Annotated in this window: 98 protein-coding genes, 3 tRNA genes, 1 pseudogene and 1 riboswitch (2 of these 103 cut by a window edge); of the genes and pseudogenes, 55 read left to right on the top strand and 47 right to left on the bottom strand. The window is 62.3% G+C overall.

The features are described 5' to 3' along the window. The 7 genes in view from GRI65_RS06560 to GRI65_RS06530 are tightly spaced (at most 36 nt apart) and all read right to left on the bottom strand, a layout consistent with a single transcriptional unit that may run on beyond the window. Window positions 1-139 carry the 5' portion of an RDD family protein gene (locus GRI65_RS06560; RefSeq protein WP_160755754.1) on the bottom strand. 782 nt of this gene lie to the left of the window's left edge, so 139 of the gene's 921 nt are visible here — the first part of the coding sequence; it begins with the start codon at window positions 137-139; the stop codon falls past the left edge of the window. Further along, window positions 136-1,200, bottom strand: coding sequence for a stage II sporulation protein M (locus GRI65_RS06555; RefSeq protein WP_160755753.1), 1,065 nt, complete (start codon window positions 1,198-1,200; stop codon window positions 136-138). Before GRI65_RS06555 ends, GRI65_RS06560 begins: the two co-directional genes overlap by 4 nt. Further along, window positions 1,197-2,525 (bottom strand): DUF58 domain-containing protein, encoded by a 1,329-nt coding sequence (locus tag GRI65_RS06550; RefSeq protein ID WP_160755752.1) that lies wholly within the window; start codon window positions 2,523-2,525, stop codon window positions 1,197-1,199. The genes GRI65_RS06555 and GRI65_RS06550 overlap by 4 nt, the downstream gene beginning before the upstream one ends. Window positions 2,526-2,535: 10 nt before the next feature. After that, window positions 2,536-3,492 (bottom strand): AAA family ATPase, encoded by a 957-nt coding sequence (locus GRI65_RS06545; protein ID WP_160756507.1) that lies wholly within the window; start codon window positions 3,490-3,492, stop codon window positions 2,536-2,538. A gap of 2 nt (window positions 3,493-3,494) precedes the next feature. Next, on the bottom strand, window positions 3,495-4,784 hold the full coding sequence (locus GRI65_RS06540; protein WP_160755751.1) for a DUF4350 domain-containing protein: 1,290 nt from the start codon (window positions 4,782-4,784) through the stop codon (window positions 3,495-3,497). Continuing rightward, window positions 4,781-5,491: a hypothetical protein gene (locus tag GRI65_RS06535; protein WP_202391211.1), complete on the bottom strand. Its 711-nt coding sequence runs from the start codon at window positions 5,489-5,491 to the stop codon at window positions 4,781-4,783. Before GRI65_RS06535 ends, GRI65_RS06540 begins: the two co-directional genes overlap by 4 nt. 36 nt (window positions 5,492-5,527) lie before the next feature. Further along, window positions 5,528-6,436, bottom strand: a complete 909-nt coding sequence (locus GRI65_RS06530) for a prephenate dehydratase (RefSeq protein ID WP_160755750.1) — start codon at window positions 6,434-6,436, stop codon at window positions 5,528-5,530. A 186-nt stretch (window positions 6,437-6,622) separates the two neighbouring features. Between GRI65_RS06530 and GRI65_RS06525 the strand changes: the two genes are divergently transcribed. Further along, complete coding sequence (locus GRI65_RS06525; protein ID WP_160755749.1) at window positions 6,623-7,270, top strand: c-type cytochrome; 648 nt, start codon at window positions 6,623-6,625, stop codon at window positions 7,268-7,270. Between the two features lie 68 nt (window positions 7,271-7,338). On the opposite strand, the gene GRI65_RS06520 is transcribed toward GRI65_RS06525, so the two are convergent. Together GRI65_RS06520 and GRI65_RS06515 are read right to left on the bottom strand one after the other, a co-directional pair. Then, window positions 7,339-8,004: an RlmE family RNA methyltransferase gene (locus tag GRI65_RS06520; RefSeq protein ID WP_160755748.1), complete on the bottom strand. Its 666-nt coding sequence runs from the start codon at window positions 8,002-8,004 to the stop codon at window positions 7,339-7,341. Next, on the bottom strand, window positions 8,001-9,188 hold the full coding sequence (locus GRI65_RS06515; RefSeq protein ID WP_160755747.1) for a Ppx/GppA phosphatase family protein: 1,188 nt from the start codon (window positions 9,186-9,188) through the stop codon (window positions 8,001-8,003). The genes GRI65_RS06520 and GRI65_RS06515 overlap by 4 nt, the downstream gene beginning before the upstream one ends. Before the next feature lie 175 nt (window positions 9,189-9,363). Here GRI65_RS06515 and GRI65_RS06510 point away from each other — a divergent pair. Beyond that, window positions 9,364-9,437, top strand: a tRNA-Gln gene (locus GRI65_RS06510). Between the two features lie 565 nt (window positions 9,438-10,002). Here the strand turns inward: GRI65_RS06510 and GRI65_RS15235 are convergent. From GRI65_RS15235 to uxaC, 4 genes and pseudogenes are all read right to left on the bottom strand, one after another. Beyond that, the gene (locus tag GRI65_RS15235; RefSeq protein WP_232843986.1) at window positions 10,003-10,143 is read right to left on the bottom strand and encodes a hypothetical protein; all 141 of its coding nucleotides are present in this window, start codon (window positions 10,141-10,143) and stop codon (window positions 10,003-10,005) included. A 23-nt stretch (window positions 10,144-10,166) separates the two neighbouring features. Next, window positions 10,167-10,292 (bottom strand): annotated as a pseudogene (locus GRI65_RS15490) (hypothetical protein); the annotation flags it as partial. Window positions 10,293-10,375: 83 nt separating this feature from the next. Then, on the bottom strand, window positions 10,376-11,785 hold the full coding sequence (locus GRI65_RS06500) for a mannitol dehydrogenase family protein (RefSeq protein ID WP_332872612.1): 1,410 nt from the start codon (window positions 11,783-11,785) through the stop codon (window positions 10,376-10,378). Next, window positions 11,782-13,209, bottom strand: coding sequence for a glucuronate isomerase (gene uxaC, locus GRI65_RS06495; protein WP_160755744.1), 1,428 nt, complete (start codon window positions 13,207-13,209; stop codon window positions 11,782-11,784). Before uxaC ends, GRI65_RS06500 begins: the two co-directional genes overlap by 4 nt. A 128-nt stretch (window positions 13,210-13,337) precedes the next feature. Here uxaC and manD point away from each other — a divergent pair, with 128 nt between their 5' ends. Beyond that, entirely contained in the window at window positions 13,338-14,546 is a 1,209-nt protein-coding gene (gene manD, locus GRI65_RS06490; RefSeq protein ID WP_160756505.1) for a D-mannonate dehydratase ManD, read from the top strand. Next, complete coding sequence (locus GRI65_RS06485; RefSeq protein WP_160755743.1) at window positions 14,546-15,295, top strand: FadR/GntR family transcriptional regulator; 750 nt, start codon at window positions 14,546-14,548, stop codon at window positions 15,293-15,295. Before manD ends, GRI65_RS06485 begins: the two co-directional genes overlap by 1 nt. Before the next feature lie 120 nt (window positions 15,296-15,415). Here the strand turns inward: GRI65_RS06485 and GRI65_RS06480 are convergent, their stop codons facing one another. Beyond that, window positions 15,416-16,408: an LLM class flavin-dependent oxidoreductase gene (locus GRI65_RS06480; RefSeq protein ID WP_160755742.1), complete on the bottom strand. Its 993-nt coding sequence runs from the start codon at window positions 16,406-16,408 to the stop codon at window positions 15,416-15,418. 462 nt (window positions 16,409-16,870) lie between these two features. On the opposite strand from GRI65_RS06480, the gene GRI65_RS06475 reads away from it, so the two are divergent. Next, window positions 16,871-18,019: an aldose epimerase family protein gene (locus GRI65_RS06475; RefSeq protein WP_160756504.1), complete on the top strand. Its 1,149-nt coding sequence runs from the start codon at window positions 16,871-16,873 to the stop codon at window positions 18,017-18,019. Beyond that, a complete protein-coding gene (locus tag GRI65_RS06470; RefSeq protein WP_160755741.1) occupies window positions 18,016-19,590 on the top strand; it encodes an alpha-N-arabinofuranosidase in 1,575 nt (524 codons plus the stop codon). The genes GRI65_RS06475 and GRI65_RS06470 overlap by 4 nt, the downstream gene beginning before the upstream one ends. Window positions 19,591-19,621: 31 nt before the next feature. Here the strand turns inward: GRI65_RS06470 and GRI65_RS06465 are convergent, their stop codons facing one another. The 3 genes from GRI65_RS06465 to GRI65_RS06455 are packed head-to-tail and all read right to left on the bottom strand — an operon-like array spanning window position 19,622 to window position 22,561. Then, window positions 19,622-20,554 (bottom strand): Gfo/Idh/MocA family protein, encoded by a 933-nt coding sequence (locus GRI65_RS06465; RefSeq protein ID WP_160755740.1) that lies wholly within the window; start codon window positions 20,552-20,554, stop codon window positions 19,622-19,624. Continuing rightward, window positions 20,551-21,534 (bottom strand): AraD1 family protein, encoded by a 984-nt coding sequence (araD1, locus tag GRI65_RS06460; protein ID WP_269816313.1) that lies wholly within the window; start codon window positions 21,532-21,534, stop codon window positions 20,551-20,553. The genes GRI65_RS06465 and araD1 overlap by 4 nt, the downstream gene beginning before the upstream one ends. A gap of 16 nt (window positions 21,535-21,550) precedes the next feature. Then, window positions 21,551-22,561 carry a family 43 glycosylhydrolase gene (locus GRI65_RS06455; RefSeq protein ID WP_160755739.1) on the bottom strand — a complete coding sequence of 337 codons (1,011 nt, stop codon included), beginning with the start codon at window positions 22,559-22,561 and terminating at the stop codon, window positions 21,551-21,553. Between the two features lie 205 nt (window positions 22,562-22,766). Between GRI65_RS06455 and GRI65_RS06450 the strand changes: the two genes are divergently transcribed. Next, window positions 22,767-23,501 (top strand): FadR/GntR family transcriptional regulator, encoded by a 735-nt coding sequence (locus GRI65_RS06450; protein ID WP_232844054.1) that lies wholly within the window; start codon window positions 22,767-22,769, stop codon window positions 23,499-23,501. A gap of 14 nt (window positions 23,502-23,515) precedes the next feature. On the opposite strand, the gene GRI65_RS06445 is transcribed toward GRI65_RS06450, so the two are convergent. Beyond that, a complete protein-coding gene (locus tag GRI65_RS06445) occupies window positions 23,516-25,309 on the bottom strand; it encodes an IlvD/Edd family dehydratase (RefSeq protein WP_160755737.1) in 1,794 nt (597 codons plus the stop codon). A 115-nt stretch (window positions 25,310-25,424) separates the two neighbouring features. Between GRI65_RS06445 and GRI65_RS06440 the strand changes: the two genes are divergently transcribed. From GRI65_RS06440 to GRI65_RS06415, 6 genes are all read left to right on the top strand, one after another. Further along, on the top strand, window positions 25,425-26,732 hold the full coding sequence (locus tag GRI65_RS06440) for a sugar MFS transporter (RefSeq protein WP_160755736.1): 1,308 nt from the start codon (window positions 25,425-25,427) through the stop codon (window positions 26,730-26,732). A 233-nt stretch (window positions 26,733-26,965) separates the two neighbouring features. Beyond that, window positions 26,966-30,103 carry a TonB-dependent receptor gene (locus tag GRI65_RS06435; RefSeq protein WP_232843985.1) on the top strand — a complete coding sequence of 1,046 codons (3,138 nt, stop codon included), beginning with the start codon at window positions 26,966-26,968 and terminating at the stop codon, window positions 30,101-30,103. A 157-nt stretch (window positions 30,104-30,260) separates the two neighbouring features. After that, window positions 30,261-31,004, top strand: coding sequence for a SapC family protein (locus GRI65_RS06430; RefSeq protein ID WP_160755735.1), 744 nt, complete (start codon window positions 30,261-30,263; stop codon window positions 31,002-31,004). Between the two features lie 38 nt (window positions 31,005-31,042). Further along, the gene (locus tag GRI65_RS06425; RefSeq protein ID WP_160756501.1) at window positions 31,043-32,032 is read left to right on the top strand and encodes a cupin-like domain-containing protein; all 990 of its coding nucleotides are present in this window, start codon (window positions 31,043-31,045) and stop codon (window positions 32,030-32,032) included. A gap of 22 nt (window positions 32,033-32,054) precedes the next feature. Beyond that, complete coding sequence (locus tag GRI65_RS06420; RefSeq protein ID WP_160755734.1) at window positions 32,055-33,557, top strand: tryptophan halogenase family protein; 1,503 nt, start codon at window positions 32,055-32,057, stop codon at window positions 33,555-33,557. Window positions 33,558-33,644: 87 nt separating this feature from the next. Further along, a complete protein-coding gene (locus GRI65_RS06415; RefSeq protein ID WP_160755733.1) occupies window positions 33,645-34,520 on the top strand; it encodes an LOG family protein in 876 nt (291 codons plus the stop codon). Here GRI65_RS06415 and thiD read toward each other — a convergent pair. The 3 genes from thiD to glmM are packed head-to-tail and all read right to left on the bottom strand — an operon-like array spanning window position 34,517 to window position 36,950. Continuing rightward, window positions 34,517-35,383: a bifunctional hydroxymethylpyrimidine kinase/phosphomethylpyrimidine kinase gene (gene thiD / locus GRI65_RS06410; RefSeq protein WP_160755732.1), complete on the bottom strand. Its 867-nt coding sequence runs from the start codon at window positions 35,381-35,383 to the stop codon at window positions 34,517-34,519. The two genes, GRI65_RS06415 and thiD, sit on opposite strands and share 4 nt — an antisense overlap. Next, window positions 35,380-35,613 carry a DUF1272 domain-containing protein gene (locus GRI65_RS06405; protein WP_160755731.1) on the bottom strand — a complete coding sequence of 78 codons (234 nt, stop codon included), beginning with the start codon at window positions 35,611-35,613 and terminating at the stop codon, window positions 35,380-35,382. Before GRI65_RS06405 ends, thiD begins: the two co-directional genes overlap by 4 nt. Continuing rightward, window positions 35,613-36,950 (bottom strand): phosphoglucosamine mutase, encoded by a 1,338-nt coding sequence (glmM, locus tag GRI65_RS06400; RefSeq protein ID WP_160755730.1) that lies wholly within the window; start codon window positions 36,948-36,950, stop codon window positions 35,613-35,615. Before glmM ends, GRI65_RS06405 begins: the two co-directional genes overlap by 1 nt. A 93-nt stretch (window positions 36,951-37,043) precedes the next feature. On the opposite strand from glmM, the gene GRI65_RS06395 reads away from it, so the two are divergent. Together GRI65_RS06395 and GRI65_RS06390 are read left to right on the top strand one after the other, a co-directional pair. Then, complete coding sequence (locus GRI65_RS06395; RefSeq protein WP_202391209.1) at window positions 37,044-38,309, top strand: dicarboxylate/amino acid:cation symporter; 1,266 nt, start codon at window positions 37,044-37,046, stop codon at window positions 38,307-38,309. A gap of 84 nt (window positions 38,310-38,393) precedes the next feature. Next, window positions 38,394-39,005 (top strand): superoxide dismutase, encoded by a 612-nt coding sequence (locus tag GRI65_RS06390; RefSeq protein WP_160755729.1) that lies wholly within the window; start codon window positions 38,394-38,396, stop codon window positions 39,003-39,005. A gap of 72 nt (window positions 39,006-39,077) precedes the next feature. On the opposite strand, the gene GRI65_RS06385 is transcribed toward GRI65_RS06390, so the two are convergent. From GRI65_RS06385 to GRI65_RS06375, 3 genes are all read right to left on the bottom strand, one after another. Further along, window positions 39,078-40,328 carry an AI-2E family transporter gene (locus GRI65_RS06385; protein WP_160755728.1) on the bottom strand — a complete coding sequence of 417 codons (1,251 nt, stop codon included), beginning with the start codon at window positions 40,326-40,328 and terminating at the stop codon, window positions 39,078-39,080. A 98-nt stretch (window positions 40,329-40,426) separates the two neighbouring features. Continuing rightward, window positions 40,427-41,038 carry a sigma-70 family RNA polymerase sigma factor gene (locus GRI65_RS06380; protein ID WP_160755727.1) on the bottom strand — a complete coding sequence of 204 codons (612 nt, stop codon included), beginning with the start codon at window positions 41,036-41,038 and terminating at the stop codon, window positions 40,427-40,429. After that, a complete protein-coding gene (locus GRI65_RS06375; protein ID WP_160755726.1) occupies window positions 41,038-41,244 on the bottom strand; it encodes a NepR family anti-sigma factor in 207 nt (68 codons plus the stop codon). The genes GRI65_RS06380 and GRI65_RS06375 overlap by 1 nt, the downstream gene beginning before the upstream one ends. A 249-nt stretch (window positions 41,245-41,493) precedes the next feature. Between GRI65_RS06375 and GRI65_RS06370 the strand changes: the two genes are divergently transcribed. After that, window positions 41,494-43,113, top strand: coding sequence for a CHASE domain-containing protein (locus GRI65_RS06370; protein WP_160755725.1), 1,620 nt, complete (start codon window positions 41,494-41,496; stop codon window positions 43,111-43,113). Window positions 43,114-43,171: 58 nt separating this feature from the next. On the opposite strand, the gene GRI65_RS06365 is transcribed toward GRI65_RS06370, so the two are convergent. From GRI65_RS06365 to GRI65_RS06355, 3 genes are all read right to left on the bottom strand, one after another. Further along, window positions 43,172-43,966 (bottom strand): response regulator, encoded by a 795-nt coding sequence (locus GRI65_RS06365; protein WP_160755724.1) that lies wholly within the window; start codon window positions 43,964-43,966, stop codon window positions 43,172-43,174. Window positions 43,967-44,284: 318 nt separating this feature from the next. Next, window positions 44,285-44,737, bottom strand: a complete 453-nt coding sequence (locus tag GRI65_RS06360) for a response regulator (protein ID WP_332872611.1) — start codon at window positions 44,735-44,737, stop codon at window positions 44,285-44,287. A 161-nt stretch (window positions 44,738-44,898) separates the two neighbouring features. After that, window positions 44,899-46,056, bottom strand: coding sequence for an N-acetyltransferase (locus GRI65_RS06355; RefSeq protein ID WP_160755722.1), 1,158 nt, complete (start codon window positions 46,054-46,056; stop codon window positions 44,899-44,901). Window positions 46,057-46,275: 219 nt separating this feature from the next. Between GRI65_RS06355 and GRI65_RS06350 the strand changes: the two genes are divergently transcribed. Further along, window positions 46,276-47,340 carry a fatty acid desaturase family protein gene (locus GRI65_RS06350; protein WP_232844050.1) on the top strand — a complete coding sequence of 355 codons (1,065 nt, stop codon included), beginning with the start codon at window positions 46,276-46,278 and terminating at the stop codon, window positions 47,338-47,340. Between the two features lie 7 nt (window positions 47,341-47,347). On the opposite strand, the gene lptG is transcribed toward GRI65_RS06350, so the two are convergent. The 5 genes from lptG to GRI65_RS06325 all read right to left on the bottom strand — a co-directional run bounded on the left by lptG (window position 47,348) and on the right by GRI65_RS06325 (window position 53,343). Further along, on the bottom strand, window positions 47,348-48,445 hold the full coding sequence (gene lptG, locus GRI65_RS06345; protein ID WP_160755720.1) for an LPS export ABC transporter permease LptG: 1,098 nt from the start codon (window positions 48,443-48,445) through the stop codon (window positions 47,348-47,350). Window positions 48,446-48,448: 3 nt separating this feature from the next. Further along, entirely contained in the window at window positions 48,449-49,708 is a 1,260-nt protein-coding gene (locus GRI65_RS06340) for an LptF/LptG family permease (RefSeq protein ID WP_160755719.1), read from the bottom strand. Between the two features lie 124 nt (window positions 49,709-49,832). Next, the gene (clpS, locus tag GRI65_RS06335) at window positions 49,833-50,219 is read right to left on the bottom strand and encodes an ATP-dependent Clp protease adapter ClpS (RefSeq protein ID WP_160756499.1); all 387 of its coding nucleotides are present in this window, start codon (window positions 50,217-50,219) and stop codon (window positions 49,833-49,835) included. 296 nt (window positions 50,220-50,515) lie between these two features. After that, window positions 50,516-51,331, bottom strand: a complete 816-nt coding sequence (locus GRI65_RS06330) for a phasin family protein (RefSeq protein ID WP_160755718.1) — start codon at window positions 51,329-51,331, stop codon at window positions 50,516-50,518. 140 nt (window positions 51,332-51,471) lie between these two features. After that, window positions 51,472-53,343: a class I poly(R)-hydroxyalkanoic acid synthase gene (locus tag GRI65_RS06325; RefSeq protein WP_160755717.1), complete on the bottom strand. Its 1,872-nt coding sequence runs from the start codon at window positions 53,341-53,343 to the stop codon at window positions 51,472-51,474. A gap of 165 nt (window positions 53,344-53,508) precedes the next feature. Between GRI65_RS06325 and GRI65_RS06320 the strand changes: the two genes are divergently transcribed. The 7 genes from GRI65_RS06320 (at window position 53,509) to GRI65_RS06295 (ending at window position 58,082) form a co-directional block, all read left to right on the top strand. Next, complete coding sequence (locus GRI65_RS06320; RefSeq protein ID WP_202391258.1) at window positions 53,509-54,717, top strand: LL-diaminopimelate aminotransferase; 1,209 nt, start codon at window positions 53,509-53,511, stop codon at window positions 54,715-54,717. Window positions 54,718-54,812: 95 nt separating this feature from the next. Then, window positions 54,813-55,439 (top strand): hypothetical protein, encoded by a 627-nt coding sequence (locus GRI65_RS06315; protein ID WP_160755715.1) that lies wholly within the window; start codon window positions 54,813-54,815, stop codon window positions 55,437-55,439. Window positions 55,440-55,478: 39 nt separating this feature from the next. After that, window positions 55,479-55,832 carry a hypothetical protein gene (locus GRI65_RS06310; RefSeq protein ID WP_160755714.1) on the top strand — a complete coding sequence of 118 codons (354 nt, stop codon included), beginning with the start codon at window positions 55,479-55,481 and terminating at the stop codon, window positions 55,830-55,832. Window positions 55,833-55,850: 18 nt separating this feature from the next. Continuing rightward, the gene (locus tag GRI65_RS15110) at window positions 55,851-56,363 is read left to right on the top strand and encodes a hypothetical protein (protein WP_202391208.1); all 513 of its coding nucleotides are present in this window, start codon (window positions 55,851-55,853) and stop codon (window positions 56,361-56,363) included. 41 nt (window positions 56,364-56,404) lie between these two features. Then, on the top strand, window positions 56,405-56,791 hold the full coding sequence (locus GRI65_RS15105; RefSeq protein ID WP_202391207.1) for a JAB domain-containing protein: 387 nt from the start codon (window positions 56,405-56,407) through the stop codon (window positions 56,789-56,791). A 24-nt stretch (window positions 56,792-56,815) separates the two neighbouring features. Beyond that, window positions 56,816-57,295 (top strand): helix-turn-helix domain-containing protein, encoded by a 480-nt coding sequence (locus tag GRI65_RS06300; protein ID WP_332872610.1) that lies wholly within the window; start codon window positions 56,816-56,818, stop codon window positions 57,293-57,295. Then, window positions 57,276-58,082, top strand: coding sequence for a crotonase/enoyl-CoA hydratase family protein (locus tag GRI65_RS06295; RefSeq protein WP_160755712.1), 807 nt, complete (start codon window positions 57,276-57,278; stop codon window positions 58,080-58,082). Before GRI65_RS06300 ends, GRI65_RS06295 begins: the two co-directional genes overlap by 20 nt. A gap of 21 nt (window positions 58,083-58,103) precedes the next feature. Here GRI65_RS06295 and GRI65_RS06290 read toward each other — a convergent pair whose 3' ends face one another. Next, entirely contained in the window at window positions 58,104-58,883 is a 780-nt protein-coding gene (locus tag GRI65_RS06290) for an acyl-CoA thioesterase (protein WP_160755711.1), read from the bottom strand. A gap of 147 nt (window positions 58,884-59,030) precedes the next feature. On the opposite strand from GRI65_RS06290, the gene GRI65_RS06285 reads away from it, so the two are divergent. The 8 genes from GRI65_RS06285 to GRI65_RS06250 all read left to right on the top strand — a co-directional run bounded on the left by GRI65_RS06285 (window position 59,031) and on the right by GRI65_RS06250 (window position 65,814). Then, a tRNA-Cys gene (locus GRI65_RS06285) sits at window positions 59,031-59,104 on the top strand. Between the two features lie 32 nt (window positions 59,105-59,136). Continuing rightward, window positions 59,137-59,212, top strand: a tRNA-Thr gene (locus tag GRI65_RS06280). 147 nt (window positions 59,213-59,359) lie between these two features. Continuing rightward, complete coding sequence (locus tag GRI65_RS06275; protein WP_160755710.1) at window positions 59,360-59,482, top strand: entericidin A/B family lipoprotein; 123 nt, start codon at window positions 59,360-59,362, stop codon at window positions 59,480-59,482. Window positions 59,483-59,645: 163 nt separating this feature from the next. Further along, on the top strand, window positions 59,646-60,806 hold the full coding sequence (locus tag GRI65_RS06270) for an isovaleryl-CoA dehydrogenase (protein ID WP_160755709.1): 1,161 nt from the start codon (window positions 59,646-59,648) through the stop codon (window positions 60,804-60,806). Continuing rightward, window positions 60,803-61,081, top strand: a complete 279-nt coding sequence (locus GRI65_RS06265) for a hypothetical protein (protein WP_160755708.1) — start codon at window positions 60,803-60,805, stop codon at window positions 61,079-61,081. Before GRI65_RS06270 ends, GRI65_RS06265 begins: the two co-directional genes overlap by 4 nt. Beyond that, a complete protein-coding gene (locus tag GRI65_RS06260) occupies window positions 61,078-62,679 on the top strand; it encodes a carboxyl transferase domain-containing protein (RefSeq protein ID WP_160755707.1) in 1,602 nt (533 codons plus the stop codon). The genes GRI65_RS06265 and GRI65_RS06260 overlap by 4 nt, the downstream gene beginning before the upstream one ends. A gap of 5 nt (window positions 62,680-62,684) precedes the next feature. Continuing rightward, window positions 62,685-64,622 (top strand): acetyl/propionyl/methylcrotonyl-CoA carboxylase subunit alpha, encoded by a 1,938-nt coding sequence (locus GRI65_RS06255; RefSeq protein WP_160755706.1) that lies wholly within the window; start codon window positions 62,685-62,687, stop codon window positions 64,620-64,622. Window positions 64,623-64,665: 43 nt separating this feature from the next. Then, on the top strand, window positions 64,666-65,814 hold the full coding sequence (locus tag GRI65_RS06250) for a cupin domain-containing protein (RefSeq protein ID WP_160755705.1): 1,149 nt from the start codon (window positions 64,666-64,668) through the stop codon (window positions 65,812-65,814). Between the two features lie 4 nt (window positions 65,815-65,818). Here the strand turns inward: GRI65_RS06250 and GRI65_RS06245 are convergent, their stop codons facing one another. Together GRI65_RS06245 and putP are read right to left on the bottom strand one after the other, a co-directional pair. Further along, the gene (locus tag GRI65_RS06245) at window positions 65,819-66,370 is read right to left on the bottom strand and encodes a pseudouridine synthase (RefSeq protein WP_160755704.1); all 552 of its coding nucleotides are present in this window, start codon (window positions 66,368-66,370) and stop codon (window positions 65,819-65,821) included. A gap of 25 nt (window positions 66,371-66,395) precedes the next feature. Further along, the gene (gene putP / locus GRI65_RS06240) at window positions 66,396-67,880 is read right to left on the bottom strand and encodes a sodium/proline symporter PutP (RefSeq protein ID WP_160755703.1); all 1,485 of its coding nucleotides are present in this window, start codon (window positions 67,878-67,880) and stop codon (window positions 66,396-66,398) included. A gap of 381 nt (window positions 67,881-68,261) precedes the next feature. Between putP and proB the strand changes: the two genes are divergently transcribed. Continuing rightward, window positions 68,262-69,407, top strand: a complete 1,146-nt coding sequence (gene proB / locus GRI65_RS06235) for a glutamate 5-kinase (protein WP_160755702.1) — start codon at window positions 68,262-68,264, stop codon at window positions 69,405-69,407. Window positions 69,408-69,468: 61 nt separating this feature from the next. On the opposite strand, the gene GRI65_RS06230 is transcribed toward proB, so the two are convergent. From GRI65_RS06230 to GRI65_RS06220, 3 genes are all read right to left on the bottom strand, one after another. Then, on the bottom strand, window positions 69,469-71,322 hold the full coding sequence (locus GRI65_RS06230) for a DEAD/DEAH box helicase (RefSeq protein WP_160755701.1): 1,854 nt from the start codon (window positions 71,320-71,322) through the stop codon (window positions 69,469-69,471). A 189-nt stretch (window positions 71,323-71,511) separates the two neighbouring features. After that, window positions 71,512-72,534 (bottom strand): LacI family DNA-binding transcriptional regulator, encoded by a 1,023-nt coding sequence (locus tag GRI65_RS06225; protein WP_160755700.1) that lies wholly within the window; start codon window positions 72,532-72,534, stop codon window positions 71,512-71,514. 10 nt (window positions 72,535-72,544) lie between these two features. Next, window positions 72,545-73,339 carry a 2-keto-4-pentenoate hydratase gene (locus GRI65_RS06220; protein WP_160756497.1) on the bottom strand — a complete coding sequence of 265 codons (795 nt, stop codon included), beginning with the start codon at window positions 73,337-73,339 and terminating at the stop codon, window positions 72,545-72,547. A gap of 273 nt (window positions 73,340-73,612) precedes the next feature. Between GRI65_RS06220 and kduI the strand changes: the two genes are divergently transcribed. The 11 genes from kduI (at window position 73,613) to metH (ending at window position 86,583) form a co-directional block, all read left to right on the top strand. Continuing rightward, the gene (gene kduI, locus GRI65_RS06215) at window positions 73,613-74,449 is read left to right on the top strand and encodes a 5-dehydro-4-deoxy-D-glucuronate isomerase (RefSeq protein WP_160755699.1); all 837 of its coding nucleotides are present in this window, start codon (window positions 73,613-73,615) and stop codon (window positions 74,447-74,449) included. Next, window positions 74,446-75,213, top strand: a complete 768-nt coding sequence (kduD, locus tag GRI65_RS06210; protein WP_160755698.1) for a 2-dehydro-3-deoxy-D-gluconate 5-dehydrogenase KduD — start codon at window positions 74,446-74,448, stop codon at window positions 75,211-75,213. Before kduI ends, kduD begins: the two co-directional genes overlap by 4 nt. Before the next feature lie 66 nt (window positions 75,214-75,279). After that, window positions 75,280-76,293 carry a TRAP transporter substrate-binding protein gene (locus GRI65_RS06205; protein ID WP_160755697.1) on the top strand — a complete coding sequence of 338 codons (1,014 nt, stop codon included), beginning with the start codon at window positions 75,280-75,282 and terminating at the stop codon, window positions 76,291-76,293. A 2-nt stretch (window positions 76,294-76,295) separates the two neighbouring features. Further along, window positions 76,296-76,766: a TRAP transporter small permease gene (locus tag GRI65_RS06200; protein ID WP_232843983.1), complete on the top strand. Its 471-nt coding sequence runs from the start codon at window positions 76,296-76,298 to the stop codon at window positions 76,764-76,766. Continuing rightward, window positions 76,766-78,043, top strand: coding sequence for a TRAP transporter large permease (locus GRI65_RS06195; protein WP_160755695.1), 1,278 nt, complete (start codon window positions 76,766-76,768; stop codon window positions 78,041-78,043). The genes GRI65_RS06200 and GRI65_RS06195 overlap by 1 nt, the downstream gene beginning before the upstream one ends. Before the next feature lie 75 nt (window positions 78,044-78,118). Next, the gene (locus tag GRI65_RS06190; RefSeq protein WP_160755694.1) at window positions 78,119-79,744 is read left to right on the top strand and encodes a glycosyl hydrolase family 28-related protein; all 1,626 of its coding nucleotides are present in this window, start codon (window positions 78,119-78,121) and stop codon (window positions 79,742-79,744) included. 73 nt (window positions 79,745-79,817) lie between these two features. Continuing rightward, entirely contained in the window at window positions 79,818-80,852 is a 1,035-nt protein-coding gene (locus tag GRI65_RS06185; protein WP_202391206.1) for a LacI family DNA-binding transcriptional regulator, read from the top strand. Between the two features lie 69 nt (window positions 80,853-80,921). After that, window positions 80,922-81,905: an ArsR/SmtB family transcription factor gene (locus tag GRI65_RS06180; protein ID WP_160755693.1), complete on the top strand. Its 984-nt coding sequence runs from the start codon at window positions 80,922-80,924 to the stop codon at window positions 81,903-81,905. Further along, the gene (gene metF, locus GRI65_RS06175; RefSeq protein WP_160755692.1) at window positions 81,902-82,831 is read left to right on the top strand and encodes a methylenetetrahydrofolate reductase [NAD(P)H]; all 930 of its coding nucleotides are present in this window, start codon (window positions 81,902-81,904) and stop codon (window positions 82,829-82,831) included. The genes GRI65_RS06180 and metF overlap by 4 nt, the downstream gene beginning before the upstream one ends. Further along, entirely contained in the window at window positions 82,828-83,883 is a 1,056-nt protein-coding gene (locus GRI65_RS06170; protein WP_160755691.1) for a homocysteine S-methyltransferase family protein, read from the top strand. Before metF ends, GRI65_RS06170 begins: the two co-directional genes overlap by 4 nt. Before the next feature lie 72 nt (window positions 83,884-83,955). Further along, a complete protein-coding gene (gene metH / locus GRI65_RS06165) occupies window positions 83,956-86,583 on the top strand; it encodes a methionine synthase (protein WP_160755690.1) in 2,628 nt (875 codons plus the stop codon). A gap of 20 nt (window positions 86,584-86,603) precedes the next feature. Here the strand turns inward: metH and GRI65_RS06160 are convergent, their stop codons facing one another. Further along, window positions 86,604-87,806 carry a cation:proton antiporter gene (locus GRI65_RS06160; RefSeq protein WP_160755689.1) on the bottom strand — a complete coding sequence of 401 codons (1,203 nt, stop codon included), beginning with the start codon at window positions 87,804-87,806 and terminating at the stop codon, window positions 86,604-86,606. 152 nt (window positions 87,807-87,958) lie between these two features. Further along, window positions 87,959-88,056, top strand: a riboswitch (glycine riboswitch). Between the two features lie 217 nt (window positions 88,057-88,273). On the opposite strand from GRI65_RS06160, the gene gcvT reads away from it, so the two are divergent. The 10 genes from gcvT to GRI65_RS06110 all read left to right on the top strand — a co-directional run bounded on the left by gcvT (window position 88,274) and on the right by GRI65_RS06110 (window position 105,106). Next, entirely contained in the window at window positions 88,274-89,398 is a 1,125-nt protein-coding gene (gene gcvT / locus GRI65_RS06155; protein ID WP_232844047.1) for a glycine cleavage system aminomethyltransferase GcvT, read from the top strand. Further along, a complete protein-coding gene (gcvH, locus tag GRI65_RS06150) occupies window positions 89,395-89,766 on the top strand; it encodes a glycine cleavage system protein GcvH (RefSeq protein ID WP_160755687.1) in 372 nt (123 codons plus the stop codon). Before gcvT ends, gcvH begins: the two co-directional genes overlap by 4 nt. Window positions 89,767-89,812: 46 nt before the next feature. Further along, window positions 89,813-91,174 carry an aminomethyl-transferring glycine dehydrogenase subunit GcvPA gene (gcvPA, locus tag GRI65_RS06145; protein WP_160755686.1) on the top strand — a complete coding sequence of 454 codons (1,362 nt, stop codon included), beginning with the start codon at window positions 89,813-89,815 and terminating at the stop codon, window positions 91,172-91,174. 32 nt (window positions 91,175-91,206) lie between these two features. Then, window positions 91,207-92,736 (top strand): aminomethyl-transferring glycine dehydrogenase subunit GcvPB, encoded by a 1,530-nt coding sequence (gene gcvPB / locus GRI65_RS06140; protein WP_232844046.1) that lies wholly within the window; start codon window positions 91,207-91,209, stop codon window positions 92,734-92,736. A gap of 68 nt (window positions 92,737-92,804) precedes the next feature. Beyond that, a complete protein-coding gene (locus tag GRI65_RS06135; RefSeq protein WP_160755684.1) occupies window positions 92,805-94,835 on the top strand; it encodes an adenylate/guanylate cyclase domain-containing protein in 2,031 nt (676 codons plus the stop codon). Further along, entirely contained in the window at window positions 94,822-95,544 is a 723-nt protein-coding gene (locus tag GRI65_RS06130; protein WP_160755683.1) for a hypothetical protein, read from the top strand. Before GRI65_RS06135 ends, GRI65_RS06130 begins: the two co-directional genes overlap by 14 nt. 232 nt (window positions 95,545-95,776) lie before the next feature. Beyond that, window positions 95,777-97,207 carry a multiheme c-type cytochrome gene (locus tag GRI65_RS06125; protein ID WP_160755682.1) on the top strand — a complete coding sequence of 477 codons (1,431 nt, stop codon included), beginning with the start codon at window positions 95,777-95,779 and terminating at the stop codon, window positions 97,205-97,207. Then, window positions 97,207-99,183: a heme-binding protein gene (locus GRI65_RS06120; protein ID WP_160755681.1), complete on the top strand. Its 1,977-nt coding sequence runs from the start codon at window positions 97,207-97,209 to the stop codon at window positions 99,181-99,183. The genes GRI65_RS06125 and GRI65_RS06120 overlap by 1 nt, the downstream gene beginning before the upstream one ends. Further along, the gene (locus GRI65_RS06115) at window positions 99,183-101,042 is read left to right on the top strand and encodes a hypothetical protein (protein WP_160755680.1); all 1,860 of its coding nucleotides are present in this window, start codon (window positions 99,183-99,185) and stop codon (window positions 101,040-101,042) included. Before GRI65_RS06120 ends, GRI65_RS06115 begins: the two co-directional genes overlap by 1 nt. Window positions 101,043-101,134: 92 nt before the next feature. Next, entirely contained in the window at window positions 101,135-105,106 is a 3,972-nt protein-coding gene (locus GRI65_RS06110; RefSeq protein WP_160756495.1) for an LVIVD repeat-containing protein, read from the top strand. Window positions 105,107-105,119: 13 nt separating this feature from the next. On the opposite strand, the gene GRI65_RS06105 is transcribed toward GRI65_RS06110, so the two are convergent. The 5 genes from GRI65_RS06105 to GRI65_RS06085 form a co-directional block, all read right to left on the bottom strand. Continuing rightward, entirely contained in the window at window positions 105,120-106,097 is a 978-nt protein-coding gene (locus tag GRI65_RS06105; protein ID WP_160755679.1) for a Coq4 family protein, read from the bottom strand. A 120-nt stretch (window positions 106,098-106,217) separates the two neighbouring features. After that, on the bottom strand, window positions 106,218-107,051 hold the full coding sequence (locus GRI65_RS06100; RefSeq protein WP_202391205.1) for a metallophosphoesterase: 834 nt from the start codon (window positions 107,049-107,051) through the stop codon (window positions 106,218-106,220). 71 nt (window positions 107,052-107,122) lie between these two features. Next, on the bottom strand, window positions 107,123-108,958 hold the full coding sequence (locus GRI65_RS06095) for a cytochrome c3 family protein (RefSeq protein WP_160755677.1): 1,836 nt from the start codon (window positions 108,956-108,958) through the stop codon (window positions 107,123-107,125). 10 nt (window positions 108,959-108,968) lie between these two features. Beyond that, window positions 108,969-109,850 carry a hypothetical protein gene (locus GRI65_RS06090; RefSeq protein WP_160755676.1) on the bottom strand — a complete coding sequence of 294 codons (882 nt, stop codon included), beginning with the start codon at window positions 109,848-109,850 and terminating at the stop codon, window positions 108,969-108,971. Continuing rightward, on the bottom strand, window positions 109,850-112,318 hold the full coding sequence (locus GRI65_RS06085; protein ID WP_160755675.1) for a cyclic nucleotide-binding domain-containing protein: 2,469 nt from the start codon (window positions 112,316-112,318) through the stop codon (window positions 109,850-109,852). Before GRI65_RS06085 ends, GRI65_RS06090 begins: the two co-directional genes overlap by 1 nt. A 142-nt stretch (window positions 112,319-112,460) precedes the next feature. Between GRI65_RS06085 and GRI65_RS06080 the strand changes: the two genes are divergently transcribed. After that, complete coding sequence (locus GRI65_RS06080; RefSeq protein ID WP_160755674.1) at window positions 112,461-113,429, top strand: tetratricopeptide repeat protein; 969 nt, start codon at window positions 112,461-112,463, stop codon at window positions 113,427-113,429. Between the two features lie 14 nt (window positions 113,430-113,443). On the opposite strand, the gene mmsB is transcribed toward GRI65_RS06080, so the two are convergent. The 3 genes in view from mmsB to GRI65_RS06065 are tightly spaced (at most 12 nt apart) and all read right to left on the bottom strand, a layout consistent with a single transcriptional unit that may run on beyond the window. Continuing rightward, window positions 113,444-114,310, bottom strand: coding sequence for a 3-hydroxyisobutyrate dehydrogenase (gene mmsB, locus GRI65_RS06075; RefSeq protein WP_160755673.1), 867 nt, complete (start codon window positions 114,308-114,310; stop codon window positions 113,444-113,446). A 12-nt stretch (window positions 114,311-114,322) separates the two neighbouring features. After that, window positions 114,323-114,580, bottom strand: coding sequence for a hypothetical protein (locus tag GRI65_RS06070; RefSeq protein ID WP_160755672.1), 258 nt, complete (start codon window positions 114,578-114,580; stop codon window positions 114,323-114,325). Next, window positions 114,565-115,343, bottom strand: the 3' portion of a protein-coding gene (locus GRI65_RS06065; RefSeq protein ID WP_160755671.1) for an enoyl-CoA hydratase-related protein. 4 nt of this gene lie beyond the right edge of the window; only the last 779 of its 783 coding nucleotides appear in the window; its start codon lies beyond the right edge, outside the window — the gene reads right to left on this strand; the stop codon is at window positions 114,565-114,567. Before GRI65_RS06065 ends, GRI65_RS06070 begins: the two co-directional genes overlap by 16 nt.

Here is a 115,343-nt window from a genome sequence, read left to right as displayed (position 1 = left end):
GATAGTCGATGATCAGCGCACCCGCGCGGGCCGACCGTGCGCCGACGATGAAGGGCAGCGCGATCCCTTCCGGTGTGACTACGGTACGGCGGCGCTTGGCGCTCGCGGCTTCATACGGGGTGGACGCGGACCGGTTCATACCGCGTCATCCGTGACCCGCTTGCGGCGAAAGGCGAAGAAATAGCCCAGCCACAGCGCAAGCATCGTCATCCCGATCACGAAGCGTTCGTTGGTGCCGAGCAATTGACGCGGGAAGGCTTCCAGCACCGCCGCGAGGATCAGCATCAGCACCACGCCGGCCATCACCTGCGCTGCCCGGCGTCCGCTTTGTGCCGCCGCGGTCATGATCGAGCGCGCGCCCGGAAACGCCATCGAGCGGCCGATATGGATCCCCGCTGCGCCCGCCAGCAGGATCGCGAACATCTCCGTCGTGCCGTGCACACTGAGCCAGGCGGCGAATTCGTAAGTCAAACCGGCTTCGGAATAGAGCCACCACATTGCGCCGAGCACGGCCATGTTGTGCACCAGCAGCATCAGCGACGGCACCCCGAAAGCGAACCCGAGCGCAAAGGCGAGGATGCAGACCCCCGCGTTGTTGCTGAACAGCGATGCCGCAAAAGTGCTGAGGCCCGCGGCGCTTTCCTCGATCGCCAAAGTTTGCCTGAGCGCTTCGCGACTGGCACCGGGAACGCGGCTGTCCATGAACTGGCCGGGGACCAGCCGGTAATACCATTCCTGGTCGCGCGACACGAGCAGGTACCCGGTGACGGTGCCCGCGATCATCGCGGCGAGCGCGATGCACATGTCCAGCCAGATTTCCCGAACCGACCGGCTTAGGCCGCCACCGAGAAAGCCCCGAAACCAGCCGAAGAACCCCTGGCGAGGCCCATAAACCTGGAACCATGCGCGCTGGACCAGCGATTCCAGATAGGCCAGCGTCGCCTTGTCGAGCGATGTTTCACGCGCCACCGCGAGGCTGGAAGCGGCAGTCCGGTAAAGCACCGGAAGCGCCAGCACATCCTCGTCCGGCAACCCGCGCAGCCGCCCGCTTTCCATCCGCTTCAGGATGCTTTCGAGCCGCATCCAGTCGCCTTCGCGTTCCAGCCGGAAGCGGTCGGACCGCAGCGCCGCGGCCTCGATGGCAGGCGGTGCATCGACCGTTTTCTTGCTGAACCAGCCTCGGATCGCGGGTGCTTTCATCCGATGGTCCCCGAACGCTTGATGTCCAGATAGCTGTCGATCAGGCGGTAGCCGATCCGGTCCCACGGCGCTTCGATGATGTCCACGCCCATCTGCCGCAGCCGCTGCAGCACCAGCGCGCGCTGCCGCGCCAGGGTATCGGCGCTGACGGCCATGGCGATGTTGGTCAAGGTGGTCGGCTCTGCAGCGGTCAGCGCGGCAATTTCGGAATCCTCGATCGTCACGAACAGGACGAGATGCTTTTTCACCAGCCGTCCGACGCTCTCGATCATCATCTCCGCCGCCGTGGGGTCGGTGAAATCGGAAAACAGGATCACCAGCGAACGCCGCTTCAGCCGCTCGGTCAAAGTGGCGAGCGCGAGGGTGAAATTGGGTTCCTCGGCATGATAGTCGAGGCTGGCCGCCGCGCTCTGCAATCGGGAGAATGCACGGCTCTCCGCCACGAACGGGGTGAACACTTCGGGGCGCTGCGCAAAGCCGAACAGCGCGACCCGGTCGCCGCCTTTCAGCGCCACATAGGACGCGGTCAGCGCAGCGGTCACCGCTCGGTCAATGCGGGGCAGGCCGTCGACCGGTTCGCACATCGCCTGCCCGCAATCGAAAGCGAACACGATCTGGTTGTTGCGTTCGCTCTCGTTCTCGCGCGCGAACAGCCTCGTGTGGCGGGCGCTGGCTTTCCAGTCGATCCGGCGGCGGTCCATGCCGGGTTCGTATTCGCTGAGCGCTTCGAACTGTGTCCCTTCGCCGCGTATGCGCCGCGCAATCAGCCCAAACTGGGCATCGCGCAGGTAATTCTGCAATTCGGGCGAGCGGACCGGGGCAAGATCGGGCCAGATGCGGATTGTCTCATCCACTTCGCGCCGGACCTGCCGTGCGCCCAGCCCGAGCGGTCCGGTCCAGCGGAGCCACAGCGTGCTGACCCCAGCGGAGCCGCGGCGGCTGGGTGTCAGGATCGCGCTGCCTTGCCAGATGCCTGTTTCCGCTTCAAATTCGAGCGGGACGGTCGCGGTGCCTGCCGGGCCCAGCCGCGGGTCGAATTCCAGCGCAACCTCCGGCAATGACCGGCTGGCCCGTCCGGCAAATTCCGCGAGCACCCGGATGGTGAGCGGTTCGCCCACTTCTGCGTCCGCCGGTGCCTGCAGTTTCCAGTCGGCCAGCCGCCCGGCAACCAGCCCGTCGAGCAGCACCAGCACCAGCAGGGCGGCACCCGCCGCAGGGGCGATCACCCACGCCCCCGGCGCAGCGGCCGCGATCAGGATCGCGAGCGGTGCTGCCAGCGCCGTCAGCCATGCCGCGCGGGCCGTGGGGAGGATCGACAGGGCCATGCTGCGCGCCTTAGCGCGGCGCCTCCGTAGCTTCGATTAGTTCGGCAACCAGCGCTTCCATGTCGCGCCCCTCGATCTCTGCGGCGGGGCTAAGCGTCAGGCGGTGCCGTAGCACGGCGGTGGACAGCGCCTTCACATCGTCGGGAATCGTATAGTCGCGCCCCTCCAGCGCGGCGCGGGCGCGGGCAGCGTTTGCCAGCACCACGGCGGCCCGCGGGCTTGCGCCGATGGACAGGTCGGGATTGTCCCGCGTGGCGCGCACCAGCCGGACGACGTAATCGGTCACTTCCCGCGCCATCGTGACCGCGCCGACCGCCGCACTGGCCGCGTTGAGCATCGCCCCGTCGGTAACTGCAGTCACGCCCAGCGCCGCGGCGCTTCGGGGGCCCTGCCGGTCACCGTAGCGGGTCACGATCTCGGCTTCTTCGGCTTCGCTGGGATAGGACACCAGCAGCTTGAACAGGAACCGGTCGAGCTGCGCTTCGGGCAGGGGGTAAACCCCCTGGTTCTCGATCGGGTTCTGCGTCGCGACTACCAGAAACTGCTCGGACAGGCTGTGGCTTTCTCCGTCAAGGGTGACCCGGCGTTCCTGCATCGCTTCCAGCAGGGCGGCCTGCGTCTTGGGCGGGGTGCGGTTGACCTCGTCGGCCAGCAGCAGCTCACAAAAGATCGGTCCGCGCGTCAGGGTGAACTGGCTGGTCTGGAAGTTGAACAGATTGGACCCCAGGATGTCGCCCGGCAACAAATCCGGAGTGAACTGGATGCGTCCGAAATCGAGGCCCAGCGCGGCGGCGAAGCTTTGCGCCAGGAAGGTCTTTGCCGTTCCCGGAGGCCCTTCGAGCAGTACGTGGCCCTTGGCGAACAGCGCCACCAGCAGATGATCGACTGTCTCGTCCTGACCCACGATGGCCTTGGCCACTTCCGCTCGGATCGCCGCGGCGAGGTTACGGACGTCATCCAGTGTCATTGTCATCGGGAAAGCTTCCTTTCGAGGGATCGGAGCGCGTTTGCCGCGCGCAGGACTTCATGCGGTGTGCGGGCCTTGCGCAGATGGTCGAGCGTCTGGCCGAAGGATGGTTCATCGGGCAGGCGGCGGTGAAGTGCGGCGTCGATCTGGCTGTCATCGGCGCGGTGCAGGCCGAGCGCGGCGGCAATACGGCTGCGCATCATGTCGGCATAGGGAGCGGATAGCAGGTGCATCCGCCGTGTCCGCTGGATCAATCCGGCGCTGTTGGCGACAAGTTGCCGCTTGCCGAAAGCAATCGCGCGGCCTTCGCTCGCTGGCGGGCCGAATCGGCGAAACGCTCGCCAGCCGACCACCAGCATTGCGATCAGCAAGCACAGCGTGGCAGCCAGGAACGGCGGCTTCATCGCCAGTGTGAGCAAGTTTTCGGTCCCGCCGAGCCCGCTTTGCGTCAGGTCGAAAGTGACCGGGAGATCGTAGCTTTCCATACTCAGGGCTACGATTTCCCGGGCAAGCTCCGCCCGCTGCGCATCGGCCATGCCGTAATTGTTCAGCAGATCGGTTTCCGCCACGAACACGACGCCCCATTTCTCGTAAGCGTCTTCGTCGTCGCGTTCGGTGGCGGCAATGCTCGCGGCGTCCGCCAGATCGGGGTAGTAGCCCCCGTCATCGAGATAACCGATTAACGTCTCACCATCGGAATCGCGTACCACCGGCGTGATGCGGTCACCGGAAATTGACAGGCTGCGCACCGGGTCCGGCAAATTTCCGCTCATTCCGAGACCGCGCCAGTGTGGGCCGGTTGGCTCCAATTCGGTAACGGCGCCCTCCATCGCGAGATCGCCTTCGAGTTCTTGTAGCCAGAAGGGTTCGCTCGCCCCGCTGAGCAGCACCCAGCCTTTCTCCTTTTCCACATCCCATTGATCGGGAATTTCCGAGACGTTCCATTTCGGCAGGATGACCAGCGTTGGCCCGGCAAGGCGGCGATTCTCGATCACCTCGGCAAGATCCTCGGCCTCCATGAAAGCAGGCGGCGTCAGGATCAGCAGCGATTCCCCGGTCAGGGCCCCGGGGCTGCGCGACAGGCTGACATCGTAGCCGTCATCTTCCAGCAATTCGGCGAGCGCGGCATAGCCGTTGAGCCCCCGGCCCGCCGCATGGCCGCCCCCGTCATTGCCGCCGCCCGTCTGGCCCGTCCCGATGAAATACAACGTGGCGAAGAAAGCGAGTGCGCCGAACAGCACCAGTGCCAGCATGACCTTCGGGTTGAATGGCCCCGCCGCGCGGGTGGTCATGCCGGCTCACTCGCTGCCGCGGCGGACAGGTTGGCGAGGGCGAATGCACTGTAGGCATCGCGGGCGGCCTGCCAGTCCCCCGCATCAAGGCTGCGCAGCGCGAACAAGCTGCGTTCCACCCGGGTCGATATGGCCGAAAATGCAGCGCGCGCGGTGTCAGGCAAGGCAGGCAGCGCGGCGATTTCGCGCGCAGTGGAGGAGGGTTCGACCCAGTTTGGCCGGGCTGCGGTAATATGCCCGACGCTGCGCTGGAGCAGCAGATGCGTTGCCTCGTCGAACCGGCCTTCCGCTGCGAGCCGGTCCGCGTCCTCCAGCAATGCGAGCGCTTCTTCGCGCCGGGGCACCCAAGCCTCGTCTTCTTGAGCAACGCTTTGTCTGCGGCCTTCGATCAGCGGCGCGACCAGTTGGTAAAGCAGGTACAGCAGGGCAGCGATGGCCATTGCCAGCAGGACCCACTTCAATACCGGCCAGGAATCGCCGAGCATCCGGCCGAGCGGCGCGAACAATTCCGCCAGCCAGCGCCCAAGGTCCTCCAGCCAGTCGGGCGGTTCCGGTGTCTCGGGCGGTTCTACCGGAGTGTATTGAATCGACGCGTCGGACCGGACAGCTTCCCAGCCTTGCCCGGCATCCGCGTTGCCGCCCGCATCGATTTGCCCCGTTCCGCCAGTCACGGCGATGGTGGTGGCAGAGCGCGGGGCGGGGAGCAAGCCATTGGAGTGGTTAACCCCGCCGCAAGCCCAATGCTATCCGCGCGGCCGCGCCTGGCGGTAGCTTCCGAGCACGCGCATTTCCTTGCAATGGAACGCCAGTTCTTCCAGCGCCCGGTCCACTGCAGGGTCGCCCGGCGCGCCGATGATGTCGGCGTAAAACGTCGTCGCGGCGAAGCTCGCGCCCTTCTGGTAGCTTTCCAGCTTGGTCATGTTGACGCCGTTGGTCGCGAACCCGCCCATCGCCTTGTACAGGGCGGCGGGGATGTTCTTCACCTCGAACACGAAGGTCGTCATCGCGGTTTCGCCGGACAGCGATGCCGGGTCCAGCTGATCACGCGCCAGGATGACGAAGCGGGTCATGTTGTCATGCGCGTCTTCGACCTGGTTTTCCGCAATGGTCAGGCCGTAAAGGTCGGCCGCCAGGACCGGGGCAATCGCCGCAATTCTGGGATCGCCGCGTTCCGCCACATAGGCTGCAGCCCCGGCGGTATCGGCATGGCTCAGCGGCACGATCCCGCGCGCCCGCAGGAAGTGGCGCGACTGGCCCAGCGCCTGCGGATGGCTGTAAGCGGCCTCGAACGGGCCCAGGGTTCCGTCGGAACGGGGCAGCGCCATCAGCGCGTGGGAGATCGGCATGAAATGTTCGCCGACTATTGCCAGCCCGCTTTCCGGCAGCAGGAAATGGATATCCGCAACCCGCCCGTTCTGGCTGTTCTCGATCGGAATGATCGCGCTGGCGGCGCGGCCATCCTTCACCGCCTCGAGCGCGTCCTCGAAACTGAAGCACGGCAGCGGCAGGCATTCGGGCATGGCCTCGCCCGCGGCGCGGTGCGAATTGGCGCCGGGCGATCCCTGGAAAGCCACCGCTTGCGAGGGTGCGCCGGCGGCAGCTGCCTGCATCTTTTCGACCATGGCGAGGGCGGGAGCGGGAAAACTTTGCATCGTCCGGTGCGCCTAACGGCGCAAATCGCGCACCGCAACGTCGAAAAGTAGGTGCAGGGCAGCTGGCGAGTGTAATACGCCGAAGAATGCACTCCGGATTGCAATTGGCGCACTTGCAGTATCGCCAGCCTGCCCTTAAAGCGACCGCCAAACTCTTCACCAGCAAAGATGTCGGATTTTTGACGCATGGACGATCGCTTTAACACTACCGCCGGATGGGTGCTTTTCGCCGGGGTCATTGCCCTTGGACTGAGCGCGGTGGGTTCGCGCCTGTATAACGCCGACCGGGCCGAGGCGCCGGAAGAAGGTGGATATTTCATCGAGGGTGCCGCCGAAGAAGGCGCCGAGGAAGCCGGTCCCTCGCTGGCAACCCTGCTGGCGGCAGGCGACGCGGCCGCTGGTGCCAAGGTTTTCGCCAAGTGCACCGCTTGCCATACGATCGAACAAGGCGGGGCTGCGGGCATTGGCCCTAACCTGTACGGCGTCGTGGGCACCGCCATCGGCCAGCACGCACCCGGCTTTGCCTATAGCGCCGCGCTGTCGAGCCATGGCGGCAATTGGGATTACGCAGCGCTCGACGCATGGCTGAAAAGCCCCCGTGCCTTTGCCGAAGGAACGAAGATGAGCTTCGCCGGCCTGAGCAGCGCGGAAGACCGTGCCAACGTCATACTCTATATGCGCGAAAATGGCGGCGGTCCGGAATTGCCGACCCCCGAAGCACCGGCTGCCGAAGCCGCTCCTGAAGATGCTCCGCTGGACGGTGCCGTTCCCGCAACCGAAACGCTCGGCGCGGAAGAAGCTGGTGCCGTGGCAGCGCCCGTTCCGGTTGACTGAACTCGGCAAGATCTCATTGGTATAGTTCGAAGGGGCCCTGCGATTGCGGGGCCCTTTTCGTTGGTGGCTTACTGCGGGCCCTTGAACCCCTGCGCGACGACATACCATTCGGACGAGCCCTTGCGGCTGGCCGGCGGCTTGGCGTGCTTCACCGTGGTGAAATGCCGCTTGAGCAGCGACAGCAGTTCCGTGTCGGTTCCCCCAGCCAGCACCTTGGCCACGAAGGCGCCGCCCGGTGACAGGTTCTCCACCGCAAACCATGCGCCCGCTTCGACCAGTCCCATGGTCCGGAGGTGATCGGTCTGTTTATGGCCCACGGTGTTGGCGGCCATGTCGGACAGCACCAGGTCGGGCGGGCCGTCCAGGGCCTGTTCCAGCGCGGCCGGGGCATCCTCCGCCATGAAATCCATCTCGAAGATCGTCACGCCTTCGAGCGGTTCGGTGGGCAGCAGGTCGATACCGACGATCGACGCCTTGGGGCTTACCTTGCGCACGACCTGGCTCCACCCGCCCGGCGCAATTCCCAGGTCGACCACGCGCTTCGCTCCGCGCAGCAGGCGGAATTTCTCGTCCAGTTCGATCAGCTTGTACGCCGCCCGGCTGCGGTATCCGTCCGCCTTGGCCTGCTTGACATAAGGATCGTTGAGCTGCCGTTCCAGCCAGCGGACACTGGACGCGGTGCGGCCTTTGGCGGTTTTGACCCGTTTGCCAAGGTCGGGGCCAGACCGACTCACGCGGCACCGCCAGTGCGCGAATTAAGCACCGCGGCACGGCTTTTCTCGCCTTCGACGTCGGCTGCCATAAGGCTGCGCAGGATGCCCTCGCGGATGCCGCGGTCGGCCACGCCCAGTTGCTTCGCCGGCCAGATGTCCAGAATCGATTCGAGGATCGCACAGCCTGCAACCACCAGGTCTGCCCGGTCGCTGCCGATGCATGGCAGGTTGCGCAGTTCTTCGGGCGCCATCCCTGACAGACGGGTACTGATATCGCGCATGGATGCCGACGGGACGATCAGCCCGTCCACCGCGCGCCGGTCGTATTGCGGCAGTTCCAGATGCAGGCTCGCCAGCGTCGTTACCGTGCCGCTAGTGCCGAGCAGGCGGATGCTGCCCTCCGGTCCGGCGAGCGGAGCGATCCGCTGGGCGAATTCCGCGAAACTTGCGGCTACCAGCCGCCGCATTTCATCGTATCGGGCAATCCGGTCGTCCAGGCCCGGACCCTTGGCTTCACCTACCGTATCGGTCAGGGAGACCACGCCCCAAGGCACGCTTTGCCAGTCGATAATGCGCGGAACCGGTCCGCCCGGTTCGATCAGGATCAATTCGGTCGAACCGCCGCCGATGTCGAAAATGACCGCAGGACCCTCGCCGCCTTCCAGCAGGATGTGGCATCCCAGCACGGCCAGGCGAGCTTCTTCCTCGGCAGTAATTATATCCAGCACGATGCCCGTCTCCTCGCGCACGCGCTCGATGAATTTCATGCCGTTGGAGGCCCGACGGCAGGCCTCGGTCGCGACGGAGCGCGCGAGATGTACATTGCGACGGCGCAATTTGTCGGCGCAAACCTGCAATGCCCCGAGCGCGCGGTCCATCGCGACGTCGCTCAACTTGCCCGACTTGGCCAAGCCTTCGCCCAACCGGACAACCCGGCTGAACGCGTCAATGACCGTGAAGTTTTCGCCGGAAGGCCGCGCGATCAGCAAGCGGCAATTGTTGGTGCCGAGATCCAGCGCGGCATAGGCCTGACGCCGTTCGGAAGGCGCGCAAAGCTCGTTGGCTGCCTTGCCATTGCTGCCAGGCCTGATTTTGTGTTTCGGCTGCGAGGGGCGCTTGTAGCGAAAATCTGCTACCTTACCGGACTTGCCGCCCCCGGTTTTGCCAGCCGTATCCTGACTGTCCGGCGGAGAATGATCCGCCATTGCACGTAAACTTTCTATTCCTCCCGCAGAAATGCCGCGGGGACCTGTTTACGATGCTAGCGAGCGAATGGCGCGGGGGCAAGCGGATCGACAAGCGCCTTGACGCCGCGCGCTGGCAAAACTAGATGCACGCCGCTCGAAGCGCGTCGCGGCAACCACCCCGCCCGATGCATGATGCCCCGTCGTCTAATGGTAAGACTACGGACTCTGACTCCGTCAATTGAGGTTCGAATCCTCACGGGGCATCCAGTTTTTTGTGACTTCATCCTATGATTAAAAGGCTTTACGTCGGCGAAGGGTCTAACCGGGGATCGGTCCGCCATTGCTTTAACCCACACCGAATTCAGCGCGTCCGCCATTTTCTGCTATCGCAGCATGGCGTCGGCACTTGCGGGCAGTCATACGATGAAAGCCAGTTGCGCAAGGTTTATACCGCCAAGATCAAGGCGTTCCGGCATGATGATGATGACCTATGGCACGGAGACACGACTCGGGGCGCGGAGATCATGGTCCGAAAAATGGAGCGTACGCGGGGCAGGAGCCTTAGCGGTCGCGGAGGACCACCTTAGAACTCAAATCGCAGCTGCGCTCCGTATGAGCGGGGTTCGCCATACGCAGCGCTGATGAAACCGCTCGCCCCGGTTTAGAGCTGCAAGCCCCCGACCTTGTATTCCGTTTCGGTCAGGTTTTTGACATAAAGGGACAGGTCCAAATTCGAATTCATGATGTTTTGCCAGCCCACATTCGCATCGAGTAACCAGTACAATTCCTGCCTGAGAAGTGGACGGACCGCGTCCGACATAAAGGGCCGCGATCAGGCCCTGGCGCTGCGCATGTGGGCGATCGAGCGGAACAGGAAGGGGAGGGCGGGGATCGTGGTTTCGGGCACCAGCACGTTGAGCGGCGCCATGTTGATACGCTCGAAATCCACACCGCCGAACTGCGCCAGCTCCATCGTATCGTTCTGCTGCCCAATTGCTCGGACGGATAGATTTCCACCTTGAGCCTGCCGTTGGTGCGCGAGGCCAGATCCGCGGCAAAGAACTTCAGCGCCTCGACAATGGGATAGCCGTCGGGCTGACTGTCTGCCGCGCGCAGCGGCATCGGCCCCACGCCGCAGCTCGTAACAAGAGCGGCGAGGCTGGCCGTACCAGCGGTTTTGAGCAGGCCGCGCCGGTCCATCACGATCAATCGGATCTTGCAGCGACAAGACGCTGGAGATGTGAAATTGTGGGCTCATCGGCGATATAGCTGGAAGCGAACATTCCTCCGCGACCGACCAGCGCGGGGACGATTCCGGCCATCCCCTCCTCAGACCACAATTGAGCCAGTCTGCCGGCCATCGGATCATTGACGTTGGCAGAACCCCCGCGCACGTGGACAATCCAGGACGCAAGCGCCTCGAGCAAGGCCGGACAATCGCCTCCGTCCTGTTGGTGGAAGGCCAGCGTTTCCAACCAGCGCTGCGGAATCTTCTGCGATCCATCCATTGCGATCTGCACCAGTCGGTGCTCGAGCGCAGGATTGTCGAACCGTTCCTTGAGCCGGTCGGCGTAACCGGCGAGATCCTGGCCCGGCGCAGGTGACAGGCTGGAAGCGGCCTCGACGCGCATCAGCCGGCCGACCAACTGCCGGATGGCATCATGCTGCATGGCTTCGTGCACGAATACCAGCCCTCGCTCCAGCCCAAGATAGGCCATCGCGGAGTGCGCCCCGTTCAGCATCCGCAGCTTCGCCGTCTCGTACGGGTGGACGTCTTGCACCAGCTGGGCGCCGGCATTCTCCCACTTCGGGCGCGCCCCCGCGAAGACGTCCTCGATCACCCACTGGCTGAAGGCTTCGGTGAAAACCGCGCCTTCGTCCCGGACGCCGAGACGTTCGGCGAGCAGGTCCAGGTCCTTGCCGGTCGTGGCCGGCACGATCCGGTCGACCATGGAGGACGGGAACGTGCAGTTTGCCGCACACCAGGCAGCCAACTCGGGATTGCTGCGTTCGAGAAACGCCAACAGCAGCCGTTCCAGTTGCTTGCCGTTCTGCGCCAGATTGTCGCAGCTGAGCAGCGTCAATGCGCCGAGGCCTGCAGCCTTGCGGCGCTCCATCGCCTGCGCAAGATAGCCATAGATGCTGGCGGGATCACCGCCCGCCAGTTCGGTTGCCACGGCTTCGTTCGTTTCGTCCAGCGCTCCGCCGGCGCCTTGGCAATAACCCTTTTCGGTGACCGTCAGGGTCACGATATGCGTGTCTGCCGAAGCAAGCGCGGCGACCACCGCCTCGGGGTTTTCCGGCGCTACGAGCACCTGTGCAATCGATCCGACAAGACTGGTCTTCGCTGCTCCGGCGCTTTTCTGCGTCACCGTGTACAATCCGTCCTGCGGCTCCAACTGGTTCCGAACGCCTGCGCTGCGCAGCGATACCCCGCAAATACGCCAGTCACGGTCCCCCTGGCTCATGGCCAGGTCGGTATATTCCGCCTGATGCGCGCGGTGGAACGCGCCGATTCCGAGGTGGACGATGCCGCATTTCTGCTCAGCGACCGCATAGGACGGGCGGATGACATCGGCAGGCAGGGAGTGAACGGTTCCTGCGTTCAGCCTCACAATTTGTAGGCCTTCTTGGCCAGCCCATAGGCCAGGTCGTGCGCCAGTTGTGCCGCCTCCCATTCCTCCATCCGGTGCTCGGCCACCAATTGCGCCAGAAACCCGCAATCCATCCGCCGGGCGAGGTCATGGCGGGCGGGGATCGAGAGAAACGCGCGGGTATCGTCGTTGAAGCCCACGGTGTTGTAGAACCCTGCGGTCTCGGTAACTTGCTGGCGGAAGCGTCGCATTCCTTCCGGGCTGTCGTGGAACCACCAGGACGGGCCGAGTTTGAGCGCCGGATAATGCCCCGCAAGCGGCGCGAGTTCGCGCGAATAGCTGGTCTCGTCGAGGGTGAAGAGAATGATCGTGAGAGCGGTCTCGTTGCCGTAGCGGGTTAGCAGCGGCTGCAACGCGCGGACATAATCGGTTGCAAGCGGAATGTCCGCGCCTTTGTCCCGCCCGTATGTTTCGAACAGCCAGGGGTTGTGGTTGCGAAATGCACCGGGATGGATCTGCATGACCAGCCCGTCCTCCAGGCTCATGCCTGCCATTACTGTCAGCATGTGGGCGCGGAACAGTTCGGCATCTTCCGGTGTGACCTGTTCGCTGGTTATCCGTGCAAACAGTGCCCGTGCCTCTGTTTCGGTCAGGTCGGCGGTCGCGGCCGTGGGATGGCCGTGATCGGTCGAAGTCGCGCCCATCCGGGCAAAGAAGGCCCGCCGCTTTCGATGCGCGGCAAGATAGCCGTCATAATCCAGTGCATCTTCACCGGTAAGTTCTGAGAATCGCGCCAAATTGCTTCGGAACCCCTCGAATCCAGGATCCACCACCGTGTCGGGGCGATACGCGGTAATTACGCGTCCACCCCAGCCGCTGGCACGGATCGCGGCATGATGTTCCAGCGTGTCGATCGGGGATTCGGTAGTGGCGATCAATTCGATATTGAACTGTTCGAACAGCGAGCGGGGACGAAATGCGTCCTGCTGCAACTGCTCGGTGATGGTGTCGTAATAGAAGTCCGACGTTTCGGCAGACAGCAGGACGTCCAGCTTGAACACTTCCGCGAACACCCAGTCGAGCCACATGCGCGACGGGGTTCCGCGGAACAGATGGAAATTGTTCGCGAGCAGGCGCCACGCTTCGCGCGGGTCGGCTGCCGTATCCTGGCCTAGCCGCGGCACGCCCAGCGCATCCATGCTGATGCCTTGGCTATAGAGCATCCGGAGCAGGTAGTGGTCAGGCACCAGCAACAGGTCCGCGGCGTTGCCGAAGCTGTCATTCTCCGCAAACCAGCGCGGATCTGTATGCCCGTGAGGGCTGATGATCGGCAGGTTGGCGACTTCCGAATACAGATCGCGCGCGATACCGCGAACGGTCGGCTCGGCCGGAAACAGGCGATCCGGGTTGAGGTTCAGGGGCTTCACGCGTCTCGATACCTTCATGACTCGACCAGTTCGGAATCCGCACCGGCTATTGGTAAAACAACTTGTCAGATGTGGCCTGACCAGTCTACCTAAATTTCCGTGCTGAACTGCCAGGTCAGGCGATCGCGAATGAGGAGATGAGTTCGGTGAAAATCCAGGCTGCACGGGTGATTGTCACCTGCCCGGGGCGCAATTTCGTGACCCTGAAAATCGAAACCGACCAGGGTGTCTACGGAATTGGCGATGCCACACTGAACGGACGCGAATTGTCCGTGGTCTCCTATCTCGAGGATCACGTTATCCCAGCCCTGATCGGCAAGGATCCGCAGCGGATCGAGGATATCTGGCAGTACCTCTATCGCGGGGCGTATTGGCGCCGCGGCCCCGTTACCATGCGTGCCATCGCCGCGGTGGACGTTGCCTTGTGGGACATCAAGGCCAAGATGGCGGGAATGCCGCTCTACCAGTTGCTCGGCGGCAGGAGCCGGGACCATGTCATGGTCTATGGCCATGCCAGCGGGGGTGACATTGCCGAAACGGTCGATGCAGTCGGCCAGTATATCGACATGGGCTACAAAGCGATCCGCGCGCAGACCGGCATCCCCGGCGTCAAGGACGCCTACGGGGTCGGCCGCGGCAAGCTGCATTACGAACCGGCCGATGCCGCGCTGCCGTCGGAAACCGGCTGGAATACGCGCAAGGCTCTCAACTACGTGCCCAAGCTGTTCGAGAAACTTCGCGATACCTACGGCTTCGACCATCACCTGCTGCACGATGGGCACCATCGCTATACGCCTCAGGAAGCCGCCAATCTGGGCAGGATGCTTGAGCCGTATCAACTGTTCTGGCTGGAAGACGTGACGCCGGCGGAAAACCAGGAAGCGTTCAAGCTGGTTCGCCATCATACGGTTACGCCGCTGGCGGTAGGTGAGATCTTCAACTCGATCTGGGACGCAAAGGATCTGATCCAGAACCAGCTGATCGATTACATCCGCACGACCGTGGTCGGCGCGGGGGGCCTGACGCATCTGCGCCGGATCGCCGATTTCGCGGCGCTCTACCAGATCCGTACCGGCTGCCACGGCGCGACCGACCTCTCGCCCGTGACAATGGGCGCGGCGCTTCATTTCGATACCTGGGTGCCTAATTTCGGTATCCAGGAATACATGCGCCACAGTGACGAAACCGATGATGTCTTTCCGCACGATTACAGCTTTGCGGATGGATATCTGAGTGTCGGCGATACACCCGGCCACGGGGTCGACATCGACGAGGAACTGGCTGCGAAACATCCCTACAAACCGGCCTATCTGCCTGTTGCGCGGCTGGCAGACGGGACAATGTGGAACTGGTGATGGGAACCTCGCTGGACGGACGAAAACTTTACGAGCAAGTCGCCGCGGCGATGATCGCCGAAATCCGGGACCGCACCTTCCCGGTCGGCGCGAAGCTGCCGTCGGAGCGCGACTTGGCCGAACGTTTCCAGGTCAGCCGCCCAACGGTGCGGGAAGCCATGCTGGCGCTCGAACTGCGCGGGCTGGTCGAGCCGCGCCGAGGCTCCGGAATCTTCGTAGTGGAACCACAGCAGTCACCGGCGGAAAGCACTGATTTTGACATCGGTGCCTTCGAACTCACCGAAGCAAGGGCACTGTTCGAGGGCGAGGCCGCCGCGCTCGCCGCGAGCCTGATCACCGGGGACGAACTGGCGCGGCTTGACTCCATTCTGGAGGAGATGATCGGACAGAACGTCGACAATGCAGGCGACGAATCCGCCGACCGCGAATTCCATGTGACGATAGCACGGGCCACGCGCAACGCCGCGATCCTGCATGTTGTCGAGAGCCTGTGGGACGTCCGCTACAATTCGCCGCTGTGCCGCCACATGCTCGACCGGGCCCGCAAACACGGCATCAAGCCGCAAATCGAGGAGCACACGAGAATCCTCGACGCACTTCGGCGTGGCAACCCGGCGGATGCGCGCATTGCCATGCGCGACCACCTCGGCCGGGTGATCAACGGCCTGCTCGAAGTGACGGAAACCGAGACACTCGAGCGCGCGCATAGCGAGATAAAGACGCAGCGGGAGCGTTACGGGCTACGCTGATCCGGCAATCATCGGGCCAAGGCGTCTATGAGGCCGCATCCCATGGGTGCACTTGGCGATCGTCCATCACCTCCGTGGATAGCGGACGTTCAGAGCGAAACCAGTAGCGGGGATGGCCATTTACGTAGCGGGCGCAGCATTTGCCTCCGCGATGATCTTGAAGGATTCCAGCCGCTTTTCCGGATCGAAAATGTCCGAGACGATCATGAGTTCATCGGCGCCGGTTCGATCGATCATGCTGCGGAGACCCTCTCGAACCGTTTCCGGGCTGCCAACCACGCTGCACGCCAGCATCTGCGACGCCTGCGCCTTTTCCTGCGGTGACCAGTAGCGTTCGATGTCATCGATCGGCGGCTGCATCAGGCCGCGCACGCCCCGAAGCATATTGGCGAACGACATTTGCTGGGACGTTGCCAGCCGGCGAGCCTCTTCGTCGGTTTCCGCTGCAATCACGTTCATCCCGACCAGCGCGTAGGGCGCACACAGTTGCTCGGACGGCTTGAAACGCTCCCGGTATATATTCAGCGCGGCGTCGAGGGCCTGGGGAGCGAAATGCGAAGCAAACCCGTAAGGAAGGCCCAGTTCCGCAGCCAGCTGCGCTCCGAACAGGCTTGAGCCGAGAATCCACAGAGGGACGTTTGTATCGGAGCCCGGGACGGCTTCGATCCGCTGCCCGGGTTGAACCGGACCAAGGAACGCCTGCAGCTCCAGAACATCCTGGGGGAAATGATCCGACGCGCCGGGATCGCGCCTGAGCGCCCGCAGCGTCATCTGGTCGGTACCGGGTGCACGGCCGAGCCCAAGGTCGATCCGTCCCGGGAACAGGGTTGCCAATGTGCCGAATTGCTCGGCGATCACATACGGGGAATGGTTCGGCAGCATGATGCCGCCTGCCCCTACCCGTATCGTGTTCGTTCCCGATGCAATGTGCTGGATCACAAGCGAAGTCGCCGCGGTCGTGACTGCCGGCATATTGTGATGTTCCGCGACCCAGAACCTTTGGTAACCCCAGGCTTCGGCATTACCGGCGAGAGTTCTTGCCTCGTCGAGAGCCGTGCGCCGGTCACTGGCTTGCCTAACCCTTCCAAGTTCAAGAATTGACAATGCGGTCATGAATTGCGCGCCCTTCTGGGGGCATGGCCCCTTGATATTACGTGAGACAAACGGCCCGCAATACATCCATGCCACCACCTACGGAAGACATGCCACCACCTACGGAAGAATTTCGGCGTATCATGCTGTTTGACACCGAGGAAAATCGATGTCCGCAAATAGCAGGATTTCGTCGAAGAGACGGTAGCGCGGCCTGGACTGGATCAGTCTGTCTGTCGCTGGAAATGGTTCGTGCACCGGACAAATTCAAGGCAATTGGCGGCCTTTGTCCTCTTCGGACTTTGAGTCTGAATCGGGCCGTAACGCCGGTTGGTCCCTCGCTCGACCAGTAGGGCACCCGCGCAAAAGACACTTTGCAATTAGCCAATTGTCTGACAAATAAAACTCCAGCGCTGCGGCACGTCAGCGGTACATTGGGGTGGAGGCGATATGCGGCAGATTTGGACTAAGGCGGCGGGCGGGATGCGCGCCGGAGTTACGGCGGTGGCCGCGGTTGCCAGCATGCAAGTGATGGCCGCGGATGCCCAGCGTGAAGATGCGGGAGTGCTGGCCGACGGCACCGCAGTGGAAGCCGTTACCCTCTCCAACGCCAATGGGGTTTCCGCGCGGATACTTTCCTACGGCGCGACACTGCAATCGCTCCATGCACCCGACCGTGAAGGCGTGCCATCGGACATTACGCTGGGGTATGACGACGCCCAGAGTTACCAGACGCGCCCCAATTATTTCGGCGTGACCGTGGGGCGCTATGCCAACCGCATCGCGGGCGGCCGGTTCACCCTGGACGTCAAGCCGGTGCAACTGACGCTTAACGACGGCGCGAATTCGCTGCACGGCGGCACGGACGGTTTTGACAAGCGCAACTGGCGGATCGTGTCGGTGACGAGCGGACCGGTGGCACGGGCAGTTCTCGAAATTGACAGCCCTGACGGGGACCAGGGCTACCCTGGCGCACTGTCGGTCAGGGTAACCTACACGCTGGACGAGGGCGGCGACCTTGGCATCCTGTTCGAAGCCGAGACCGATGCGCCGACTGTGGTCAACATGACCAATCATGCGCTGTTCAACCTTTCCGGGCAGGGCTCCGGCGAAGACGCCACCGGCCACTGGCTGGTCATGCCCGCCAGCCGTTATACCCCGGTCGACGATGCGTTGATCCCGACCGGCGAACTCCGTCAGGTGGTCGGATCGCCATTTGATTTTCGTAGCCCACGGATGGTTGCGGAAGGACTGCGGGACGGCAGCGATCCGCAGATCGTGATCGGGCGCGGATATGATCACAATTGGGCGCTCGACAAGGGCCGCACCGCCGAGCCGGAATTGGCGGCGCGGCTGGTCCATCCCGGATCGGGCAGGGTGCTGGATGTGTTGACGACCGAACCCGGTCTGCAATTCTACAGCGGCAATTTCCTTGTCGGCACCGTCACCGGCAAAGGTGGAACCGTCTACCGAATGGGTGACGGGTTGGCGCTGGAACCGCAGTTGTTCCCCGACACGCCGAACCAGCCCGCGTTCGGTTCCGCCCGCATCGTGCCGGGCGCCCCCTATCGCCACCAGATGATTTACCGGGTCTACACGATGCCCGCGGACCAAGGGGAAGCAGGCCAATGAATTTCGCAAAACTTGCTTCCGCCGCCGCGCTGCTGCTGGCCGTGCCGCTCGCTCCGCTAACGGCACAGGATGTTACGGTCACCGTCGACGCCGACGCCCCGGGACCGCAGATCAACCGGCACATCTTCGGCCAGTTTGCCGAACATCTCGGCACCGGCATCTACGGCGGCGTCTGGGTTGGTGCGGATTCGGAGATACCGAACGTGCGCGGCATTCGCAGCGATGTCGTCGCGGCCCTACGCGCCATCCGCGTGCCCAACGTGCGCTATCCTGGCGGCTGCTTTGCCGACGAATACCACTGGCGGGATGGGATTGGCGAGACCAGGCGCTCGACCGTCAACGCGAACTGGGGCGGCGCGATCGAACCCAACACCTTCGGCACCGACGAGTTTTTCGATTTTGTCGAGCAGATCGATTCGGAGGCCTTCATTTCCGTCAACGTCGGATCGGGCACAATCGCGGAAGCTGCCGACTGGATGGGCTATATGACCGCCGACACCCGCAGCACCGCAGGGCAGGAACGCGCGGCAAATGGCCATGAGGAAGCGTATGAAGTGCCTTTCCTCGGCCTCGGCAACGAAAGCTGGGGCTGCGGCGGCAACATGCGGCCTGAACATTATGTCGACCTGATGAAGCGCCACGCGCGCTTCGACCGCAATTACAATCCGGAGCAGGCCGAAGGTGGTGAACGCCCGATGATACGCGTCGCCGTGGGACCCAGCGACGACGACCCGCGCTACACCGAAGCGGTAATGAAGGCGTGGTCGGACCGGGATTGGAGCTGGTCCATCGAGGGGCTGTCGCTGCACAGCTATACCGTACCGCAATGGCCGCCATCCCTGCCCAGTGTCGGGTTTGACGAGGGCGACTATGCACTGATCCTGCAGACCACGCTAAAGATGGACGAGCGGATCAAGCTCCATTCGGAAATCATGGACCGGCATGACCCTGAAAAGAAGGTCGCGCTGATCGTGGACGAGTGGGGGGTATGGCTGGCAGAAGATCCCGGCACACCGAAAGGCTTCCTGCAGCAACAGAACTCGCTGCGTGACGGTATCCTCGCGGCGCTCAATTTCAACATCTTCGCCCGTCATGCCGATCGGGTGCGCGGAGCCAATATCGCCCAGATGGTGAACGTGCTGCAGGCGATGATCCTGACCGACGGGCCGAAGATGGTGCTGACCCCGACCTATCATGTGCACCGCCTGTATCTGCCAATGCAGGACGCGACGCTGGTGCCGGTCCGGTTCGAAGCTGGTAGCTACACCCACGAAGGTATCACCTTGCCCGGCGTGGATGCGGCGGCATTCCGCGACAAGGCGGGCGGGCTGTGGCTGGCCCTTGTCAATCTCGATCCGAATCAATCGCGCGAGATTGCAATCGATGTGACGGGCCTGGCGGTTACGGCCGCGAAGGGTGAAGTGCTTACCGGCGACAACGTCAATTCGCTCAACACTTTCGACGCGCCTGACAACGTCGCGCCGGCGCCGATCGCCGGGACGGTTACGGACGGCACGCTGCGGGTGGAGTTGCCAGGCAAATCGGTCGCGGTGCTGGCACTAACGCCCTAAGGCGCCGCGAACGGGGCGCCGGGGGCCGACGCTACTCGTGAAATTCGGCAACCTGCTGGAGGGTGCAGCGCTCCAGCGCCTCGTCAACCAGCCGCAGCGGGGCGAGGTCGATGTCGCTGCTTCCCGATACGAGAAGCCGCGCGAAGCGGGTATATAGCGCGGGATATTCGCGGTTGGCGGCGCGGGTTTCGCCCTCGAGCAACGTAAGCACACTGCCGCCCGCGGAAAGCTTCAGGATGCCCCCATCGGTTTCAACCAGTATGTCCCAGGTTTGTGGACCGGTCTGGAGAAAGTCGAGATCGAGCGAGAGCGGCATTCCGGTATTGTCCCGCAGTACCACTTGCCCTGAAACTGGCGCGGCGCAATTGGCCGGCACCTGCAATTTGCCGCCGACGACTTCCAGCGGATGCGGCAGGATTTCGGTTGCGATCGAGAGCGCATTTATGCCGGGGTCGAACACGCCGAAACCGCCTTGGCGCCAGATCCAGGCCTGCCCGGGATGCCACACCCGGACATCTTCCCGCCAGACGATTGCAACGCTGCGAACGACCTTGTCCGCCAACCATTCGCGCGCCGGGGCGACTCCTGCGGCATAGCGGGAGTGCCATGCGGCGAAGAGGGTGGTCCCAGCCTTTTCGGCCGCGCTTCGCAGGCCTTCCGCCTCGGCCAAAGTGGTTCCGGGGGGCTTTTCCAGCAAGACATGCTTGCCCGCCGCGATTGCTGAAAGCGCCAGTTGCCGGCGCCACTGCGGCGGGGTGCACAGGCTTACTGCATCGATCGCAACCTCGCTGGCGAGCAGTGCATCGAGCGATGTGAAATGCGCCGATTCGCCGAGGCCGCCGGACGATGGATCGACTGTTGCTACCAAGTCGAAATCATCGCTCTGGGCGATCGCCGGGACATGCTGGTCCCGCGCAATCTTGCCCAGACCAACCAACGCAATGCGGCGCGGCTTCGCCGTCACAAGGCGCGGACCTGCGCGGGAACTTCAGCCGTGTCGGCGGAGGCCAGGCTGTTTCGCAGCGGCAGGTCGAAGGGCGGCGCAGCGATTTCGAACAGGTCGCCGTCCTGTGTCTCCACTCCGTCCGCGAAGCTGGCGGTAGAGGTGCCGAAGAAATGCACATGCACATCGCCGGGGCGGCGGAACAGGCCGTATTTGAAATGGTGATGCTCCAGATTGGCGAGGCTGTGCGACATGTTCGCCTCGCCGGTCAGGAACGGTTTCTCCCACAGCACCGCGCCGCCGCGGCGGATTCGGCAAGTGCCGCGAATATCCTGCGGCAATTCGCCCAGCAGCAACTCGGGTCCGAGCGATGCCTGCCGCAATTTGGAATGCGCCAGCCACAGATAATTGTGTTTCTCGGTCACATGATCGGAAAACTCGTTGCCGAGGCAGAAACCGAGCCGCCAAGGGGTCCCGTCGGGGCCGATCAGGTAGATGCCCGCGATTTCGGGCTCCTCTCCGCCATCCTGCGCATAGGGCGGGCGGCTGAGTGCGGCGCCCGGCGGTACCAGATGGTCGCCATTGCCCTTGTAGAACCATTCCGGTTGCTGGCCGATGTTGTCCGTGGCCGGCTTGCCGCCTTCCAGCCCCTCGAGGAACATCCGCATGGAGTCGGTAAGCTGCTCGCCCGCGGCCGCAGCCTTGTGCATCCGGTCGCGTCCTTCGGCGCTGCCGAGATGGGTCAGGCCGGTGCCCGCCAGCCATAAATGGGCTGGATCGGGGTGATCGATCGGGGCCAGCAGCTGTACGGCTTCCAGCGCCGCGATGATGTCGACCGGTTCGCCGACGCCCGCCGCCGCGACTTCTTCCGCCAAGGAACGCCCGGAGGAAATGGCGGCGATCGCCAGGCTGCGCGTGTCGGTATGGCCGATCACAACCCGATATTCGCCTGCATTCCCGGCGAGCACGGAACGTTCGCCGGAAACAGTGCGGTGCTGCATCAGTTTCATGGGCGCGTCACTCACCGGGCAGGATACCCTGGCTGGTCTGTTCGACTGGCATAATCAGCCCGTCCTTGCCAAACCGCATCCGCTCAACTGCGACAGCGCGGCGGCCGATGGCGCCGGTCTGGTCGCCCACTGTCAACGTGCCCACGTGGTAGAACAGATACCACTCGCCGCGGAATTCGACTATTCCAGGGTGGATGGTGAAGCTGTTGGCAGCAGCGCCGGTAATCTCGCCGCGCCATGTCCAGGGACCCTTGATCGAGGGCGCGGTGGCATAGGAAATTCGCTCGTCCGGGCTGATCGCCTTGTCCATCGAGGCGTAGGCGAGATAATAGATATTACCGCGCTTGAACACCCACGGGCCTTCCTCGAAATCGGGCAGTTCGATGCGCTCGATCGGTCCGGCGAAGCTGATCATGTCGTCCGCGAGCGGCGCGACCTTGAGTTCGGCGTTGCCCCAGAACAGGTAGCTCGTGCCATCCGGCTCGGTCCACACGGTGGGATCGATATCGTCCCAATGGTGCGGCCCCGCAGTGTCCTCGTTACGCACCAGGGCGGAACCGCGCGCATCGCGGAACGGCCCCAGCGGATTATCCGCCACCGCAACCCCGATTGACTTGCCGTGGCTGGTGGCCGGGTCGTGCTCGACCGCAGTGTAAAACCAGAAGCGCCCGTCCTTCTCGTGCACCTGGCTTGCCCATGCGTCCTTCTGCACCCACGCAAAGTCGGTCGGACGCATGACCGGTCCGTGCTCGGTCCAGTTGACCATGTCCTTCGTCGAATAGGCGAGCCATTCGGTGATGTTGAACATTTCCTCGCCCCGGGCCTCGTCATGGCCGACATAGAGGTAGAGCGTATCCCCGACCACCAGCGGCGCGGGGTCGGCGGTGAAACGGTCGCGCACCAGGGGATTGCCTTGGTTGACGAAGGTTCGCCCCAGATGTTCCGGCATTTGCGCGGTCGTGCAGCCCGACAGCAGCGCCGCTGAAACTGCAGCGGCCAACACCCTAAATCTCGCCATGATGCGCTCCCATCTTCACTGCATGGAGAATTACTCCGACAAATCGCGAAGTCAAACGGTCTTCACCCGAGGCTCCTCCAACCGGTGCATGGGTTGATTTTTGATGTGCAAATCCGAATAGACTGCGGGCAAGGCAGCATAGGCCTGCCACGAAGGGGAACCCATGGACGCCAAAAAGCCCGGAGCATCCGCCCGATCGGACGCGATGGTGCAGCGGCTGGCCGATACGCCGCGCGGTTCAGGGCGGCGCTTGCGCGGTGCGGTGGCGCATTATCTGGGCTGCGCAATTGTTTCGGGCGAGATTGAACCCGGCGCGCGGCTGACCGGCGAGATCGCCAATTCCGAAGCGCTCAACGTCTCGCGCAGCGCCTACCGCGAAGCCGTGCAGGTACTGACGGCGAAAGGCCTGGTTGCGAGCAAGCCAAAGGACGGCACCCGGGTCATGCCGCGCAGTAACTGGAACCTCCTCGATCCGCTGGTGCTCGCGTGGGCTTTCAGCGGAGAACCCGACCGGCGGTTCGTGAAGGACCTGTTCGAACTGCGCGCATTGGTGGAACCGGGCATCGCACGGCTGGCCGCCGAACGGCGCAGCAAGGGCGATCTGGCGGCCATGAAGACGGCATTGGCCGCGATGCGCCAGCATACTTTGGCGTCCGAGGCCGGGCGCACGGCGGATCGCGAATTTCATGAAGCGCTATTGCGCGCGGCCAGCAATGAAGTGCTGATGTCGCTGGCGGCCAGCATCGGTTCGGCGGTCAACCTCACCACCCAGTACAAGCAGCGCGCCCGGGCCTTGCCGCGGGATCCGATCCCCGACCATGTCCGGGTGTTCGATGCCGTGGCGGCTGGTGACGGAGCGGCAGCCGGCGCGGCCATGCAGGTCCTGATCGAACTCGCGCACCACGATACCAGCGCGGCCATGGACGGCGCGCACGACTGACCTTGAACTTGCGGCTAGTGGTTGTCGCGCGGCAGTCCGCGAGTCTGCGCGATACGCTGGTATTTCTCGGCCCCTTCGAGGATTGCGCCGCTGTCGAGCTGGCCAACCAGCGCGCGCTGGATTTCCTGCCACGGCGTCTGCGAAGGCGGGCAGGGAAACCCTCCTGCCGCCTCCAGTGCGGCTCGGCGCTGGGCTAGTTCATTCTCGCCGATCAGCAGGTTCACCTCGCCGCGTTTCAGGTCGATCCGGATGCGGTCTCCCGTCCGGACCAGCGCCAGCCCGCCCTGAACTGCGGCCTCGGGCGACGCGTTGAGGATCGACGGGCTGGCGGACGTGCCTGATTGCCGCCCGTCACCAAGGCACGGCAATGAGGCGACGCCTTCGGTGAGCAGATAAGCGGGCGGCCGCATGTTGACCACCTCGGCGGCCCCTGGATAACCCACCGGTCCCGCCCCGCGCATGATCAGCAGCGTACGCGAAGTGATCCCGAGCGCGGGATCGTCGATCCTCGCATGGTAATCCTCTGGCCCGTCGAACACTGCGACGAGCCCCTCGAACGCGTCCGGATCGTCCGGATCGGACAAGAACCTCTGGCGGAATTCTTCGCCGATCACGCTGGTTTTCATGATCGCGGCGTCGAAGATATTGCCGCGGAGCACGATGAAACCGGCGTTATCGAGCAGCGGCTGGCCGAGAGGGCGGATGACTCGCTCGTCCTCGATCTCGGTGTCGCGGCAATTTTCGCCGATGGTGCACCCGTTCACAGTGAGCGCCTGTTCGCGGATGACCCCTGCCTGCATCAGCTGCGCCACCACCGCCGGCACCCCGCCGGCACGGTAGAAATCCTCGCCAAGATATTCGCCCGCCGGCTGGAGGTTGACCAGCAGCGGCAGCTTGTGGCCATGCTCCTGCCAATCATCGAGGTTGAGATCGACACCAAGGTGGCGCGCGAGCGCGGCCAGATGAATCGGCGCATTGGTGGACCCGCCGATCGCCGAATTGACCGCGATGGCATTCAGGAAGCTGTCCCGCGTCATGATGTCCGATGGTTTGACATCATCGCGGACCAGTTCGACCACCCGCTTGCCGGTGAGATAGGCGGCTTCCTGCCGGTCGCGGTAGGGGGCGGGGATCGCGGCGCTGCCGGGCAGCATCATGCCTAGCGCTTCGGCCAGCGAGTTCATCGTGGTCGCGGTGCCCATGGTGTTGCAGTAGCCGGTCGAGGGGGCTGAGCTGGCGACCAGCTTGATAAAGCCGGCATCGTCGATTTCGCCCCGCGCCAGCAAATCGCGCGCTTTCCACACGATCGTGCCCGAACCTGTCCGCTCGCCCTTGTGCCATCCATTAAGCATCGGGCCGACCGACAGGGCGATAGCGGGAATATTGACGGTGGCAGCCGCCATCAGACAGGCAGGCGTCGTCTTGTCACAGCCGGTGGTCAGCACCACTCCGTCTAGCGGATAGCCATAGAGCAGTTCCACCAGCGCCAGGTAGGCGAGGTTGCGGTCCAGCCCCGCAGTCGGGCGTTTGCCGGTTTCCTGGATCGGGTGGACGGGGAATTCCAGCACGATCCCGCCCGCCTCGCGCACGCCTTCACGAATGCGCTCAGCCAATACCAAGTGATGTCGGTTGCAGGGGCTGAGGTCGCTGCCGGTCTGCGCGATACCGATGATCGGCTTGCCGCCCTGCAACTCATCGAGGCTGAGGCCGAAGTTGAGATAACGTTCGAGGTAGAGCGCAGTCATGTCGACGTTGTCCGGATTGTCGAACCAGGCGCGGCTGCGCAGTTTGGCGGCGGGCAGATTCATAAACCTATTCCCCTGTTGTCGAGCCCGGTTGACGCGTGCCTCGCGCTTCAATACTCCGACAATACAAATAACTGCAAGCGGCTGTGATGGCACGCGCGCAATGAGGGGGTCGATGATGGCAGTAGCACCCGTTAACAATCCGGCAGTCGCGGTCGTCAGTGGTTCGCCTGGTTTCAATTACCGCCCGGCCCTGGCGATGCTGGCCACACTGTTTTTCATGTGGGGCTTCATTACGGTGATCAACAACACGCTGCTGCCGCATCTGCGCAGTGTGTTCGAACTCTCGTATACCGAGACCACCCTGATCGAGAGCGTGTGGTTCATCGCCTACGGGGTCATGGGCATGCCCTCCGCGTTCCTGATCGAGCGGACCGGCTACAAGAAGGCGATCATCATCGGGTTGGGGGTCATGGCCGTCGGCGCGCTGATGATGGTGCCCGCCGCGCGGATGCCTTCGTACGGGGTCACCCTGGCGGCGCTGTTCGTGATTGCCAGCGGGATTACCCTGCTGCAGGTTGCGGCCAATCCCTATGTGGCAGTGATCGGACCGGCGGAAAGCAGCGAGTCGCGGCTCACGCTGGTGCAAGCGTTCAATTCGATGGGAACATTCTTCGCCCCGTATTTCGGCGGTTACCTGATCCTCAGCCGCACAACTGGCGGGACCTCTCTCGAGGGAACCGAGCTGACCGCTGCGCAGAGAATTGCCGACGCCGAGGCGACCCAGTTGCCCTACGTGATGGTCGCAGTCGTGCTGGCCGTGATCGCCGTGGCAATCTGGAAATCAAATCTGCCGGCGATGGGCGCCGCCACCAGCCGCGTCACGCGTGAGGAGCGGCGCAAGCATTCACTATGGAGCCACCGCAACCTGGTCCTCGGGGTGCCCGCGATCTTCATCTACCTTATCGCGGAGATCGGGGTGGCAAACCTGTTCATCAACTTCGTGATCCTGCCCGATATCGCCGGTATCACCCCGGCGGAAGCGGCCAATTACCTGGTCCTGATGTGGGGCGGGATGATGGTCGGACGCTTTGCCGGAAGTTTCATCCTGCGGCGCTTCCCCGCGGACAAGACGCTGGCTTGCTTCGCCTTGTTCGCAATGGTCGTGATGATCGGCGCCGCCACGCTCGACGGTCTTTTTGCCATGTGGTGCCTGATCCTCGTCGGCCTGGGACATTCGATCATGTTCCCGACGATTTTCGCGATGGGGATCAAGGGTCTCGGCCCGCTGACCGAAGAAGGTTCGGGCTTGCTGATCACCGCCATCGCGGGCGGGGCGCTGGTGGTCGCGCAGGGGTGGCTGGCCGATGCTTACGGCTTGCAGAACAGCTTTTGGCTGACTGTCCTGTGTGAAGTCTACATCATCTATTACGCGCTTTGGGGGTCAAAGCCGAATGCGGTGGCGGTAGACGAAGGCACTGCCTGACCTCAATATTAACAGCGAGCCTATGGCGACTTTCCTGATATCGCTACCATTGAACGTTTCGTCCGCAACCAACGGTTTTACGACATCTTTCGAGTTGACAGAATTGCGCATCCTGATATTTCGTTGCTTATGGTAGCGCTATCATCGCTATCTGAGGATTACGACTCGCGGGAAAACCAGCGGGCATCAAAATCAGAACGGCATTCGAATGCCGTCGCAGAGGGAGTAGGATCATGAATATTACGGCCATTGGTTACGTCCAGAATCCGCGTTCGGTTCGTCCGATCGGACGGGCGATTTTGTCGGCAGGCGTTTCTGCCCTGGCGCTTGGGGTTTTCGCCCCGGCCGCCATGGCACAAGACCCGGCAACCGTAGATGAACCCGACGCCATCGTGGTGACCGGCGTCCGCGCCAGCCTCGAGCAGGCGATGGATCTGAAACGCGAAGCCTTCGGTGTCGTCGATGCCATTTCGGCCGAAGATATCGGCAAGTTCCCGGACACCAACCTCGCGGAATCGCTCCAGCGCATTCCGGGTGTGTCGATCAGCCGCATTAACGGCGAAGGTTCGCAGGTTACCGTCCGCGGCTTCGGCCCCTCGTTCAACCTTGTGACCGTCAATGGCCGCCAGATCGCCACGACCTTCGTCAATTCGGTCGGCGGTGACCAGGATGTCGACTTCAGCCGCGCAACCGGCCGCTCGTTCGACTTCAACAACCTCGCATCGGAAGGCGTTTCGCGCCTCGAAGTCTACAAGACCGGCCGCGCTGCGATCCCTTCCGGCGGTATCGGCGCGGCGATCAACATCGTCACCGCACGTCCGCTCGACGTGCCTGGTACCGGCCTGCGCGGCAGCGTCGGTGCGAAGGCGCTGTATGATCTCAGCAACGAGGATTTCCGGGTCGATCCCGAATTCTCGGGCGTCATTACCTACTCCGACCCGGACGACATCTTCGGCGTTTCGCTGTTTGGTGCCTATCAGGAACGCAAGAGCGAGTCGGTCAGCGCTACTTCGAACGCTTGGAACGTGACGCCGTTTTCCAGCTTCCCCGGCCGCGGACCGTCCACGGTGGTCACCGGCGCACCATCCGATCCCGAAACGCTTGTAGCGGTGCCGAACGATAGCCGTTACCACTTCTCCGAATACGAGCGTGAGCGCATCAATCTGGCCGGTACTGCACAGTTCCGCCCGGTCGAAACCCTGACCTTCACAGCCGACGCCATGTTCGTCCGTAACAGCCAGAGCGAGCAGCGGACCGACCAGACGAACTGGTTCAACCGTCCGTTCGACAGCATCACTTTTGACACCAGCGATGCAGTGCCGACCGCCATCTTCATCGAAGAAGGCACCGGATACGGGACCAAGGATCTCGGCTTCGAGCAGCAATTCCGTGCAACCGAAACCGAGCTGCAATCATACGGCCTCAATGCCGAATGGGAAATCGGCCCCGGCTTCACCCTGCGGCTTGACGGCAACCACTCGGTTTCCAACTCTAATCCGGATTCGGCAAACGGCGCCAGCTCCACGCTGTTCAGCATGGGCGCGCCGGTGGTTGACGGCCACTCGGTCGATTTCTCCGGCGCGGTTCCCGTACAGTTGTGGGACCTCGACGACAGCGGAGCCGGCACCGACGGCATCCTTGGCACCGGCGATGATCGCGGGAACAACAACGGCGTACTCGACATTGGCGATCTCGGTTCGCAGATCCAGCGCACCAACGCCTCGCGCCAGCGTCACCGCGTCAACCAACTGAGTGCTGACCTGAGCTGGGAATTCGCCGAAGGCAGCCGGTTCGATCTTGGCGCCCGCTACATCGACTCGAGCATGACCAGTGCCCGCACGCAGACCCAGCAGACGTTGGGCGACTGGGGCATCAACAATGTCGGCGATATCCAAGCGCTTGCCGGAGACCTGGTCGAAGAGTTCTGCCTCTCGTGCAAGTTCGACAAATACAACGTCGGCAATGCGGATACCGTGTTCCGCGGAAATGCTGTCGACCTGTTCCAGATTTTCGAGCCATATTACGCCAACCTCGGTAACCCCAACGACATCACCGGCAACGAATTCGACCGCGTCGGCGAGAAGATCTGGTCGGCCTACGCCCAGTACAATTGGGATGGCCAGCTGGCCGAACGTCCAGTCCAGATCGTAGCGGGTCTCCGCTGGGAAAACACCAAGACCACCTCGTTCTCACGGGTCGACCAGCCCCTGCGGATCGAATGGGATTCGGATAACGACTTCACCCGAGTAGTCAGCGGCAACATCGCGGAAATCACCCGCGGCGGCGAATACAACAAACTGCTGCCATCGATCGATTTCCGGATCGAACCGATGGATGATCTTGTGGCCCGTGTATCCTACTCGAAGACGCTCGCTCGCCCCGATTACGGCAACCTGTTCGCGTCGCAGTCGGCCAACGCGCCTGATCGTCCCACGGTTCTTGGCGGTGTGTCCGGCGGCAACCAGGGCAACCCGAACCTCCAGCCGCTGATCTCGGAAAACTTCGACATCTCGCTGGAATGGTATTTCGCACCCACCAGCTTCGTGTCCGGCGCATTCTTCGTGAAGAACGTGTCCAACTTCGTAGGCGTGGGCCAAGTCGAACAGAACCTGTTCGGCCTGCGGGATCCAACCACCGGGGCGCCGGGAACCCGTTCGGGCGCGGCGCTAGCTGCAATCGACGGTCTCGGGGCGGTGCTGAGCGACGTGAGCCTGTTCACCATGACGGCGCTGATCGATGCCAACGGCGGCAACGTGGCGGCAGCTACGGCGCAGTTCCAGGCGAACCTCAATCCCAACGGCCAGCTCAACCAAGCGTTCGTGGACACCACGCTAGCGGCTTATGACGTGATCGCCAACGATACCGACCCGCTGTTCAACTTCCAGGTCTCCACCCCGATCAACAACCGTAGTGGCAACGTCCACGGGTTCGAGCTTCAGGGCCAGTACTTCCTGGGAACAACCGGCTTCGGTGTCTCGGGTTCGTTCACCAAGGTGTACGGCGATGTCGATGCCGACGTACTGTCCGATCCGGGTACCGACGTGTTTGCGCTGACCGGCCTGTCCGACAGCTTCAACATCACCGGCATCTATGAACAGGGCGGCCTGTCGGCCCGCGTAGCTTACAACTGGCGCGACAAATTCCTGTCGGCGGTCAACCGCGGGGGCAGCCGTAACCCGGTCTTCTTCGACTCTTTCGGCACCCTGGACGCTAGCATCAGCTATGATCTCAACGAACAGATGAGCTTCTCGCTCGAAGCAGTGAACATCCTGAGTGAACCGATCCGGTCCTATGGCCGCGACGAGAACCAGCTGTTCTTCGCGCAGGAACTCAAGCCCCGCGTATATGTCGGAGCCCGCTACCGGTTCTGACCCGACGGGTCGCAAGCCTGGAACACCAGGCTGATCGGGGAGGGTTCCTGGCAGCAGGAACCCTCCCTTGTTCGTTCCCGTGATTGTGCCCTGTGATTGTGCTTGCCGCGCATGATACCGGTGGTAGGCATAGACCAGCAGAAAACGCGAAAAAATCATGACCAGCGCCCTATTGAACAATGTCGATCACCACGATGTGCGGATCATCACGCGCGGCGGTGCGGAGTTCGGCGATGCGGTGAACCAGGTAATGCTGCTGCCTACCGAATTCGAACTGGCACAGCGCGAATTCCCGATCGTCCTGCGCCCGGACGCCGACGGAAAGTTGCGACCGGTGGCGCTGCTCGGGCTTGGCAAGGACGAGAACCTGTTCCTAGATCCCGCAGCCGGGTGGACTTCGAACTATGTGCCGGCACTGCTGCAGCGCGGACCGTTCAGCATCGCGGCGTCGGAGCAGGCCGATGTCGAACCGATGATCCGGATCGATCTGGCCCACCCGCGCGTGTCGCGCAGCGAAGGCATCCCGGTGTTCCTTCCGCATGGCGGCCACAGCGACTATCTCCATCATATCACCGGGGTTTTGCGGGCGATCTATGTTGGTCATCACCTGTTGGACCCGATGGTCGAAGCTTTCTCCAACGCCGGCCTGCTGGACCCGGTGAACCTGCAATTGCAGGTCGGCGAAGACGAAGTTTATGCCGTATCCGACGCGGTCACTATCGACCGTGAACGTCTGGCCGCGCTGACCGCCGCCGAACTCGAGGCGCTTCATCAGGGCGGGTTCCTTCAATCGGCGTTTTTCATTGCCGCCTCGCTCGCCAACGTTCAGCGCCTGGTGGACCGGAAGGGCGCGCGGGGGGCGGCGGTCGCAGCTAACGCAGCTAACGCAGCCGAAACGTGAGCGAGTGGGGAACCCCGGTCCGGCGTATCACCGGCGTCATGCCGGATGCCATTCCCTTCGCGGAACTCATTGCGGACCAGCAACCGGTAGTCCTCGAGGGCCTGGCGAGCGAATGGCCAATGGTCGGACGCGGCCTTCAGGGGGCAGCGCAGGCGGCCGCCTACCTCAAGGAATTCGGCAGCGAAAGCTTCGTCACGCTGTTTACCGGACCACCCGAAATCGGCGGCCGGTTCCACTACACCGACGATCTGTCGGGACTCAATTTCTCCTCGGGCAGGGCAAAACTTGGTGAGGTACTCGACCTGGTCCTCGACGGAATCGGCGATGCGGCAGGCCCGGCCTATTATGTCGGATCGACCGATCTCGACCAGTTCCTCCCCGGTTTCCGGACGGATAACGACCTTACGCTCGATCATCCCGATTTCGGCGTGCGTCCACCGCTCGCCAGTGTCTGGATCGGCAACCGCACGACCGCGGCGGCGCATTACGATATCTCCAACAACCTCGCCTGCTGCCTCGTTGGCAAGCGGCGTTTCACGTTGTTCCCGCCGGAGCAGGTGGGCAATCTCTACCCCGGACCGCTCGATCCGACCCCGGGCGGCCAGGTCGTGACGATGGTCGATTTCCGAAAGCCGGACCTCGAACGCTATCCGCGCTTTGCCGAGGCCATGGCGGCGGCGCAAATTGCCGATCTGGAGCCGGGCGACGTCCTTTATTACCCGGCGCTGTGGTGGCACCAGGTCAACGCGCTGGCGCCGTTCAATGTGATGGCCAATTACTGGTGGAACCCGGTCCCGGCGCATATCGACACGCCGCAGAACACCCTGCTCCACGCCATGCTCAGCCTTCGGGACCGGCCCGGGACCGAGAAGCAGGCGTGGCGCGCGATGTTCGAACATTACGTGTTCGGGCCGGCCGAGGCAGCCGGCGATCACTTGCCTCCTGCGGCACGCGGACCGCTCGGCCCGGTGGACGAGATGACTGCACGGCGGCTGCGTGCGCAACTGCTCAATCGGCTCAACCGGTAGGCATGGACAAGGGGATTTAGCAGTGAGCGGCAGGCCGGTCAGGAAAGTGGTCATCGCGGGCGGGGGAACCGCGGGTTGGACGGTAGCCGCCGCGCTGGTCAAGAACATCGGTTCGCTAGTGGAGATCGTGCTCGTCGAATCCGACGCGATCGGCACGGTCGGCGTCGGCGAGTCCACCATCCCCACCGCGCGCCGCTTCCACGAATTGCTCGGTATCGACGAACGCGAGTTCGTTCGCGCCACGCAGGCGAGCTTCAAGCTCGGCATCAGCTTCGAAAACTGGACGCGGGACAGAGAACGCTACTTCCATTCCTTCGGCACCGTTGGACGATCGACCTGGATGGCCGATTTTCAGCACATGTGGCTGGAGGCGCGCGCGATGGGGGTCGCGGGGCCGCTGGAGGATTACAGTCTCGAAACGCAGGCCGCGCTGACGGGAAAATTCCGGGCCGGCTCCGGCGAAGGCTCGTCGCTCAATTACGCCTATCATCTCGATGCGACGGCTTATGGCCAATATTTGCGGGGCTTTGCGGAGCCGCTAGGGGTCACCCGTATCGAGGGCAAGATCGGCGACGTGCGGCTTAACCCCGAAAGCGGCTTCATCGCCTCGCTAGTGCTGGATAATGGAGAAATTATCGAAGGCGATTTGTTCATCGACTGCACCGGCTTTCGCGCGCTGCTGATCGAGGGTGCGCTCGAAACCGGCTACGAAGACTGGACCCACTGGCTGTCTACCGACCGTGCGCTTGCGGTGCAGACCAAGGCGGTCGGTCCGGCGCGCCCCTACACCCGCGCCATCGCGCACCGGGCAGGCTGGCAGTGGCAAATCCCCCTCCAGCACCGGGTCGGCAATGGGCTGGTTTATTCCAGCGCACATTTGTCGGACGACGATGCGATCAGATTGCTCGAAAGCCGGGTTGAAGGCGAGATGCTGACCGATCCGCGCCTGATCCGCTATGTTTCGGGCACGCGGCGCGCATCGTGGAACCGCAATTGCGTAGCCATCGGCCTTTCCAGCGGGTTCGTCGAACCGCTCGAATCCACCAGCATCCATCTCATCATGATCGCGGTCACGCGGCTGTTGCAATTGTTCCCCTTCAGCGGCGTGAACGAGGCACTGGCCGCGCGCTACAACGATTTGTCGCGCACCGAACTGGAGGGGATCCGCGATTTCATCATCCTCCATTACCACTTGAACGAGCGTGCCGGCGAACCGTTCTGGGACCGCTGCCGCATCATGGAAATTCCCGATAGCCTCGCCAGCCGGATTGCCTTGTTCCGCGAAAGCGCCACCGCGTTCCAGGCCAATGACGAGTTGTTCCGCATCGACAGCTGGGTGCAGGTGATGCTGGGGCAGGGGCTCCAGCCGGACAGCCATCATGCGCTGGGCCGAATGATCGGAGCCGAGCGACTGGGCGGATCGCTTGCCAGCCTGGCTGCGAATATCCGCCAACAGGCCGGAAGCCTGCCGCAGCACCAAGCGTTTCTTGATGCCTTCAGTCCGCAGGCGCAGCCGTCAGGATAATTTCCGGCTTCGCAGACGCCCACTACAATTCCTGCCAGGCGAATTCCCGGCTTGCCCGCGCTTCGCACCGCCCTTAGTGCGGCAGTCATGACAGAAGAAGAAAACGAGCACGACCTTAGCAATCGCCGGTTTTATCCCGCGAGTGTCGAGGCCAAAACCGCTGTGTCCATGCCGAAGCAGACACCGCAGACGCGGCATCCGGCCTATCGGTTGGCGTTTCAGGACGACGATTTCCTGCTTCGCGAAGAATTGCGGCCCGTCCGGTTCCAGCTGGAGTTGCTGAAGCCCGAAATGCTGCTGGAAGAAGCCGGCGTCGGCTCAACACTGGTGATGTATGGTTCGGCGCGGATACCTTCGCCGGCGCAGGCGGAACTGTTGGTCGCCAACGCGCCTGCAGACCGGAAAGCCGTGGCTGAAAAACTGGCAGAAAAATCTAAATATTATCAGGAAGCCTATAATCTTGGCCGGCTGGTCAGTGAAAAGGCAATCGTCGAGGACGGCAAGCGCCAGTTCGTGATCTGTTCGGGCGGCGGACCCTCGATCATGGAAGCAGCCAATCACGGGGCATCCGATGCCGGCGCAGAATCCATCGGGCTGAACATCGCCCTGCCACACGAACAGGCGCCCAATTCCTACGTCACGCCGTACCTGTCTTTCCAGTTCCATTATTTCGCGCTGCGCAAGATGCACTTCCTGCTGCGGGCTCGGGCGGTCGCGGTGTTTCCGGGCGGGTTCGGGACGCTCGACGAATTTCTCGAACTGCTCACGCTGATCCAGACCGGCAAGATGAAACCGATCCCGGTGCTGCTGTTCGGCAAGGAATTCTGGACCCGGGTGGTCAATTTCGAGGCGCTGGCCGAAGAAGGCACGATTAACCCCGCCGATCTGGACTTGTTCCGCTGGTGCGAAACGGCCGAAGACGCCTGGTGCCATATTGCGGAGTTCTACGACCTCGAGTGCTAAGCGCTGTTGCGGACTGCCTGATGTCCCATCGGTCCGTTGCCGCGCCCGAAACCGGGGGCGTGCTCCATCGCGCTGTAAACGAACTTGCGGGCGATCCGGACAGCGTCTTCGAGCGGTAGGCCGTGGCCGATCAGTGTTGCGATTGCGGAGGACAGGGTGCAGCCGCTGCCGTGGGTGTGCGGGGTCGACAGCCGCGGGTGCTGGAATACCGACGCATCGCCGGAGGGGCTGACCAACACGTCGATCACGCGCTCGTCATCGGTATGGCCGCCCTTCGCCAGCACGTCGCAGCCCGCCTGCTTCGCCAGTTCGCCGGCAGCATCCTGCATCAGTTCGAGTGTGCGGAGTTCGCGGTCGGCGAGCAATTCCAGTTCGGGTAGGTTCGGCGTCAACAGCGTGGCGAGCGGGAACAACCGTGCGCGCATCGCCGAAATCGCAGCCTCGTCGATCAATCGCGCACCTGAGGTCGCCACCATCACCGGGTCGAGCACGATCGGAAAGCGACCGGTTCCCGGAGGAGCGTTCTTCGCGATGTGCCCGGCGGCGGAACGGGCGTTGATCTCGGGCGCCGCAACCAGCGCCGCGGCAACATGGTGGACTATGTCCTCGTTCCCGAGCATGCCGATCTTGATCGCGTCAGCGCCGATATCGTCGATGCACGAAGCGATCTGTTCCTGCACGAACTCGCCCGCGATCGGGGTGATCCCTTGCACGCCGACGGTGTTCTGGGCCGTCACTGCGGTAATCGCAGTCATCGCAAAGCCGCTAAGCATCGTGATCGTCTTGATATCGGCCTGGATGCCCGCACCGCCGGAACTGTCCGATCCGGCAATGCTGAGGATGCGGGGCGGGGCCTTGTTCATCGGGACGGACCGTTGAATTTGCGTTCCGAACTTGCGGGAAACTTTTCCTGCAGGGCCGCGCTTCGCGATGGCCGGTCCATCAACTCGCCGCCGCAATTGGGACAGCGGTCATCCAGTTCTTCCGCACATCCGGCGCAAAAGGTACATTCGAAACTGCAGATGAATGCACCGGGAGCCGCAGCAGGAAGGTCCGCCCCGCAGCGCTCGCAATCGGGGCGCATTTCCAGCATCAGGCGGCGTCCTGCACGGCGGCGCAGATCCGCTCCACGATGGCACGGACTTGCGCCTCGTCATCACCTTCCGCCATCACCCGGATGACCGGTTCGGTGCCGGACGGACGAATTACCAGCCGGCCCTTGCCAGCAAGTTCCGCTTCCGCTTCGGCGATGACCGATTGCACGTTTTCATTCTCGAGTGGAGCGCCGCCGGCATAGCGCACGTTCTTGAGCAATTGTGGGACCGGATCGAACAAGTGAAGCAGCTCGCTCGCCTTCTTGCCCGACTGGACCAGTGCAGAGACTACCTGCAACGCAGCAATCGTGCCGTCCCCGGTCGTGGCATTGTCGAGCATGATCATATGGCCTGATTGCTCGCCGCCAACATTGAAACCTCCAGCGCGCATTTTCTCGAGCACATGGCGGTCACCTACCTTGGCGCGCTCCAGCGTCAGCCCCAAGCCCGCCAGATAGCGCTCCAGCCCGAGATTGGACATGACTGTGGCCACGATCCCGCCGCCTTGCAGAGCGCCGCGTGCGGCAAGGCCGGTGGCGATCAATGCCATGATCTGGTCGCCGTCGACCGTGCGCCCGGTCTCGTCAACCACGATCAGCCGGTCGGCATCGCCGTCCAGCGCGATGCCAATATCCGCGCCCTCGCCGATGACCGCGGCCTTCAAGGCATCTAGCGAAGTCGAGCCGACCCCGTCGTTGATGTTCTTCCCGTTGGGATTGACGCCGAGGGTGATGATTTTTGCGCCCAACTCCCATATCGCCGACGGCGCGACTTCGTAGGCCGCCCCGTGCGCGCAATCGACTACGATTTTCAGCCCGTCGAACCGGACCTGCTGGGGAACCGACTGTTTGACTGCGTGGATATAGCGGCCCCGGGCGTCATCTATCCGGCGAGCGCGGCCAATATCGGCGGAGGCCGCTAGAGGCTGGTCTGACTGGATCAGGGTCTCGATGGCCAGCTCGTCCTCGTCCGACAGCTTGAAGCCATCAGGCCCGAACAGCTTGATCCCGTTATCCTCGAACAGGTTGTGGCTGGCGGAGATCATTACCCCAAGATCGGCTCGCATCTCGCGGGTCAGCAGCGCAATCGCCGGGGTGGGCAGGGGGCCGGTCATGATCACGTCCATGCCGACGCTGGTAAAACCGGCGACCAGCGCGCTTTCCATCATATAGCCGGACAGGCGGGTGTCCTTGCCGATCACTACGCGGTGGCGGTGATCGCCGCGCAGGAAGTGACGGCCGGCCGCCTGGCCGACGCGCATCGCGGTCGCCGCGGTCATCACGCCCTGATTGGTGCGGCCCCTGATGCCGTCGGTGCCGAAAAACTTGCGTACCATAGAAATCTCGCCTCAAAGTCATACACGGGCACTGTCGGCCCTTGCCACGGGTTACTGGCGCGTTCAGGGCGCAAAGGGAAGGGGGCCTAGTAGTTGCCAGATATAAACACTCCTGAAACGGCCCCGCAGGGTGCACTCATCGCCATCCGCCTGCCGGTGTGGTGGACCTTCGGTGGATTGATCGCGGGTTTGCTTGCGGGACTTGCGATTGCCGACAGTTCTCAGGCGGATACGGTACTGGCGATTGCGCAACCGACCGGATCGCTATGGCTGCGTGCGCTGCAGATGACGATTATCCCACTCGTAGCTGCGCTCCTGATTCTGGGCATCACGCAAATGGCGCAGGCAGCGCGCGCAGGCAAGGCGGCGAGGCTAATGCTGGGGCTGGTGTTCGCTGTTCTGGTGCTGAGCGGGACAGTTACCGTACTGGCAATGCCCGCGTTGCTCACCATTTTCCCGATCCCGGAAGCGGCGTCGGGGATGCTGGCGGCGAATACAGGCGAGGCGCAGCAGGTGCCGGCCATTGGCGATTTCATCACCTCGCTGATCGCGCCCAACGTCGTGGCCGCGGCGGCGGAAACCGCGATGCTGCCGCTGACGATCTTTTTTGCGATGTTTGCGCTCGCCATGGGGCAATTGCCGGAAGAGCAGCGGCAGACCCTGCTTCGGTTCTTCCGCGCGCTCGCCAATACGATGCTGACGATCATCGGCTGGGTCCTGTGGGCCGCACCAGTCGGAGTGTTCGCTCTCGCGATCGGCGTTGCCGCGCGCAGCGGCGGCGGCGCTTTCGCTACGCTGGCACACTACATCCTCTCGGTAAGCGCGATGGGCGCCTGTGTCCTGGTTGGCGCCTATCTGCTGGCTTTCGCGGTCGGGCGGATCGGACCGCTACGGTTTGCGCGAGCGATGATCCCGGCGCAAGCGGTGGCTATTTCAACGCAAAGCTCGCTGGCCAGCCTGCCGGCGATGTTGGCGAGTGCGGGGACGCTCGGCATTCGCGAACGGACCGCCGATTTCGTGCTGCCGCTGGCAGTCGCGATCTTCCGCGCAACCAGCCCGGCCATGAACCTTGCCGTGGTGATCTATGTCGCAGCGCTGGCGGGTGTGGAACTTACCCCCATGCTGATGATCGCAGGGGTGGCGGTAGCCTTCATTATCAGTATCGGCTCGGTAAGCCTGCCCGGATCGATCAGCTTCGTGGTTTCGATCGGTCCGATTGCGATCGCTATGGGGGTTCCGGTAGAACCGCTCGCCTTGCTGGTCGCGGTCGAGATGTTGCCCGACATCATGCGCACCCTCGCCAATGTTACCATGAATGTCGCCGTGACAGCGGCGGTTGACCGTTCTACCCAGGATTAAACGGCAAACCGGCAACTCTTTGACGGGCCGTGCGTTGAAGGGCTAAGCCCCGAAACAGATTCACACTGACTGATTGGAGAAACCATGTCTTTCAAGCTCACCCCCTTGCCTTATCCCGATACCGCATTGGATCCGGCCATTTCTGCCGAGACGCTGTCGTACCACCACGGCAAGCACCACCAGGCCTATATCGACAAGACTAACACCGCTATCGAAGGCACCGAGCACGCGGACGCCTCGTTGGAAGACGTGATCGCCGCTGCACGGGGTTCCAACCAGGGCCTCTTCAACAACGCCGCGCAGAGCTACAACCACGGCTTCTACTGGCACTCGCTGGCCCCCGAAACGACCAGCGCATCGGAGGAGCTGTCCTCCATGATCGACACCGCATTCGGTTCGGTCGATGACCTCAAGTCCAAGCTCGCAGACCGCGGCGCAGGCCACTTCGCCAGCGGCTGGGTCTGGCTGGCCGAGAAGGACGGCAAGCTATCGGTCGAGGACACGCACGACGGCGATACGCTTGCCGACAGCGGCTTCAACCCGCTGCTGGTAATCGATCTGTGGGAACACGCCTACTATCTCGACCACCAGAACAAGCGCCCGGCGTATCTCGACGCGGTTATCAACCAGAAGCTGAACTGGGCCTTCGCGTCGGAAAATCTGGCACGCGGCACGACCTGGAAATATCCCGACTGAACTGCCTGATACGGTCGATGAAAGCAGCCCGCTCCGGATCACCCGGGGCGGGCTGTTTCGTTTCTGTCAAAGTCAGGATCTAACCGGGGGACTTTCCTCCGCCAGGTCCAGCAGGTTGGTCGCGAACAGGGGTTCACCAAAGATGAAGCCGATCAGGTTCGGCCTGCCGACATTGTCGAAGAACGCGGTTAGCATCAGCAGGATGGGGACTGATAACAACGCCCCGAACACCCCCCATACCCACGAGAAATAGCTCAGCGCGATCAGGATCATCACCGGGTTCATGGTGAACCGGGCACCCAGAATTGAGGGCGTGACGATATTTGCTTCGACTGCATGCAGGCCGAGATAAGCCAAGGCCGGAACCACCCCGAGCAGCGCCGTTTCCGCCGTGCCGATTCCGAATAGCGCCAGCAACGCGGTCATCACCAGTGGTCCGATATAGGGAATGAAATTGAGCAGCGCTGCAAGCCCGCCCCACATTACCGGCGCTTCAACTCCCATCGCCCATGCGCCCCCTGCCACGATCACGCCGACGATGCCGTTGATCCAAGCAACGGTGAAGATATAGGCGGCAACGCGGTCCTGCATTTCGCGGATTGCCCGCGCGGCCTTGATACTGGTGCCGAAGGAAGTCCGATCGAACAGCAAGTGCTTCCGCATCCGCACCCGCGCTTCGATCATGAAGAAAGTCATCAGCAGGGTCAGCAGCGTTTCCAGCACGACGCTTGGCGTTGCAAAGGCCAACTGTTCGATCACGGACGGGCTGGCGAGGACGACTTCACGTCCGCTTGACTGCCCTGTCAGTTGGGCCAGTTCTTCGTTGGCGATGGCGATCCATGCAAACTGGTCGCGCAATTCCCCGAACCGCTCCGCCGCTTGGTTGGCCATTGCGGGAACGCGGTCGTACAGATCCACCGCCGGCTGCAGGATCAGCGCCAGCGCTAGCAGCATGATGGCGAAGAAGCTGAGCAGGGCGACCAGCGAAGCAAACACGTTGGGCAGGCCCCATCTGGCGAGCTTGTCCGCCAGCGGTGAGAGGATGATCATCAGCACGATCGCCGTGACCACCGGCAGGAATACGACCGATCCGATCGAGAGGACGAACGGGAGCGCCAGGAACAGCCCCGCGCCCAGGATCACCACCAACGCGGAAATCAGGCGAAGCTCCTGCTCCGCAAAGGCCTTGCGCCGGCTCGCCGGGTCGCGGGGTTCGGCAGCACCGGCCGCAAAACCGGGGCGGGCATCACCGGCAGAAGCGTCGACGAAATTTGGAGCGGCTGGACCGGCAGGCGGATCAGACGAAGAAACTGTTGCGCCCATTGCGTATCCTTAAGGGTCCCCACCGGGCCATTGCGCGAACGACCCGGCCCTAGGATAACCGGGTCAGATTAGCTCTGCCCGGCTTTGTATAGTCCGTCTTAGCGCGTCTTGGAAGCGAGCCCGTTGCCGGCAGCTACCATGTCAAGTTCCTGGAGAATGGCGCGGTGCGCCGAGGCATCGTCGGTGGAGCGGCGGGGAATATCACCGTCTTCCATCATCGAATTCAAAGTAGCCCGGGCGCGGCCGACCCGGCTCTTGATGGTGCCGACTGCGCAACCACAGATGCTGGCGGCTTCTTCGTAAGAGAAACCACCGGCGCCGACCAACAGCAGGGCCTCGCGGCGTTCTGGCGGCAACGTCAGCAAAGCACGGTGCATATCGGACAGGTGAAGCGGCTCTTCCTGATCGGCTGGTGCCGTCAGAATACGCTCGGCGACGTTTTCGTCATATTCGCCGCGAAAGCGGTTGCGCCGCATATCGGTCAGATACGCGTTGCGCAGGATCACAAAAGTCCAAGCCCGCATGGAGGTGCCGGGTTCGAACCGCTCCTGGGCCGCCCACGCCTTCATCATGGCTTCCTGGACAAGGTCGTCGGCCATGTCCGGGCGGCCGCACAAGCCGCGCGCGAAAGCGCGGAGATGCGGAATGACTTCCGTCAATTCTCGCTTGAAATCGGCCTTCTCAGACGGCGTGCGTTTGCTGTCGCTCATCAGGACTTGTCGTCCAGCCGCGAGAGAAGCTCTTTGAAGCTGTCGGGTAGGGGCTCTTCAACGACTGAATCGTATAAACGACGTAGTCCGTTGGCCCACTCCGGGTTATGCTCGGCGCCGTGCCCCGAGGGCGCGCCGGCCTGCTGTAGATTCACTTTTGCGTTCTCCGAACTGTCTGTCGCGCGCTTCTGTTTGTCAGATTTCATAGGAAGTATGAATCATCCCCGTTGTGAGCCCCGACGAGGGCATAACCGAATTTTACAGTCCGCGCTGAATTAATGTGTGTGTGATACGGGGAACGAAGACGCGACTGTTTGGTTCCCTGCTTGACGCGTGCTTAAACGGAGTGACGATTCCGTCTATGCACGGGTGAGCGTACCGAGGGGTTTTTCCGTGAACGATCTTCATCTGTGACCAAGGCGGAGCATCACCGGAAATCGGCGCGAAGGTGGCTCGTGGAATATCCGCGGGCCGTACCGCTTTTCATTTTCCTGTTGATCGCGGCAATCACTGCACTCAGCGTTTTCGCGATCGAACGCGGCGAAAAGCAGCGCGAACGGGCGCGGCTCCAGGCCATCTCCCAGACGGTAGGTTCGGCTCTTGAACGACGCGGCAGTTCCAACGCTGCGTATCTGCGCGCAGGCGCGGCCCTGTTCAGTACCGTGGACCGTGTCGATGAACGCATTTTCCGGCGCTTCGTCAGTGAATTGCGGCTGGATACCGAATACCGCGGGGCAAGCGGTGTCGGCTGGGCAAAAGCTGTTCGGCCCGGCGGGGAAGATCAGTATCTTGCGCAACTGGACGACGCATTTCCCAGCGGCAGACGCATATATCCGGCGTATGAAGGTAACCGGAAATGGATAACCCCGGTCACATTCCTGGAACCACGGACGGTGCGCAATCGCTCAGCGCTTGGTTTCGACATGTATTCCGAACCCGCGCGGCGCGCGGCGATGCAGGAAGCCGAACGCACGGTGCGGCCGACTGCCAGCGCGGCGATCGACCTCTTACGCCCGGCGGAGGATGGACGGGTCAAAGGGTTCCTGATCTATATGCCGGTGTTCGAAAGTAATGAGTTCGAAAGCACGGCCATCCAGCGGCCGCTCAGGGGTTTTGTATACAGTCCCTTCGATGCGCAGCAGTTTCTGGACTCGGTCATTCAGGACGAAAGTCTCGGGCAAAGCGGGGTCCGCCTGTATGATGGTGCAGTCGCGCCTGAAAATCTTCTCGCCGAGGTCCCGCCAGACGTTGCAACCGGGAACGTGATTTCCAGGCCGCTCTCCATTGCGAACCGGACGATGTACCTGGAGCTGGAATCGGCGCTCAGTGGGACCCTTTCCCAGCTTTCGATGGCGACGCTTATCTTCGGCCTGATGGTGGCGAGCCTGCTCATGGTGGTTGCCCGCCTGCTCAGCCAGCAGGCGCTGGAAGACCGGGCATCGCTTGAATGGCTGCGGGAACAGAACTCCATCCGCAACTCGCTCACCCGCGAACTGAATCACCGGGTCAAGAACACGCTGGCCAATGTGCTGTCGATCATCGCGTTGACCCGGCGCCGCGCGAGCAATCTCGATGAATTCGTCGACGGGATAGATGGCCGAATCCGGGCACTTTCGGCAACCCACGATCTGCTGACGCAGTCGGAGTGGGGGACGACTCCGATCGCGGATGTGGTGGCTACCGAACTGGCACCGTATAAGAGCAGCGGTGACGTGCTTTCGGTAAGCGGGCCGCCGGTGGAGCTCGCCCCGGGTGATGCCCTGTCGCTGGGGTTGGCTATCCACGAACTCGCGACCAATGCCGCAAAATACGGCGCATTGGGGCACCCGGGAGGGAAGGTTTCGGTCAACTGGACCAGAGAGAACGGAGTGGTCCGGATTGTCTGGCAGGAAACCGGCGGTCCGCCCGTGCCGGCTGATCGCAAGCGCGGGTTCGGTACCGACCTGATCGAGAAGATTGTAGCGCATGAGCTCGGTAATCCGGTCGAACTAGATTTCGCCCCGGAGGGTGTTCGCTGCGTGATTACCGTTCCGATCCGCGTACCCAGCGATTTCGCTATTCGGGCTGGCCGTTAGCGCCGGCGAATTTCCTGAGCGGGCCGACATATCGCCCCGCCCAGGATCGTCACATCAATTAGTCCAGCGGCCTACTCGATCCGAAGAACAGAGCCTGCGAGATAGCAGCGCGGACCGTCGATTCCTGGAACGGCTTGGTCACCAGGTAAGTCGGTTCGGGCCGGTCACCCGTCAATAGGCGCTCGGGATAGGCCGTAATGAAAATCACTGGAACGCTGTCGATCGCGAGGATGTCGTCAACCGCATCGAGGCCCGAAGAACCGTCGGCCAGCTGGATATCGGCCAGCACCAGTCCGGGCGTCCGTTCGGCGACGACTGCCTGGGCCTGCGTCCGCGTTGCCGCAGTCCCGCAGATTTCATGGCCGAGCGACGTAACCAGATCCTCGAGCTGCATGGAGATCAAAGGTTCGTCTTCGATAATCAGCACGCTGGTGGTGGATTCGCGGTCGATCTCCTCGACGGCTTCCTTGACCAGGGTGGAAACGTCCGCCGCGTCCATATCCATCACTTCGGCTGTCTCATCGATCGAAAAATCTTCGAGCGTAGTAAGCAGCAAAGCCTGGCGGTTAAGCGGCGTTATCGCCTTGAGGCGCACATTTGCCGCAAGCTCGTGATCGCTGCCCGTGGGCGGACCGCCCGCGACTTCGAGGTAGGCGCTGGACCAGACCTTGTTGAAGGCCCGGTACAGCGGCACACGGCCGCCGCTCAGCGTTGCCTTGAGGCCTTCGTCAGCCAACGCGGCTTCCAAAGTGGCCTGTACGAATGTGTCGCCGGTCTTTTGCGACCCGGTAAGAGCGCGTGCATAGCGCCGTAGATAGGGGAGATTCTTTGCGATCTGTTCGCCCAATGACATATAAACCCTTCCGCCTTAAATTCCGTCCTGAAACGCATTGGTTGCGGTTCGGTTCCAACTGTCCGAACCGAGCATTCCGGCGGCCTTGGCCTTCGATCCCATAGAGCCACAAGCGCCCCATGTCAGATATTTTTTTCGATTTTTAAGATTTGCGGGAACCCCGTTCAGGCCCGGGCATTTAGCCTATGTCACCGGCCGCGACCCCCCCTCCCGTCCATACGGCCTGTGACACGATCCCCCCAAGGGCCTCCACTCCAAGCGAGTTCGGAGGCCCTTTTTTTCGGGCTATTCTCGTTCACGTAACTGGGGTTCGAGTGGTTATTTGCCGGTGCGCCGCAACAGTGAAAACAGGCCGCGACGCTGGGGGCCGCGGATGGCCTCGATCAGTTCAGCGGGTTCGTATGGCTTGACCAGTACCGGCCCAAGGTCTGCGATCTTTTCCGGAATGTCCTGCGGGGCGCCGGTCGAAAACACGATCCGCGGCCGGTTCGGACCGACGTCATCGAGCAATTCCGCAATCGCCCAGCCGTCATCCCGATCCGCCAGATGGACGTCGAGGATTATCGCATCGGGCTTCCGTTCGCGCAGGAATGCGAGCGCCGCTTCGGTAGAATTGCACAAGACGACCTCACCCGCACCGCCATCCAGCAAGGCCTGCTCGATCGACATCGCGAGGATTCCGTCGTCTTCGACCACCAGGATCAAACCAAATCCAGCGGGGATGCGCCGCTTGCCGGGTTTTTTTGCAGCAGTCTGAACGAATTTTACCACAGTCCCCAGCCTCCATCGGCAGATTTGCATTCGATCGGCAGATTGGCCGGCACCTGGCCACTACCCGGCAGGACTTCGCTAACCAACGTTGCACCGGCGATCGTGGTTCCCGTCCCGACCGGTTTGATATTATGCGCCGGGAAGCGGAAATTTGCAACGATTCACAGTGATTTGCGGTAGATCAGATACTCGCGGTTGATTGTTCCGCCGATCATGTCGGCGATAGCGACCATGCCCTGATTATCGTCCAGTATCCATCCGATTTCCGCCCGCGAAGCGCCGAACTTATCCACTGCCTGCTGGCGGATCAGTTCGATCATCATGAAGGCCAACTGGCTCGCGAGGCGGGAATTGTGATGCTCTTTCAGCACACCCATCAGAGGCACCCGCATGTGCTTGCCGCGGGGCTTGCGAATCCAGCGTAGCAGAGTGAACCAGCCAAACGGGAACAGTTTGCCTCCGGTCTTGACCAAAGCCTCATTCACATCGGGGAAGGTAATCATGAACGCCACGGGCTTGCCGTCCAGTTCCGCGATGCGCACCAGTTCCGGGTGGATCAGCGGCAGCATTTTTTTCGCCGCGTAGGAAATTTCGGTATTAGTGAAGGGTACGAAGCCCCAATTTCCGGACCAGGCATCGTTGAGGATGTGAAGGATGATCCGCACTTCGTCTTCGAATTTCGACTTGTCGACTTCGCGGATACGGATGCGTTCGTTGCGTTCACCCGACTTCACGATCCGTTCGACCAACGGGGGGAAACTGCCGGTAATCGGCAGATCGTAAGTGAACAGGGACTTCGCCGGAATGTATCCGGCGTTTTCGATCCAGCCTTGGTAATGGGCGGGGTGGTGGCCCATCATCAGCATCGGCGCGTGGTCATGGCCGCGCACCAGCAGACCCGGTTCTTCCCAGATCGACAGTGAAATGGGGCCGAGAACATGGGTCATGCCTTGCTGCCGCAGCCAGTTTTCCGCCGCCGCCAGCAAGGCATCGCCGACTGCCTCGTCCTCGGCGTCGTAATAGCCGAACATGCCGGTGCCGGGGCCCATGCCTTGGTCCGGCGGTATTTCCAGTGCAAGCTCGTCGATATGGGCCGATATCCGGCCCACCGGAATGCCGCCGCGATCCGCGATGAAGAATTGCACCCGCGCATGCTTGAAGAACGGATTTTTGTCCGGATCGACCAGTTCAAGCTGCTCGCCGCGCAATTGCGGGACGAAATGCGGAACCCGGGCAGAGAATTTCCGGCCCAGATCGACAAACGCGGCCCGCCCCTTCTTTCCGGATACAGGGGTAATGATAATCGGTTTTTCGGTCACGCAGGCATTCCTGTTCAGGTGTGGTTTTCGTCTCTTGTGCGAACGGGGCCTTGTCAAGCCAGCCAGCAATCACGATCTCCGGAAGCTACCGCAACGGTTGATCAAAAGTTTGCACTGCAGGCGATTTGGGGTCACGGTCCGAGCAGCCGATGAGGCGATTTCGGTGCAGGCGATTTTGGAAATCTGGATTTCTTCATGAACGCGCAGAATTTGACAGGAATGGCTGGATCGCAGCCTTTGGTGGCTCCGGAACCGGTCCGCGTCCCGATTGCCGACGATATGGCGATGTTGCGCGGCGCACGTGACCTGACCAAGGACATCGCGGAGGCCAATCCGCGCATTTATTGGGCCGATATGCTGGCATCCACCGCCATCGGCTACGCGGCGCTGGCCGGGGCGATTTTGACCGGCAGCACGCTGGTGGCGATCATGCTGGGCGTCGTGGCCGCGCTGGCGCTGTACCGCGCACTCCTGTTCATTCACGAATTGTCCCATATCCACCGTAACGCGCTGCCGGGGTTCCGCACCGCCTGGAACGTGCTGATCGGCATTCCGATGCTGACTCCTTCTCTGATGTATGAAGGGGTCCACACCATCCACCATGCGCGTACGCGTTACGGCACGGTTGATGATCCCGAATATCTGCCGCTGGCGCTGATGAAACCGTGGTCGCTGCCCGTGTTCATCCTGATTTCACTACTGGCACCGCCGGCATTGCTGGTCCGTTACGCCATCCTGACACCGCTGGGACTGATTGTCCCGCCGCTGCGCAAGCTGGTGTGGGAACGGTTTTCCGCGCTTTCGATCAATCCCGACTTTCGCCGCCGACCCGCAGCAGAGGAATTTCGTCGCCGGTTTTTCTGGCAAGAAACGGGCGCGACGCTGTGGGCTATAGCGCTACTGGCAAGCACCCTGTTCCTAGGATGGCGACCGCTGCTCATCGCGCTCGCAGTGTTCTCGCTCACCGCCGTCCTGAACCAGACACGCACTTTGGTGGCGCATCTATGGGAAAATGACGGCGAGCCGATGACCGTGACGGCGCAGTATCTGGATTCGGTCAACGTGCCCCCGCCGGGGCTGCTGGCGGAAATCTGGGCACCGGTGGGCCTGCGCTATCACGCTCTGCACCATTTGCTGCCGAGCATGCCGTATCACGCCTTGCCCGAGGCGCATCGCCGCCTGTCGGAGCATCTTGGTACCGGGTCAACTTACGACGGATCGAACCACCGCGGGCTTGCGCCGCTGGTCGGGCGCTTGGCGCGTAGCACCATGAAAGTGCGCTAAGGGACCGCTATTCCTCCGTCCGGATGAGCACCGTCTCGCCGATAAGCAGGAACAGGAAGAACGGGGCCCACGCCGCCAGGAATGGCGGATACCCGCCGAAACTGCCCATCGCCAGGGCCGCGTTGTCGACCACGAAATAGGTAAAGCCGAGCCCCATCCCGATCAGGGCGCGGACGAACAGCTGGCCTGATCGGGCGAGGCCGAACGCAGCGACCGCGCCCAGCAAGGGCATCAGGAATGCCGATAGCGGCCCCGATATCTTGTGCCACCACTTGGCCCGCAGTTCTGTCGTGCGCCGACCCGCTGCCTCGAAATCATCGATGGAATCGGACAAATGCCAGAAGCTTTGGGCATCGGGATTGACCGCACTCAGTTCGATTTGTTCCGGGCTAACTTCCGGCGCAACCGTGGCGGATGCCGCCATGGTTGTCTCGGCGGTCTGGACATTGAAGCGGATCGCGTCGGTCATGGACCAACCGGGGGCGGCGTAGGTCGCCCGCTCGGCGCGGACCTGTTCCTGCAACATACCCCGTTCGTCACGCTGATAGAAGGTCACGCCGCGCATGGTCATGTTCGCGCCGCTACCGCTGACGGTGTTCGCAGCGAGGATATCGTCCCCCGCCGCCAGGTAAACGTTCGTCCTGAGCCCCGTATCCTGCGGGATCGGGCCGTAATCGCTCGCTTCCCATGCGCTGAGCGTGGCGGTCGCGTGGGTCACCACCCGCTCGTTGAAAACGAAGCTGGCGATGGAAACAAGCCCGGCGGTGAGCAGTAGCGGCGCCAGAACCTGGTGCGCGGAAAGCCCGGCAGCCTTCATGGCGATGACTTCACTGTTCTGGTTGAGGGTGATCAGTGAGATGATGGTCGCCAGCAGCACCGAATAGGGCAGGAACCGCGCAACCAACTGCGGCACACGCAGAGTGACATAGGTCCATAGCTGCGCCTGTCCGTTACCCTCCGCCGCGAGAATGTCGCCGCTGGTGCTCAGCAGGTCGAGCATCATCAGAACGAGGACCAGCACCGCCAGCATCGCCACGATCCGTACGAAAAACAATTTCGCCAGATAGACCGTCAGGGTGCGCGAGGGGAAGAATTCGAGCTGCATCGTCTATTCCGCCGCCTGAGGATGGGCGCCGGCATCATGTTCGGGTTCGAACCGGCGGCGCTTGCGCCGGAACAGCTTGCGGACTTGCTTCGCCAGTTTGGCTGATCCGCTTTCAAGCGCGCCAATTGCCTGTCCGCCGGGCACAAACGCAACCCGGTAGAACATCCACAGGATCAGCGCGGCAAACACCGCGAACGGCCCCCATAGCGCCAGCGCCGGATCGGCGCGGCCAAGCGCCGCGAAGTCCTCCCCGTATTGGTTGACCTTGTGATAGGCGACCACCATCACGATCGACACGAACACCCCGAGCGCGGATGTTGACCGCTTGGGCGGGATCGCCAGCGCTACCGCCAGTAGCGGCATCAGCAGCATCATCACCACTTCGACCATGCGGAAGTTGAAACTGGCCTGGCTGGCATCGCGCACTTCCTCAGTGCTTTCCGGGCTCCACCCGATGCTGAGCAGTTCGGGCAGGATATACTCACGCTCCGCATCGCCGCGGCGCCGGAATTCCTCGATCGCCGGCAAGTCTATCGGAAGGTCGTGCCGGGTGAAGCTGAGCACGCGCGGGGTCGCCCCTTCGCCATCCGCGCCGCCGTTGTCCTGTACGATAGTCCCGTCGTTCAGGCGCAGGATAATCGTATTGGGATTGTCGCTGGTGGCGAGGAAATTTCCTTCCCGTGCGGTGATCGACAGCACTTGGCCCTTGTCGGTGGAAACCCGGGCGAAAATGCCGACCAATTGCCGGCCCTCGTTGCGGCTTTCCTCGATGCGGAGCGCCACCCGGTCCTTCAGGGTGGTAAATTCGCCGACCTTAATCGAGGCTCCCAGCGCGCCGGACCGTAGGTCATAATCAAGCTGTTCGTAGTAATACCGGCTTACCGGCTGGATGTAGAACACCAGCGCGGCGTTCAGGCCCACCATTAACAGGGTGATTGCATAGGGAACCCGCAGCAGCCGCCAGTAGCTGAGACCGACCGCACGCAGCACGTCGAGTTCGCTGCTGGTCGCGAGCTTGCGAAATGCCAGCAGGATGCCCAGCAGCAGGCCGAGCGGGATCGCGAGGCTGGCGTATTCGGGGACGAGGCTGGCGAGCATCTTGAACACCACGCCGATCGGACCGCCCTCGGTCGCGACAAAGTCGAACAGCCGAAGCATCTTGTCGAGGGTCAGCAGCGACGCGGCCAGCACGAACACGCCCAGCATCGGTACGATCACGAGCCGGAAGATGTACCGGTCAATGGCGGGGATGAAATTGAACAATAGCTCGGCGCCTGCCAGTCTTTCCAAAACCCAGCCCGGAAGGCTGGTTCCATGCCCCTAGCGCGAAATTCGCCGGCGGTCATGCCCCGCAGTGACGCGGCGCCTTATTACCGGACGGTCCGGCTTACGCTTTCTCCAGCGTGCATTGCAGCGGGTGCTGGTTCTGCCGGGCGAAGTCCATCACCTGGTTGACCTTGGTTTCCGCCACTTCGTAGGAAAACACCCCACAGATACCGACGCCCTTCTGGTGAACATGGAGCATCACCCGGGTCGCTTGTTCGAGGTCCATCTTGAAGAACCGCTTGAGGACCATCACCACGAATTCCATCGGGGTGTAATCGTCATTCAGCAGCAGCACCTTGTACATGCTCGGCTGTTTGGTCTTGGGCTGGGTCTTGGTGACGACACCGACCTGGCCCTCACCGTCCTTGCCGCCATCCTTCGCTCCGTCTCCCTCGCCTGCACAAACGGCGCCAACCCGCCGCGTGAGGGCGATAGCATCCGGATTCATGAGGGAGAGATCGGCTTGGTCAAAGGTCATATCTGCAGTAATATCGTATCCGGTCCGCACTTCGCAAGGTGGGGCGCGCACTAATCCGCCCCGCGGCGCACATTTCATCGCAAAATCGCCTCTGCATGCTGAGTCAACATGCGACCAGGCAAACATACGCCGTGTTCGGACAAACAAAGCGGGCCGAACGAAAACTCGTTCGGCCCGCTTTTTTGCATGCCCGGGGGGAGAGGATCCCGGCACGCTTAACCTCAGAATGACGGACAGCTTGTGGCCACCGTCACCCGATTGCCGGTTCAGGCTGCCTTGCGGACCTTGTCCATGGCAACGCTGACGCGGCTCGAAATCGGCGCGAAAGCTTCATTGGCCAGCTTGACCCACGCTTCGGTGGTCTTCGAGACAGTCGCGATCGTCGCATCGAAATTGCGGCTGGCGATCTGGCTCTGCAGCTGGACAAACTCGGTGGGCGACTTGACGGCGGCGATTTCCTTGGCGTCCGAAGTCATGGTCGAAACGGCAGACTTGCCTTCTTCGACATAGCTCTTTGCCATTTCCTGCATACCGGAAGCGATGATCTTGCCAGATTCGACAATTGCTTCGACGTTATGCTTGCTGAATTCGCCCATTTCCGAAGCGAGCACCGTGCTCTTTTCGTAAACGGTCTTCGCGCGGGTCTGGAGGTCGGACAAGCCGTCCTTCAGCTGTGCGGTGTAATCGGCGGCAGTTTCCTGTGCTTTGGTCATGATGGTTTCCTTCGTGATGGATTGCTTGATCGAGGGGGTCTTCGCAGCCACTGGCTTGCGGGTCTTCGCAGCGACCTTGGCAGCAGCCTTGGGCGCAGCGGGCTTCTTTACTGCAGTCTTTTTTGCAGCGGGCTTGCGAGCGACGGTCTTCTTGGCCGTGACCTTTTTCGGCGCTGCCTTCTTGGCCGCCGGTGCAGGAGCCGCGACGGCTTCAGCGACTTTCTGCGCTATCGTCGGCTTCGACGATGCTTCCGCTGCCGGAGCAGGGGTGCTGGTAGCTGAGGTCTTCACTGCAGTGGTCTGCGCAGCCGCATCGGCGAAAGCCTTCTCGGTCGCTGCGTCAATCTTACTCGTGGCTTGATCTGCCATGATACCGAATCCTTGTGCGTTGCCGATCCCGTTTTCGGAACCCTTATGTTGCAGTGCACAAAATAGGTATTCCGGCAGTCATGTCAAGCTTTTTGTGCAGTGCAACATAATCTTCACAAGGTATTGTACAGCAAGGATAACTATCTCTGGATCACGTAGCGTCCTGGCGCGTCCTCGATAATTTTGTCGCCTTTTCCGCCCGGCTTTCGGGGACCTTTGGCGGGGACTTTCTTGCTGTCCTGTCCGGTAATCCACTCGATCCAGTCCGGCCACCAGCTACCTTTGTGCTCGGTTGCTCCGGCAACAAATTCCTCGAGCGAAGCGGTGTCTTCGTCGTTTCGCCAGTATTGGTACTTTCCGGCGGCGGGCGGATTGACCACGCCAGCGATGTGTCCGGACCCGGCCAGCACGAAACGCATCGGACAGGAGAAATGGTCGGTCATCCGCCACACGCTTTCGGCTGGCGCGATGTGGTCTTCCTTGCCGGCCTGGATATAGCAGGGCGTTTCGACCATCCGAAGATCGATTGGTGTACCGTCTGCGCTGAGCGAATCGGGTTCGACCAGGCGGTTGTCGCGATAAAGATCGATCAGGTAGCTCTTGTGCCATTTGGCGGGCAGGTTGGTGACGTCCCCGTTCCAGTGGAGCAGGTCGAACGCCGGATATTCTTCCCCCAGCAGGTAATTGTTGACCACATAGTTCCAGATCAGATCGGTACCGCGGAGCAGGTTGAAGGTCGCTGCCATCACCCGCCCGTCGAGATAACCATCGCGGGCAAGGTTCTCGATTGCGGCGATCTGGTTGTCGTCGATGAAATTTAGTAATTCGCCCGCTCGTTCGAAATCGACCTGCGCCGTGAAAAACGTCGCGCTCTTGATCTTGTCCGCCTCGCCCCGCCGGGCCAGGATCGCCAGTGTCGCGGCCAGCGTGGTGCCGGCGACGCAGTAACCGATGACATGGGTGGACGGCACATCCAGCCGCTGGCGCACGTGGTCGACCGCGTCGATCTGTGCGCGGATATAATCGTCCCACACCACGTCCGCCATCGACGCGTCGGCCGATTTCCAACTGACCACGAACGTCGTCAGGCCCTGTTCGACCGCCCACCGGATGAAGCTCTTTTCGGGATTGAGATCGAGGATGTAGAACCGGTTGATCCACGGCGGGAAGATGATCAGCGGAACGGCCAGCACATCGGGTGTCGAGGGGCTGTACTGGATCAACTGATATAGCGGGGTCTCGTGAACCACCTTGCCCGGCGTCGTGGCGATGTTGCGGCCAAGCTGGAAGGCGGCCGGATCGGTGTGGGTCAACTGGCCCCGCTCAAGGTCGGACAGCAAATGTTCCATCCCCTTGACCAGGTTTTCACCGCCGCTTTCCAGCGTGCGTTGCAGCACTACCGGATTTGTGAGCGGGAAATTCGCCGGGCTTAGCGCTTCCATCATTCCCTTGGTGGCAAACCGCAATTGTTCGCGCTTCGCCGGATCGAGGCCTTCGACCTCGTCCACCATTGCCACCAGCCGCTCGGTCATCAGGAGGTAAGTCTGGTGAATGAGCGCAAACAAAGGCTGCTGCTGCCACTTCGGATCGGCGAAACGGCGGTCCTTGCGCGGCAGGTCGGGCGCAGTGTTTTCCTCCGTCCCGCCGTCCGGTCCGGGCGCATACTGCCCCAGAACCGACTGCCATAACTGTACCGAATCTTCCATCAGGCGCTGTTGGCGAGCCGGATCCACCAGCGGCATCTGGGCCATCCAGTTCTTCGACAAGTCGGTCCACCCCGTCAGGTCGAACATCGCAGTCGCCGGTTTTTGCTGCCCGGCCTGAAAATCGTTCCACATGGATTGCAACCGGCTGGACAGTTGTGCCCAATGATCGGCCGTGTCTCCGCTTGCCGGTATAACATCGGGTCCGCTTTTCACCGGCATCATCTGGTCGAAAAAGGATTGCGCCTGTTCGGCCTGCAATTTCATCAGCGCGGTGAAGGGGTCATCCGGTGTCTTGGCAGCCGCCATGTTGGCTCTCTTCCCGTTGCGTGGTGTCGTTGATCGCCCAAACTCATACAGGCTGACGGATAAGATTGCACCTGTGCATTTATTGCTTCACGGAATATTCGGACGAACTTTTGTACCAACCAAGCCAAAGCCGGCATGCCCGCACCTGCCGCATCAAGGGATATGATGGATACCGATTTCTACCGCATGAAGCGCCTGCCGCCCTACGTGATCGCCGAAGTCAACGGTCTCCGGGCAGCGGCGCGCGCGGCGGGCAAGGACATCATCGACCTCGGCATGGGCAACCCCGACCAGCCGCCCCCACAGCACGTGATCGACAAATTGTGCGAAGTGGCTCGCAAGCCCGATGCCCACGGCTATTCCCAGTCAAAGGGCATCCCCGGATTGCGGAAGGCGCAGGCGAATTACTACGCGAACCGTTTCGGGGTCGAACTCGATCCGGCCACCGAAGTAGTCGTGACGATGGGGTCGAAGGAAGGCCTTGCCAGCCTCGCCAACGCAATCACTGCGCCGGGCGACGTGGTGCTGGCGCCCAACCCGTCCTATCCGATCCATACTTTCGGCTTCATCATTGCCGGGGCGACGATTCGCTCCGTGCCGACCACACCGGACGAGGAATACTGGCGCGCGCTGGAAAGTGCGATGGCCTACACCGTCCCGCGGCCAAGCGTGCTGGTGGTCAATTATCCCTCGAACCCGACTGCCGAGGTGGTCGATCTGGCATTCTATGAACGGCTGGTGGCGTGGGCGCGGGAGAATAAGGTCTGGGTCCTGTCGGACCTGGCTTATTCCGAACTCTATTTCGACGGCAAACCGACACCCTCGATCATGCAGGTGAAGGGCGCGAAAGACGTGGCGGTAGAATTTACCTCCATGTCGAAGACCTATTCGATGGCCGGGTGGCGGATGGGTTTCGCGGTGGGCAACAAGGAATTGATTGCCGCGATGACCCGGGTCAAAAGCTATCTCGATTACGGGGCGTTCACCCCAATCCAGGCGGCGGCCTGCGCGGCGCTGAACGGGCCGCAGGACATCGTCGAAAGCAACCGTCTGCTGTATCACAAGCGGCGCGATGTCATGGTCGAAGCGTTCGGCCGGGCCGGCTGGCACATCCCGCCGCCTCCGGCATCTATGTTCGCCTGGGCTCCGTTACCGCCGGCGCTGAAGGATATGGGCAGCCTCGAATTTTCCAAGCAATTGCTACTTCACGCCGAAGTCGCGGTGGCGCCTGGTGTCGGTTACGGCGAAGAAGGCGAGGGCTTTGTGCGGATTGCGATGGTCGAAAACGAACAGCGGCTGCGCCAGGCCGCCCGTAACGTGAAGCGATATCTCGCGTCACTCGGCCACAACGGGGCACCCGGCAGCGAAAATTGACGGGCGAACGCGTAATTCAGTCTGCTTTCAAAATCTGGGCAAGTGCCTTATTCTAGGCGGCATAGGGTTGCGCATAACAGGGGAGTAGTTGGTCAATGATCGGGGAAGCTGCGCCTCAGCTGACGGACAAGCAGCGCGAAGTAATGCGCCGGATCGATCGCCGGATGCCGATAAAACTCATCGCCAACGAGATGGGCGTCTCAGAAACGCGCATCAACCAGCACATCCGCGCGCTTAAACGCATATATCATGCCGGCAGCCTGAACGAACTGGTGGAAACGTACCGCTGTGGCAATGGCGGGCGGGATCTGCCTGAAAACCTTGATCCAGTGATGGCCAAGCCAGCCGTTTTCGATCTTCCGCCAGGCGCTGAAGTCGGCACGATGCCCCCCTTAAGGAATACTGCATACAGTAAAAAGCAGATGGGCAACCCGGCCCCCCTGGGCGATTTGCCGGGCCGGGACGACCCCGGTTCGATCCGATTGTCCGATGCACATGTGGTCGCACGCGATGCGCCTTGGGCACACGATATCGAACCGGTGGTCGTCTTTGGGGCGCTCGACGGTAAGCACGCCGTCCTCTACCGTTCCGTAGTCATGGTCGCGCTCGCTTTCGGTATCATCGCCGGGGTAGTGCTGGTCGTTTCCGCGGCGCTCTCCCTGAGCGAGGTCCTGGACGGAAAGGCATCGGTCACCCTCGCCAGCAACACGGACGCCGAATGAGCGCGGCGGGCCTGGAAATTCGGTCCGGAGACCAAGTCGATGACTACCACCATTTCCAACGACGCCAGAAATATCCGCAAGCTGATCCGCGAGGCTGAGGCCTTGTCCGACGAAGCGATGGTGGCCTTTGCGAAGCTCAAGCAGGCGATGCTGACCGCGCGCCAGAACCCCGACGTACCGCTGGATACCGGGCAGCGCGCCATCATGCGCCTATGCCAGGCGGAACAACAGGCCATGTCGATGTCCACCAGCCTGCTTCGGGTGCACAGCGAACTCAGCAAGGTCGCCCGGGAACAGGCCGGCCTGGATGAAGGAATACCTACCGACATCCGCGGTTCGGCGATGGAGGCCATGCCGGGCTTTGCCGAAGCCGCGTCGTTCAAAGCGGCCTGAGACCCGAAAGATGAGATCATGGCAGAATTAATCCCGGGCCTGCGGGATCAATTTCAGCTCATTGTCCTGCTCGTCCTAGCGGCCTTGGGATTGTGGAAAGGGGCAGGTCCGGAACGGGCGGTTGCCGCTGTCTTTATCGGCATGCTGGTTTCGGGTCGGATCCTGACTTTGATTTTCGGCAATTTCATCAATCTCGTATCGATTGATTACGGACGTGCCCTGATCGACCTCGCTGCAATGATCGCTTTCATCGTCATCGCCCTGCGGGCAAACCGGATGTACACCCTATGGATTGCGGCCTTGCAACTGATTGCCTTCAACGCACATCTGGCGCGGGAGTTGACGCAGGCGATGACACCGATCGCCTATGCAATCCTGTATATCGGACCGTCCTATTTTCAGCTGCTGGCCCAAGGGCTGGGGCTGTGGGCGCATCGCCGGCGCACCGCGCGATTTGGCCCGTACCGCTCGTGGATCGACCGGGGGCCCAGCCCGCTGGCGCGCAAGCGGGGCCAGTGGCGCAACCACTAGGCCGCCAAGACATCCCGGCGCGGGAGGTTCCTGCCGCAAATATGTTCAGTGATGCGGCATTCGTCGGGAGCCCCGTTTTCCTGCAGTACCTCAAGGCCCATTTCTCCGGAGCATCGGAAGAACGGTTTCATGCGACCTACTGCGATGGGTACGGGCGGTATCTCGATGACGAAGTGCTGGCCATCGGAACCAGTGATTTGGTCATGACACGGGCCCGCGCGCTGTTTGGCCGCGCGCTTGCGCTAGGCGCGAGCGGCCTGCTGCTCGCCCACAATCATCCTTCGGGGCGCTGCCACCCAAGCAGTGAAGACCTGATTGCAACCGACCGGGTGCGGGATATTGCCCGGGCACTCGACATCGTGCTGCTGGATCACCTCATACTTACCTGCAGCCAAATATATTCCATCCGCATGGGCGAATATTTGTGAGACCACGCGTCAGACGGGACTGCCGTGCCGACGACAGCTGAACTGCGCAGTGCCTTTCTCGCCGGAGCCCGAATGATGCCGCGCCATCTCCGCGCAGGGCCGGTGCTGCTCGACCTGTTTCACCGGGACGGCAGCTGCGATGGCACCTGGCTCGGCCTGCATCCACGCGAATTCGAATTGCTGTGGCGGCTGGCCGAAAGCCCGCGCCAGCGCCTGTCACGCCGGCGCCTTCTCTCCGAAGTGTGGCGGATCGACCATGATCCCCAGACCAACCGCGTGGAGGTGCATGTGGCCCGGGTGCGCGCCAAGCTGCGGACCTTCGGCCTGTCATGGTTGCTCGCGACCGACCCGGCGGGTGGATATCTCCTGGACGCGGATGCGGGTGCGATGATGCAGGAGGAGACGCCCGCAGCGCAACATTCTCTGGACAGCTATCTGCGCATCGGCGACGATAAGCAGACTTTCTCGAAGACAGGTGAAATCGATGCAATTCCCCTCGAATGACCGCGTGTCCATCACTATGGACGACCACGGAGTTGCCCAGGTCCGCCTGACCCGGGGCGATAAGATGAACGCGCTCGACCCTGAAATGTTTGCCCGCATTATCGAGGCTGGACACTTTCTGCAAAAGACCCGCGGGCTGAGGGCGGTGGTCCTTTCAGGAGAAGGCAAGAGCTTCTGCGCCGGACTCGATACCGCCAGCTTCGCGGCAGAACCTCCGTCCGACGAGCCGAGCCTAACCGAACGGACCTATGGCAATTCGAACAAGTTCCAGCAGGTCGCCATGCAGTGGCGCAAATTGCCGGTGCCGGTCATCGCCGCAATCCACGGGGTGTGCTTCGGCGGCGGAATGCAGATCGCCAGCGGCGCGGATATCCGCATTGCCGCGCCCGACGCGCGCATGGCGATAATGGAGCTAAAATGGGGACTCGTCCCCGACATGGGCGGCTATGCCCTGTGGCGCGGGCTGGTGCGTGACGATGTGCTGCGGGAACTGGTGTATACCAACCGTGAAATTAGCGGCGAAGAAGCTGTAGGGCTGGGCCTCGCCACCTGTCTCGACGACGAACCGCAGGCGCGCGCTACCGCGCTCGCCCATCAGATTGCCGGCCGCAATCCGCACGCTATCCGCGCAGCCAAGCGCCTTTCCAATGCAATGCACGACCGCTCGACAAACGATCTGCTGATGGAAGAAAGCATCGAACAGCACGCAATCATGCGTACCCCAAACCAGATCGAGGCGGTAATGGCGGGCATGGCCAAACGCGAGCCAAAGTTCTCCGACGTGTGACTGCGTGAGGGGTCGCCGGCGTCAGCCGAAGATCGCGACGCTTTGCAATCCGGAGGTGATCTGCCGTCCATCGCTGTTCCACAGCCTCAGCCGCTCGCTCGAATAGCCAAGATTGGCGTGATCGCTGGCGGTTTCAGCCAGCCACCAGCCATCGCGGGTCGCTGGCGACGGCTCGATCAGGTTGAACGACCAGTTGATCGAACTCAGCGGTCCCGGCCGCTCCATGATCCGGATCGCGGACGGGGGGAGGGTGTCCCCCATCAGGATGACTTCCTCGACCGGATCGAGCCCCGAACGATCGCTCAGCCGGACCCATCGGCGTACGACCGGGATACCGGGCTCCACCTGTTCGGCGGTGTGACGGACTTCGTAATGATTTTTCAGGAACGCAGGCGCCATCCGGTCATCCACCGGCGCCCCTTCTTCCGGCGCGCCGACAGAGACGTCCAGCGGCGGGGAAGCATGCTCGCCATTGGGGGCACGGCCGGCACCGAACAGCCACATGGCGGTGAGCGCGATTCGCCCTTCACACAGGATTTCGCTGCGCACCTGGGTGACGTTGCGGCCTTCGCGGATCACCTCCGCGCGTAATTCCATTTCGGTACCCACCGGTGCGACAAACCCGATCTGGGCGGCCCGCAACGGTGGTAGATCAGGAAACTTCCGCAGGGCCGCGACATAGGCGATCAACGCGGACGAGCCGCCATAGACTGTCCGGCCCTGCATCCACCCCTCCGCTGCGGGAAGTTCAACGGGGCCGCCGTCAGCGGTGATCGGGTCGAGAAGGTTACGGATGCTCATGGTTTGCCCGCATAACGAAAAGCCTGTGCAAGGCCATCCCTCAATCTCGCGAAGCTATCAGAAGTGCATTGCCTTGCCCGCGCCGACCCGCTAGGTGGCCGCTTCCTGCGGGCAACGCTGTTATTTGGCAGCGCGGTTCAACGGAGTGGCCCGATGGCGGAGTGGTTACGCAGAGGACTGCAAATCCTTGCACGCCGGTTCGATTCCGGCTCGGGCCTCCATATCCCGGCGCGGCATTACGCCGCGGCAATGGGCCGCTTTAGCTCAGTCGGTAGAGCACATCATTCGTAATGATGGGGTCAGAGGTTCGAATCCTCTAAGCGGCACCACCCACCACCTTCTACCGAATTTCTCAGTCGTCCGGTCGCGCCGTCGCATGGTCGTGCGGAACCACGCGACTCTGCAATCCGTTGGGAAATCAGAGGATCGGGTATGCTTCCCGGTCTTTCCGCGTAGTCCAGTGAAGGAGAAACACCATGAAATTCGCATCTGCAATTGCCGTCGCCGCAGCGGTACTCTTGAGCGCTTGCAACACGGTCGAAGGTGCTGGCGAGGACTTGCAATCGGCTGGTGAAGCCGTTGAAGACGCCGGGGATTGATCTAACGACGCACTCGATCAACCAGGATTGAAGGGCGGCTGCACCGAGCGGTGGCCTCCTTCAACCCGCCTCTTCCATCCCCGCGTTCTGTCTCCTATGCGCTGCTGGACGACATCCTGGTTTGCCATAGCGACCAGGCGAGAAACCAGCAGCCGGAGCTTTCATGCGCGCGACCCCCGATTTCGATTTCGCCCTTGGCGACAATGCGGAAATGATCCGTGAAACCACTGCCCGCTTCGCCGATGAAGTGATCGCACCGCAGGCGGAGAAGATTGATCGCGAAGATTGGTTTCCACAAGACCTGTGGCCGCAAATGGGTGCGCTCGGGCTTCACGGGATCACCGTCGCGGAAGAAGATGGAGGGCTAGGTCTCGGTTATCTCGAACACGTCATCGCGGTGGAAGAAGTCAGCCGGGCAAGCGCGTCGGTCGGGTTGTCTTACGGCGCACATTCGAATCTTTGTGTCAACCAGATTAGCAGGTGGGGCAACGCTGGGCAAAAGGCCAAATATCTCCCTCAGCTGATCAGCGGCGAGCATGTCGGCTCGCTCGCCATGAGTGAGGCGGGCGCCGGATCCGATGTCGTCTCCATGAAGCTCAAGGCAGACGCGGTGCAGGGCGGCTATGTCCTCAACGGAACCAAGTTCTGGATCACCAACGCCGCCTATGCCGATACGCTGGTGGTCTATGCCAAGACCGGTGAAGGCAGCCGAGGCATTACCGCGTTCCTGGTCGAAAAGGATATGCCGGGGTTCAGCATCGGCCAGAAAATCGACAAGATGGGGATGCGCGGTTCGCCGACCGCTGAACTAGTGTTCGACGATTGCGAAGTGCCGGAAGAAAACGTGATGGGCCCGCTGCACGGCGGTGTCGGGGTGCTGATGAGCGGCCTTGATTACGAGCGCGTGGTGCTGTCCGGCATCCAGCTTGGCATCATGCAGGCCTGCCTCGACACCGTCATCCCCTATCTACGCGAGCGGCACCAATTCGGGAAACCGATCGGCAGCTTCCAGCTGATGCAGGCCAAGGTGGCGGACATGTATGTCGCGCTGCAATCGGCGCGTGCCTATACATATGCCGTGGCGAAGGCGTGCGATGCCGGCCAGACAACCCGTTTCGACGCGGCGGGTGTGATCCTGTTGTCGAGCGAAAACGCCTTCCGCGTGGCGGCCGAAAGTGTCCAGGCGCTGGGCGGAGCCGGCTATACCAAGGACTGGCCGGTCGAACGCTACCTTCGCGATGCGAAGCTGCTGGACATCGGCGCTGGAACCAACGAAATTCGCCGGATGCTGATCGGCCGCGAGCTGATCGGGGCAGAACGGTGAGCGATGCCCTCATAACAGCCCTCCAATATTACGGCGCGGCGTCCGGCCTGATTGCCGCCCTGATTGTTTCGCTGAATCTCGGAACCCGGCCGACCGGCTGGGGCTTCGTGATTTTCGTCACGAGTTCGCTGTCACTCATCGCCTGGGGGTTTTTGGGCGAAGATAGCGAGGGAATCGGGTGGCAGAACGTTGGATTGCTGGCGATCAACGTGGTCGGTGTGTACCGGTACCTCTTCACCAAGCCCAAAGAAGCCGACAAGAGCGACCCAGCATGACTGCACCCACCCTGACCACCAAACTCGACCGGGAAAGCGCCGAGGCGAAGGCGCGGTTTGCGCATAACAAGGGGCTGGCGGACGAATTGCGCGAGCGTGTGGCCGAGGCGTCGCTGGGCGGCAGCGAAAAATCCCGCGAACGCCATGTATCGCGCGGCAAGCTGCTTCCAAGGGACCGGGTGGAGCGGCTGCTCGACCCCGGCTCGCCGTTCCTCGAAATCGGGCAACTGGCGGCGAACGGAATGTACGAGGGCGACGTCAACGGCGCCTCGATCATCGCCGGGATTGGCCGGGTGTCCGGTCGGCAGGTGATGATCGCCTGCAACGATCCGACGGTGAAGGGCGGCAGCTATTACCCGCTGACGGTCAAGAAGCACCTCCGCGCGCAGGAAATCGCGCAGGAAAACTGTCTCCCATGCATCTACCTAGTCGATAGCGGCGGGGCCAATCTGCCCTATCAGGACGAGGTGTTCCCCGACCGCGATCACTTCGGGCGGATCTTCTACAACCAGGCGCAGATGAGCAGCCGCGGCATTCCGCAGATTGCCTGCGTAATGGGCAGCTGCACCGCAGGCGGGGCCTATGTCCCGGCGATGAGCGACGAAAGCGTGATCGTGCGCGAACAGGGCACAATCTTTCTCGCCGGTCCGCCGCTGGTGAAGGCGGCCACGGGCGAGGAGATTTCCTCCGAAGACCTTGGCGGCGGCGACCTGCATGCGAAAAAATCTGGCGTCGTCGATCACCTCGCGGAAAATGACGAACACGCGCTGACGATCGTGCGCGATATCGTCAGCCATTTGGGCAAGGTGCACCAGCCGGATGTCGATCTGAAAGAACCGCGCCCGCCCAAATTCGACGCCGAAGACCTCTACGCGATCATCCCCGACGATGTCCGCGCGCCGTATGACGTGCACGAGGTAATTGCGCGATTGGTGGACGGCAGCGAATTCCACGAGTTCAAGTCGCTTTACGGGAGCACCTTGGTGTGCGGTTTCGCGCATATCTGGGGGATGCCGGTGGCTATCCTGGCTAATAACGGCGTGCTGTTTTCCGAAAGTGCCGTGAAGGGCGCGCATTTCATCGAGCTCGCCTGCCAGCGCGGTATTCCCCTGCTGTTCCTGCAGAACATTTCCGGCTTTATGGTCGGCGGGAAATACGAAGCGGAAGGCATCGCCAAGCATGGCGCGAAACTGGTAACCGCGGTGGCGACAGCGCAGGTTCCCAAGATCACGGTGGTGATCGGCGGCAGCTTCGGCGCGGGCAATTACGGTATGGCTGGACGCGCATATTCGCCGCGTTTCCTGTTCACCTGGCCCAACGCGCGCATCTCGGTGATGGGTGGCGAACAAGCGGCGAGCGTGTTGGCAACTGTCCACCGCGATGCGGATAGCTGGACGCCTGAACAGGCGGAAGAATTCAAGGCCCCTATCCGTCAGAAATACGAACACGAGGGCAATCCCTATTACGCTACCGCGCGGCTATGGGACGACGGGGTAATCGACCCGGTCCAGACGCGCGACGTACTGGGGCTCGCTCTCGCCGCAACACTGGAAGCACCGATAGCGGAGGCCCCCCGCTTCGGGGTGTTCAGGATGTAATGGCCATGATCAAATCGCTCCTTATCGCCAACCGCGGCGAAATCGCCTGCCGGATCATCCGCACCGCGCGTGAAATGGGCATTCGCACCATTGCCGTTTATTCCGACGCCGATGCGAAGGCATTGCATGTGCGGCAGGCGGACGAGGCGGTCCACATCGGGCCGTCCCCCGCTGCCGAGAGCTATCTGGTGGGCGAGAAAATCATTGCCGCCGCGCAAGAAACCGGAGCGGAGGCGATCCATCCGGGTTACGGGTTCCTGAGCGAAAACGCCGATTTTGCTGCAGCGGTGCAAGCCGCCGGAATCGTCTGGGTCGGGCCGCACCCGGACAGCATTCGCGCGATGGGCCTGAAGGATGCAGCAAAAAAGCTGATGGCGGATGCCGGCGTACCGGTCACTCCGGGCTATCTCGGCGCAGACCAGTCTGTCGAGCGGCTGAAATCGGAGGCTGATGCGATCGGTTATCCGGTGCTGATCAAGGCGGTCGCGGGCGGCGGCGGCAAGGGCATGCGCAAGGTTGATGCTGCGCAGCAATTCCTTGAAATGCTGGAGAGTTGCAAACGCGAGGCGAAGGCAAGTTTCGGTAACGACCATGTACTGCTGGAGAAGTGGATTACCTCGCCGCGGCATATCGAAGTGCAGATTTTCGGCGATAGCCACGGCAACGTCGTGCACCTGTTCGAACGCGACTGTTCGCTGCAGCGCCGCCACCAGAAAGTGATCGAGGAAGCCCCCGCGCCGGGCATGGACGAGGCCACGCGGAGCGATTTATGCGGCGCAGCAATTCGTGCAGCAAAAGCGGTAAACTACGAAGGCGCGGGTACGGTCGAATTCATTGCCGACGCCAGTGAAGGCCTGCGCGCCGACCGTATTTGGTTCATGGAAATGAACACCCGGCTGCAGGTCGAACATCCGGTGACCGAGGAGATTACCGGCGTCGACTTGGTCGAATGGCAATTGCGCGTGGCGAGCGGCGAGGCAATCCCGCTGCAGCAGGACGAAATCCGGATCGATGGGCACGCCATTGAAGCAAGGCTTTATGCGGAAGACCCGGCCAAGGGGTTTTTGCCGAGCACGGGGACGCTGGAATTTTTCTCACTTCCTAGAACTGCCCGACCAACCAGATGGCAGCACAGTTCAAACGGTGAAGCCAGAGAACTTGGCTTTGACGGGAAAGTAAGGATCGAAACCGGCGTCGAGCAGGGCGACACGATCAGCCCGTTCTACGATCCCATGATCGCCAAATTAATTTTTCGAGCGGACACTAGAGAAGATGCCATCGCCGGCTTGGCAAAAATATGCTCCGACAGTGCCGTTTGGCCAGTCAAGTCAAACGCAGCCTTCCTTCATTCCCTTCTGGTCAACCCCGATTTCTTCGAAGCACGGCTCGACACCGGTTTCATTAGTTCGCATGAAGAAGAATTGGCTCTGGAAGCTTATGAGCCGCCGCAATGGCTGCTTGATACTGCCGCAATTCGATTTATTTCTCCGCGAAATGCTCTTTCTGGATTTCGCCTGAATGCCGCGCCTAAAGCCGTAATTGGACTTTCAGTCAACGGAATGGCTCTGATGGCACATTCTTCGCCTGAGCCTAGCTACGACAAGCAACAGTACAGCCTTTACAGTGAAGTAGGCGAACAGATATTTGCGACCAACATTGGCACGACTTATCGAATTGTGCCTGCGCGTACAGACGGAGGTGCCCACACATCCGCCCATGATGGCGACATCCTTTCCCCCATGCCGGGCAAGGTCATTGCGGTTGATGTGGCGCAGGGCGATAAGGTCACCGCCGGGCAGCGCTTGCTGGTGCTCGAAGCCATGAAGATGGAGCATGCGCTGACTGCGCCGTTCGACGGGACCGTGACCGAACTTAACGCCAGCGAAGGCGCGCAGGTGCAGGTCGAGGCTTTGCTCGCGCGGATCGAGCAGTCGGAGGATTAGGAAGTCTGGCGACTAGGTTCCGAAACCTGCTAGGGCCGGTCCCATGCAATTCACCGATTTCGATACCGAGACCTTCCTGCGCGATTACTGGCAGAAGAAACCGCTGCTGATCCGCAATCCGTGGGCCCAGTGGACGAACCCGCTGGAGCCGGACGAGCTGGCGGGCCTTGCCTGCGAGGACGATGTGGAGGCGCGGCTGGTCAGCCATGCCGGCGGCGCGCTCACCGCCGAAGACGGCCCGATCCCGGCGGAGCGGTTTGGTGAACTCGGGCGCGATCAATGGACCCTGCTGGTACAGGCGGTCGATCATTTCGTACCGGATGTCGCGGCGCTCATCGAACCGTTCCGCTTCGTGCCCAACTGGCGGATCGACGATGTGATGGTCAGCGTCGCGGCGGATGGCGGCGGGGTGGGGGCGCATTTCGATCATTACGACGTGTTCCTGATCCAGGGGCTGGGCCGGCGGCGCTGGCAAGTGGGCGCGATGTGTGACGAGCGCACGCCGCTGCTGCCGCATGATCAATTGCGCCTGATAGCCGATTTTGAGCCGCTAGAGGAATGGGTGCTGGAGCCCGGCGACATCCTGTATGTCCCACCGGGCATCGCACATAACGGCGCTGCGGTGGGCGACAATTGCATGACCTATTCGGTCGGTTTCCGGGCCCCCTCTCGCGCCGAACTGATCGGCGATTTCTGCGATGATCTGCTCGACACGATGACGGACGACGACCGTTACGGTGATCCCCAACTATCCCCGCAGGACAACCCGGGGGAGATTGCCGGCACCGCTATCAATAAGCTGCACGCGATGCTGCTGGAAGGGCTGTCGGACCGTGAGGCGTTCGCCCGGTGGTTCGGGAAATACAACAGCACGCCGAAATATCCCGAGATCGACTGGCGGCCCGAAGATCCCGTTTCAGCCGCGGAGATCGTCGGCGCCCTGGCGTCGAAGGTTCCGTTGCATCGCAATCCGGCCAGCCGGTTCTCCTTTGTTCGGCAGAATGGCGGAATACTCCTGTTCGCCGATGGCGAGTGCTTCGAATGCCGGGCCGAGAGCGCGGAGCTGGCGGAATTGCTGTGCGCACAGACCGCGATCATGGTGGAGGATAAATTCATCCATTCGGCCTCCGCAATCGATCTGATCACCCGCTTGTACAATCAGGGCAGCCTGGCGTTCGAGGCGGAGGATTGAACGACTAGCGGACGCTGTTTTCCCGCCTTTCGCCCGGGGGGATGTCTTCCACCGTCCACTCCCCGATCTGCCACCGCACCAGCCGCAGGGTGGGATGGCCGACCGCCGCCGTCATCCGCCGGACCTGCCGGTTGCGTCCTTCGCGGATGGTCAGTCTGAGCCAGCAATCGGGTACGCTCTTGCGGAACCGGACCGGCGGGTCGCGGGGCCACAGATCGGGAGCGTCGATCCGCTCGGCTTCGGCCGGTAGCGTAAGGCCGTCCTTCAGGCGAACACCGCTGCGCAGCAGCGCAAGCGCCTCGTCCGTAACGTCCCCCTCGACCTGTACCAGATAGGTCTTGGGCATCTTGAATTTGGGTTCGGCGATTCGCGCCTGCAAATGTCCGTCGTCGGTCAGCAGCAGCAGCCCCTCGCTATCGCGGTCGAGGCGGCCCGCGGGATAGACGCCGGGGATTGCGATGAAGTCCGACAGTGTGGCGCGGGTCGTTTCCGATCCGCGATCGGTGAATTGCGACAGCACCCCGTGGGGTTTGTTGAACAGGATCAGGCGCGCCATGTTACCGCTATATCGGGGCGCGTGGTCACTTCAAAGCGAGCATCTGGTCGAATTGCTCCTCGACCTTCGGCGATACGCCCTTGCCCAGCTTGCTCACGCCAACCGCGGCGAGGGTGCTCATGATGAAGCCGGGAATGATCTCGTAGATTACCGCCGTCGGGGCCTCTCCGCCGATGGTGAACGGCGCGTAGAGCCAGATCAGCACCGTGCCCGCCCCGGCAATGATCCCGGCGAGCGCTCCGCTGCGGGTAATCCCGCGCCAATGCAGGCTGAGCAGGATCACCGGCCCGAAAGCGGCACCGAATCCAGCCCAGGCGTTGCCGACTAGGGATAGGATGCTGCTCGACCGGTCGAACGCGAGCGCAATGGCGACCAGCGCGACCGCCAGCGTGGCGATCCGGCCGACCAGTACCAGTTCGCTTTGGCTGGCCTCTGAACGCAGGAAGGTCTTGTAGAAGTCCTCCGTCAGCGAGCTTGATGATACCAGCAATTGGGAAGAGATCGTGCTCATGATCGCGGCCAGGATCGCGGCCAGCAGGAAGCCGGCGATGTAGGGGTGAAATAAGGTTTGCGACAGGACGATGAAGATCGTCTCCGGATCTCCCAGCGGCACGCCGGTGCGGGTGATGAAGGCGAGGCCGACAATGCCGCACATCACGGAGCCGACGACTGTGACAAACATCCACGACATGCCGATCCGGCGCATGGCCGGAATATCCTTGACCGAACGGACCGCCATGAACCGCACGATGATGTGCGGCTGGCCGAAATAGCCAAGGCCCCACGCCATGCTCGAGATGACGCCGAGCGCGGTCACGCCCGACAGCCAGCCGAGATAGTCCGGGTTCACGGCGCGGACCGCATCACTTGTCGCCGTCCATCCGCCGAGGTCGTTCAGCGTGACTATCGGCACCAGTACCAGCGCGGCAAACATGATACAGCCCTGGACGAAATCGGTCAGGCTAACCGCGAGGAAGCCGCCGACCAGCGTGTATGCCATCACTACGCCCGCAGTGACCACCAGGCCGAGTCGGTAGTCGAAACCGAAGGACGCCTCGAAAAGCTTGCCGCCCGCGACCAATCCGGCCGAGGTGTAGAGGGTGAAGAAGATGACGATCACCAGCGAGGCGATAACGCGGATGTTGCGGCTGGTGTCTTCGAACCGCTTTTCCAGGTAGTCGGGGATGGTAACCGCATCGTCGGTCACTTCGGTGTAAACGCGCAGCCGCGGCGCGACGAGCAGGTAGTTCGCCCAAGCGCCAATCAGCAGGCCAACCGCGATCCAGGCGGCGTTGAGGCCCGCGAGATAGACCGCGCCGGGCAGACCCATCAGCATCCAACCGCTCATGTCCGAGGCACCGGCTGACAGCGCCGCGACGGATGGCGGCAACTGGCGCCCGCCGAGCATGAACTCCGACACATTGCTGGTCGATTTTTTCCAGGCGTAAAGTCCGATGCCCAGCATCAGGACAAAATATGCGGCAAGCGATACGCCGGTTTCAAAGTTCATGCGAAGGCCCGTGGGGTAAATGACGGATGCGTGTGTGCAGCGGCGGCGGACTGTGTTGCCCGGCCCCCGCGTGGATCGAATTACGAGCCTTTAGCGCGAGTCGGGTGCCATGCCAAGCCTACAGGAGAATGCAGCGAAGCAATCAAGACGAATAGCGCACGGCCCTTAAAATCATCAATTGAGACAAATATTTAATTAAGTTGCAAATCGCGATGATCTGGCCTTGCGCCATTGTTGTCGCGCCCTCACTTGTCAATAAGGCCCTAAAGGCTATAAGCGCGGAGAGAATTCGAGTTGCTGGTTCGTGACGCAGTGAATTTATAAAAACACGCCACAGACGGCAATATTCCTAGTATTTATTATTAAAAAGTAGGTTCTGTAGTGAACGACGTAAAACGAGTTATAATAAAGATTGGCTCAAGTCTTCTGGCTGATCAATCCCGCCTGACACCGCGATGGGCTTTCCTGCAGCGGATAATGGAAGATATTGCCTTGCTCAGGGACGAGGGCATCGAGGTCGTGCTTTGTTCTTCGGGTGCCGTAGCGCTGGGCATGAAAATGATCGGCGTTACCCCTGAAACTGCCGGTTTACGTGACAAACAGGCCGCTGCCGCTTGCGGAATGCCGCTGCTGCTTGGCGCCTACAAGCAGATCGGCCATGAATATGATCTCAATGTCGCCCAGATCCTGGTGACACTGGGTGATTTCGAGGATCATTCGCGCTTCCTCAACACCAAGAACACCCTCCACCGGTTGCTGCGGGCGAATGTCCTGCCGATCATCAACGAGAACGACACCATCACGACGGAAGAAATCCGGGTCGGAGACAACGACCGGCTAGCGGCCAAGGTCGCCCAGATGGTCCAGGCGGACCGGTTGGTAATTCTCACCAGCGTTGACGGACTTTACGACCGCAATCCCTCGGAACCGGGCGCAAAGCTGGTCGAAACAGTGCGCGATGTCAGCGAATACCTGGCGGTGACCGAAAGCGTAAGCACGCTCGGAACCGGCGGTATGCTGACCAAGTTGCAGGCCGCCAACATGGCGCAGAATTCCGGTTGCACCACGCTGATCGCCAATGGCGAGGCGGATGACCCGATTTCCTCGGTGCTCAAGGGACAGCGGCCATGCACCACTTGCATCGCACACGAATCGCCGCTTTCGGGCTGGCCGCTGTGGCTCAGCGAACGGTTGCACATGGCTGGGAGCATCGTGATCAACGCAGGCGCAGCCAAGGCTGTAGCGGACGGCGCGCGCGGGATCGGCCGCGGCGACGTGATCTCGATCGAAGGCAAATTCGCCAAGGGCGACGTGCTGCATGTATATGACGAAGACGGTCACGAGCGGGCCCGGGGGCTGAGCGATTTTACGTCCGAGGAAACCGCGATCCTGGTGCGTAACCTTGAGGTGCCGGTGCGGCAGTTGCTCGGTTATCATTCGCACGCGGTATTGATCGAACTCAACAATCTGATCAGCCTCGATGAACGCCATCTACCGTGGCAGGCGCCGAAGCCAAGCGGGGACTGATCGCCACTGAACGAAGTATGCCGGACCGGAGCGCTACTCCAGCCCGGCAGGTTCGCTGATGTCAGGCTTGCGGCTTGGGATCCTTGAAGCCGCTGCTTTTGTTGGGGCCACCCTTGAACGGGCCACCCTTCTTGGGGCCACCCTTGAACGGGGGTTTGCCGCCGGGCTTGGCGTAGGTCCGGGGACCGTCAGGACGCGGTCCGTCGTGACGGGGCCCATCATGACGCGGTCCATCATGACGCGGTGCCCCGGGCCGCGGTGGGCCCTTCCGGTGGGGCTTGCTGTTATTGCGGGCCTGTTCGCGGGGACCGCCTTCATCGCGGACGATCAGAACCGGCTCGCCGTCTTCTTCCGATTGCGCGGTGCGCTGGATCGCATCGTCGAACTTGTCGGCGATAGTGCGCGGTACCTGGAAAAAAGTCTCCGAAGGTCCGATGCGGATTGCGCCGACTTCGTTACGGGTAATGTGTCCGCGGCGGCACAGTAGCGGAAGTAGCCAGCGCGGATCGGCATTCTGCCGCCGTCCGATATCCATCCGGAACCATACCGTGTCCTCGAAGCCGGGACGATGGCGTTCCTGCTGCGCGGCCTTGCGTGCCTCGGGCGTGTTTTCGATCAGCTCTTCGGGCTGCGGCATGGATGCGCGGTGCGCGTGGACCAACGCAGCGGCAATATCTTCCGGCGTGCGTTCGGCCATCAGCTTCTGGGCGAGAGCGCGGTCTTCCTCGTCCACTTCGACAGGCGCGAGCAGCGCTGTCAGCAGCCGTTCGCGGTCCTGCTTTTGGATTTCCTGCGGTGTCGGGGCGCCTATCCATTCTGCGTTGATCTTTGCACCGCGAAGCATGGATTCAACACGCTTCCGCTTCGGATACGGCACCAGGATAACCGCCGTGCCCTTCTTGCCGGCGCGGCCGGTCCGTCCCGAACGGTGCTGCAACGCTTCTGCGTCACGCGGGATTTCCACGTGGATGACCAGGCTGAGCGTGGGAAGATCGATCCCGCGCGCGGCAACGTCGGTCGCGACGCACACGCGTGCGCGCCGGTCCCGCATGGCCTGCATCGCCTGGTTGCGTTCCTGCTGCGAGTGTTCACCCGACAACGCCACGACGGTGAAGCCGCGTTCCTGCAACGTTGAATGCAACCGCCGGACGTTTTCACGGGTAGCGCAGAACAGCATGGCAGTTTCCGCTTCGTGGAACCGTAGCAGGTTGACGACCGCGTTCTCGATTTCAGACGGGGAGACGGTGACCGCCTGATAGGAAATGTCACCGTGTCCGCGGTCATCACCGACCGTGGAAATGCGCAACGCGTCGCGCTGATAGCGCTTGGCCAGCGAGACGATGGATTTCGGCATGGTCGCGCTGAACAGCAATGTGCGGCGGCCATCCGGCGTGGCGTCGAGGATTTCCTCGAGATCTTCGCGGAAGCCCATGTCGAGCATTTCATCCGCTTCATCCAGCACCACAGCCTTAAGCGACGACAGGTCGAGCGCGCCGCGTTCGAGGTGATCGCGCAGGCGGCCGGGCGTGCCGACCACGATCTGTGCGCCGCCGCGCAGGGAGCGCCGTTCCTTGGACGCGTCCATTCCGCCAACACAGGTCGCAATCCGCGCGCCCGCCTTGCCGTAGAGCCACATCAGTTCACGGCTGACCTGCAAGGCCAGTTCACGCGTCGGTGCGATCACGAGGGCCAGCGGGGCAATGCCGTGGGGCACGCTGCCGCTCTCGCCAAGCAATTGTTCTGCCATGGCGAGGCCGAAGGCGACCGTCTTGCCGGAACCGGTCTGTGCCGACACGATCAGGTCGCGGCCAGCCGCGCCTTCTTCGATAACGGCAGCCTGGACTGCAGTGGGTTTCTCATAGCCGCGTTCGGCCAGTGCTTCGCCAAGGAATGGCGGTAAATCGTTAAAAGTCATGGTACTCGCAATATTCGAAGGAAAACGGATCGGGGTGGGGCAGACCTGCTGCTGACCACCTTTTCTCGCAAGCCTATTAATGCAAGTACCGACCGGTCAATGCGGGGCCTCTACACGCTTTTTATGCGTTTGGCTCCCCCTCATTTTGTGCACCTGCGAATTGGCGCCGGAATTGGAGGTATTTAGGCCTCAATCTGAGGGGCTCAGACGGGCCACCGAACCGCGTTTCATCAAGCTGGAGGGAAGCAGCGTTTCCTCCACCGGAGCGTCGCCGGGCCGGGCAATAAGCTTGCGCGCCGCCGCGCGGGCCATCCCGACGATCGGCCAGCGTACCGTGGTCAATGCGGGCCAGACGTGGTTGGACATGGGTGTATCGTCAAACCCGACGATCGACAGGCCGTCCGGCACTTCCACGCCAACCTGGCGGGCGGCGATCATCACTCCCACGGCCATCTCGTCGTTCGATGCGAAGATTGCGGTCGGCCGTTTGTCACCGTTCAGCAGAGACAGGGCAGCGGTTACGCCCGATTCGAACGTGTAGGCACCCGGCCGAATAAGTTCGGGGTCAACGGCAATATCTGCAGCCTTCATTGCTTGTTCGTAACCCAAGCGGCGCTCGGCGGCTGAAAGGAACCCCGGCGGCCCTTCGATCAGGCCGATACGTCGGTGCCCCATTTCAACCAGGTAGCCTACGGCGTCGCACACCGCCTCCCGGTCGTTGGAAGTGACCATGTGCTGGGGCTCATCCAGCTCGACCGAGGCCATGCGGACGTATCGGCAGCCAAACCGGCGGCACAGTTCGATAAGCTCTTCATTGGCGGAGATGGGTGGTAGCAACACCACCCCGTAGGGCCGGTGAAGTTCAAGGAAGCGGCGGATCGAATCCACCACGGTCGGGGAATTTCGGTCGACCGGTTGGACCATCATGCCGAATTCGGTCCCGTCGATACCCTCCAGGATGCCTTGCTGCACCTTGACCAGGAATTGGGCATTCGGATTGTCGTGGATCACCGCGATGACGAAATTGTGCCGCAGTGCCAAGGCCCGGGCTTGCGGGTTGGGGACATATCCAAGGTCGGCGATGACCTGTTCCACTACCGTGCGGGTTTTTTCGCTAAGCAGCGGCGATTTGTTGATAACCCGGCTGACCGTCTTCTTGGAGACATTGGCAAGCCGCGCGACATCATTGATGGTTGGGGTGTTCGTGGTCACGCCGGATGTATTACGTTACAGCGGAAATAATACAATCCACGCTACCGATGCTTGCAAAGCTGGCCCGTGCGGATTGTCCGGCCGAAACCTGGTGGACACCGGTAATCGCGCCCGTTGAAATCCACCAGCCGGTTTGCGGTATGATCGCGCGATCCGCCATGTTTTCAAGCAGGAACCGCACCGCGCCGAGCGGTCCGTCAAGCATCCCGGCAGTAGTTGCGAAGCCTGCTTTGTGACCGTCAACCGCGACGGTGACCTCGATGTCGCATAAGCTGTTCCATTGCTCGCGGGGAACCTGCGGTCCAACAATCAGCCCGAAATTGTTCCCGTGATCCGAGATGGTCACGAGCGGACCTTCGACGTTGATCCGGCTGTAGGGTGAGGATGCAATTTCGACCCCGATCCGGATATCCGAAATCCATTCCAGAGTGTCATCGTCATTCGTCGGCAGTGGACCGCCGTTTTCCGGCAATTTCAGGCGCAACACGAACTCGGCTTCGACGGCTGCGAAACCCTGGGTGAAGACCGACATAAGTGCCGGGACATCTTCGTGCGCGACAATTCCTTCGGCGAAGATCGGACCAGCAAGGCGGTTCGCCCCGAGAGCGGCATTCTGGGGCGGCATTACCCGGCCAACCTTCCAGCCGCCAATCGGCTTGTCCCATAGCGCCAGCGATGCGTCTTGAACTGCATAGGCATCCGCCAATGTGCAGGGGCGCTCGCCAGGATATTCGGGCAGTGGAAGGTTGTCTCTTCTTGCCCGGACAAAACCTTCCGCAGCCTGCGTTATCGCCCCTTGATCCATCACTCAGAATGCCCTTTATCCGTAATTGCGCAGTTCGCGGCAGGGCTAATGGAAACCGGTGTCAAAAGCAATTGTGTGATTGCACCGGGATCAATATTCCTGATTCGCCGGGCGGCGACCCCGGTCGGTCGGCGACATGGCGAGCGTCAAGATCACGAGATGTCAAAAATGGGCGATACGGGGTTGAACAGTACCGCGTTAGCAGACTACAAGCAGGAATTGACACCGGTTTCCAAAGCCAATCGAAACGCCAGCAGGAAAAGCAGCCCCATTATGTTCTCCAAAACTTTCCACGCCACCCACCCCGACATGATGAACAGCGTCACCAACGATGATTTGCGCGCCCGTTACCAAGTCCAGGGCATGTTCGCGGATGGTCAGATCAACCTCAATTATTCCCATAACGAGCGGTTCGTGATTGGCGGCGTTGTGCCGAACGGCGGGGCGATCAAACTGCCCGACCAGACCGAACCGGCCAGCGCGGCCGGCCACCCGTTCCTCGAACGGCGCGAGATGGCGGCGGTCAATATCGGCACGCCGGGCGCGATTACCGTGGACGGCCAGCGCTTCGAACTCAGCAACAAGGATTGTCTCTATATCCCAATGGGATCGGCCGACGTGGTGTTCGAAGGCGAAGGAGCGCGGTTCTATCTAGCGTCGCTGCCGGCGCATAAAGCGTTCCCGATCAAGCTTATCACTATTGCGCAGGCCAACCCCTTGGAGCGCGGCGACCTCGCCAACTCAAACCAGCGGACGATATACCAGTTGGTCATCCCCGGCGTTTGCGACAGCGCGCAATTGTTGCTCGGTCTGACGGTGTTGGAGGAAGGCAGCGTGTGGAACACCATGCCCCCGCATCTCCATGACCGCCGCAGCGAAATTTACCTGTATTTCGATCTCCCGACCGAAGACGACCGGGTCATGCATTACATGGGAGAACCCGATCAGATGCGACATCTGGTCATGGCCAACGAGGAAGCCGTCATTAGCCCGCCGTGGTCGATCCACATGGGTTCCGGCACCAAGAATTACGCGTTCATCTGGGCGATGGGCGGCGAGAACCTCGATTATACGGACATGAATGTCCTCGATATCTGCCAACTGAAATGAGCAGCTTCGATCTTTCAGGCAAGGTTGCCGTCGTCACCGGCGCCAACACCGGTATCGGACAGGGCATCGCGGTGGCGCTGGCGGAGGCTGGCGCCGATATCGCCGCGGTCGGCCGTAGCCGGGCGGAGGATACCGCCACGAAAGTACGCGCACTGGGCCGTAAGTGCGAGCTCATCGATGCCGATCTCTCGTCAATTGCACCCGTCGAAGGGATCGTTTCGCACGTGGTGGATAGCCTCGGATCGCTGGATATCCTGGTCAACAACGCGGGTATTATTCGGCGAGAGGACTCGCTCGACTTCACCGAGGCCGACTGGGACGCGGTGATGGACACCAATCTCAAGGTGCTGTTCTTCCTGTGCCAGGCGGCGGCCCGGCACATGGTCGGCTGGTCAAACCAGTCTGGACGGCGCGGTAAGATCATCAATATCGCATCAATGCTCAGTTTCCAGGGCGGGATCAGGGTGCCAAGTTATACCGCATCGAAAAGCGGTGTGGCAGGCCTGACCAAGCTGCTGGCCAACGAATGGGCCCCACGCGGCATCAACGTGAATGCCATCGCGCCGGGTTACATCGCCACCAACAACACGGCCGCATTGCAGGACGACGAAGACCGCAACCGCCAGATTCTCGAGCGTATTCCGGAAGGGCGCTGGGGCGATCCCCAGGACATTGGCGGAGCAGCCGTGTTCCTGTCCAGCAACGCCGCCGATTACGTTCAGGGCCACATCCTCGCAGTCGACGGGGGTTGGCTCGCGCGGTGAAATCCACTTGATGATTGAATAATCTGGCAGCGGAAAAGTCCGCGCCGGTTGCAGGGAGACGAACGGATGCAAAGAGGGGTCAATCCCACACCGAGATTGCTGTCCGCATCGCGCCGCACCGTGTTGGCGGGGGGCGCTGCCTTGCTGGCGTCCTGCGGTATGCGATTGTCGAACGTGTTCACCGCGGCCGACACCCATCCGACTGATTATCCCACCGTACAGGCAGTCGATTATCTCGGACAATTGCTCGCGGAACGAACCGGAGGACGGCTCGGTGCCAAGGTTTATGCGGGCGGCCAGCTTGGCAACGAGCGCGACACGCTGGAAATCACGACCTTTGGCGGCCTCGATCTAAACCGGGTCAACGCCGCGCCGCTCAACTCAATCGAGCCGCTAACAATCCCTATCTGCCTGCCATTCGTGTTCGGATCGGTGGACCATATGCGGCGCACGCTGGACGGCGACGTGGGGGAGGAAATTCTGGCCTCGCTGACCCGTCACGGCTTGATCGGGCTATGCTACTACGATTCCGGCGCACGCTCGTTCTATAATTCACGCGGGCCGATCCAGTCACCTGAGGACATGAAGGGCCTGAAGCTGCGAGTCCCGGGGTCGGACCTTTATATCGGCATGGTCCGCGCACTCGGCGCCGACCCGGTTCCGATGCCGCTGGACGAGGTTTACCAGTCGCTGGCGCAGGGTGTGATCGACGGGGCGGAGAACAACTGGCCTTCGCTCGAAAGCGGACGGCATTACGAAGCGGCACCGTTCTACAGCCTGACCGAACACCTGTTCACTCCGGAAGTGCTGGTGATGTCGAAGATCAGTTGGGACAAACTGTCGCCCGAGGACAAGCAGGTGATGCGCCGCTCGGCAAAGGACTCGGTGCCCTACATGCGGAACCTCTGGGACGCCCGCGAGGCTTCAAGCCGCGAGGTGATCCTGGCCGCCGGGGTCGAAGTGAACACTGTCGATCCCGCTCCTTTCACCGAATTGATGACCGGGATGTGGGATGAATTCCTGACTACTCCGCAGCAGCACGATCTGGTGGAGCGCATTCTGGCGCAGAGAGAATCATGACCATGACCGGGCAAACCTCGAACTGGCTGATCCGGGTGTCCGCAGCGGGCCTGATCGCCATGACCGCGATCATCGGATGGCAGGTGTTCGGCCGATTCGTCCTCGGCAGCAGCCCATCCTGGACCGAACAGGCCTCCCTCGTCCTGATGATCTGGTATGTTTTTCTTGCGGCCGCGGCAGGAGTCCACGAGGGCTTCCATATCCGCATCGAATTGCTGGAAACCATGTCCAGCCCGCGCAACGCGCGCCGGGTCAGGATTGCAATCCAGATGTTCGTGGCCGCCTTTGGCCTGGTCCTGCTGGTTTTCGGATCCCAGCTCGTCTGGCTGGTGCGCGATCATGTCATCCCGTCGCTCGGCATCAGCCGCGGATTGGCTTACCTGCCGCTGCCGATCTCGGGCTTGCTGATGGCGGTGTTTGCCTTGGCGCAGGCGAAGGCCGATCGGCCGCCCGCCGCGGCGGAGGACCGATAATGGAAATCTTAGTCCTTTTTGTAGTCCTGTTCCTGTTGCTGGCGCTGGGCGTGCCGGTCGGATTTTCGTTGCTCGGCGCTTCGCTGGCGCTCTTCGCCCTGATCGATATTCCGATGGTGGTGGCCATTCAGCGCATGGCGTCAGGCATAAGTGTCTTCACCTTGATGGCCATCCCGTTCTTCATCTTCGCGGGCGACCTGATGTACCGATCCGGTATCGCCGACCGGCTTGTCCGGGTTGCCGATGCGGCGTTCGGCAAGGTTCAGGGCGGCCTCGGCCCTGTGAATGTTGGCGCTTCGATGATGTTCGGTGCGGTCTCCGGATCGGCCATCGCCAGCGCTTCGGCCATCGGATCGACGATGGTCCCGCTGATGAAGGAAAAGGGTTACCCCGCCGACTATGCCGTCAACGTCACCGTCACGGCAGCGATAGTCGGCCTGCTGATCCCGCCGTCGCACAACATGATTATCTATTCCGCCGCCAGCGGGATGGGCGTTTCGATCGGTGATCTGTTTCTGGCCGGGATCATGCCCGGATTGCTGACCGGCTTGATGCTGATGACGACCGCGTGGCTGGTTGCCCGCCGCCGGAACCTGCCGCGCGGTATTTTCCCGGGTTGGCGCGCATTCATGCGGGCGGCGCTCTATGCAGTCCCCGGATTGATGACCGCGGTGATCATCATGGGCGGCATTCTCAGCGGTATCTTCACGCCAACCGAGAGTTCCGCCATCGCGGTGATTTATACCGCTCTGGTCGGTACTTTCGTGTACCGAAGTCTGGGATGGCGGGGTTTCGGGGAAGCCGCCGCGAAATCGGTCCGCACCGCTTCGATGGTCTTGTTCATCATCGCTGCTGCGACCGCTTTCGGCTTTGCGCTCGCCTTGCTGGAAGTGCCGGCGCAACTGGCCGCACTGATCGGTTTCATGACTGACAATCCCATCCTGACGCTGCTGATCATAAATCTGATGCTGCTGGCGCTGGGTACCTTCATGGACATGGCACCGCTGATCGTGATCTGCACACCGATATTTCTTCCGGTTGCGATCGGTGCAGGTGTCGATCCGGTGCATTTCGGGATCATCCTGATGCTCAATCTCGGGATCGGATTGGTGACCCCGCCGGTCGGCTCGGTGCTGTTCGTCGGTTCGGCGGTGGGCAAGGTCGCCATACCCGCGCTCGTCCGTACGATCTGGCCCTTCTACTGCACGCTGCTCGCGGCGCTGGTCCTCATTACCTACGTTCCGTGGCTGTCGCTCGCGCTGCTCGGTGCGTTCTGAGCTAATTTATTGACAAGAGGTCGAATTATGTCGGGAATGTCAAATCTGCTTTGTACGGCGGCGCTGCTTTGTGCCGTGCCCTTGTCTGCCCAGGAAGTACCGGCTATCCTTGGCGATCCCGCGACAGCAGACCGCCACTATTTGCCCGACTTTTCCTATGCCGGTTACGGCTTCGGGGTCGAAGAAATCCCCACTTTCGACCGGGCGATCTCAGTCGCGGATTACGGCGCGATACCGGATGACGGAAAGGACGACAGCAAGGCACTTATCGCAGCAATCGCTGCCGCGGGCACGATGGACGGCAAGGTCCGGATACAGTTGCAGGCGGGCCGCTACATCCTGTCCGAAATCCTGTGGATCGAGCGCAGCGATATCGTGCTGTCTGGCATGGGGGCGGGCGACGGCGGGACGCAAATCTACATTCCCCGGCCGCTGAACCAGATGGACGATGGCGGTGCATCCGATGAACTGCGGAAATATCTCGCCGAAAACGACAAATACGAACGCCAGCCGGACAACAACCTCGATGTGCTGTTCTCCGAATGGAGCTGGAACGGCGGTTTCATCTGGACCCGTGTCCCGGGCGGACGCCATGCGAGCTATATCGACAGTTACGACCGGCCGATCGAAACGGTTGCGCAGATCCGCAGCGGGGAACGTGGATCCCGCACCGTTAGCCTGGCCGACACGGGTACGCTCAAAGTCGGCGACGTGGTGCAGATCCACTGGCACAACCGCGCCGGCCCCGATGGCCCGCTGATCAAGGAGATGTACGGTGAGACCGATCTCAAGATTGGCAGCCGTCACTGGGAAATGCCGGATCGCCCGCTGGTGCGCCAGGCAACCCGGATCGAAGCGATCAAAGACGGGGTTGCTACCATTGCCGATCCCCTGATGCACCCGGTGGGTTCATCCCTGCCCGCCTACTTCGCGAAGTGGGACCATCTGAAGGACGTCGGGCTGCAGGATTTCGCGATCGTCTTCCCCGAGAACCCTTATTTCGGTCATCACAACGAGAGCGGCTTCAACGGGATCTACTTTACCGGCGTCCATAATGGCTGGATTCGCAACGTGACGATCAGCAATTCCGACAGCGGCATCATGACCGACGACGCGGCCAACCTGACCATCGCCAACGTCCGCACCGATGGCACGCACAAGGCGCATTACAGCGTCCATGTCGGCAAGGTACACAACGTGCTGATCGACGGGCTGACCGTAGTCAATCCGACCGAGCACACCTTCAGTTTCAACACGATGTCGACCAAGTCGGTCTATACCAATTCAGTTGGCTGGCATCAGCCGACGCTGGACCAGCACGCGGGCGCCAACCACCAGAACTTGTACGACAATGTGACGGTACATATCACGCCCGACCAGACCCGAGAGGACGGATTGCCGATGTACGACCTCTACAAGGCAGGCGGCGCGGGATACTGGCTGCCGGGGCATGGCCGGTTCAACACCGCTTGGAACACCAAGGTTCTGGTGACCGGCGGCGTAGCGCCCGGAAAGCCGGTGGTTATCCTCGGCGCATCGGAAGGTCCTGAGGCTCGCAATGTCGGCCTTCACGGCAATCGTCCGCTCACGCTGGACCACACGCCCGCGCCCTATCTCGAGAGCCTTGGTAGCCGAGTTGAGACCGTGCCTAGTCTCTACGCGTACCAACGTGCCAGGCGGCTGCGCGAAGATTCTCCCTGATTGCATGACGCCGAAGTGCGGGGCATAGGGGCGGCGGGGAAATATTCCGCGGATTTGAGGGGAGGGCAGTTCGATGATCGACCGCAAATTGCGCCCCCGCGTTACGTCGTTCGATGTGGCCGAACATGCCGGGGTCAGCCAATCCACCGTCTCGCGCGCGCTGGCGAACTCCACCTCGATTACCGAAGCGACCCGGGCGCGGGTGATCAAATCGGCCGAGGCGCTCGGTTACATGGTCGACACCCGGGCCGCGCAATTGCGCCAGGGCCGGACCGGCACGCTGGCGGTGGTCGTAATCTGCCGCGCGGGTGAAGCGGCGAGCGACATCAATCCGTTCTATTTCTCGTTGCTCGGCAGTGTTTGCGCGGCGGCGTCGGGGATGGGTTACCAGACGCTGGTATCCTTTCAGGCTACTCCGGATCAATTGTTCGGGAAATATGAAGAAAGCGGCCAGGCCGACGGGGTGATCGTCATCGGGACGACGGCTAACGACGCCGCGTGGCAGTACTACCGGGACCTCAGCCTCGATGGCCGGGCCGTGGTGTTCTGGGGTTCGCCGTTTGATGAACTCGAATGGGTCCGCTCGGACAATTACGAGGGCGGGTTGATAGCTACGCAGCGGCTGATTGCGGCGGGCTATCGGAATATCGTCCACCTCGGCGCGGTCGATTCCCCGCAGCGCCAATTCCGCGAACGTTACGAGGGGTATCAGGCCGCGATGGCCGCAGCCGGCCGGCCTGCTTCTCTGCAGGAAGTGGATTACGAGGCCGACCGCGAAACGCAGGGACGCAGCGCAATCGCCGCAATGGTGGAGCGCGGTGACATCTTCGACGGCCTGTTCATCGCCTGCGATTCGATTGCGCTGGGCGCAATGGACGAATTGCGCGAACGGGGCATCGCCGTGCCGCAACAATGCGGGATAGTCGGGTTCGACGGCATCCGCGCGGGTATCCATACCAGCCCGCCGCTGACCTCCATCGAACCCGATTTCGAGGTTGCCGGTGCCCTGCTGGTGGCAACCGTGCTGGGCGAAGAAGGGGCCCAGATGGCTGAACGCCGGGTGCCGGTTCGCCTGCTTGAACGGGGCAGTGTAAGGTCGGCGGAATAGCCGCAATTCGTGTCCCAACTGCAAGTCTAACTTGCACATATAAGAATATCTTTATATGCACCTTGTACCATGCGCATAGATTCCATCATGCGGGCTTTGGCCGATCCTACCAGGCTGCGGATGATGCGGCTTTTGGGCGTGATGGAACTTGCCGTCGGCGAACTCGCCCAGGTGCTTGGTCAAAGCCAACCGCGCGTGTCGCGGCACATTGGCATATTGTGCGATGCCGGCCTTGCCGAACGCCACCGCGAAGGCAGCTGGGTGTTCCTGCGCGCGCAGAGCGCTGCCGGCCGTCCAGTGGTCGAGGCTGTGGCCGGCCTGCTAGCCGCCGCCGAGGAACAGGATACGGAATTCCGCGCCACCTGCGAAGAAGACCGCCGTCAGCTTGCGGCCATCCGCGCGGCGCGGGATGAAAGTGCGGCCAATTACTTCGCCGCGCACGCGCAGGACTGGGACCGGCTCCGCAGCCTTCACAGCCCCGATGCGCAAGTGGAAGCGCAACTGCTCGATGCGCTTGGCGATGCGCCGCTCGGGGCGCTGCTCGACATCGGCACCGGCACCGGCCGGATGGCGGAGTTGTTCGCTCCTCGGGCGGCATCGATCGTGGCGCTGGACAAGAGCCTCGACATGCTCCGCGTAGCGCGGGCGAAACTGCAGCACTTACCGGCCGGAGGCGCGGAACTGGTGCAGGGCGACTTCGCCAATCTGCCCTTCGCTGCCCACCGCTTCGACACCGTCCTGCTGCATCACGTTCTCCATTTCGCGCAGGATCCCGCAACAGCGATTGCCGAAGCGGCGCGGGTGACGAAGCCCGGCGGGCGGATTGTTATCGTCGATTTCGCCAGCCACGAGCGCGAGGAGCTGCGCGAACGCTATGCCCATGCGCGGCTTGGCTTTTCCGACAAGGCGATGGCGGAATTGCTACAGGACGCGGGTTACCGGGTGTCTGCGCCGCTCGCGCTTCACGGCGGCGAATTGGTCGTGAAAATCTGGCTTGGCGAACGTGAAGCCGCGTCGGCCCGGCAGCAGCCGAAAAAGAAGGCCATGCAATGAACTCCCCGCTCGATCCGGTCCATGAAGCCCGCACCGCCGTAGACACGCCGCTGTTCGCGTCGCTGCCCGGAGATATCAGCGCTTCGTTCGAATTCTTCCCGCCCAAGACGGAAAAGATGGAAGCGATCCTGTGGGAATCGGTCCAGCAACTGAAGCCGCTCAACCCCGATTTCGTGTCCGTAACTTACGGAGCGGGTGGTTCGACGCGGGAACGCACCCACAACACCGTCGCCCGGATCATCGCCGAAGCGCATATGCCCGCCGCCGCGCATCTGACCTGTGTCGATGCGACCAAGGCGGAAATCCGTGAAGTAGCGGAGCATTATTGGGAAGCCGGTGTTCGCCACATCGTTGCGCTACGCGGCGATGCAGGGGAGCCGGGCGCACCTTTCGTGCCGCATCCCGACGGCTATGCCAGCGCGGCGGACCTGGTGGCGGGCCTGAAGGAAATCGCCGATTTCGACATTTCGGTGGCGGCCTACCCTGAGACCCATCCCGACGCCTCGTGTCCCGACAGCGACATCGACAATCTGAAACGCAAGCTGGACGCGGGCGCGACCCGGGCGATTTCGCAATTCTTCTTCGCGCCGGAAACCTTCTTCCGATTCCAGGACCGGTTGGCGGCGAAGGGCGTTACCGCCCCCGTTCTCCCCGGAATCCTGCCGGTCACCAATGTGGCGCAGGCGCGCAAGTTCGCCGGGGCCTGCGGAGCGGAAATCCCCGCGTGGATGGACGGACTGTTCGAAGGGCTGGATGAACGCCCCGCCGCCCGTCAACTGGTTGCAGCGACAGTGGCTGCGGAATTGTGCCGCCGCCTGTATGCGGGGGGCATCCGCCAGTTTCACTTCTACACCCTCAACCGCGCCGACCTGGCCTATGCAATCTGCCATATGCTCGGGATGCGGCCGCATGGAGACGTAAAATGACGGTCCACACCCCACGGGAACGGCTCAACGCCGAGGCGGCCAAGCGCGTGTTGATTTTCGACGGCGCGTTCGGCACCCAGGTCCAGAACCGTAAATTGGCGGAAGCGGACTATGCGGGCGATCTTGGGCTTGCCGCCGACCAGAAGGGCAACAACGACATCCTGGCGCTGACCCGTCCGGACGTGATCGAAGATATTACCCGCGCCTATCTGGAGGCGGGGTCGGATGTGATTTCGACCAACACTTTCTCCGCCAATGTGATCAGCCAGGCCGATTACGCGGCCGAGGCGCTGGTCGATGATATCAATGTCGCCTCCGCCCGGATCGCGCGGAAACTGGCGGATGAATTTGCCGCGAAAGATAATCGGCCACGGTTCGTGGCCGGGGCGATCGGTCCGACCAACAAGACGCTGTCGCTCTCGCCCGATGTCGAAGACCCCGGCTACCGTGAAATTACCTTCGATTACCTGGTGGAGGTCTACCACCAACAGGCCGCCGCCCTGGTCGAGGGCGGGGTGGACTTCATCCTGATCGAAACGATCTTCGACACACTCAACGCCAAGGCCGGTATCTTCGCCGTTCGCAAATTGGCGCAGGAACTGGGCCGCGATGTGCCGATCATGCTGTCGATGACGCTGACCGATCTTTCGGGGCGCAATCTCTCCGGTCACACGGTGGAGGCGTTCTGGCACGCCGTCCGCCATGCCAATCCGGCAACCATCGGTCTCAATTGCAGTTTCGGGGCGGAGCAATTGCGTCCGCATATCCAGCTGCTGAGCAAGATCGCCGACACGCTGCTGATGGCCTATCCCAACGCCGGACTGCCCAACGAACTCGGCGAGTATGACGAAGAACCGGAAACCACCGCCGGGCTGGTCCGCGAATGGGCTGTGAATGGTCAGGTCAACATTCTCGGCGGCTGCTGCGGTTCGACCCCCGACCATATCGCCGCGATGGCGAAAGCCGTCGCTGGACTGGAACCCCGCACCGCACCGGTGCCGCCGGTCATTACACGGCTGGCTGGCCTCGAACCCTTCACGATGGCGGCATGACCCGGCGCGCCGCCCGGTGCGCCCTTGTTGAAAACGATCCCGGCCTGCGCCGGGACGACGAATTGAGCTTACATGACTGACCAGACTTCCACCACTGCCACCGGCTCCCAGTTCGTCAATATCGGCGAGCGGACCAATGTGACCGGTTCCGCCCGGTTCAAGAAGCTGATCATGGCGGACGATTATACCGCCGCCGTGGAAGTCGCGCGCCAGCAGGTCGAAAACGGCGCGCAGATCATCGATGTGAACATGGACGAAGGGCTGCTCGACGCGGTCCACGCCATGACGACGTTCCTTAAGCTGATCGCGGCGGAACCCGATATCGCCCGCGTTCCGGTGATGATCGACAGTTCCAAATGGCACGTGATCGAAGCGGGTCTCAAATGCGTGTCCGGCAAGCCGATCGTCAATTCGATCAGCATGAAGGAAGGCGAAGCGCAATTCCTCGAACAGGCCAGGAAATGCATGGATTACGGCGCTGCCGTGGTGGTGATGGCGTTCGACGAAACCGGCCAGGCGGATACCAAGGCACGCAAGATCGAGATCTGCAGCCGCGCGTATCAATTGCTCACCGACATCGGTTTTCCGCCGGAAGACATCATCTTCGATCCCAATGTGTTCGCCGTGGCGACCGGGATCGAGGAGCATGATCGCTACGGCCTCGATTTCATCGAAGCGGTGCGGGAGATCAAGGCGAATTGCCCGTATGTGAAAACATCGGGCGGCCTCAGCAATCTCAGTTTCAGTTTCCGCGGCAACGAAACCGTGCGCCGCGCCATGCACTCGGTGTTCCTGTATCACGCGATCCCCGCCGGGCTCGACATGGCCATCGTGAACGCGGGGCAACTCGACATTTACGACCAGATTGACCCGGTCCTGCGCGAAGCCTGCGAGGACGTGATCCTGATGCGTCCGGTCAAGGGCGAGTTGACCGCAACCGAGCGGCTGATCGAACTCGCCGAAAGCTACAAGGGCACCGATGTCGCGCAGGAAAAGGCGGCCGCCGAATGGCGCGGCTGGCCGGTGGAAAAGCGGCTTGAACACGCGCTGGTCAAGGGCATCGACGCAGATGTCGTTTCCGACACCGAGGAACTTCGCGCCCGGTTCGAGGCCGAAGGTGGCCGCCCGATCCACGTGATCGAAGGGCCGCTCATGGACGGGATGAACGTGGTCGGCGACCTATTCGGCAGCGGCAAGATGTTCCTCCCGCAGGTGGTCAAATCGGCCCGCGTGATGAAGAAGGCCGTCGCCCACCTGATCCCTTATATCGAGGCGGAGAAGGAAGAAGGCGCCAAGGCCAAGGGCAAGATCATCATGGCGACCGTGAAGGGCGACGTGCACGATATCGGCAAGAACATCGTCGGCGTGGTCCTGCAGTGCAATGGTTACGAAGTGCTCGATCTGGGCGTGATGGTGCCGTGGCCGAAAATCCTCGAAATCGCCAAGACGGAGGATGTCGACATGATCGGCCTCAGCGGCCTGATCACCCCGTCGCTCGATGAAATGGTCACCGTGGCGGAAGAAATGCAGCGCGCCGGCATGACCATGCCGCTGCTGATCGGCGGCGCAACCACCAGCAAGGTGCACACTGCCTTGCGCATCGAACCCGCTTATACCGGCCCGGTGATCCATGTGCTCGACGCCAGCCGTGCGGTTGGCGTGGCCAGCAAGTTGCTGTCCGACACTCTGCGGGATGATTACGTCGCCGATGTGAAGGCGGAATATGACGACGTCCGTTTCAAGCGGGCCAACAAGGGCCAGTCGGAACTGCTTCCGCTGGCCGAGGCCCGCGCCGCCAGCTTCAAGCCCGACATGTCGGACAAACCGCCCGCGCCGGTAAAGCCAGGGCTGCACGCCTTCGCAGACTGGTCGCTAGATGATTTGCGCGAAGTGATCGACTGGACCCCGTTCTTCCGGGCGTGGGAACTCCACGGAAACTACCCGGCGATCCTGACCGATGACGTGGTCGGCGAAAGCGCGCGTTCGCTGTTCGAGGATGCGCAGTCCATGCTCGACCGGATCATCGCGGAGAAGTGGCTGACCGCGAAGGCGGTCGCCGGTTTCTGGCCATGCCGCCGGGATGGGGACGATATTCTGCTCGATAGCGGCGAGCGGCTTCCGTTTCTGCGCCAGCAAGTCAAGAAAAGCCGTGACCGCGCAAATTATTGTCTTGCCGACTTTGTCGATCCGTCGGGTGACTGGATCGGCGGCTTCGCGGTCGGCATACACGGGATCGAGGACCATTCGGCCCGCTTCCAAGCCGCGCATGACGATTATTCGGACATCCTGCTGAAAGCGCTAGCGGACCGGTTCGCGGAAGCGATGGCGGAACGCCTGCACCAGCATGTACGTACCGATCTGTGGGGCTATGCGCCAGGGGAACAGCTGACCAACGAGGCGCTGATCAAGGAACAGTACCGCGGTATTCGCCCCGCGCCGGGCTATCCCGCCTGCCCGGATCACAGCCTGAAACCGGCCCTGTTCGACTTGCTTGATGCGCCCGCCAATGTCGGACTGACCCTGACCGAGAGCTTTGCCATGTGGCCCACGGCAGCGGTCAGCGGGTTCTATTTCGCGCATCCCGAAGCGTCCTATTTCGGGGTTGCGCGGGTCGGCCGTGACCAGCTGGAAGATTACGCGGCGCGGCGCGGGGCCGATCTCGCCACTGCGGAGCGGTGGCTTCGGCCCAATCTCGATTAGCCGCGTTTGTGGCCGACCGGCTACGTGTCCCGGTCGGCGATCCGGCCCAGGCGTTTGAGCAACGGGTTCGACATCGGGACGGTCAGCATGGTGCTCGCCACCGCCATCAGCAACAGCGCAGTGAAGGTGCTGCTGCTGATGATCTGTTTGTCCAGCAGGACGTTGGCAAAAATGATCATGATCAGCGCCTTGGTCTGGAGCAACCAGCCGATCAGCTGCGCCTCGCCGCGCTGCCAGCGCAATATCCGGCCCGCTATCGCGAGGCCGAGCAGCTTGCCTCCGACTGCAGCCACCAGCAGCACCCCGGCTGCGGTAATCACCGCGACGCCGCCGCTTTCCCACTGGGTCCGCAGGCCGGTGGACAGGAAAAACACCGGCATGATGGTGAGCAGTATGATCTGACGGAACCGGTCCATCGCTTCCAGCCCGAACCACTTGGCGTCGAGAACGGTTCCGGCCAGGAACGCACCGACCATATAGTGCAGCCCGGACCAATCGCCCGCCAGCCCGCATAGCGCCAGCCAGATCAGCCCGATCGGCCAGCGGTCCGCTTCCTGCACCCGGATCATCAGCTTACGGACCAGCCAAGCCGCGATAATGAACCCGATCAGGAAGGCGACCTGCCGTCCGATCCGTTCCCAGTCGAGCAGGATCAGGGCCAGAACGCCCCAGATCGCGATATCGTCGAGACTGGCATAACGCAGGATTCGCTGGCCGAGCGCAGTGCGCAGTATTTCGAGTTTTTCCATGAACAGTACGAGGATCGGCAAGGCGGTGACGGCGCAGGCCATGCCGATGCCCAGCACCACCTGCCACCCTGCTCCTTCCGGTCCCCGCCAACTCTCGGACCAGCCGAGCAGTAGCAATCCGGCCAGCGATCCAAGCGCCAGCGGTACACCAAGCGCAAGCCCCGCGGTAACGCCCGTTTCGCGGCGGTGCTTCCACGCTTGTGACAAATCCAGTTCGATCCCGGCGATCCAGACGAACAGCATGACCGCCCACCAAGCAACGCCGTTCAGCGCGGTAATGACGTCGGGCCGGAATACGAAGGCGTAATAATCCGGAAAGACCGCGCCGATCACGCCCGGTCCGAGCAGGATACCGGCGATAATCTGGACTACCACCAGCGGAGCCCATGCGTCGCTGCCGAGAAGGCGCCAGACGAGCCACGGCACCGCCAGGATGATCAGCAAGGCGATCAGGTAAACTTCGGTGACTGTCATGATTTTCCCGCCCGTCCAGCGCTTTTACCGGGCATACAGGGCATTTCAAGCGGCAAGCCCGACAATAGCGGCCGGTATTCGCGAAACGGGCATTGACGCGGACACACGGCTGGGCAAAAGCGGTCGCTGTCGCCGGGGTTCGCATGATTCCCGGCCATATCACGGGAGAGATCGCGGGCTGTCGCAGGCTCTCGGCGCCGAAGGAGCAACCGCCCCGGAAACTCTCAGGCAAACGGACCGTGATGTGGCAGACACTCTGGAAAGCGAGTTGCGGCCCAAACCGGGATCGTTGCTCCACCGAAGGGGTAATCCTGCCGTTCCTTTTTTCGGGATGGGCCGCAGGTAAAACTCTCAGGTATTCCCGACAGAGGGGGCGTGGTGAAGGGGCTTCCTGTGAAGGTCGCACCGCCATGTCCGATGGGAATTACAGCGTGACCGACGATCTATCCGATACCCATCCAGACGATATGCCCGAACAGCAGGTGCTGCCGCTCGATGCGTGGCACCGCGCGCGCGGCGGGCGGATGGTGGAATTCGCCGGTTACCAGATGCCGATCCAGTACACCGGCGAAGGCGGCGGGATCGTGGCCGAGCACGAATGGACCCGCAACCATGCCGGACTGTTCGATGTCAGCCACATGGGGCAGTTGCTGGTGTCTGGCGAAGGCGCGGATGCAGCACTCGAAGCCCTGCTACCGATCGATCTGTCGACGCTGAAGCTCGGCATGCAGCGGTATTCCCTGCTGCTCGACGAGAATGGCGGCGTGCTCGATGACTTGATGGTTTCGCGCTGGCCCCGGGACGTGTTCCTGGTGGTAAACGGCGCGACCAAGTGGGACGATATCGCCCATCTGCGGGAACATCTGCCGGACGATGTCACGCTTAATCACCTGCAGGACCGCGCATTGCTCGCGCTGCAGGGCCCAGAGGCGTTTGCAGTGCTGGACCGTCATGCGACCGGCGAATATCCCCTGTCGGCGCTGACCTTCATGAAATTCGGTCTGTTCACCGTCGCGGGCGTGGAAATGGCGGTCAGCCGTTCGGGCTATACCGGCGAAGACGGGTTCGAAATTTCGCTCCCGGCCGAAGATGCGGAGAAAATTGCCACGCTCCTGTGCGGTGAGCCTGAAGTGAAGCCCATCGGTCTCGGTGCGCGCGACAGTCTAAGGCTGGAGGCGGGATTGCCGCTATACGGGCATGACCTGGATACGGGCACCAACCCGGTTTCCGCGGGCCTCATGTTTGCTCTGAACAAGAGCAGGCGCGAAGCCGGCGGCTGGATGGGCCATGAGGCTATCGCACCGGTTCTTGCTTCGGGTCCCGCCACGAAGCGCGTCGGCCTGATCGTGGAAGGCCGCTTGCCTGCCCGGGAGGGTGCACCGGTGTTCGCGGGCGAAAGCCAGATTGGCCACGTGACCTCGGGCGGTTTTTCGCCCACGCTCGGCTATCCGATCGCCATGGCATATATCGATGCCGGCCATGCAGCCGATGGCACACGGGTGCAGATCGAAGTTCGCAGCAAACGGCTTGATGCCCGGGTCGCGCCGATGCCGTTCGTCCCCCACCGCTATTATCGAGGAGAACCCAGATGAGCCGCTACTTTACCGAAGAACACGAATGGATCGACGTCGAGGGCGATACCGCGACGGTCGGGATTACCGATTATGCGCAGGAACAATTGGGCGATATCGTATTCGTCGAATTGCCCGATGTCGGCACGATCGTGGAACAGGGCGGCGATGCGGCGGTGGTCGAATCGGTCAAGGCGGCGAGCGATGTCTACGCCCCGATCTCCGGCGAAGTGACAGAGGCGAACAGCGCGCTGGAAGATGATCCGGCGCTGGTCAACACTTCGCCCGAAGAAGATGGCTGGTTCTTCAAGCTGACCATCAGCGACAAGAGCGAACTCGAAGGCCTGATGGACGAGAAGACCTACGTGGTGTTCGTCGAAGGGCTTTAGGAACAGTAGCCCCCTTCCCTGACGGGGAGGGGCGTTAGGAGAAGCAATGCGTTACCTGCCCCTGACCGATACCGACCGTTCGGCGATGCTCGAAATGATCGGCGCGCCCGACGTGGATGCGCTGTTTGTCGATGTCCCGTCCGAAGCGCAGCTCGCTGGGCCGATCCACGGCCTGCCGATGCATGCCAGCGAAATGGCGGTCGAGCGGCATATGGCGAAATTGGCCGGGCAGAACATGGCCGCGTCGAGCGTACCGTTCTTCCTCGGTGCAGGGGCGTACAAGCATCACATTCCGGCCAGCGTCGATCACATCATCCAGCGCGGCGAGTTCCTTACTGCCTACACGCCGTACCAGCCGGAAATCGCGCAAGGCACGCTGCAGATGCTGTTCGAATTCCAGAGCCAAATTGCGCGGCTGTATGGCTGCGCGGTCGCCAACGCGAGCATGTATGACGGTTCGACCGCGTGCTGGGAAGCGGTGGCGATGGCCGGACGCGTTACCAAGCGTAGCCGCGCCGTCATGTCGGGCGCACTGCATCCGCATTACACCAATGTCGTCAAGACCATGGCCAAGTTCACGGGTGACACGATCGCCGATGCGCAGCCTGCGATCCAGCCGAAGGCCGACAACGCCGGTCTGATCTCGCGGATCGACGATGAGACATCGTGCGTGGTGGTGCAATATCCGGACATCCTCGGCCGGCTGCCCGATCTTCAGCAGATTGCCGATGCGGCGCACTCCAAGGGCGCGCTGCTGATCGTGGTCAACACCGAGCCGGTGGCGCTTGGCGCGATCACCTCGCCCGGCGAGCTGGGCGCGGATATCGTGGTGGGGGAAGGGCAGTCGATCGGTGTCGGGCTGCAATTCGGGGGACCCTACCTTGGCCTGTTTGCGGTCCGCGATCCCAAGCATGTCCGTCAGATGCCGGGTCGGCTATGCGGGGAAACCGTGGATGCGGAGGGCAAGCGCGGCTTCGTGCTGACCCTGTCCACCCGCGAACAGCATATCCGGCGCGAGAAAGCGACCAGCAACATCTGCACCAATTCGGGTCTGTGCGCGCTGGCGTTCAGCGTTCACATGACCTTGCTGGGGGAAAAGGGCCTGCGCGCGTTGGCGGCGGAAAATCACCGGCTTGCCTGCATTGCCGCCGACACGCTGTCAGTACTGCCCGGCGTGCGCCTGCTCAATGATGCGTTTTTCAACGAGTTTACCCTGCTGCTCGATGGCGACGCACGGCAGATCGTCCGCGATCTGGCTGCGGAGAACGTTTTGGCCGGGGTTTCCCTCGGGCGGCTCTATCCCGATCACCCGGAACTGTCGGGCGGGCTGCTGGTCGCGGTGACCGAGACCACCACCGAAGAAGACATCAACGCCTTGGCGGCGGCGCTGAAGGAGAAGCTGGCATGAACGCTCCGAACAAAAGCGGCTGGAAGCCCGCAATGACCGCCGACGGTGATACGGTCGGCGGCCCCGCCACCTACACCGGCAACCGCGCGCTGATGCTGGATGAAGCGCTGATCTTCGAAATCGGCGACAAGAACACCACTGGCGTCGATCTGCCGGAACCGGACACGAACGCACCGAACCGCCTTGGCGGGATGGAGCGCGCCGCCGATATTGGCCTGCCGGGTCTTTCGGAACCCGAAACCGTGCGGCATTACACGCGGCTCAGTCGGCAGAATTACGCCATCGACCTCGGGCTGTTTCCGCTCGGCAGCTGCACCATGAAGCACAACCCGCGGCTGAACGAGAAAGTTGCGCGGATGCCCGGTTTCGCGGACCTGCATCCAATGGCGCCCACGTCCACCACGCAGGGTGCGCTGGCGGTGATCTACCAACTGGCCGAATGGCTCAAGACGCTGACCGGAATGCCCGCCGTAGCGATGAGCCCGAAAGCAGGCGCGCATGGAGAGCTGTGCGGAATCCTTGCGATCCGCGCCGCGCTGGAAGCGCGCGGCGATGCGCGCAAGGTCGTGCTCTGCCCCGAAAGCGCGCACGGTACCAATCCTGCCACCGCGGCCTTTGCCGGTTACGAGGTCGAGGATATTCCGGCCACGCCCGAAGGCCGGGTGGACCTCGCCGCGCTCGAGGCCCGGCTCGGACCCGATGTTGCCGCGGTGATGATCACCAACCCCAACACCTGCGGCCTGTTCGAGCGGGATTTCCGCAAGATCGCCGACGCGGTCCATGCCGCGGGCGGCTTGGTCTATTGCGACGGGGCCAATTTCAACGCCATCGTCGGGCGGGTTCGTCCGGGCGACCTAGGCGTCGATGCGATGCACATCAATTTGCACAAGACCTTCTCCACACCGCATGGTGGCGGCGGGCCGGGCAGCGGTCCGGTGGTCTTTTCCGAAGCGCTGGCACCCTTCGCGCCGCTCCCTTTCGTAGAAAAGACTGTCGATGGATACGAGCTGGTTGAGGAAGAAACGGCAGGCGACCATCATCAGCTGAGCTTTGGCCGGATGACCGCGTTTCACGGCCAGATGGGCATGTTCACCCGCGCGCTGACCTATATGCTGAGCCACGGCGCAGATGGGCTGAAGCAGGTGTCGGAAGATGCCGTGCTGAACGCTAATTACATCCTGCGTAGCCTCGAAGACGTGCTGTTCGCGCCTTATGCGGACAGCGGACCATGCATGCATGAGGCGCTGTTTGGCGACAAGGGCTTCGCGGAAGGCATGACCACGCTCGACCTCGCCAAAGGTTTGATCGACGAGGGCTTCCACCCGATGACGATGTATTTCCCGCTGGTGGTCCACGGCGCAATGCTGGTTGAACCGACCGAGACCGAAAGCAAGGCAGCGCTCGACCAGTTTATCGGCGCAATGCGCAGCGTGGCGGAGCGGGCGATTGCCGGCGACCAGAGTCTGAAAACCGCACCGCATTACGCCCCGATGCGGCGGCTTGACGAAACTCTCGCGGCGCGAAAGCCGGTGCTTGCCTGGTCCGATCCGGGGCTCGTCTGACGCTGCAAGGCGCATAACGGCCTTGATTAGTTCGGGTTAAACGGCTCTCCTCCGGGCGGGGGAAAGTCATGTCGGCACGCGGTACAGGCTCGTTCATCAAACGCGGATGGCGCAACGTCCGCGAAGCCGGGTCGCAGCGTCTCGCCTTGACTGCGGTGCTGCTGCTGGCGGCGCTGCTGCTCGCGCGGTTCAGTTGGAGCCTGCCGGGGATCGCCGACGCGGAAGCCTATCTGTTCGACGGCCGCAGTTACGACACCGCGGAACAGGTGGAGCAGGACCAGCGAATCCTGATGGTCGTCTATACCGACCAGACGTTGATGAACCTCCAGAAGCGCTCGCCGCTCGACCGCGGGCTGCTGGCGGAGGCGCTGCGTAATCTCGACTCCATGGACGCCAAGGCAATCGGCATCGATATCCTGTTCGACCAGCCGCAGCAGGAAGATGCCGAGCTGATCGAGACCCTTCGCGCAATGCAGACCCCGGTGTCCGTAGCCTATGCAGCGATGGCGACCAACGAAGACGACATCATTTTTGAGCAGCAGCAATATCTGGAAAACTTCCTCGGGCAGTTGGAGGGCAGCAACGCCCGCCCGGCCAGTATCCGGCTCGACAACACCAGCGGCGTTACCCGGATATGGCCGAGCATCGAACCCGGGCTGCCGCCAGTCCTTGGCCGAACCATGCTGACGGACGCGGGCGAAGGCGACAGGATCATGCCGGGCTATACCGGCGCAATCCGGTACCGCCTCCCAGCGGTCGAGGGCGCGCCGGTCATCACTTCCCTGCCAATCGATCTGTTCGCCGATCGTGAAATGGTGCCGCTCATGGCAGAGCAGGCCGCCGGAAAATATGTCCTGATCGGCGGAGACCTGCTCGATTTCGACCGGGTCGACACGACCTTCTCCGCGACCGGTGATGAAGGATTGACGCAAAGCACGGTGCCCGGCCTTCAAGTTCATGCAGAGATGATCGCACAAATGCTCGACGGGCGGGAATTGCCGAAGCCCGCGCCGGTGATCCTGTGGCTGCTGGCCGGTTTCGTGGTGCTAGCGGCGACTCTCAGTGCCTTGCTCGAATGGCGGGACTGGAAGGTGTATCCGCTGCTGGGCGCGCAATTCGCTTTGTTTCTCGGGCTACCCTATCTCCTTCAGGCCAACGGCGTCGATACTTACGGCTTTCCGGCATTCGGATTGGTGGTTGGCTGGATTATCGCCTTCACCGCCGTAACCTCCGCCGCAAGGGCTTCCGGCGCGGTCCAGCGCAATTTCGCGCAAGGCGCGCTGGGCAAATATCTGCCGCGCGAAATGGCGCAGGAAATCATCGAAAATCCCGAATTGCTCGCCTTGCATGGCGAGAAGAAGTCGATCTACGTCCTGTTCAGCGACCTCGAAGGCTTCACCAAGATGAGCCATGCGATGGAACCGGAAATGGTTGCCAAATTGCTCAACCGCTATCTCGAGATGCTCAGCCAGGTTGTATTAGACCATGGCGGGGTGATCGACAAATTCGTCGGCGATGCGGTGGTCGCGTTCTGGGGCGCGCCGATCGCCAAGCCTGGTGACGGTGAGCGGGCCGCGCGGGCCGGCTATGCAATCTGGCAGGCGGGTGAAGCGTTTCGCGCCGAGGTCGCGGCGATGGATACGAAGCTTCCCAAGATTGGCAAGACCCGCGTCGGCTTGCATTACGGTGAGGCTGTCGTCGGCAATTTCGGCGGAAGGTCCCGCATCCAGTACACCGCGCTGGGGGACAGCATGAACACCGCCGCCCGGCTGGAAGCCGCGAACAAGGCGCTCGAGTCCAGCGTCATGGCGAGCCGCGAATTCGCCGACCGGACACCGCTGGACTGGTGGCGGCCGATGGGACGGATCACGCTTCGCGGCCGCGCGCAGCCGGTCAACATCATGGAGCCCGCCCCGGACTTTCCGGAGGATGATCGCAAGGTGCTGATCCAGGCGATGATCCTGGCCGATTCCGGCGGAGCGGAGGCGGAGATACTGGTCCGCCAGCTGATTTCCAGACACCCCGATGACAAGGCGCTAGGCAATCTGCTATACCGCTTGCAGAATTTAAGCGGGGGGAACACATATGTACTTGGTTAGAAATTTCTCGATCGGCGCGGCTTTGGCCTGTGCGTCGGTCGCGGTCGTCCTCCCGTCTGCGGCGCTTGCCGAAGTGGTGGTGGCATCCAGCGGACCCTCCGCGGGGCAGTTCCCGGTCGGCAAGAAGCTGGGTTCAAGCGAGCAGATTACTCTCAAATCAGGTGATACCGTCACCGTTCTTGGTAGCGCCGGTACCCGCGTCATCAGTGGTGCCGGAAGCCACCGCGTCGGCGCGCGCGGCGCGGCCAAGCGCTCGACCTTCGCCACCCTGACCCGCCAGCGCGATGCGGCGCGGGTCCGGACAGGTGCGGTGCGCGGCGACCTGACCGGCGCTCCGGTCACGCGGTCCAACATATGGTATGTCGATGTTACCCAATCGGGCACGATGTGCATCGCCGATGGCGCGGCGGTGCAATTGTGGCGCCCGCTCGCTGAGGGTGCGCCCACATACATGGTCGGCAATGCAGCGCAGAACCACATGCATCTGGCCTTTGCCGAAGGTTCGACTTCGACCGACTGGAACCTTGCCCAGATGCCGGTCGAGGACGGCGCGAGCTACACCATCGCCGGCCCCGGAATCGAACCAGCCACAAACGTAACGTTTGCAGTCCTCGACACGCAGCCGGACAATCCCGAAGACCTCGCCGCGGCGTTGATTGCCAAGGGATGCACCGGCCAGTTGGAGCTGCTTTCATCGGCGCTGATGTAATGTCTTTGGCTGCGGCAGGGTTCCCGCACGGAGCCGCAGCAAAATAAATCGAGCGGTGCAAATACCGCAGGTCGCACGAAATTCTGGAGCTCCTTACGGGGCGTAGCCCGGCTATTACGGCAGCTCGGGGTGGGGGAATGCGAATGCGAACCGAGGGCGACCTCACATTTTCCGGTGCAGGTCAGTTGGCAACACGGTGTTTTGCGGCCACTGTCCGCCCGGGGATCAAATCATGCCCATAGGGGAGGGCAATGACGTGACGTGGTACGCTGAACAGGCACGCCAGGCGGGATTGCTCCCGCCGTGGTCTTTGTCGATCGTGCTGCCGATAGTTCTGGCGGTGTTCCTGCTTGTCGACAGCATCGGACCATTAGGCGCGCAGGCGGCAAGCGGCAACGCGCGTTTTGAAGGCGTTGCCACTTGCGCCGGTTCGACCTGTCATGGCCGCGCCGAGGGCAACGGCGAGGTCGTGCGCCAGGATGAAATCGCCAGTTGGCAGGAACCCTCGTCCGCCACCGGTGCGCACAGCCGCGCCTATGCCGCGATCGCCAGTCCGCGCGGCAAGAAGATCGCTGCCGACCTGGGTCTCGGTGCCGCCACGTCCGCTTCTGCCTGCCTTGGATGCCATGCGACCTATGTCGCGCCAGCCAGCCAGGGACCGCGTTTCCAGACCTCGGACGGGGTCGGCTGCGAGACATGTCACGGCGCTGCATCGGGCTGGATCGCAAGCCATTACGCAGTGCCCGCCACCCACACGTCCAATATCGCCAACGGTTTGGTGCCGCTCGAGCGCCCGCAAGTTGCAGCAAAGGTCTGCCTCGATTGCCATCTCGGCAGCAGCGACACCGGCCAGTTCGTCAGCCATTCGATGATGGCGGCAGGCCATCCGCGGGTCGCGTTCGAACTCGACCTGTTCACCGCCCTGCAGCAGCATTACGATATCGACGCGGACTATGTTGCCCGCAAGGGCCGGCCGAGCAGTGTACGGATGTGGGCAGTCGGACAGGCCGAAGCGGTACGCCGCTCCACCGACCTGTTCGCGCAGGACAAGTTCGGCACCAATGGCGTGTTTCCCGAATATTACTTCTACGATTGTCACAGCTGTCACCGCGCAATCCAGGACGGGCCGCAGGCCAACCGGACGTTCGAAACCAATCCCGGTCGGCCGATCCCGTTCGGCCTCGCGCCTTATAATGACGAAAATATCATCATGCTGTCTGCCGTGTCGCGCGCGTTGGTGCCTGGCCGTGCCGCCGCCTTCGACGCGGCCAGCAAGGATTTCCACCGCGCGATGGGACAAGGCCGCTCGCAAGCCGCCGCCGCCGCGCAGAAACTGCGTGGGGAGGCCGGAGCGTTGTCCGACGCGCTCGCGCAGCGGAGCTATGCGGGTGATGACGCGTTCACCGTGGTGGCGGCGATTGCCGGAACCGTTACTGGCCCGCGCTTCACCGATTACGCGGGATCCTCGCAAGCGGTCATGGCCGTCGATACGCTGCTCAACGCGATGGTCCGCGAGGGACGGATCACGGTGGGCGCCGCTGCCGGTATCCGGGCGAACATCAACCGGGCCTATGCCGCGGTGCGCACACCGGAAACCTACCGTCCGGCGCAGTTCCGTTCTGCTCTCGGTCAGGCGGCCAGCGCCATAGGAACGCTCCGCTGATGGCCAGCCGCCTTGGCAAAATCAGCTGTCTCGCCGGGGCGCTGGCGCTCGCTGCCTGCGGCGGGGGTGACGGTCAGACGACTTCACCGATTGGCGGCGGCCCCGCACCCACCCCAACTCCGCCCGCATCCGGCAGGCTGTTCGCCGATCCGGCTGCGGAAGCGTTGTCAGCCGTCGACGTTCAGCGCGTGCTGGCGCAGGCGATCGGCGAGGCGCGCACGAGGGGCCTCCGGTCTACCATTGCGGTGACCGACCGGGTGGGCAACGTCCTCGCCGTATTCGCGATGTCAGGCGCGCCCGCCACCACTACACTCAGCAGCAAGCAGATCGGCGGCATCGCCGCGCCTGGGCAGGGCGTCGGGTTACAGGGGGCCGCCGTGCCTTCCACCGCAGCGGCCATCGCCAAGGCCATTACCGGCGCCTATCTGTCGAGCGGTGGAAACGCGTTCTCCACCCGCACCGCCAGTCAGATTGTGCAGCAGCATTTCCCCCCGGCGCCCACCACCGTGGGGCTGGAAAGCGGGCCGCTGTTCGGGGTGCAATTCAGCCAGTTGCCTTGTTCCGACCTCAGCCAGCGGTTCGTCACGGGCGGCGGTGCGGGCGCTTTTGTTGGCCCCAAGCGTTCCCCCCTCGGTCTCGCGGCGGACCCCGGCGGGTTCCCGATTTACAAGAACGGCGTGGTCGTGGGCGGCATCGGGGTGGCCGGTGACGGTGACTACGGCTTCGACGACAACATCCTGGACTGGGATAGCGACGCCGAAGAAGCGGTCGCGCTGGCGGGCATTCAGGGCTTCGCGCCGCCGATCGAAATTACCGCAGACCGCATTCCGGTGGACGGCACGACGCTGCGCTTCAGCGATATGACCACCGCCGATATCGGGCCGCTAACCACCAGTTTCGCTTCGGTCAGCGGCGAGGGCTCGCTGGTGGCGGTCGCGGGGTACAACGATGGCTCGATCTGGTCCGGCACCACCTACGGCAGCGAGACTTCGGGCATTCGCGTCAGCACGGCGGCGGAATTTGCCAACCGCGACGCCTGGGTGCTGACCGACGGAACGGGCAACAACCGCTATCCGATCCGGGCGGGCACGGACGGAGCGTCCGCGCTAACCGCAGCAGAAGCCCGCGCAATCCTCGAGGAAGCCTTTGCCGTCCTATCGCGCGCGCGAGCACAGATACGCCGTCCGCTCGACAGCCGGATGCAGGCCTCGATCAGCGTGGTGGACACCAATGGACAGATCCTCGGGCTTGTCCGGTCGCCTGACGGGCCGATATTCGGCACCGACGTGGCGCTGCAGAAAGCCCGTACGGCGGCGTTCTTCTCGAACAGCGTCGCTGCGCAGCAGCTGTCGGCAGGCCCGGCGGTCGTGGCCGCCTACGTCCCCCGGGTGCGGAGCTTCCTGGGCGATCCGACCGCTCTAACCGGCGCGGTCGCCTTTGCCGATCGGTCGGGCGGAAACCTGTCTCGCCCCTATTTCCCCGATGGCGAGATCGGAACGCTGGCGGGACCTTTCTCCGTGCCTGACCCAGCACTGTTCAGCCCGTTTGCGGTCGGTCTCCAGCTTGATCTGGTGACAGCCGACATCGTAGCTCATCTTGGCTTCATCGCCTCGAACGGCGCCTCCGCCGACACGCCGCAGGAATGCACCCAGCTGCCGGATGCCCCCACGGGCACGAAGCGAATTGCCAACGGCATCCAGATTTTCCCCGGTTCGGTCCCGATCTACCGTGGCAATGTGCTGGTCGGCGGGATTGGCGTGTCGGGTGACGGGATCGACCAGGACGACATGGTCAGCTTCCTCGGTCTGCATAACGCCGGATTGCGCGTTGGCGGCATCGGCAACGCGCCCCCGGCAATCCGCGCCGACCGCATCCAGGTGAATGTCGGCGGGCGGCTGGTGCGGCTGCGCTATATCAGCTGCCCGTTCGCGCCGTTCCTCGACACCGCCTCGCAGAATGTGTGCGAAGGGCTGTAATGTCGGCAGCGATCCTCCTTCCGCTGGTGCTGCAGGCGATCCCGCCGGCCGAAATCCGTCAGGTGCCGGTGGAATTACCGGCGAACGTGGAAGCGCCCCCGCCCGAAACCGATCAGGACGAAATTCCGCCGGTCGATCCCGAAATCATAGATGGCCGCCGCCGTCCAGGCTATGTCGGCGAATTGCCCGACGCGGTGACCCAGCGCAACGAGGGCGCGCTTAGGGCCCCGCCGCCGGAAGCTTTCCCGACCGACCAGATCCCGATCCCCGACCGCTGGCGGCTGATCGAGACGCTGGGAGTGGTCAAGGAACGCTTGTTCGATCCCTACAACCAGAACACTTACAAGGGTGACCGCCCGATCAATCCGGACAAGGTGCCGTGGCTGCCGATCACTGGCAACGACTGGTTCTTCGTCGCCAACGCGATCAGCGACACGGTGTTCGAACCGCGGACTTTCCCGATCCCGGTCGGGGTGCAAACCACCGAAGACCCGGACCGGCTGGATGTGTTCGGCAATGAAGCCAGCATCGTCCTGTCACAGACCTTCATCCTCGGCGCGGCGCTGCTGAAGGGAAACACCGCCTATAAACCGCCCGATGTCGAATACCGCGCCACCTTCGCGCTCAACGTCAATTATGTCGATGTCCCTGAAAAGCGGGTCTTGTTCGTGGAGCCATCGAAGCCGCCGCACCGGCTCGACCATTTCCTCGGCGTGCAGGAACTGTTCTTCGATTATCACATCCGCAACACGTCGGACCGGTTCGACTTCGATTCCGTGCGTATCGGCATCCAGCCGTTCCAGGCCGATTTCCGCGGCTTCCTGTTCCAGGACCAGCAACTGGGCCTGCGATTTTTCGGTACTCGGGATAACAACCGTTTCCAGTATAATGTCGCAGCGTTCTGGCGGCTGGAAAAAGACACCAACAGCGGGCTGAACGCGGTGCTCCAGTCCCCGCGCGACGATTTCCTGATCATCGCCAACGCCTACCGCCAGGATTTCCTGATCCCCGCGCTGACCAGCCAGGTCACCCTGGCCTACAACCGCAACCGCGAGGCGGACGATGTCGAGGTCGACGATAACGGCTTTCCGGTCCGCCCGGCGCTGCTCGGGACGCTGCGAGGCCGGGAGTATGACGCATTTTACTTAGGCTATAACGCCGATGGCCGGATTGGCCGGGTGAATCTGACCGCCAGCGCCTATGCCGCGCTGGGCGAAGACCGGAACAGTTTCTTCACCGACCGCCCGGCAAACATCCGCGCATTTTTCGCAGCGGCAGAGGCGAGTTATGACAAGGACTGGATGCGGTTTCGCCTGTCCGGGATGTGGGCCAGCGGCGACGGCGATCCCTATGACGATACCGAGACCGGTTATGATGCGGTGTTCGAGAACCCGATTTTCGCCGGCGCCGATACGTCTTACTGGATCCGGCAGACGATCCCCTTTGCGGGGGGCGGCCGCGCGATCAGCCTCAATGGCCGCAACGGCATTCTCAATTCGCTGCGTTCCTCGAAGGAACAAGGGCAAAGCAATTTCAACAATCCCGGCACGATCCTGGCGGGCGCGGGCGCCGATTTCGACCTGACGCCGGAATTCCGTCTGTCGACCAACGCCAACCATCTGTGGTTCGAAGACACCACTTCGCTGCAGGTCCTGCGTAATGAAGGTAGCATTCCGGCGGATATCGGCTGGGATTTGAGCGCCGCCGCGATCTGGCGGCCCAAGGCAACCCAGAACATCGTCATGCGGCTCAGCGCGGCGACATTGATTTCGGGGAATGGATTTCGCGATCTGTTCGACAATCTCGGCCAGGACAAGGAATACTACTCCGTGCTCGCAAACGTGATCCTGACCTACTGATGCCGATTGCCCGCCATCTTTCCATTCGGCTGCTGTCCTTCTGGACCGCACTGGTCTGCGCCGCGCTGGCCATCGGGTACAGCCAGACCACGATGGCAGCAGGCGGGGAAAAGCCAATCAAGCGCGATTACGCCGCCGCCGGGGTTATCGCTGCGGCGGCGCCCGCGCAGCAGACGGTTGAGGAGATGCTGGCAAAATCCTCCGGCTGCACATCCTGCCATACGGCGAGCGACGCGCCGACGATGCACGAGACGCCTGCCGTCCGGCTGGGCTGCGTCGACTGCCACGGCGGCAATCCGTCGGTCTCCGGCAATTCGCAGCTGAGCCATGACGATATCGCCTATGTCACCGCGCGCGATGCCGCGCATGTGCTGCCGACCATGCCCGAAAGCTGGCACTTCCCGTCCTCCGCCAATCCCAAGCGGAGCTACACCCTGCTGAACAAGGAAAGCCCGGAATTCGTGCGGTTTGTGAACCCGAGCGATTACCGGGTTGTCCGGGAAGCGTGCGGTTCGTGCCATATGGACACCATCGTCGCGGGCGAGCGGTCGATCATGGCGACGGGCGCGATGCTGTGGGGCGGCGCAGCCTACAACAACGGGATCGTGCCATATAAGAACTACATCTTCGGCGAAGCTTTCACCCGTGACGGCGAACCGGCCAAGCTGGTTTCCCCGGGCGAAACACCCGGCGTGCTTACCGAGGCGCAGAAGGCGCGCGGCGCGTTGGCGGAGATGTATCCGCTGCCCGCGTGGCAGGTTACGCCGCCGGGCGATGTTTTCCGCGTGTTCGAGCGCGGCGGGCGCAACATCAACACCCAGTTCCCCGAGATCGGCCTGCCCAATCCCACCGGCAGCATCCAGCGCCTCGACGAGCCGGGACGGCCCGACCTGAAGCAGAGCAACCGCGGAATGGGCACCGGCCTGCGCGTGGCGATCCCGGTGCTCAACATCCACAAGACCCGCCTCAACGATCCGCTGATGTGGTTCATGGGCACCAACGACCAGCCCGGCGATTACCGCCATTCCGGCTGCGCATCGTGCCATGTCGTCTATGCCAACGACCGCGAACCGCGTCACAGCCTGACCTACGCCAAATACGGACGGGACGGACAATCGGTCACCGTCGATCCGACCATTTCGGGCAAGCTGGAACCGGACCATGACGACGCGCATGGTGCCGTCAAGCAGCCCGGCAGTCAATCGGATGAAGGTCACGGTCAGAAGGAACCAGGTAAGGAACCAGTGAAGGAGAAAGGGCACCCGCTGCGCCATGTCTTCACGCGATCCATTCCGACCGCGCAATGCATGAATTGCCACATGCACCAGCCCAATATCTTCCTCAATTCCTACCTCGGCTACACGATGTGGGATTACGAATCCGATGCGCCCGCGATGTGGCCCAAGGAACAGAAATACCCGACCGCGGAGGAAGTGCGCGCTGTGCATGACCGCAACCCGGAAGGTGCCGCGCCCAAGGGCAATTGGGCGGACCTCGATTTCACCCGCAATGTCTATGATCTCAACAAAGACCTGACCGACACCCAGTTTGCCGATTACCACGGCCACGGCTGGAATTTCCGCGCGATCTTCAAGCGCGACCGCGACGGGAACCTGCTTGATGCGGCAGGGGCGATCGTGGCCAATGATGACCCAGAGAAATTCCGCAAGGAAGGTGAAGGCAAGTTCGTCGAAATCGGCACCAATCCGGGCAAGGCGGTCCACATGATGGACATCCACGCGGAAAAGGGCCTGCAATGCGCCGACTGCCATTTCGCGCAGGACAGTCACGGTAACGGAATGATCTACGGGGAGGTCGCCAACGCCATCGAGATCGGCTGCAAGGACTGTCACGGCACCGCGGACGCCTACCCGACGCTGCTGACCAGCGGCCCCGCCGCGCCGCCCAAGGGCAACAACCTTTCCTTGCTGCGCAATCCCGATGGCCAGCGGCGGTTCGAATGGCAGACCGGCGAAAACGGGCGGAGGCAGCTTATCCAGCGCTCGATCGTCGACCCGAAGCTGGAATGGGTGATGAGCCTGACCAAGGACAGCGTCGACCCGCTCGCACCTGATTTCAACGCCAAATCCGCGCGTGCCAAGCTGATGAGCAAGGCCGGGGCGGAAACCGGCAAGTTTGAATTCGGCACCGGAATTACTCCCGGCGAACGCGCGCATGAAGACAAGGAAATGGCCTGCTTCACCTGCCATCTCAGCTGGACCACCAGCTGCGGCGGGTGCCATCTGCCGATCGAGGCGAACTGGAAAACCAAGGACCATCATTACGACAACGAGGAAACGCGCAATTTCGCGACTTATAATCCGCAGGTCGCGCGCGACCAGATGTTCCAGTTGGGCAAACACCAGACCACCAAGGGCAACCAGGTGGCGCCGGTCCGTTCCACTTCGGCGCTGATCCTGTCCTCAACGAACATCAACCGCGAGCGCATCTATGTGCAGCAGCCCCCGATCAGCGCGCCCGGTTTCTCCAGTCAGGCCTTCGCGCCGCATTTCCCGCATACGGTGCGCCTGACCGAGACCAAGACCTGTTCCGACTGCCATCTGAGCGAAGCGGACGACAACAACGCGATCATGTCGCAATTGCTGCTGCTGGGCACGAATTACGTGAATTTCGTCGGGTTGAATGCCTGGACCGGACAGGAGGGCGGCTTCGAGGCGATCCGCGTGACCGAATGGGACGAACCGCAAACCGTGCTGGGCTCATACCTGCATAAATACGCCTACCCCGATTATTACCGGCAATTCGTCGAGGATAACGGCCGCGAATTGAAGAACTGGGTGCGCGGCAAGGCGTTCGACGCGAACCTATCCGGCGAAACCAAGGCTTACGAGGAATTCGCCAATGTCCACGAAGGCACCTCCGGGCGCGTAGGCTGCCTGCAAATGCGCGGCGAATACATGTTCGTCGCCGAAGGCTCGGGCGGCTTCCGCGTCTATGATATCGCCGCGATCGGCAACAAGGGCTTCTCCGAACGCATCGTGACCGCGCCGTTCAGTGCGATGGGCCAGGATACGCAGGTCAAATCGAAGAACGCCACCTGTATGGCACTGCCCACGATGCAGCCGATCAACCCGCTGCGCAACACGCCCGAAATGCAGGAAACGAACCAGGAGCAGGCATTCCTGCCGATCTATTCCTACGCCGCAGTGACGGACGCGGAAGAAGGCCTGATCATGGTTAACGTCAACACGATGGCGGACGGCGAGTTTCGCAACAACCGGCTGAGCCGCGCGGTGACCTGGAACGAAGGCGGCGTGCTGGACGGTGCACGGCATATCATCCTGGCGGGCGAGATCGCCTATATCACCGCCGCGCGCGGGTTGGTGGTTGTCGATCTGGCCGATCCGCTGAAGCCGCAATTGGTGGCCGTGCGCGAAATGAACGATGCTCGCGCCAGTGCGATTCAGTTCCGCTATCTGTGGGTTACCGACAGCGACGGCGTGAAGCTGTTCGATGTCACCAATCTGCGCAATCCGGTGCCGGTCCCTTCCGGCACGGTGGCGCTGGCCGATGCGCGGCGGATGTATATCGCCCGCACCTTCGCCTATGTCGCGGCCAAGGGTGAGGGGCTGGTGATCCTTGATGTGAAGCGGCCCGAAGCCCCGAAAATCTATCAGCGCGTGACGCTGGACGGAACCTTGAACGATGCCGAGGATGTCGTGGTCGGCTCCACCAACGCCTCGCTGTTTGCCTATATCGCGGACGGAGTGAACGGGATGAAAGTGCTGCAATTGACCAGCCCGAGCAGCCAGCCCAATTTCTACGGTTTCAGCCCGCCGCCCAAACCGGAGCTGATCGCTTTTGCCAAGACCAAGGGGCCGGCCATCGCGATGTCGAAGGGGCTGGACCGTGACCGTGCGGTCGATGAGACCGGAGGCCAGATGGCGGTGTTCGGCCGGCTTGGTTCGCGCCCGTTCACCCGTGCGGAGATGGAAAAACTGTTCCTGACCAGTGGCGGTATTCCGTGGAAGGTCAGCGACGAGCCCGACATGAACGCATGGGTCGGCAGCTACGGCGGGCCGTGGAGATCAGCGGGAAAGTAGGGGCTGAGGGCGCTCAATCCTGCGCTTGGCGTACAGCTTTCTTGTCCGGCTGAACGGTTTCCGCTGCGTATCCATCACCTGAAAAGCCGAACGCGCTTGGGCCTTCGCTCAATTTGGCGGGGTCTGTAATGCGGTAATCGGCCTTGGCGTCATCGGCCAGAATTGCCATCGGATCGATCCCTTCCTCGCTCCAGATTCGCTGGCATTCGTGGTAATGGAACGGGATCTGTACGTTCAGATGGGTGCGGGCCTGCCCGATGGTCATGCCCAGCAGGTCGCGGATTGATTGCTCGGCAATCGGTTTGCAGCTTTTACCGGCTTTCCGACAGCCGTCCACGGCCCGCATGACCGGCGCCTTGGACTTGATATGCGCCGCGATTACCGCGCATCCCGCGTAACCGAGCACCAGATGTCCATGGCTTGGCCGCTGCTGGAACACGAACGCGCCGAGGCATGCCTCCCCCAGCGTGTCGCGCCCGATGGTCGATAGCAGGTGGAGCAAGTCGTGCGTGTCGCGGAGCCGGTCGTTGTACCATTCGATCTGGTCATCAATCCGCCCGCCATCCCCGCGAAACTCGTCATATTCCGCGACCAGGCCGGCGGCGCTGAGCCCTTCGGTTTCCATGTAGTCGCAGTAATCGTGCGCTAGCGTGCCTTTTGGGTATCTGCGCAGCGCATCATGATCGTCGAGCAGATCGGGAAGGAAGGGTTCGGTTTCGAAAATACGGCGGCCGTTTTCGGTCGCGAGGAATTCGCGCACGTGATCGACCACGCCGACCCATGGCAAGTGTTCGAAGAACCGGAACACCTCGCTGGTATCCTCCTTGTCCTTTTTGAATTCCCAGAAGTGGTGCCAAGCCTTGCGGTAATTCCGGCGATAGGGCTTGCGCGCAGGATGGCTGAAGGGGACCTGATCCAATCGGGAGGGCTGCTTGCCAGCGGCAACGCCCGCTAAGGGGACCGCGCCCGGCCTGGGGTCGTTCAGCGCCATTACTGCCTCCTGTTGAGGGGGCATTTTGCGGTGGATGCTATTTCAAGTCAATCTCTTGGTAACCATGGCACGGGCCTCGATCTGTCCCGATGATGGACGACCGGACGTCCGCGAAGTTGCCTATTCCCGCTCGGCAAACATTTCACGGATCATCGGCTGCAATTGTTCGCCGTAGGACGCCAGGACCTCCCAATCGTCGACAGTTTCATAATGCGTCACGAGAGCGCCATTTTCCCAGCGGTGCAGGGCGTAGGTGGGCGGTTCGGTCGTGATCAGGTCGCGGCGATCGGGGGCCTCCGGATCGATATCGCGCAAATCCATCGCCACCAGCGGAGCGACCGAGGAGGTAACCGAAACGGGAATCCCCGCAAATGTTGCGTGAATCGGGCGGTGCAGATGGCCGCAGTGGATCGCCAGTATCTGGCTGTGGCCGGAGACCGCCTCTCCGAAACGCTGGATCCAGGCCTCGTCAGCGTCCGGGTCCATCCAGCCGATGCCGGCGACAACCGGTGGATGGTGCATGAAAATAAGCGTCGGTGTGGCGGGGTGTGCGGTCAATTCGCTGGCCAGCCAGTCCCGCCGCGTTTCGCAGAACGCCCCGCCGTGGCGGCCGGGTTCGAGCGTATCGAGGAAGATGATCCGTAGCCCCTCGTGCTCTACGGCGTAGTGCACGAAGCCGCCTTGTGTCGGGGTGTCCGGGAACGCGTTGAGCAATTCGCCCCGTGTGTCATGGTTGCCGACCATCGGATACACCGGGAAGGAGCATACCGACAGCAGCGCCGCGGTCTTCTCGAAACTGTCGCGGTCACCGTGGTCGGTCAGATCGCCCGAGAGGACCAGCATATCGACCGGATTGCGCGATGTCAGCACCCGGTCAAGGGTCTTGCGGAAACGGATACGGTTCAGTTCTTCAGGCTTCGCATCGGGGTCGAAACCGATGTGAATGTCGGTCATCTGTGCAATCAGCACGCGGCTGAACCGTTGTGTAACTTGTCCCCGGCCATGTCGCCCCCCGCCATTGTGCGCTACTCCGTTTTCCGGCCCAGCATCGCCAATATCTGGTTCATGCCCTGTTTTTGCTTGTTCGGCAAACCCGGCCCCGTCGCGCCCCTGGCAAGCGGTGCGGCTTTGATCTCGGAATGATCCGATTTGCCCTTGGGGTGATAGGTGTGGCACATCGCGCAGCCCGACGGTACGTCGGCCTTGGTGTCGCTTTCGCCCATGTGGCAGGTGCGGCACGTTGCGAGTGGCGGCAGCAGCAAATCGGACGAGGTTTTCGAACTGTCCGCCTTGTGACAGGTCGAGCATTTCTCCTGCTTGTGCGGCTCATGGTCGAACCGGCCGTTCATCAGGAAATGATTTCGCAGCCTGACCGGCATCACGTCCGGCTTGCCATTGATGGTGGTCGGGATGTGGCATTCGCCGCACACTCCGTCCTTGGCCAACGCACGGTTGATGGCGACCAGCGAGCGGACCGGCGGGCCGAAATTCTGGTAGTAAAGGCCGCCGCGCGAATACTGGCCGGGACGCTGGCGTCCGCGCAACATTCCGGCACTCGCGGCGCTGCGCGGTGCGCGGTCCAGCGCGGCCAGATCGGCGCGCATCTGGTCGACATCGCCGTGCTGGAGGGTGCGGAACGTGGTCCCGACCTTGTCGTACACCAGGCTGTGACAGCTCTCGCAGTCCTGCTCCATATTAACCGGCAGGAAACCCACTTCATCAGCTGTCGGCGTGTGACAATCGGCGCAGACCAGGGATGATCCGTAACCTTCCTTCGCCCCCAGCCGGCTGGCCATTTTGGCCACCCCGCCGCGGCGCGCCATGTGCATGTCGTGCGGGAACAGGAGGCCGCTGTATTCCTTCGGCTTGCCGGACAGGGACAAGCGGGAAGGCTTGGTCTGACCCGGAGCGGTGAACACGGCCGCCTGCAATTGCGGATGGCTGGTGCCGAAATCGGCGGCGTTGCCGAGTTTGGTGTCGGCCAGCCGTGTGTCCATCGTACCGTGGCAATCGGAGCAGAATTGCTGTGCCGCCGGTTCCATCCGGCCCGCGCCTTCGTGCTCGGTGTGACAGGTAGTGCAGGAACCGGGGCCTTCCTTGCCGAATTGCTCAGCCACGGCCCATTGCAGCGCATCGCCGGTGGACATCGGCCCGCGCCCGGTCAGCTGGCGCGGCTTGTCGGCATGATCGGCAATATCCTCGTGACAGGTCAGGCAAGTCGTATCCTGCACCGATTTGAACGGCTCGGAGTGACACGCCTCGCAATTGTCCTCCAGCGAATGGTGCGCCTGGCTGAGCGAACCGGTGCTCCAGCTGGCATCCATTGCCACGGCACCCTTGTTGCGCGGGTCATCGGAAGTCGGCGAGGCGGCCGGGCGGGTGAGGTGGGAATAGATCGGGACCGCCAGGAAAGCGATCAGGATCGCGGACAGCGCCAGCCAAGCGGTCTTGCGCTTGCCCGGCAGGGTGCAGGCGAGCGAAAAACCGGCGAGGTCGTCGCTGGACTGGGCGGCATTCTCCGTCTGGCTGATGGTAATTGTCGGGAGGGCTTTTCCGTCTTGCGAAATTAGCAGGCGGTAGCTGCCAAAGCCGAGTTCGGCCCCTTCGTGCGGGTCCACACGAGCCGATTTCGTGACCCGCCCGTCAAGGTGGAAGCCAAGTGTGCCCGCTGCGTCGATCCGCAACTTGCCTCCATCCAGCCAGTCGATCCGGGCATGATATTGCTCCACCGCCAGATCGGGCAGGTGGATATCATTGTCGGCCCCGCGGCCAACAGTGATCGTGTCTTCGTCCACGGTTCGGTCGCGGATAATCTCGCGGCCGTCTGCGGTGAGGTCGATTGTCCGGATCAGGAACGCCATGTCGCCGCCCTCACCAGTAATAGAACACGCTGACGACATGCGCGGTGAGCGCGGCCAGCAATGCGATGGTTACGGGAATGTGGATGTACAGCCACACTTCGAGCAGCGCCCGGATGCGCAGGTGTCGGCGAATCTGGTCGAGTTGGCTCTTGCGGCGGCCGAGCAGTGCGCGGACCTTGTCCTTGGGTTCGTCGCTGCCCACCGGCCGTGACCAGTCGTCAGCAAAATAGGCGAGCGCGCGGGTGGTGGCGCATTTACGGTAGTGCCCGCTCAGCCGGGCTCCGATGCCCCAGTCGAAAGTCCCCTGCTCCAGCGCGGCGATGACCAGGTCCGATTCTTCGCGGCCAAGCGGCTGGGCGGCGGATTGGAGCTGCCGGTCGATGGCGGCGAGCGCCTCGACCATCTGGCTGCGGGTCATTTCCTTCGCGTTGTTGCTCAGCGATGCCGGCAGCGTGGCATAGACGGCGACGCCGTACAGGCCCGACAGTATCACCACCATCATCAGCGAATAGGCCAGCGTGTGGACATTCCACCCCAGCTGAAACCCGGTGTGCAGCGTCCCGATTACGATGAGCGCAAGGCCCAGGTACACATGCGCCGAGGTCCACGCCTTCAGCGACCAGCGACCCGCGCTGATGTTGCGCTTGCGGATACCCAGCAGCGACAGCCAGACGATCAGCAGCGCCCCGATTGTGCCGAGCGTATAACCGTACCAGCTGCCACCATTGTGGCGCGGGGTCACGTCGATCCAGAAATAACTGACGATCGTGACGAGGCACAGGACCAGTGCGACCTTCAGCCAGCGCATGTTCCTGTGCGACAGGAAGCTTTCGTGGTCGGAAGATTGCCGCCGTTCGCGCTGGTTCTGCTGCTCGCTGGGTATCGTGGCCATCAGCCTGCGTCCTCCGCCAGCTTGGTGAAGGTCAGGAATTTCTCCGGTGTTACGCGGATCGCCGCGCCGGTAGGGCAGGCGCGCACGCATGCCGGGCCGCCGTCGATGCCGGAACACATGTCGCACTTGATCGCAACCTTGGGGCTTTCGATGCCCTTCTTCTCGGCGGTTTTCTTGCGCCAACTGTAGCTGGCTTCGCCCGGACCCGGCCCGGCGCCGAACATCAGCCAGTTGAGCAGCGACGGCTTTTTCGGCGGTTTGGCGTCCATGCGGATCACCCCATAGGGGCAGTTGCGCTGGCAATTGCCGCAGCCGATGCAGGTGTCATCGATGAACACTTCGCCGTCCGGGCCGCGCTTGATCGCGTTGGGCGGGCAATCGGCCATGCAATGCGGATGTTCGCAGTGGCGGCACGATGTCGGCACATGGAGATGGGCGTAAGTCCGCCCGGCTTCCCGGTCCAGCCGCGACAATCCATCGTGGCTGTCGGCGCAGGCCTTCTCGCAATTATCGCAGCCGACGCACAGCTTCTCGTCGATCAGCAGCACGTCGGTCGCTTCACCGATGCCGTTGTCGATCAGGAAACGCGCGGTTTCGGAATACATGTCGACCGCGCTGCCGAAGCTGTCCTTGCGGCTTTCGATGAAGGAATTGACCTCGCGGCGTGAGGCCATTTCCGCCATCGCCTTGTCGCGCAGGGCCGGCTTGCGGTCCAGCAGCGCCACGAAAGCCTCGCCCGGGAACCGGACGACTTCGCTTTTGATCGCGGCCTTCACCGTGGCAGTACGGAGTGATCCGTCGACTACCGCCATCTCGCCGAAATAGGACCCGGCGGGCAGGTAGGACAGGAACACCGGCGCGCCGCCGATCATCTTTTCGACGATCATCGACCCGCGCCGGATCACATAGACATCCTTGTCCTCGGCTCCTTCGGTTACCACAGTCTGCCCCGCGCGCACATCGACCAGTTCGGCAGCGGCGACCAATTCCGCCACATCGGTCTTGGTTAGGCCGGACCCGAACATCTGCAGCAATTGCCGCTCGATCGAAATCGCGTTGACCGCGCGCGCAGCGGACGGTGCGGTTGCCATCAGCTTGAGCGCGGCGGTGCGGCTCAGTTCCATAACCACCGTGGGTTCCGCGGCGCGGACCGTCGAACCGCGCCGGCGGCCTGAAATCAGGCCGACTTCGCCGAAGATCGAACCTTGCTCAATGGGCACCGTGATGCTTGGATCGGCCGGATTGACTTCCACCTGCACGGACCCCTCGGCGATACCGAACATGGACGATCCGGGATCGTTGCGCTCGAATATCACCTCGCCCGCGTCATATCCGGCAACGGTACTGTCGAGCATCAGTTCGCGCATCTGCAGCGGTGACAGTTCCTGCAGGATCACTACATTGTTGCGGAAGGTTTCGAGCCATTGATCGACCGATCGAACGCCGGGCAGGGCGGAGAACTTCTCCGCCAGGATTGGTTCATCCGCAGGTTTCAGATCGAGATTCCCATTGAGGAATTCGACCACGTCAAAGCCCTGGTTCATGCAGTGCTTGATCAGCGGATAGCCCGCCAGCGCGCCGATGACATGGACGCCCTGCTGGGTGGTTTCGAAGCTGGGTGACAGCTTGGGAAAGGCGCCGCGATCCTCGCTGGTGAAGTCGATGCCGCAGGCCTCGACAAATCCGCGCGGCGGCTGGGACCCGGTGCGGGCGATGATCCGGTCGCAGGGTATGGTTTCCTGGCCGTCCCGCGTTTCCAGTACCAGTTCGCCTGGTCGGACCTCCGCTGGGGCGGTTTCCCGGCGCACGAAAATGCGGCCAGCGGCCTCCGCTTCCTCGAGCAGTTTCACGTTAGCCGATTTCGCGCGGGCAAAATCCGATCCGCGGTTGAGGATCGAAACGATGTTGTTCTGCTTGGGGTCGGCGGCAAGGCCGAGCGCGTTTTCGATCCCGGCATCGCCCGATCCCACGACGGTGATGTGCTCGTCGAAATACTCGCCCGGATCGTCCAGTTGGTACTGGATCAGCGGCAAGTCAGCACCGGGGCAGCGCAGCTTGTTGGGATTGCCCTGTGTTCCGATAGCCATCACCACCGCTTCGGCCCGGATGGTATCGCCGCCCTTGATCTCGATAGTGAAATTGCCGGTTTCACCGGTGATCGCGGTGACTTCCGAATTCAGGCGGACGTTGACCTTGCCGGACGCAATCTGCTCGTCCCAGGTTTCAAGGATGAATTCGCGCTTGCCCGCGTCGAAATCGAGGTCTGAACGAAGCACCAGATTGCTGGGCGTCGCCATGACGTGCTTGCCCTTCTGGTATTTGAAAATCGTGTCGGAGAGGTGGTCGGTCTTCTCGATCAGGACGTGGCTCATTCCCAATGCCGCGGCATGCGCGGCTGCGCTAAGGCCGGCGGGCCCTGAACCTATTATGGCAATTCGATAGCGTGCCTGCCCATTTTCACTTGGCATGCGTGACCCCCCGATGCGTCCCGCGACCTGATTATGTTATACGGCACCATACCCAATCACCGCCAAAGCGCCACCCCTCTATCCGGCTAATCGCGCGGGTTCGCGGATTGCCGGAAGCAGGCTTCGCTGCTAGCTCGCCCGGATGGACAAGACAGAAATTCCAGTAACGCCCGCCGATGCCGGAACGTCGGGGCCGGGCAAGAAGTCCCGCGCCGGGCTGATCGCGTTCTTAACAGGCACCGCGTTGGTCGTGATCGCCATCGGGTACCGCGCATTCAACCCGGTGATCTCGCCGGAAATTGCGGCGGCCAACGAGCAGGCCCCGCCGACCATTCCCGAACTGCAGGCTCTTGCGGAGAAGGATCCACTCAATTCCAAGGCATGGCAGGAACTCGCTTTCGCGCATTTTTCCGCGGGCGGGTATGAACAGGCCGCGCGGGCCTATCGCCAGGCAGTGGAAGGCGATCCGGATAACGCGGTGTTGTGGTCCGCACTCGGCGAAGCGCGGGTGATGGCGAGCGAGCGTGACCCGATGCCAGCGGACGCGGTAACGGCGTTCCAGAAGGCCATTGCGCTTGACCCGACCGATCCCCGATCGCGCTATTTTCTCGCCGTGCGCAAGGATCTCGCAGGCGACCCCCGTGGAGCCATCGCCGACTGGACGGCACTCCTGAAGGAAACGCCGCCGGGCGCGGTGTGGGAAGACAATCTGCGCCGCACTATCGAACAGGTCGGAAAGATCAACGGGATCGAAACGTCCGCCATGCTCGCCGCGGTGGACCGCGACCGCGCTGCGTCCGCCCCGGCTGCGGCCCCTCCGGCGTTAACTGCAGGGAACGCCATTCCGGGGCCGACGCAGGACGAGATCGCCGCCGCGCGGGCCATTTCGCCGAGCGAGCAGCAATCGATGGCCGAAGGCATGGTGGAACGGCTCGACACGCGGCTGCGCAGCGAACCGGGCGATGTGAACGGCTGGGTGATGCTGATGCGCAGCCGGATCACGCTGGGGCAAGCGGATGAAGCGTCCCGCGCGCTGAAGGATGCGATCGCCGCCAACCCCGCGCAGGCCGCCCGGCTGCGGGCCGAAGCGGAGGCGCTGGGCGTTCGCTAGTTCCGCGGGCCGGTCTAAAGACTCTTGATAATCGCCGAGAAATCGAGGTCCGAATGGCCCTCGGCGAATTCCTCGTACAGCGCTTTGGCATGGGCACCGAGCGGGGTTTCCATCCCGGCGCTTTCTGCCGCTTCCATTGCCAGCTTCAAGTCTTTCAGCATCAGCGCAGTGGCGAACCCGCCCTTGTAACCGTTGTCCGCCGGGCTTTGCGGACCTACGCCGGGCACCGGGCAGTAGGATGTCATCGACCAGTTCTGGCCTGAACTGACCGAGCTGATGTCATAGAAGGTCTGTGGATCGAGGCCCAGCTTCTGCGCCATGGTGAAGGCTTCGCAGGTGCCGATCATGTGAATGCCTAGCAGCATGTTGTTGCAGATTTTCGCCGCCTGTCCTGCGCCCGCGCCGCCGGCATGGATCACCGCCTTGCCCATCGCGGACAGGACCGGCTCGGCGCGAGCAAAGGCATCGTCGCTGCCGCCGACCATGAATGTCAGGGTCCCGCCGCTCGCTGCCGCGATCCCGCCCGACACCGGTGCATCGACCATGGCGTAACCGGCATCGGCAGCGGCCTTTTCCACGTCGCGCGCGGTCGCCACATCGATGGTCGAACAATCCATCAAGATGGCGTCCTGCGGGGCATGGCCGATCACGTCGCTGCGGAACACCCGCGACACGATCCCGCCATTGGGCAACATGGACACGACCGCATCCACGCCTTGCACGGCTTCCTTTGCCGTGGGAAAGGTGTCGCAGCCGTTGGCCTTCGCCTGACCCAGTGCAACTTCGCTAAGGTCGAAGGCGCGGACATTGTGGCCGGCCTTGACCAGGTTCGCGGCCATGCCAGCGCCCATGTTGCCAAGACCGATAAAGGCGATTTTCATGTTACTCTCCGGTTATACAAACAGCAAAACTAGGCCCGTCAAGATCATGGCTGGTCCGAAAACCAGCATGAGGATAGGTTGAAGATAGGCCATTGCACGATCGAATAGACTACGTGGCAACGGCTCCTCATTGCTGATTTTCAGAATGGCAGCTTCTATGATGTTGATCCGCTCTTCACGTCGATGCTTCCAGCCAATAATACCCAGCCAGACAAACAGCAGCCCGGCGAAAAGTAAACCGAAGCCTTTGAGGATTACCGCCCCTTCCACTTGCCTTCGCGCTTTTCGATGAAGGCGGCCATGCCTTCCGCCTTGTCTTCGCTGGCAGTCAGGATCTGGAACAGGCGGCGTTCGTGACGGATGCCTTGCGCCAGGTCGGTTTCGAATGCGGCGTTGACCATTTCCTTGTTCACCATCGCGGCCATCGACGGCATTCCGGCAATGGTGGCGGCGGTTTTCATCGCTTCCGTCAGCAGCTCGTCATGCGGCACGACGCGGGCAACCAGGCCGGCACGTTCGGCTTCGTCTGCGCCCATCATCCGGCCGGTCAGGCACATTTCCATGGCCTTGCTCTTGCCCACGGCGCGGGTGAGGCGTTGTGAACCGCCCATGCCGGGGGCTACGCCCAGCTTGATTTCCGGCTGGCCGAATTTTGCCTGGTCCGAAGCAAGGATGAAATCCGCCATCATTGCCAGCTCGCACCCGCCTCCAAGCGCAAATCCATTGACCGCAGCGATCCACGGCTTGCGCACGGCTTCGGCCACATGGCTGGTCCAACGGGCGAAAAAATCCTCGAGGTAGAAATCCGCTGCGTCCTTCTCGGCCATTTCCTTGATGTCGGCCCCGGCGGCGAAGGCCTTGTCGCCCGATCCGGTCAGCACCGCGCAGCGCTGGCTGTCATCCGCCTCGAACTCGGCGAAGGCTGAAATCAGATCTTCCAGCACTTGACCATTCAGCGCATTCAGCGCCTGCGGCCGGTTCAGCGTGATCAGTGTCACCGCATCGCGGGTTTCCGTCAGGATAGTCTCGTAGC

It is taken from the genome of Allopontixanthobacter sediminis (assembly GCF_009828115.1).
GTDB lineage: Bacteria > Pseudomonadota > Alphaproteobacteria > Sphingomonadales > Sphingomonadaceae > Allopontixanthobacter > Allopontixanthobacter sediminis.
Note: the sequence above shows the minus strand (reverse complement) of the source record. Positions and strands in the feature narration are given on the sequence as shown.

What these genes read in the sequence shown, in the direction of transcription:
- GRI65_RS06555 (WP_160755753.1), bottom strand. Translation starts at nt 1,200, where the DNA reads ATGAAAGCACCCGCGATCCGAGGCTGGTTCAGCAAGAAAACGGTCGAT.
- GRI65_RS06550 (WP_160755752.1), bottom strand. Translation starts at nt 2,525, where the DNA reads ATGGCCCTGTCGATCCTCCCCACGGCCCGCGCGGCATGGCTGACGGCG.
- GRI65_RS06545 (WP_160756507.1), bottom strand. Translation starts at nt 3,492, where the DNA reads ATGACACTGGATGACGTCCGTAACCTCGCCGCGGCGATCCGAGCGGAA.
- GRI65_RS06540 (WP_160755751.1), bottom strand. Translation starts at nt 4,784, where the DNA reads ATGACCACCCGCGCGGCGGGGCCATTCAACCCGAAGGTCATGCTGGCA.
- GRI65_RS06530 (WP_160755750.1), bottom strand. Translation starts at nt 6,436, where the DNA reads ATGCAAAGTTTTCCCGCTCCCGCCCTCGCCATGGTCGAAAAGATGCAG.
- GRI65_RS06525 (WP_160755749.1), top strand. Translation starts at nt 6,623, where the DNA reads ATGGACGATCGCTTTAACACTACCGCCGGATGGGTGCTTTTCGCCGGG.
- GRI65_RS06515 (WP_160755747.1), bottom strand. Translation starts at nt 9,188, where the DNA reads ATGGCGGATCATTCTCCGCCGGACAGTCAGGATACGGCTGGCAAAACC.
- GRI65_RS15235 (WP_232843986.1), bottom strand. Translation starts at nt 10,143, where the DNA reads ATGGAGCTGGCGCAGTTCGGCGGTGTGGATTTCGAGCGTATCAACATG.
- uxaC (WP_160755744.1), bottom strand. Translation starts at nt 13,209, where the DNA reads ATGAAGGTATCGAGACGCGTGAAGCCCCTGAACCTCAACCCGGATCGC.
- GRI65_RS06485 (WP_160755743.1), top strand. Translation starts at nt 14,546, where the DNA reads ATGGGAACCTCGCTGGACGGACGAAAACTTTACGAGCAAGTCGCCGCG.
- GRI65_RS06480 (WP_160755742.1), bottom strand. Translation starts at nt 16,408, where the DNA reads ATGACCGCATTGTCAATTCTTGAACTTGGAAGGGTTAGGCAAGCCAGT.
- GRI65_RS06475 (WP_160756504.1), top strand. Translation starts at nt 16,871, where the DNA reads ATGCGCGCCGGAGTTACGGCGGTGGCCGCGGTTGCCAGCATGCAAGTG.
- GRI65_RS06470 (WP_160755741.1), top strand. Translation starts at nt 18,016, where the DNA reads ATGAATTTCGCAAAACTTGCTTCCGCCGCCGCGCTGCTGCTGGCCGTG.
- araD1 (WP_269816313.1), bottom strand. Translation starts at nt 21,534, where the DNA reads ATGCAGCACCGCACTGTTTCCGGCGAACGTTCCGTGCTCGCCGGGAAT.
- GRI65_RS06455 (WP_160755739.1), bottom strand. Translation starts at nt 22,561, where the DNA reads ATGGCGAGATTTAGGGTGTTGGCCGCTGCAGTTTCAGCGGCGCTGCTG.
- GRI65_RS06450 (WP_232844054.1), top strand. Translation starts at nt 22,767, where the DNA reads ATGGTGCAGCGGCTGGCCGATACGCCGCGCGGTTCAGGGCGGCGCTTG.
- GRI65_RS06445 (WP_160755737.1), bottom strand. Translation starts at nt 25,309, where the DNA reads ATGAATCTGCCCGCCGCCAAACTGCGCAGCCGCGCCTGGTTCGACAAT.
- GRI65_RS06440 (WP_160755736.1), top strand. Translation starts at nt 25,425, where the DNA reads ATGGCAGTAGCACCCGTTAACAATCCGGCAGTCGCGGTCGTCAGTGGT.
- GRI65_RS06435 (WP_232843985.1), top strand. Translation starts at nt 26,966, where the DNA reads ATGAATATTACGGCCATTGGTTACGTCCAGAATCCGCGTTCGGTTCGT.
- GRI65_RS06430 (WP_160755735.1), top strand. Translation starts at nt 30,261, where the DNA reads ATGACCAGCGCCCTATTGAACAATGTCGATCACCACGATGTGCGGATC.
- GRI65_RS06425 (WP_160756501.1), top strand. Translation starts at nt 31,043, where the DNA reads ATGCCGGATGCCATTCCCTTCGCGGAACTCATTGCGGACCAGCAACCG.
- GRI65_RS06415 (WP_160755733.1), top strand. Translation starts at nt 33,645, where the DNA reads ATGACAGAAGAAGAAAACGAGCACGACCTTAGCAATCGCCGGTTTTAT.
- thiD (WP_160755732.1), bottom strand. Translation starts at nt 35,383, where the DNA reads ATGAACAAGGCCCCGCCCCGCATCCTCAGCATTGCCGGATCGGACAGT.
- GRI65_RS06405 (WP_160755731.1), bottom strand. Translation starts at nt 35,613, where the DNA reads ATGCTGGAAATGCGCCCCGATTGCGAGCGCTGCGGGGCGGACCTTCCT.
- glmM (WP_160755730.1), bottom strand. Translation starts at nt 36,950, where the DNA reads ATGGTACGCAAGTTTTTCGGCACCGACGGCATCAGGGGCCGCACCAAT.
- GRI65_RS06390 (WP_160755729.1), top strand. Translation starts at nt 38,394, where the DNA reads ATGTCTTTCAAGCTCACCCCCTTGCCTTATCCCGATACCGCATTGGAT.
- GRI65_RS06385 (WP_160755728.1), bottom strand. Translation starts at nt 40,328, where the DNA reads ATGGGCGCAACAGTTTCTTCGTCTGATCCGCCTGCCGGTCCAGCCGCT.
- GRI65_RS06380 (WP_160755727.1), bottom strand. Translation starts at nt 41,038, where the DNA reads ATGAGCGACAGCAAACGCACGCCGTCTGAGAAGGCCGATTTCAAGCGA.
- GRI65_RS06375 (WP_160755726.1), bottom strand. Translation starts at nt 41,244, where the DNA reads ATGAAATCTGACAAACAGAAGCGCGCGACAGACAGTTCGGAGAACGCA.
- GRI65_RS06365 (WP_160755724.1), bottom strand. Translation starts at nt 43,966, where the DNA reads ATGTCATTGGGCGAACAGATCGCAAAGAATCTCCCCTATCTACGGCGC.
- GRI65_RS06350 (WP_232844050.1), top strand. Translation starts at nt 46,276, where the DNA reads ATGGCTGGATCGCAGCCTTTGGTGGCTCCGGAACCGGTCCGCGTCCCG.
- lptG (WP_160755720.1), bottom strand. Translation starts at nt 48,445, where the DNA reads ATGCAGCTCGAATTCTTCCCCTCGCGCACCCTGACGGTCTATCTGGCG.
- clpS (WP_160756499.1), bottom strand. Translation starts at nt 50,219, where the DNA reads ATGAATCCGGATGCTATCGCCCTCACGCGGCGGGTTGGCGCCGTTTGT.
- GRI65_RS06330 (WP_160755718.1), bottom strand. Translation starts at nt 51,331, where the DNA reads ATGGCAGATCAAGCCACGAGTAAGATTGACGCAGCGACCGAGAAGGCT.
- GRI65_RS06325 (WP_160755717.1), bottom strand. Translation starts at nt 53,343, where the DNA reads ATGGCGGCTGCCAAGACACCGGATGACCCCTTCACCGCGCTGATGAAA.
- GRI65_RS06320 (WP_202391258.1), top strand. Translation starts at nt 53,509, where the DNA reads ATGGATACCGATTTCTACCGCATGAAGCGCCTGCCGCCCTACGTGATC.
- GRI65_RS06315 (WP_160755715.1), top strand. Translation starts at nt 54,813, where the DNA reads ATGATCGGGGAAGCTGCGCCTCAGCTGACGGACAAGCAGCGCGAAGTA.
- GRI65_RS06310 (WP_160755714.1), top strand. Translation starts at nt 55,479, where the DNA reads ATGACTACCACCATTTCCAACGACGCCAGAAATATCCGCAAGCTGATC.
- GRI65_RS15110 (WP_202391208.1), top strand. Translation starts at nt 55,851, where the DNA reads ATGGCAGAATTAATCCCGGGCCTGCGGGATCAATTTCAGCTCATTGTC.
- GRI65_RS15105 (WP_202391207.1), top strand. Translation starts at nt 56,405, where the DNA reads ATGTTCAGTGATGCGGCATTCGTCGGGAGCCCCGTTTTCCTGCAGTAC.
- GRI65_RS06295 (WP_160755712.1), top strand. Translation starts at nt 57,276, where the DNA reads ATGCAATTCCCCTCGAATGACCGCGTGTCCATCACTATGGACGACCAC.
- GRI65_RS06290 (WP_160755711.1), bottom strand. Translation starts at nt 58,883, where the DNA reads ATGAGCATCCGTAACCTTCTCGACCCGATCACCGCTGACGGCGGCCCC.
- GRI65_RS06275 (WP_160755710.1), top strand. Translation starts at nt 59,360, where the DNA reads ATGAAATTCGCATCTGCAATTGCCGTCGCCGCAGCGGTACTCTTGAGC.
- GRI65_RS06270 (WP_160755709.1), top strand. Translation starts at nt 59,646, where the DNA reads ATGCGCGCGACCCCCGATTTCGATTTCGCCCTTGGCGACAATGCGGAA.
- GRI65_RS06260 (WP_160755707.1), top strand. Translation starts at nt 61,078, where the DNA reads ATGACTGCACCCACCCTGACCACCAAACTCGACCGGGAAAGCGCCGAG.
- GRI65_RS06255 (WP_160755706.1), top strand. Translation starts at nt 62,685, where the DNA reads ATGATCAAATCGCTCCTTATCGCCAACCGCGGCGAAATCGCCTGCCGG.
- GRI65_RS06250 (WP_160755705.1), top strand. Translation starts at nt 64,666, where the DNA reads ATGCAATTCACCGATTTCGATACCGAGACCTTCCTGCGCGATTACTGG.
- GRI65_RS06245 (WP_160755704.1), bottom strand. Translation starts at nt 66,370, where the DNA reads ATGGCGCGCCTGATCCTGTTCAACAAACCCCACGGGGTGCTGTCGCAA.
- putP (WP_160755703.1), bottom strand. Translation starts at nt 67,880, where the DNA reads ATGAACTTTGAAACCGGCGTATCGCTTGCCGCATATTTTGTCCTGATG.
- GRI65_RS06230 (WP_160755701.1), bottom strand. Translation starts at nt 71,322, where the DNA reads ATGACTTTTAACGATTTACCGCCATTCCTTGGCGAAGCACTGGCCGAA.
- GRI65_RS06220 (WP_160756497.1), bottom strand. Translation starts at nt 73,339, where the DNA reads ATGGATCAAGGGGCGATAACGCAGGCTGCGGAAGGTTTTGTCCGGGCA.
- kduI (WP_160755699.1), top strand. Translation starts at nt 73,613, where the DNA reads ATGTTCTCCAAAACTTTCCACGCCACCCACCCCGACATGATGAACAGC.
- kduD (WP_160755698.1), top strand. Translation starts at nt 74,446, where the DNA reads ATGAGCAGCTTCGATCTTTCAGGCAAGGTTGCCGTCGTCACCGGCGCC.
- GRI65_RS06205 (WP_160755697.1), top strand. Translation starts at nt 75,280, where the DNA reads ATGCAAAGAGGGGTCAATCCCACACCGAGATTGCTGTCCGCATCGCGC.
- GRI65_RS06200 (WP_232843983.1), top strand. Translation starts at nt 76,296, where the DNA reads ATGACCGGGCAAACCTCGAACTGGCTGATCCGGGTGTCCGCAGCGGGC.
- GRI65_RS06195 (WP_160755695.1), top strand. Translation starts at nt 76,766, where the DNA reads ATGGAAATCTTAGTCCTTTTTGTAGTCCTGTTCCTGTTGCTGGCGCTG.
- GRI65_RS06185 (WP_202391206.1), top strand. Translation starts at nt 79,818, where the DNA reads ATGATCGACCGCAAATTGCGCCCCCGCGTTACGTCGTTCGATGTGGCC.
- GRI65_RS06180 (WP_160755693.1), top strand. Translation starts at nt 80,922, where the DNA reads ATGCGCATAGATTCCATCATGCGGGCTTTGGCCGATCCTACCAGGCTG.
- metF (WP_160755692.1), top strand. Translation starts at nt 81,902, where the DNA reads ATGAACTCCCCGCTCGATCCGGTCCATGAAGCCCGCACCGCCGTAGAC.
- GRI65_RS06170 (WP_160755691.1), top strand. Translation starts at nt 82,828, where the DNA reads ATGACGGTCCACACCCCACGGGAACGGCTCAACGCCGAGGCGGCCAAG.
- metH (WP_160755690.1), top strand. Translation starts at nt 83,956, where the DNA reads ATGACTGACCAGACTTCCACCACTGCCACCGGCTCCCAGTTCGTCAAT.
- GRI65_RS06160 (WP_160755689.1), bottom strand. Translation starts at nt 87,806, where the DNA reads ATGACAGTCACCGAAGTTTACCTGATCGCCTTGCTGATCATCCTGGCG.
- gcvT (WP_232844047.1), top strand. Translation starts at nt 88,274, where the DNA reads ATGCCCGAACAGCAGGTGCTGCCGCTCGATGCGTGGCACCGCGCGCGC.
- gcvH (WP_160755687.1), top strand. Translation starts at nt 89,395, where the DNA reads ATGAGCCGCTACTTTACCGAAGAACACGAATGGATCGACGTCGAGGGC.
- gcvPA (WP_160755686.1), top strand. Translation starts at nt 89,813, where the DNA reads ATGCGTTACCTGCCCCTGACCGATACCGACCGTTCGGCGATGCTCGAA.
- gcvPB (WP_232844046.1), top strand. Translation starts at nt 91,207, where the DNA reads ATGACCGCCGACGGTGATACGGTCGGCGGCCCCGCCACCTACACCGGC.
- GRI65_RS06135 (WP_160755684.1), top strand. Translation starts at nt 92,805, where the DNA reads ATGTCGGCACGCGGTACAGGCTCGTTCATCAAACGCGGATGGCGCAAC.
- GRI65_RS06130 (WP_160755683.1), top strand. Translation starts at nt 94,822, where the DNA reads ATGTACTTGGTTAGAAATTTCTCGATCGGCGCGGCTTTGGCCTGTGCG.
- GRI65_RS06125 (WP_160755682.1), top strand. Translation starts at nt 95,777, where the DNA reads ATGCCCATAGGGGAGGGCAATGACGTGACGTGGTACGCTGAACAGGCA.
- GRI65_RS06120 (WP_160755681.1), top strand. Translation starts at nt 97,207, where the DNA reads ATGGCCAGCCGCCTTGGCAAAATCAGCTGTCTCGCCGGGGCGCTGGCG.
- GRI65_RS06115 (WP_160755680.1), top strand. Translation starts at nt 99,183, where the DNA reads ATGTCGGCAGCGATCCTCCTTCCGCTGGTGCTGCAGGCGATCCCGCCG.
- GRI65_RS06110 (WP_160756495.1), top strand. Translation starts at nt 101,135, where the DNA reads ATGGCAGCAGGCGGGGAAAAGCCAATCAAGCGCGATTACGCCGCCGCC.
- GRI65_RS06105 (WP_160755679.1), bottom strand. Translation starts at nt 106,097, where the DNA reads ATGGCGCTGAACGACCCCAGGCCGGGCGCGGTCCCCTTAGCGGGCGTT.
- GRI65_RS06100 (WP_202391205.1), bottom strand. Translation starts at nt 107,051, where the DNA reads ATGACCGACATTCACATCGGTTTCGACCCCGATGCGAAGCCTGAAGAA.
- GRI65_RS06095 (WP_160755677.1), bottom strand. Translation starts at nt 108,958, where the DNA reads ATGGCGTTCCTGATCCGGACAATCGACCTCACCGCAGACGGCCGCGAG.
- GRI65_RS06090 (WP_160755676.1), bottom strand. Translation starts at nt 109,850, where the DNA reads ATGGCCACGATACCCAGCGAGCAGCAGAACCAGCGCGAACGGCGGCAA.
- GRI65_RS06085 (WP_160755675.1), bottom strand. Translation starts at nt 112,318, where the DNA reads ATGCCAAGTGAAAATGGGCAGGCACGCTATCGAATTGCCATAATAGGT.
- GRI65_RS06080 (WP_160755674.1), top strand. Translation starts at nt 112,461, where the DNA reads ATGGACAAGACAGAAATTCCAGTAACGCCCGCCGATGCCGGAACGTCG.
- mmsB (WP_160755673.1), bottom strand. Translation starts at nt 114,310, where the DNA reads ATGAAAATCGCCTTTATCGGTCTTGGCAACATGGGCGCTGGCATGGCC.